Genomic DNA, 107,332 nt, shown 5'->3' on the forward strand with positions numbered 1-107,332 from the left:
CCGACCAGGGCCTGCTGGTGTGGTTCATCGAGGATCCGGACGGAAATCCCGTCGAGGACAAACGCACCGGGCAGTATTCTCCGCCCTCTTGGGCGGTCAGTCCCTTTCCCGTCTCGGTACCCCTTCCACCGCGGCAGGAAAGGGTGGCGAACAGCCCCGTGTTGCTCGGTGGCCGGTTCTCGATAAGGGAAGCGATCCGGCACACCAACAAAGGCGGCGTATACCGGGGCACGGACGTCACCACGGGCGCACCCGTGGTGATCAAGGAAGCCCGGCCGCACGTGGAGGGCGACGCGGCCGGCTCCGACGTCCGCGACTGGCTGCGGGCCGAGGCCAGGACGCTGGAGAAGCTGACGGGTACGGGACTCGCACCGGAGCCGCTCGCGATGTTCGAGACGGGCGGGCACCTGTTCCTCGCCCAGGAGGAAGTGCCGGGCGTGGCCCTGCGCACCTGGGTGGCCGAGCGTTTCCGCGACGTCGGGAGCGAACGCTACGGGCAGGACGCGCTCGCCCAGGTCGCACGCCTCGTGGACCTGGTCGCGGCGGCCCACGCCAACGGCTGCGTACTGAGGGACTTCACGCCCGGCAACGTCATGGTCCGCCCCGACGGCGAACTGCGCCTCATCGACCTGGAACTCGCCGCCCTGCGGGACGACGACGTGCTCCCGACGCGCGTGGGGACACCCGGCTTCAGCGCCCCCGAGCGCCTGCGGGACGCTCCCGTCTCCCCGACGGCCGACTACTACAGCCTCGGCGCCACCGCGTGCTTCGTCCTCGCCGGGAAGGTACCGAACCTGCTGCCCGAGGAACCGGCCACCCGGCCTGCGGAGCAGCGGTTGGCCCAGTGGCTGAGCGCGTGTACCGCAACGCTGCACCTGCCGGACAACCTGACCGAGATGATCCTGGGGCTGATGAAGGACGATCCCGGCGAGCGGTGGGACCCGGCCGCGGCGCGTGCGGCTCTCCGTGGGACGGACCCGTCAGGGCCGGCCCACCCCGCTGCCGGACCGGCGCGGACGGACGAGCCCCGCGCCGCGACGCGGGCCGCGGTCGCCGGGATGGTGGACCACCTCGTCGATTCGATGACCCCGGACGACGAGCAGTGGCTGTGGCCCGTGTCGACCCGGGCCGGGGAGACCGACCCCTGCACCGTGCAGCAGGGTGCGGCGGGCGTGCTGGCGGTCCTGACACGGTACTTCGAACTCACAGGTGACCCGCGCCTGCCCGGTCCGATCTCCACGGCGGCCCATTGGATCGCTGCCCGCGCCGACACCCGCTCCATACGCCCCGGCCTTCACTTCGGCGGCCGCGGAACGGCCTGGGCGCTGTACGACGCCGGGCACGCACTCGGCGACCGCGAGCTCAGGAGCCGCGCGGTGGCCCTGGCGCTGGCCCCGCTGGAGTCGACGCCCAGTCACGACATCACCCACGGCTCCGCCGGCAGTGGACTGGCCGCCGCCCACCTGTGGCACCGTACCGGTGACGCCCGCCTGGCCGAACTGGTCGTCGACGCTGCCGACCGGTTGGCCGCCGCCGCACAGCCCGAGCCGTCCGGCGTGAGCTGGCCCGTCCCCGCGGAAGCCGTCTCCGCGGAGGCCGGCAAACGCTACCTGGGCTTCGCCCACGGAACCTCCGGCATAGGCTGCTTCCTCCTGGCCGCCGCAGGCATCTCCCGCCGCCCGGAGCACATGCGACTGGCCGTGGCGGCCGGAGAACACGTGGTGGCCAACGCCGTCATGATCGGCCGAGCGGCCCAGTGGCCGGCCCAGGCCACGGATCTGCCCACGGCCCCGTACTGGTGCCACGGTTCGGCGGGCATCGGCACCTTCCTGATCCGCCTCTGGCAGCAGACTGGTGACAAGCGCTTCGGTGACCTCGCCCGGGGCGCCGCACACGCCGTCGTCGAACGCGCCTCCCGCTCCGCCCTCGCCCAGTGCCACGGGCTGGCGGGCAACGGGGACTTCCTCCTCGACATGGCCGAAGCCACCGGGGACCCCGCCTACCGCACGATGGCCGAGGACCTGGCCGGCCTCATCGTCTCCGAACGGGCCCATCGCGACGGGCACGTCGTCTTCCCCACCGAGTACGGAGAGGTCTCCGGCAGTTGGAGCGACGGATCCGCAGGGATCCTGGCCTTCCTCCTGCGAACCCTCCACACAGACCCCCGGCACTGGATGACCCGGCAGCCGGGTTGAGCGGCAGGGAACCTGCCGCCACCTCACAGAGAAGGAGAAAGTCATGGAGAACCACGACCTCGAACTGCTGGCTCACCTGCACGCCCTTCCGGAAACCGACCCGGTCGGCGTCGACGGAGACCAGTTCTCCGGCACGTGTGCCTGCGTCGGCCTGCTGACGCTCCTCAACACCATCTGCGTCGGCATCAGCTGCGCCTAGCCGAGAACCTCCGGCCGGTGTCAGTCCCCGGGGGCTGCCACCGGCCGGAGCCAAGGCCCCTGCGGCCGGCAGGCCTGCTGAAGACACCCCCGTAGACGAGGACTCGACCATGCAGTCACATGCCGGTGACGACGCGCCCGCCCGGGCAACCCTGCAGACCACCGCCCTCACCGACCGGAACGCCGTCCCGCGCCCTGCCGAGCAGGTGTACGCCATCAGCACCCGCGGTCTGGTCAAGGGCTACGCGGGCCCGGACGGTACCACCACCCACGCCGTTCGCGGCCTGGACCTGGACGTGCTCCAAGGAGAAACCTTCGCCTTCCTCGGCCCCAACGGCGCGGGAAAGTCCACCACCCTCGCCCTGCTGTGCGCCCTCGCCCGCCCCACCGCCGGACAGGCCACGGTGGCGGGCGCCGACGTACTGGGCCGGCCGGACCAGGTAAGGAAACGGGTCGGGATGCTCTTCCAGCACAGCGCACTGGACCCGGACCTGACGGCAGAACAGAACCTGCACATCCACGCACGCCTCTACGGACTGCGCCGCCGCCACGCCCGCCTGCGCGCCACCGAGACACTCGAACTCGTCGGACTGGCCGACCGGCGGCGCTCCCCGGTACGCACCCTGTCCGGAGGCATGCGGCGCCGCCTGGAACTCGCCCGCGGCCTCCTGCACTCGCCCCGGGTCCTGTTCCTCGACGAACCGACCACCGGACTCGATCCACACGCCCGCGCCCAAGTCTGGGAGCACCTGCGCACACTGCGCGACCAGTACGGCAGCACGATCTTCGTCACCACCCACTACCTGGAGGAGGCGGAGAACTGCGACCGCCTCGCCATCATCGACCACGGCCGGCTCGTCGCCCAGGGCACACCCCTCGGCCTCAAGGCCGCGATCGGGGACGACCGGGTGGCGCTGCGCACCGGCGACGACACGGCAGCACTCCAGATCGTGCGCCGAACCGCGCCGGCGGACCTCGCCGTCACCCTGGACGCCGAGGGGGTGTCCCTGCGGGTACCCGACGGCAGCGCCTGGATCCCGCGCCTGTGCGCGGCACTGGAATCCCACGGCATCGCGGTGCACGCCGCCTCCGCCACACCGCCGACGCTCGACGACGTCTTCTTCCACCACACCGGCCGCAGCATCCACACACCCCGGCAGCAGGCACCCGTCTCCCCCGCGGCAGCAACCGGGGCGACCCCATGACCGCACCTTCCCTACCGGACCCGGCCGCCACCCGTACGCCGGACACCCCCGGCGCCCCCGGCCGTGAGCCGGGCGCCCGCCTGCGCCACGAACTGCGCGCGGTCCACGCCCTGGTCTACCGCGACCTGCTGCGCCTGTCGGCCCAACGCACCCACACCGCACTCATGCTGCTCCAACCGGTGCTGTACCTCTTCATCCTGGGGAGCGGTCTGGCCGACCTGATCCCCCGTTCCTCACTCGGCACCGGATACCAGGCCTACCTCTTCCCGGGGATGCTCATGATGACGGTACAGACACCGGCCATCATGGTCGGCATCCGTCTGATCACCGACCGTCAGAGCGGCTACCTGCGCGAACTCCTGATGGCCCCGGTCCACCGGGCCACCCTGCTCCTCGGAAGCTGCGCGGGGGGCACCATCGTCTCCACGATCCAAGGCGTCGTCCTGCTCGGCCTGGCAGGAGCCGTCGGCCTGCCCTACGACCCCCTCCTGCTGGCCCTGCTCCTGGGCGGCATCGCCCTGACCTCCTTCACGATCACCGCCCTGGCCCTCGCCCTGGCCGTGGGCCTCAACCGCCCCGAGGTCTTCCACATGCTGCTCGGCGTCGTGATGACGCCCCTGCTGTTCCTTTCCGGCGGCTTCTTCCCGATCGAGAACCTGCCGGGCTGGGCCCACGCGCTGGCCGCCGCCAACCCGCTCGCCTACGGAGTCGACCTGCTCCGCCGCTGCATCGCGCTACGGGTACCGGACCAGGCAACCACCGCGGGCATCGAATGGTCCGCCGGGCAACCTCCCATCCTGCTGGAAAGCGCCCTCCTGCTGGTCGTCGGAGTCACAGCGCTGCTCTGGGCCTCCCACCGCTTCAGCCGACCCGAATAGCGCCGGACGAGGTCCCGCAGCGGAGAGCCCGAACCCGGGGAGGTGTCCGCGAGGCCGGCCGTCCACGCTGTCGCGGTTGCGGATCCGGGCGGCGCACCGCGCGACGACCGCCTTGCGCTTCTCGTTCTGCCCGATCTTGCTCTGCTTGGCCATCAGACCTTCACCCCCGGGCGCGGATCCGCGCCACGGCCGCCTCCACGCCGATGGTGTCCATGGTCTTGATCGCCTTGGCAGAGAGCTTCAGCCGCACGTACCGCCCTCGCCGGGCAGCCAGTACCTCTTGCTCTGGACGTTGGGGTCGAAGCGGCGGGAGGTCCGCCGGTGCGAGCGGGAGATGTTGTTGCCGAAGCCCGGCCGGGCACCGGTCAGTCACGGTGGAGTGGGAGGACGGCAACACCTACCCCGTCATCGACGCCGAGACCTCCTCGCAGAGCCACCCCTTCTGCACCGGTACCGCCCGCGTCCTGGACACCGCCGGCCGCGTCGAACGCTTCCAGCGCCGCTACGGGAGCAAGGCGTGACCCTGCCCGTCGCCCGCGTCGCAGGGCCGCTCCGACGCCCGCAAGGAAGTCGTGGACCGGCTGCTGCGCACCGTTCCCGGCGGCGTCGCCCTCCACCACGACCCGACACGACGCCGCACCCCGCGCCCGAGTTCTCCCGCATCACGGGTCGAGGGGAACCACCGCATCGTCCCGGTGCGACCACCCGCAGGACTCAGTGGCCGGCTTCCCCCCTTCCACTTCGGCCGACTGCTCGGGGTCACCGCGCGCAGCAGCCACTCCACGGGCCCGTGGCGGTGTGGCGGGTCAGCCACCAGCGGCTGAAGAGGAGTTGGACGGCGAAGACGGCCAGTGCGGTCAGGGTCACCGGGGGCGGGGCGAGACGGCACACGAGGGCGGCACCGAAAAGCCGGTGAACACGAAGGCCAGCACCAGCGGCTGGGTGAGGTAGTCGGTCGGTGTCATCCGGCCCGCGGGGGCCGAAGTCGCCGCCAGCCGTGGGCCTCGGGGGCCGGCCAGCATCCGCTGGACGGTGGCGCCGTAGGCCGCCGCCGGCAGCGGCGACTACGGTGCTCTTTCCGGTGGCGGGTCCGGTGGCAGGTCCCGTGGTGGGTCCACTGGTCATCCCTTCGCCCCTTCCCCGTCGACGGAGGCCAGGAAGTCCCGCTGGTCGGCCAGGAAGCCCTTGGCGAACAACGACCTCGGCGCGAACACGGCGGTCGCGGTGAGGCGCAGCGACGAGGCCTCGACGGCGCGCTCGACCAGGCCGTGCGTGGCACCGGGGTAGTGGGCGACGTGCAGGGAGGGCCCGGGCAGCAGCCGCCGGTAGCCGGCTTCGGTGTCGGCCGTGTCCACGTTCACGTCATGTCCTGCGAGGACCAGCAGGACGGGCGTGCCGCGCAGCGCGGGAAGGTCGGCGCTCGCGTCGGCGGTGTGGTTCTTGGAGACGAACCGCCAGCGGGCGGGCGTCATGCCCTGGGGATCTCCGACGGCGCGGACGTACTCCTCGTACGGCGCTCCGCGCGCGAGCAGTTCCAGGCCCGTCTCGCGACGGCGGAGCGCGGCGGCGACCTCGGTTTCGGAGGCGCCGTCGCGTCGCAGCTCGGCGAGGAGGTTGTAGCGGCCCTGCTGGTGCCAGTTGACCGCGGGTGAGACGGCGATGACGAACCGGATCCCGTGGTCCTTCGCCGCGATCTTGGGCAGCACCCAGCCCGCCTGGCTGGCGCCCCACAGGCCGATCCGGCGCCCGTCGATGTCGGGGCGCTGCCGGGCCCAGGCGATGGCGTCGACGGCTTCCGCGGCCCGGTCGTCCATGGACTGGTCGAGCCAGTCCCCGGGCGAGCCGCCCACGCCCGGTTTGCTCCACGACAGCGAGGCGTAGCCGGCGCGGGCGAAGGACTCCCAGATCGGCCGGTAGAACGTGTCGTGGGTGGCGTCGACCGGACCGTCGCCGTGGACGAAGACGACGAGGGGGAAGGGCCCCTTCCCGACCTCGGGCAAGGCCAGGACGGCGTCCAGGGCGCGACCTCCATGACGTACGGTCACCGCGCGCTCGCGCAGTTCGTAGGTGTTCTGCCAGGCCGCCAACCCGCCCAGTGCCGCTGCCACGAGGGCCAGTGCGGCGAGCGTCGCGCCCACGGCTCGCACGGCCCGGTGCCGTCTCGTGCGTACCGCTGTCATGGGTGGCATTCGGCTCTCCTCACAAAGGGTCATACAAGAAACGATCGTTTCCATTTCGACCGTACTATGATCGTACGTAAACTGCGAGGAGGATTCATGGACACAGCAGTCGTCGTCCGGCGCGGCGTACCGCACGGGGCGGAGGAGCAGATCGCAGCCCTGTACTGGGAGGCTTTCGGTCGCAAGCTCGGGGCCGCGCTCAACCCGCCCGGGCGCGGACGGGCCTTCATCGCCCGCCACCTCCACCACGACCGCGCCGTGGTCGCCCTCGCCGCGGACGGGAAACGTGTCGTCGGTGTGGCCGGCTACCGGCTGGGCGGACGCGGACTGACCGGCGGCGGCGTGCGCGACGTGCTGTCGGCATACGGATTCCTCCGCGGGCTGCCCCGGCTGGCCGCGCTGTCCCTGCTCGAACGCAGCCCCGAGACCGGCGAACTCGTCATGGACGGCATCGCCGTCGACCCGGCCGGCCGGGGCAGGGGCGTCGGCAGCCTGCTGCTCACCGAGATCGCGGCCGTCGCGGCCGAACACGCCTGCTCGCGCATCCGCCTGGACGTGATCGACGTCAATCCCCGCGCCCGCGCCCTGTACGAACGTCACGGCTTCGACGCCGTGCGCACCGAACAGACCCCGTACCTGAGGGGCCTCATGGGGTTCGGCGCGGTGACTACGATGCATCGGGCCGTCCCCGCCCGTCCTGGCGAGGGCAACACCGGCAGCCTCGAGGAGCAGGAGCGATGACCAGCGGACCCGCGACGGACCCGGTCGCGCCCGAGATCGGGACGAGGACGCTCGTCTTCGCCCTCGTCCGTGAGGACGGCACGGTCGATGCCGGCGAACTGTACGCCGTCGCCGAGGCCCTCGGCATGACGGACCAGCAGGTGCGGCTCTGCCTCAAGCGGCTCGTCGCCGAGGGCCGGTTCGTCCAGGAGGGCCGGGGCCGCAAGGCACGCCTGCGGGTCACGGCCGACCCCACCGGAGCCGTCGCCCCCGACGTGGAGTACGTGCGTCACGCCTACCGGCAGGACCGGGGCCTCGCCCCTTGGGACGGGGCCTGGCACCTGTTCGCCTTCGCCATCCCCGAGACCGCCCGGCAGGCCCGCGACACGCTGCGGGACGCCCTGCTCCACCTCGGTGCGGCCCCCCTCCAGGGCGGTCTCTACGTCAGCGCCAACGCGATCGGCGAGATCGTCGAGGCACACGCGCGCCACCTCGGGGTACTCGGCTCCCTGACCCGTCTGACCAGCCGGGACCTGCGGCTCGGCGAAGAGGAGGACGCCACCCGGCTGGCCGCCCGGCTCTGGCCGCTGCAGCGGGTCGCCGCACGGTACGAGGAGCTGGCCGCGCTCGCCTCGGACCGCCTGGCCCGGCTGTCCGCGCCACGACCGCCCACCGGCACCGAGCGGCTGACGTACGCGATCGAGCTGGCCGCGGCCTTCACCGCCGCCATGGAGCCCGACCCGCTGCTGCCGCCCGAACTGCTGCCCCAGCCCTGGCCCGGCAGCCGTGCACGCGCGCTGGCCGCGCAGTGCTGGGGCGCGTTGGCCGTCGGCGACGACGAGGACCCCGGGCGGCTGCGGCTGTTCCGCCTCTACGACGACGTGGTCGCCGCCCCGGCCACCGCCCCCGCGACCTCGCCCGCGCCGCCGCCGAAGCCCGCGGGAAGTTGATCAGCAGGGGCTCCGGCCGGAGCGACCGGCAAGCCGCGCGTCGGACCGACCGGCACGCTCCGCCGCCGCGGCCGGGGGCCGCGACGCCGACGGAACGAGTGCGTTCAGGGCGGCGTCCCGGTAGGCGAAGTCAGCGGGCATCCGCAGGATCAGCTGCTGCTCCTCACGCTCGAACCGTCCGCCGTGGCCGGGCCGACTCGTGGCGCTGCCGCGGTGCGCCGCCAGTTCCACCGTGAGCCTGTGGATCCGTCGGGCCGCCTCGTCGGCGAGCGCCTGGGCGTCATCGCTTTCCCGCTCGGCCCGGATACGGGCGGCGACGGCCTCCGTGTGCTGTTCGCGCAAGGCAGCGATCTCGTGCGTGAGCTCCGCGACCCGCTGCTGGTCGTCGGCGGAGCCGGCGGCCAGGGCGTCGAGCCGGCGGCCGTAGTCGCTCATCTGGTTCGTGGTCTGGCCGAGCATGGCGTAGAGGACCAAGGCCACCTTCTGGGCGTTGTCACGCTCCAGGATGCTGTCAGCGTAGGCCTGTTGGAGCCGGGCCGGCTCACCCCGGACCGTGATGACCCGGCTCCGGGCGGCGACGACGTCGGTGGCAGCCGCGGAGCCGGCGGCACCCGGGGCGGCCCAGATCTCCTGGACCGCCGCCCGGCGCCGGGCGGAGACCTCGTAGCTGTCGGAGCACGCGTCCGCGAGGGCCTCTGCGGTGCTGACGGTGAGACCGACACCTGCGGGCCAGTCGTAGAGCCGGTGCCGACTGGGAAGGGTATGGTCCGCGAAGTGCTCGGGCGTCAGTGCGCGGGCCAGGTCGGAGACGCGCAGCCCCTCCTCGTCGAGCCAGGTGCGCAGCGCGCCGGCCAGCTTGTTGGCGCGTTCGCCGGTGCCCCCCAGCGCACCCCAGGGACGTCCGTTGCGCCGCGCACTCGCTGCCACCCGCCCCCTTGTCCCGGACAACCCGCACTCCGGCGGGAGTTGTCCGGGACAGGCGCCCGCGCTCGGTGCGCGCCCATCCGATCCGGGCCACGGTCAGGGTGTCAACCCAGTCGCTCCGATCTGCCTTCCGGGAGTCACCGATGGACACCACCGACCGCGCACCGCACGAGCGCACCCCCGAGAACCGGGCCGCAGCTTGCGCATCCAGGCCGCCCCGACCCTCACTGCTGCCGTGCTCTCCGGTATCGCCCGGGCCGTCGCCTCCTGGGTCTTGTCCCGTCCGGAGGGCTGAGGGAAGGGGGTGTGGCCGCCCGCCGGGCGGCCGGCTGGTCATCCGGAACGCCGGTCCCGCGCGCCGAGGGCGGCGACGACCTCCGCGGTCGTGCTGACCTTGCCGATGCGCGGGAAGATCTTGGCGAACGAGTGGGCGTGGGAGGCGGCATCCATGTCGGCGGTCGCGTCCTCGGCGAAGACCAGCGAGTAGCTGTGCTCCCAGGCCGTACGGGCGGTGGACTCGACGCCCACGCTCGTGGAGATGCCGGCCAGGACGATCCTGTGCACACCGCGACGGCGCAGCTGGAGGTCGAGCTCGGTCCCGGTGAAGGCGCCCCAGTGGCGCTTGGTCACGACCACGTCGCCGAGGGCGGCGAGCTCGGCGGGGATCTCCGAGAACGCGGCGGGCGGGGCGGTGGCCGGGCCCGGGCGGTCGACGTCGGTGGTGGGCAGATCACCGCCGTCGGGTGACCAGGCGACCCTGACCAGCACCACGGGCAGCTTCTGCGCGCGGAACGCCCCGGCGAGCGCGACGGCGTTCGCGAGGATCTCCTCGGCGGGCCTGGTGGTCGGCAGCGCCAGGATGCCCTGCTGGAGGTCGATGAGGACCAGGGCGGTGCCGTCGTCGAGGGTCAGGGTGGTGCGGTCGGCTGCGGCGGTCATCTGGACTCCTGCGGTCGGTCCGGGATTCACGGTCCTGCCCATGAAACCCGGACCGTACGCCGGATGCGGACCGGTCCCGTCGACCGGCGTGGCGGCGATGGCGACGGCGACGACCCGCCGGTAGCTCTTCGGCGGCAACCCTCCAGGATCTGAACGTGAGTTCGAGTCCAAGGAAAGACCGGCCCGCCCTGACCTCGGCGCCGACCGGGGCGGAACTGCCGGGCTGGTACTGAACCCTGGCGGAACCCTCGGCGCTCGTTGGCGGTGACGGCGCGGCTTTCCGCCGCACTCGAGAGTACGGCGCGCCGCTCCATGGCCTCACCGTCACCCTCGGGGGGCTTCGAGATGTCGTACGAGTTCCTCGACGAACACCTCCAGGTGGGAGGGGAGTTCGCCCGTGCGAGTGGCGCAGAACCAGGTCCGGGTCAGCGGCTTCGCCCCGATCTGCACCAGGGCGAGGCCGTGCGAGGCCACGTACGGGGCGGCCACCCAGTTGGGCAGGACCGTCACCCCTTGGCCGCCCGCCACCATCTCGACGACCAGGTCGGTCACCACGGGCATCGTGGCGATCCGGCCGGGCCGGGCTCCGGCGGGGATCGGCAGCGGCAACGACGGGATGCGCTTCTGGTCGTAGAAGTCGTAGAGGACCAGGTCGACCCCGTCGAAGTCGCGGGCGGTCAGGTACTTGCGGCCGGCCCAGGCGTGCCCGGCAGGCACCACGGCCAGCATCTCGTCGTCGAAGAGCCGGGTCAGCGACACCCGGTCCATCTGCACGTCGGGTTTGGTGACGAGCGCGACGTCGACCAGGTCGGCGAGAAGCGCCGGGACCGGTGCGTCGTCGGCGACGGTCTCGATGCGCACGTCGATGCCCGGCTCCCGCTCGCGGAAGGCGCGCAGCACGGGCGGCAGCCACGGGAAGGTGGTGCTGCACTGCGCGGTGAAACGGACCCGCCGGTCGCGGCCCTCGCGGATTTCCCGGAGGTCGCGGGTGGCCGATTCCAGTTCGGCGAGGACGTGCCGGGCGGCCACGAGCAGCCGGCGGCCGGCGGCGTTCGGCACCAGCCGGCGGCCCTCGCGATCGAACACGGCCATGCCGAGGCGGGCTTCCAGCCGGGTCAGCCGCTGGCTGAGGGCCGGCTGACTGACGTAGAGCCGCTCGGCGGCGGCGGTCAGCGAGCCGGCTTCGGCCGTGGCGTCGAGGAGCTCCAGGTCACGCAGGTCCATGTCCATAACGCTGGATTATCACATGCTCCAAATTCCGTCGTGGTGTTATGAGTTGAGGGCCCATAGGTTCGGGGTGTCAGCCGGACGAACCGATTCGGCGATCCACCCCCGAAAGGCGCTCACCATGACCACTGCCCTCATCACCGGATCCTCCAGCGGCATCGGCCTGGACATAGCGCGGGCCTTCCTGGCGAGCGGCGCGAACGTCGTCCTGAACGGCCGGGACGCCGACCGCCTCGCCAAGGCCGCCGCCTGCCTCGGCCACCCGGAGCGGACCGCATGGGCCGCCGGAAGCATCGCCGACCGGGGGACGGGCGAGGCCCTCGTCCGTACGGCGCTCGAACGCTTCGGCCGTATCGACGTGCTGGTCAACAACGCGGGGACCTTCGCGTCCAAGCCCTTCACCGAGGTCACGGAAGCCGAACTCGACGGCTTCCTGACGGGCAACCTCAAGGGCACCTACCTCACCACCCAGGCCGTGGTGCGGGCCCTGCGCACGCAGGGCGAGGGCGGCAGCATCATCAACATCGGCACCGTCCTCGTGGACCACGGGCTGGCCGGCTTCCCTGCCAGCGCGCCGGTCGTCAGCAAGGCCGGGGTGCACGGGCTGACCACGAGCCTGGCCGCGGAACTGGCGGCCGACGGCATCCGCGTCAACCTCGTGGCACCCGGCATCATCCGCACCCCTCTGCACGAGGGCTCCGACGTGGACTCCTTCGGCGGACTCGCCCTCCTCGACCGGGTCGGCGAGGCCTCGGAGATCGCCGAGGCCGTGCTGTACCTGGCGGGCGCGGGCTTCGTCACGGGCCACGCCCTGCGCGTGGACGGCGGCCACGTCACCGGCCGGACCCTCTGAGCCGCGGCTGGTGTCGTACGCCGATGTCGTGAGCACCCGTCAGGGCGGGCCCACGGCCCACAAGGCCGAGATGGTTCGCCGGACATGAACGACGCGAGCGCGAGCACGAACCGATCCGGCGCGACGGCGTCGGATCGGTCGGCGAGGTATCGGGAGGGCACAAGGTGGCCCTGCGGATGCTTCTCCCGTCCGTCCCGGTCCCGAAGCGGTGGACGGAAACGAAGGATCCGGCCCGGACCGGTTTCGGGCGCGCTACCCGGCGGCCACGACTTCGCCGGCCGTGACCTGGGGAGGTTCGGGCAGCAGAGAGGCGAGGCGGTCCCGTACGAATTCCGCCGCCCTCCTGATCGACTCTTCGGCCCCCGCCTGGTCTTCAAAGACGCTGGTGGAGACCATCACTCCATCTCCTGCGTCAATCCAGTAGTAGGCCACGAATCCGGGCACTCGGCGCAGAAGGGAAACGAATCCCTCGTCCACGCGGCGTCCCGCCTCGGCAGGATCAGTCACCCCTGCGTACCGTCGAACCACTGCGTACACCGCTGATCTCCTCATTGGCCCCAAGGCAACCTGGCACGGAACGACATACCCCCACCGCGCGCTTCTCGCTCGGGGGACGCCCGGAGGGCACTCGGACAGGCGCATCACCCGTGGCAGCCGCACGGGCACCCCGGACGACGCCGACCAGCTTGCGAGGACGTCGGGTGAGCCCGCTCCGGCCAGACCGCCGACGACCGCAGGAGCAGCACTTCGCACACATGGCCCGGCGCGCACGGGGCACACGGTCGGCACCGATCGAAAGGAGCCCTTCCATGCTGGGCATCGCCGCCGCAGTCCTCTTCTTCATCGCGTTCCTCCTCAACGCCGCCGACATCGCCACCAACGATGTCCTGAGCTCGACCAACCTCATGCTGATCGGTCTCGCCGCACTCGCGCTGCACGTCGCCGGCATCGGCGGCACGCGACCTGCCCGCGGCTGGGGCCGCAGACGCTGACGGCCGTGAGCGGCAGCTCGTCGGCCTGCTCGCCGGGCCCGGCCCCCACCCCGGGACGGGTCCGGCCACGCTCCGTACCCCGGCGTCCTCGCGCGCCGGGTGGCCACGGCGACGGCGCCCGCCAGGTGGGCCCGAGCAGCTCGCCGCATGAGGTCCGGCGCTCCTCCCCGCTCGTGTCGCCGCGCACACCGAGGTCGTGGGCTGCTTCAAGGGGCCCATTGGAGGCAGCTGCCGTGGTTGAGGGGTTTGAAACACGACACCGGGGCATCCACACGACTCAGCCCTTGTCAGCCGACAGGAGACAGCAAGTGACCACCTACGTCATCACCGTTCCCGGCACGTTCCTGACGGACGTCGACGACGCAGCACGCTCCGAGCTGGCCAGGAGGCTGGCCTCGCACCACACCGACCTGAGCGAGACCGAGGACGTGGAACTGCTCACGGTCCACGAGGGCGGCACCTTCTCCGTCCGGCTCGAGGTCGAGGCCCCGGACCGCGCCACGGCCGAGGACGACGCCGTCCGCCTGCTGGCCGGGACCCTCGAGGAACTGGGACTGCCGGAGAAGGACGCGCCCCTGGGGCCGCCGGCGGTCACCGGCGTCGACGGTGATTTCTGAGGCCTTTCGGGCCCGCCGCACCTGAACGCCGCGCCGGGGCAGGGCGGTCGCTTCCTCCCCGCCCGGCTCCCCGCTGACGGCGGGGTGGCCGGCGGCGGCTCCAGGGCGCCCGGCGTCGGGGTCAGACGCCGGCCGGCCGAGGCGCGACCGGGCTACGCCTGATCCGCGGGCCGCCGTCCGGAGGGACAAGACCCCAGGCGCCTTCGAACAGGGCGTTTTCCCTGTCGTACGAAATGATGGTGTGGAAGTCCGGGACGGTGCCGGTGCTGCGCTGGATGACCTCGATCCGCATGGCGTCGAAGGTCCTGATGAGCTCAGACCGGAACCGGACGGCCCAGCCCTGGGACATGCGCCGCTGTGAGGTCTGCCAGAGGTTGTCCATGGTCCGGGCGAGGGGGTGGTCGTCCGCGGTGGTGCCGGTGTTCGCGGTGAGAACTCCCGCCAGCCGCGCGGTGAAGGCATCGTGCTCGGCAAGGGGAAGGGCCGTCAGGTGATCGTCGATCGCTCCGGACCAAGCCAGCCAGCAGCAGCCGGGGGCGAGACCGTCCGGACCGGCTTCGGGCGTGGTGCGTGCCGCGAGTTCCACCAGGTCCCACGCGCGGATGCACGCCTGCTCCTGCGGCGTACGGGCGAGGCCGACGTCCACAAGGCGAGCTCCGGCCTGCGGAACCATGCGGTGTGCGGGGGGGGTACGGCGTCTCCTCCGGCGATCGAGGTGGTGCTGCGGTGCCCGGCCGGAGGGCGAGGCCGCGCGGTGACGCGGATCCGCCCGCGCGGGGTCAGTGCCGCCCCCGGCGCGGGACGGCACTGGTGCCCGGGGACGGGGCGCGGATGCCGGCGGGCGGCGATGGCGGCCAGGGCCAGGGTGGCCTCGGTCATTCCGAAGGTGTCGCCGATGCACTTGCGGGCGCCGCCTCCGAAGGCGAGGAAGGCGTCACGGGGCGGAGTCGGGGCGCGCCGGGGGTCCCACGAACATCGGCGGAGAGACCGGGCCACCCCGGAACGCGCCCGGGCCGGTGAAGAGCAGCGCACCGAGGTGGGCGGCGGGGGCACCCGCGGTGGGCGGCAGGGCTTCAGTCGCTGTCCGCCGCGGGTTCAGACGCCAGGGCCTGCAGGACCGTCAGGGTCTCGGCGCGCGGTGAGGCGGCGAAGAAGGCCGCATCAACGGCTTCCACCACCGCGATGGCGCGAGGGGCGAGGTCCGCGCCCTCGGGGGTTGCCCGGAGCCTCTTGGCGCGGGTGTCCGCGGGGTCGGTCTCCCGCTCGATGAGGCCCTTGGTCTCCAGGGTGCGCAGCACCTGCGAGGTCATTTTGACGTCCGTGCCGGCCTGCCGGGCCACGGCCTGCTGGTTGGGGTGCCCGCCTTCGCGGTTGAGCCACCAGGTGCAGGCCAGCAGGACGAACTGCACGTGCGTGAGTCCGAGGGGCGCCAGCGCCGCCGCGACCTCACGCTGCCAGCGCAGCGTCGCGTGCCAGAGCAGGAACCCGGGGCTTGCGCCCGGAGTCAGCATCGGGCCTCCGCCCGTCGTGCCAGCGCGACCATCGTCTCCGGCCAATCCGCCGTGATGCCGGGACCCACCTGCGGGCCGACCTCGTCGGCCGAGGCGCCGGTGATCTCCATGCGGTAGGCGATGCGCGCCCCGCCCTGCTGGGCGGTCACGCGGTGCGTGGTCCGGAACAGCAGTCCCGCGAAGCGTGCTTCGTCAACGAACACTTCAGGAGCGCTGACCTGGGCCAGGGTGAGCTCCACCGGATCCTGGCCGGCCGGGTGCATGGTGATGCGGGTACCCGCGACGAACGGACCCGTGGCGTCGATCTTCTCGATGTCCGCGTTCCAAGTGCCCCAGTTCGCCACGTCCACCCATTGCTGCCAGACCGCCTCGGGCGCGGCGGTGGTGTCGACACTGTGCTCGTACGTCCACATGACGGTTCCCCGTTCCTCATTTATTCTTCGCACAGATTATCTGCGCGAAGAATAAATGTCCACCAGGGGCCGTCACAGGCCGGGGGCACCCCACAACGGGAACCAGCGGCTCAGGTCCTGCTCGATGCGCAGGTCGTCCTTGATCACAGCGCTGGCCTGGAGTTCCAGCGGATTGTCGCGCGTCTGTCCGGGGAGCGGTGCGAATGGATAGAAGGTGCCCCGTTTGTACAGGTAGACCAGGGCGAGGGAGCGCAGTTCCGCGTCACGGAAGGAGACCAGTGAGCACAGGAGCTGCGCTCCGAACCCGCCGTCCTGCAAGGTGGTGTTCACTGCGTGCAGGTCGCCGACCAGTGCGGGCAGCTCCTCGGGGCTCCGGCGGGAGACCAGCCACGAGTAGCCGTAGCCGTCACGGCTGAACTCCACAGGCGCACCCGCCCGTTCGGAGTCGGCGTCCAGCAGGTCCCGCACCTCCCTCCGGATTTGCGAGAAGGCCCCTCCTTCGGTGGACGAGAAGCAGACCGAGCCCGTTCCGGTGGGGGTGAAGCCGATGGCCGCCTGGAGGGTCACGGCGGCCGAGGGCAGGCCGAAGAGCTGGTCCAGGTCGGGCTGGACCGGCTTGGAGCGCCCGAGCAGGGAATCCCAGAAGCCCAAGGGGATCAGCTGCCTCTCAGGGTGGGCCACCGCCCGGTCCGCCGAGTTCGGCGGCGAGCGCGGCGAGCGCCTCGAGCCGGCGCTCCAGGGTGGGGTGGGTGGAGAACAGGTTGGCGACGACCGTTCCGGGGCCGTGTGCGGGGGTGAAGAAGAACGCGTTGAACGCCTGCGCGGTGCGCAGGTCCTCCGTCGGGATGCGGGCGATGTCCCCGCTGACCTTGGTCAAGGCGGACGCAAGGGCGGAGGGCTTGCCCGTGAGCATGGCGCCGGCCCGGTCGGCGGCCAGTTCGCGATAGCGGGACAGGGCTCGGATCAGCACGAAGCTGATCGCGTAGACGAGGGCGGAGACGGCCATCACGGCCATGAAGACGACGGCGGTGTTCTGGTCGCGCCCCCGCCCGCCGAACAGCTGGGAGTAGAACGCGAACCGGACGACGAGCCCGGCGATCACGCCCAGGAACGAGGCGATGGTGATCACCGCGACGTCCCGGTGCGCGACATGGGAGAGCTCGTGCGCGAGAACGCCTTCGAGCTCCTCCACGGTCAGGCGGCGCTGCAGCCCGGTGGTGACGCACACCACGGCGTGGTCGGCGTTGCGGCCGGTCGCGAACGCGTTGGGCAGGTCCATGTGCGAGACGGCGACCCGGGGTTTGGGCATGTCGGCAGTGGCGCAGAGCCGGTCGATGATCCCGTGCAGCCCAGGCTCCTCCTCGGGCGTGACGAGCCGGCCGTGCATGGCGTACAGGGCGATCCGGTCCGAGTACCAGTACTGTGCGCCCAGCAGTGCGACGGCGATGACGACCACCAGCACGGTGGATTTCAGCAGGGCGATCAGCGCGGCGACGAACGCCACGTACACCAGTCCCAACAGGAACATCGTGAGCGCCATGCGGGCGGTCAGCTGCCGGTCGGGCTCGAAACGACTGCGCATCGCCATCACCCCGGAATCCGCACGATCATGATATCGCCTCCCGGTGGGTCCGGCTCCGTGGAGGGCCGGGCGACGAGGGTACGTGTGACCCACGGGGCGTCGTCGCGCATCTACTGGCCCCGGCCGAGGAGGCACCTGTGCCGGTGGTCGTGCATTGCCACGGCGCCGGACCCTTCATGGGCAACCACCTCGGCGGGCGCGACCCCAAGACCTGCGGCGCAACTCCCGCCTACGCCCAAAGCCATACCGGCCCGCCGCCCGCCCGCACCGCCACCGTCCAAGGCGACGCCCCGGCCCGGGCCCAGCCGGCCAGCGGGCCGGCGGCGTCTGCCGCGCGGGAGGCGCAGCGGACGCCGCCGGGTTCGGTCAGTCGCGGTTGCCCAGGTCCAGGCGGTCGGCGAGGCCGGCTGCGGTGAAGGCCGCGACCAGCTGGTCACGGCCTTCGGTGAAGTGGGCCCAGCTGTCGTAGTGGACGGGGACGACCCGGCGGGCGCCGAGGATCTCGGCGGCTTCGGCGGCCTGGGCGCTGTCCAGGACGAGCAGTTCGCCGTCGAAGAGGACGGGGAAGCGGGGTGCGCCGGCGAAGAGGATGGCGGTGTCCACGGGGGCGTAGCGTGCGGCGATCTCCTTGACGAGGTCGAGGGAGGCGTTGTCGCCGCTGATGTAGACGGTGGGCAGTCCTTCGCCGGTCAGGACGAAGCCGATCACCTGCCCGGCGATCGGCTCGATCTCCTTGCGCGGTCCGGGGCCGTGGATGGCGGGCACGCCGGTGACGGTGACGGTGCCGCCGCCGGGGCGGTCCAGCTCGATGGACTCCCAGTCGGCCAGGCCCTTGGCGTTGGCTCCGAGGCGCTGTCCGCCGCCGGGGGTGGTGAGGGTGAGGGGGACGTCGGCGAGCAGGGCCCGGCCGGAGGTGTCGAGGTTGTCGGCGTGTTCGTCGTGGGAGAGCAGGACCGCGTCGACGCGGCCCAGGTCATCGGGGCTGCCGGTCGAGGGTGCGGTCTTGACCAGGAGCGGGGCGCCCGGCCTCCGGTAGTCGCCGGGAGCGTCGAAGGTCGGGTCGGTCAGGAACCGCAGACCGCCGTATTCGAAGAGGGCGGTAGGGCCGCCGAAGACGCGGACGGAGAACTGTTCGGGGGTGGCGCCGGTGGCAGTCACGAAACATGCACCTCACGGATAGATGATTGGTTATCCGTGAGTCAGCCTAGGCAGTTCTCACGGATAAAGGCAATCTCTAACGTGAGCATCATGGAAAAGGCGGGGTTGTAGCATGAGACCCATGGACGAGATCGCGACCGCTGAACCGCCGCCCGCGCCGGGCGCCGAGCAGTACCCGGCACTCGACCTCGCCAACAGCGCCGTCACCCTGCCCGGCGGGCACCGCATCGATTTCCTCGCCACCCCCCGTGCCGCCGAACAGTGGCTCGTCGACCGGGGCCTCGCCCCCTCCGACACCGGCCTGATCGAGACCTGTGCCGGCCGGCTGCGCTCCCTGCGCGAACAGATCCGCGCCCTGCTTGCCGCCCGTACCGCGGGGCTGCCCGCCCCTGCCGCCGCCCTGACCGCCGTCAACGACGCGCTCACCCGAGCCCCTGCCGCCTCCCTGCTCCACTGGGACCCGGACCGGGGTCTGTACCGCGAGGCAGCCCACCCCGTCACCCAGATCGTCGAGCACGCCCTCGCCGTCCTCGCGGCCAACGCGGCCGACCTGCTCACCGGGCCCGACGCCGAGCGCCTCACCGCCTGCCGCTCCGCCCCGTGCAGCCGCTACCTCCTGCGCCACGGCCGCCGCCACTGGTGCTCCACCCGCTGCGGCGACCGCGCCCGCGCCGCCCGCGCCTACGCCCGCCGCACCCGGACCGACGCAGACTGACCCGTACCCGCGACCACACCCGCGGCATCCGTCACGGCGCGCCCGGCACGGGTCGCGATCCGACAGCCGCGGCCGCCGCCTCGGCCTCCCGCACTACGCGGCTCGTGTCGACGTCGACGAGTCGGCCGCCGAGTTTCAGCGGACGTCCGTCCACGAACACGGAGTCGACGTTCTCGGGCCGCCCGTTGAAGACGATCTGACCGACCCACTCGAAGCGCGGGGCGAAGTTCAGGGCAGCCGGGTCGATGATGACCACGTCAGCCCGCTTGCCCGGAGTCAGGGAACCCACCCGGTCGTCGATGCCGATGACCTCGGCGCCGCCCAGGGTGGCCATCCGCAGGACGTCCTGCACTTGGGGGAAGACCCCGGCGTCCCCGGCGTGGGAGCGTTGCAGGCCGATGGCTGTCTTCATCAGCGCCTGGAAGTCCGAGGTGTCGTTGGTGCCGCCGTCCAGCCCGAGAGCGACCTTGACGCCCCGGCGTCTGAACTCCGAGAGCCTCATGACGCCGGAGCCCAGACGCATGTTGCTCAGCGGGCAGTGGACCGCACGCGCGTCGTGGTCCGCGAGAGCGGCGATCTCCTCGTCGGTCAGGTGGACCGCATGGTTGATCATGAGCCGCGGCCCCAGCGCCCCGATGTCGGCGAGGACCCCGATGGGGTCGTCCGCGCGCTGCTCGGGGCGTTCCAGGACATGGGAGTTGAGCATGACTCCCATGTCCTGGGCGGCCTCCCAGTGCGCGCGGTTGAGGTCCTGGGCCGACCGTGCCGCGTGCGTGGCGACCTGGAAGGAACCAAGCGGCACCGGGTCGACGAGGTCCTTCTTGACCTTCGCGACCAGAGCCCCGTCGGGCTTGGGCGGAAACATCGCGTAGGTGAACCGCACCCCGGTACCGGCCAGGGCCCGTACGTAGCTCTCGATGAGGTCGAAAGCGAAGATGTCCACCCAGTCCACGAGAGTGGTCACACCCGACTGGACGGCGTCGAGGGCTGCGAGGCGCACGAAACTGTGGAGCGCCTCAGGGGTCAGCCGGCCGCGCGCGGGGCCGGTGCAACGCTCGAACCAGCCGAACAGGTCGCCGTCGGTGCAGCCACCGCGGATCGCCGCCTGCCAGAGGTGGGTGTGCGTGTCGACGAAGCCGGGCATGACCAGCTTGCCCGAGGTGTCCACCACCGAGGCGCCGGGCGGAACCTGGAGGCCGGTGCCGACCGAGGCGATGACTCCGTTCCGCATCAGTACGTCGGCGTTCTCCACCAAGCCGAGGGGGCCGCTGCCTAAGGCGGGGTCCATGGTGAGCACGAGGGCGGCGCCCCGGAGCAGGACCGTACGGCCGACCGGGACGGGTCGGTGGGCGAGGCTGCCGCGGGGGGCTGAGCGGGCAGTGACACCGAGGAGGAGCGGTGCGGCCGCGGCCGCACCGAGGCCGGTGAGGAGATCGCGGCGGCTGCGGGCCGGCTGCGGAGTGGGGTTCGACTGCATGGCGTAGTACCTCCCGGGAACTCAGAACGGAAGGCCCGCCCGGACGACGCGGTGACGGAGCGTCGAGCAGAGGCAGGAGGTTACACGCAGCATTCCCAGACAACGGGCCTTCAATAGGCGTCCGCGGAAAACATTTTCCGTTATGACCGCCGTTATGACCGTGCGCCGTTCCCGACGGCGCCGGCGGGGCGTACCGGATCGGGGAGCCTTCTTCGCCGGGGACTGGTTGTGGGCCGGCGTGGAGGCGGCTCGCGCCCCGCCTGCAGCCGGCCCTCGAACCAGTCCCCGAAAGCGCCGCCCGCGGAGCTCTACGATCATGGCCATGACCACCGCCTTGATCCTCATCGACCTCATGCCGCGCATCATCGGGCTCCCGCTCGCACCGCACTCGGGCGAGGAAGTACTGGCGCGCTGCCGCGCGTTGGCCACGTCATTCCGGGCGAACGGCCGGCCGGTGGTACTGGTCCGGGTGGACCGCCCGAACGTCGCCGAGCAGCCGCCCGGCAGCGGCTTCGCCGACGACCTGGTCCGGGACGGCGACATCGTGCTGGTCAAGCGCACCATCGGAGCGTTCTACGGCACCGATCTGGACGCGCAGCTGCGCGAACGCGGTGTGGACACCGTGGTGTTCGCCGGCCTGGTCACCACGATGGGCGTCGAATCCACCGCACGGGCCGCCGCCGACCACGGCTACGAGCTCGAGTTCGCGGCCGACGCGATGTCCGGGCTGGCCGCGGACGAGCACGAGTTCACCATCTCGCGCACCTTCCCCCGCTTCGGCGAGGTACGGAACACCGCCGACTACATCTGACACCGGCTCCCCCGCGGACGGCCGTACGATCCCGCCCCGCCCGGAATCCCCCCGGCAGAGCGCCGGGCGCGTCCGGCGGGGAAGCCGCCCGCCGACCGTTCCGCTTGGTTGGGTACCCGCCAGTAGGGCTCCAACAAGGCCTGGTTGCAGTTGTCTTGACTGACCGCCAGTGATGTTCGCAGCCGGGCCGGGCCGCTCAGCGGCCCGGCCACTCTTTCCGGAGACGCGAGCGCCGCCGTGCTCCCCTTCGATCGGCTCGTGGTCGTCGAGGTGCCCGGACAGGGCGACTACGAGACGCTCCGGCCCGATGTGATCCTCGCGTTCCACGCGTTGTGTCTCGTGAGGGACGACGGTGAGTGGTTCATGGGACAGCTCGACCATGACGGCTCGGTGATCTGCTGGGCGTCCTACGGATCGGACCTGGCCGAGGCCATCCGCGGTCTGTGAACGACACCCCGCACCTTCAATGGACCGGAAACGCCTGTGCCACCGCTCAAGCAGCGGCTCCCTCGGCCGGCGCTTTGCACTCGCGGTGGCGCCCACACTGCCGAAGCGCGCGAGCCGCACCACTCGTAGTCCTTCGCGATGCCGGTTGCACATCCCGACGAGGACGTCCGGGATCAGCGCACCCTCGCCCCCCTGGCAGGCGAGCACGGACTACGCTCCGCAGGATGGAACGCGCAGAGGTACTCAAGCGGGTGATCGGCATCCTCACCGAAGCCCAGGACATCCGCCGGGCCATCGAATCCGGACAGGACGACGATGGCTTCGACGACGCCCACGGAGACGGCGACGACCCCGCCGCGAGGGCCGGCGTGGCCACCACGCTCCTGAACGAAATGCTGCCGTCCATCAGCGTGCCGGCCGACGCGACTCCGCAACAGGTGGCTGCGCTGGTGGCCGAAGCGCTCGGTCCGGCCCTGCACACCATGGTCTCCGGGTTCAGCCTGGCGTTCACCAGCCTCGCGATCGCTCACGACAGCGGCCGCACGGACGTCACCTCGATCGAGGTCCTCCGGGAACTCGCCCTGGAAGTCGAGGCGGGCACCTACGACGAGGGGGCGTAGGAGCGCAACGGTCTGCGGGCAGAGCGCCGCCCGAAGGGCATCCGGCCGCTCGGAACGCGGTCGCCCTTCCGTGCGTCTACAGCGCAGTAGACGGTATAGTCGGCCCGTGGCGTGCACCCCCGGAGTTCAACTGCGCTACGGGGAAAGGGGTCCGGGCGCGACGGCGATGCCGGGCGGCCTCCCGCGCCGCCCGCCGACCCCGCGCCCCCGGCCCGCCCGGCGGGGGTCTCCGCTTGACCAGCAGCAGATCGAACCAACCCCAGGGACGGACGCTTTGAGCACCATCGGCATCGGGCAGGCAGCGGTCCTCGGCATCGTCGAGGGGGTCACCGAGTTCCTGCCGGTCTCCTCGACCGGCCACCTGAAGATCACCGAGGGGCTGATGGGCATCCCCGTGGACGACAAGGCCGTCGTCGCCTTCACCGCGGTCATCCAGGTCGGAGCGATCGCCGCGGTCCTGGTGTACTTCTTCAAGGACATCGTGCGGATCATGACCGCCTGGGGACGCGGCCTCGCCAACCGCGAAGAGCGCTACCACCACGACTACAAGTTCGCCTGGTGGGTCATCTACGCCACCATCCCCATCGTGGTCGTCGGGCTCGCCGCCAAACCCCTCATCGAGAGCACCCTGGCTTCCCTGTGGGTGGTCGCCGGCTCCCTCATCCTCGGCAGCGGCCTCATGTGGGCCGCCGACCAGATGGGACGGCACAAGCGCGGCGAGGACGACACCGGCCTCAAGGACGCCATGCTCGTGGGCTGTTCGCAGATCCTCGCCCTGCTCTTCCCCGGCTTCTCCCGCTCCGGCGCCACCATGTCGACCGGTCTCATCCTCGACCTCGAGCGCGTCGCCGCCACGCGCCTCTCCTTCTTCCTGGGCATCCCCGCCCTCACCGGCGCCGGCCTCTACGAACTCAAGGACGCCGTCGGCGCCGGAGTCGACACGCTGCCCCTGGTCGTCGGCACCGCCGTCTCCTTCGCCGTCGCCTACGCCTCCATCGCGTGGCTCCTCAAGTACGTCGCCAAGCACTCCTTCAACGCCTTCGTCATCTACCGCATCGCCGTCGGAATCCTGCTCTTCGGACTCCTCGGGACCGGCGTCCTCGCCGCCTGACCAGGACCTCCAGGCCGAGCCGCCGCCGTACGCCCCCGCCACCGCAAAGACAGCCGACGTCACACAGGCCACGGATGCCGCGAAAGCCGGCACCGACTGAGAGTCTCGGCCGCGGCGTTCGCGCCAGTCGCCTTCAACGCTCGCCTCGGCGGGTCAGGAGCCATGCTCGGTGAAGTGGGCCACGGCACGGCCGGCGACGTCGATGGACAGGGGCCAGCCATGATCAGCGGGGCGCATGTCATCCTCTACAGCGACTTCCCAGCGGCGCCGAACTTCCGCTGTACGAACCGTTGCACCCCCTCGCCCACGACTTGTGACGGGTACGGCAGACGGCTGTCGGCGGTGCCTGAGTATTCGGAAGCGTCGACGCTCACGATCGCGTCGAGGCCCACGAGCCAGGCGGGACCCGGGCCGGCACCGAGGTCCCGCCAGGGGCCTCCTCGCCCGCCGACGCGTCATCCCGAAGTCTGACGCGCGGCTCCCCCGCGCGGACGGCGGTAACACCTCGGCGATGACGACCAACGGCAGAGGACGGAGCAGGCTGATGCCATGACAGCCATCGACGACATCAGCTCGACCACGACTGCACACGGCACGGAACGGCCGGTGCCGCCGTGGGCTTCCCTCGTCGCTCATGCGATCCCCTTGCTGCTCCTGCCCCAGTGCTTGTGGCGGTTGCCGTTCGCCTTCGGCTTCGAGATGGGCCTGGAGGCGGACGGGGCAATGCCGTCGTCGTTGTGGGTGTCCGTCCCCTACGTCTTCGGGCTCAGCCTGATCACAGAGGGGCTGGCGCTGCTGTCCCTCGGATTGGTGCGCGCATGGGGCGAGGTCGCCCCCGGATGGCTTCCGTTCATCGGCGGGAAGCGGATCAACCCCTTTGCGGCGATCGTCCCAGCCATCCTCGGCGGCCTGGGCGCGACCGCGTTCTGGGCGCCCGTGCTGCTGAGCTGGCTCGGTGTGGGTGAAGCCGCCGGGTTCAGCAGCGGCGGCTGGCAGACACTGGCCCACCTCTGCATAGCCCCCGGGATGCTGTGGGGTCCGCTCGTACTGGTGCTGACCTACGCCTACTACGCGCGCCGCTGCCGTCCTGCCGAGCGCCATGGGCACACGGGCGGTTCCATGGCTGCCTGAACGCGCCTGCTGAGCCAGGCGACCATGTCGGGGTCGCGGTGATCGAAGAACAGGTCGTGCCGGTGTCCAGGCCGGCGATCTGCACCATCTGGTCGTCGGCGAGTTCGAAGTCGAAGACGTCGAAGTTCCGCGCCATCCGGTCGGGGTTGACCGACTGCGGGATCGGGACGATGTCCCGCTGGATCAGCCTGCGGAGCACGACCCGGGCCGCCGACTTGTCGTGCGCCCTGCCGATCCCGCTCAGGACGGGGTGGGTGAACAGGTCGTTCTTGCCTGGCGCGGCCGACGGCTCCCTCGTTCCCATAGGCGGCCGCGGTGTCACGGGCGCACCAGCACCTTCAGTCGGCTGCGGTCGTCCATCGCCTCGTAGGCGTCGGCGACCCGGTCCAGGCCGACCTCGGCGTCGAACACCCGGCCCGGATCGATACGGCCTTCCAGCACGTCGGGGACGGCCTGCTCGATGTAGGCGCGTACCGGGGCGGGGCCGCCGGTCAGGCCGGCGTTCTTCCCGAACAGCGAACCGAACCCGACGGGGGCTTCCTCGTACTGCGGCACTCCGACGCGGGAGATGGTCCCGCCGGGGCGGACGACGCCGTACGCCTGCTCGTACGCCGGCATCAGCCCGACCGCCTCCAGCACCACGTGCGAGCCCTCGCCGCCGGTCAGGTCCATCACCTTGGCGACGCCCTCCTCGCCGCGCTCCGTGACCACGTCGGTCGCGCCCCACTCCCTGCCGAGGTCGGTGCGGGAGGTGTGGCGGCCCATGAGGATGATCTTCTCGGCGCCCATGCGGCGAGAGGCCAGCACGGCGGACAGGCCGACCGCGCCGTCGCCGATGACCGTGACGGTCTTGCCGGCCTCGACCCGGCCCATGTGGGCGGCGTGGTAGCCGGTCAGGTAGACGTCGCTCAGGGTGAGCAGCGAGGGCAGGAGGGCGGTGTCCACGTCCGTGGGGATCTTCACCAGGGTGCCCCCGGCCTGCGGCACCCTGACGGCCTCGGCCTGCGCACCCCCGACACCGCCGGCGCCGTACCAACCGCCCTGCGGACAGGCCGTGTGGAAGCCGTCCCGGCAGATCGGACAGGTGTTGTCGGCGTACGCGAACGGGGAGACCACGAAATCGCCCCGCTTCAGGCCCTGCACGTCGGAGCCGGTCTCCTCGACGACGCCGAGGAACTCGTGCCCCATCGGCACACCCTGGTCGGTCTTGTCCATGGAGTGGTAGGGGTGCAGGTCGGAGCCGCAGACACAGGCCAGCGTGATCCGGACGATCGCGTCCGTGGGCTCGACGATCTCGGGGTCCGGGACGTTCTCGACGCGCACGTCGCCGGGGCCGTACATGAAGGTGGCACGCATGAGGGATCTCGCCTTTCCTACTGGTGCGGTGGGCGCGGTTGCCGTGTGAGCCGGAGGGGCTCCGGTGGGGGCGGGGTCCGCGCCGGTCAGCGGGACTGCGTTCCCCGGTACCAGGGGCCGTCGGAGCCCTTGACCGAGCGGACGTAGGGCCGGTGGCCGGCGCGGACCATCCACATCGTCACCGGGTCGCGCAGGGTGCCGTTGGGCCGTTCGGGTGCAAGGTCCAGCTCCTCGGCCGCGGCGATCTTCTCCAGGGCCGCGCCGTTCCAGTCCGTCATCGCCGTTCCCTTCCGCTGTGGGAGGCCAGTTCCTGGGCTCTGAGCTGCCGTGTCGGCGTTCCCCACGTCCACCGTTTCCCGTCCGCGGGGGGCACGCCAGCGGAGGGGAGGAACACCGCAGCCACGGCATCGGGTCTGGACGAGGGCACGGCCCCGGAGGGGCCACGCGCTGCCCGGAGCGTGCAGCTCGCCCGTCCGGGCCACGGCCGCGTACGTCCACTCCGTCTGCGATCGCCCGGTGTACGGCATCGAGGTGTGCGTGGATGTAGGCGGCACGTTCCGGATCGTGGACCGTGCCGTCGGGGCCGATCTGGTCCTCGTACGCCGCCCGTTCTCGCTCACGACCAGCGGGAGGGCAGGATAGCGGGCGGCGGTCCGGGTCAGCAGGTCGTACAGTGCGCTCGGGCCGACCGCGGCCGGTCCATCGCGGTGCGGTCGACCCGCGCCCGGTGGGAGGCGCCCTGGTCCGCTCCGGGCCAGGGCGAGTGCTCGCTGCTGCCGCGCCCGTCGTCCTGCGGCTTCTGCGCCCCCTTCGGAACGTGCGAGACCGCCGTCGGGGTGTAGTAGTTGAGGGCGAGCCGGTCCAGCGGCCGGTGGATCGGTGCTTCAGCCTCAGCGGGCGCGTGCACGGCCGCGTGACGGCATCGGCGCCGAGGCACCGTAGGCTGCGGGAGCGTCGCGGGGCAGTGCCTGTCAGGCGGGCGGGAGGCCGAACGGCAGGTGGGAGAGGTAGTGGGTGCTCAGGGCCCCGTGATGGTCCGGGTTCCCGAGGTGCTCGTCCCGACGGAACTCCGGAGCGGCCTTGATCTGCTCCTTCGTACGGTCCACGTACACCTTCTGCGCCGCGTGGTCGATGCGGGTCACCAGGCCGGCCGGCAGCAGGACCTCCTTGCCGAGGATCCATACGCCGGTGTCGACGACCAGATAGGCGTCGGTGACCTCGTCGGAGTGCTTGTCGACCTTGCCGATGCTGCCGTCGACCGCCTCGACCCCGTAGCCGGTGAGGTCGGCCGCCAGGTACTCGACGCCGGCGCGGTAGGCCCACACGTTCTCCGTCATACGAAACAACTCCCTCGATCGCAACCGTGGCCCTGCGCCCCCGTGGCTCGGGAGGCGGAGGAGTCTCCGTCGACGGCGCGCCTGCCCGGAGATCCGTGACTCCACTCCCCCTGCCGTCATCCGGCGCGGCCCGCTGCCTCCGGCCCTGGTTCGAGGGCGGCCAGGACCCGGTCGGGGGTCAGGGGCAGTTCCCGCAGCCGCCGGCCGGTGGCCTGGCACAGGGCGTTGCCGATCGCCGCGGCCGTGCCGACGATGCCGATCTCCCCGATGCCCTTGCTGCCCATCGGGTTGAGGTGCTTGTCGTGCTCGTCGATCCAGTGGGCCTCGATGGCGGGCACGTCGGCGTTGGCCGGCACGTGGTAGGCGGCCAGGTCCCGTTCCGCGAAGTCGCCGAACGCCGGGTCGAGTCCGCTGTGCTCGGTGAGCGCCATGCCCAGCCCCATCACCATCCCCCCGATGAACTGGGAGCGGGCGGTGCGCGGGTTGAGGATGCGGCCGGCCGCGTAGACGCCGAGCAGCCTGCGGACGCGTACCTCGCCCGTGACGGTGTCGGCCTGGACCTCGGCGAAGTGTGCCCCGAACGCGTGGCGCGCGTACGGGGACTTCTGCTTCGCGGACTGGGTGGTGTCGGCGGAGGCGGAGAGCCCTGCGGCGGGCAGCGGCCCTTGGTGCCGGGCCAGCCGTTCCGTCAGCGCGGTGCACGCGTCGTGCACCGCCCAGCCCCAGGACGCCGTTCCCGTGGAGCCGCCGGCGACGGCCCCGGGCGGCAGCGCGCTGTTGCCGATGGCCAGCGAGACGGCGTCGAGCGGGACGTGCAGGGCGTCGGCGGCGATCTGGGCCAGGACCGTGCGCGCGCCGGTACCGATGTCGGTGGCGTTGACCTCGACCAGGTAGCTCCCGTCGGGGCGGGCATGGGCGCGGGCGCCCGAGGGGGCGATGTACACGGGGTAGGTGGCGGCGGCCACACCGGTGCCGATGAGGAGCGGACCCTCGCGCAGGGGCGGACGGCGCCCGGTCCAGCCGAACCGGCGTGCGCCGTCGCGCAGGCACTCCACGAGGTGGCGCGTGCTGAACGGGCGTCCGCTGTCGGGCTCGGTGGGCGCGTCGTTGCGCACGCGCAGCTCGACGGGGTCCATGCCGAGGGCGTCGGCCAGCTCGTCCATGGCCGACTCCAGGGCGTACATGCCGGGGGTTTCACCGGGGGCGCGCATCCAGGAGGGGGTGGGCACATCGAGCGCGGTGACGCGGTGGGTGGTGCGGCTGTCCTGTACGGCGTACATCACCCGGGCCGGCACGGCGGCCTGTTCGACGAACTCGCGCACCTGCGAGGTGTGCGTGGTGACCTCGTGGACGAGGGCGGTGAGGGTGCCGTCGGGGCGGGCGCCGAGCCGGATGTGGTGCAGGGTGGGCGCGCGGTGTCCGACGGTGGCGGCCATGTGCTGCCGGGGCAGGGACAGCGTGACGGGGCGTCCGCAGTACCGGGTGGCCATCACGGCGAGTACGACGTGGGGGCGCGGTGTGCCCTTGGAGCCGAATCCGCCGCCGACGTGCTCGGCGAGGACGGTGATCTGGTCCTGCGACAGCCGGAACAGCCCGGCCAGGACATTGCGCACCACCGTGGTGCCCTGGCAGGAGTCGTACACCGTGAGGTGGCCGCGTTCGGCGTCCCAGTCCGCGGTGGCGGCGTGCGGCTCCATGGCGTGGTTGTGCAGCGGCGGAACCGCGTAGCGGACGTCGACGCGTACGGGAGCGTCGGCGAACGCCGCGTCGGGGTCGCCCTGTTCACGGTGGGCGGGGTAGCCGCCGTTGACCTGCTCGGGGGTGTACAGGCCCGGGTGCCCTTCGTACAGGGCGACGTCGTGCGGCTCGCTCTCGTACGTGACGCGCACGGCGTCGGCGGCGGCCCTCGCCCCCTCCAGGGTGTCGGCGATGGCCAGTGCCACGTACCAGCCGCGGTGTGGCACCCGCGTGTCCTGCAGGAGTTGCAGGGTGGGGTCGTCGGAGGGGCCCAGGCGGGGAGCGTCGTAGGGGGTGAGGACGCCCAGGACGCCGGGCAGGGCCAGGGCGCCGGTGGTGTCGACGGCGGTGATCCGGCCGCGGGCGACGGTCGCGGGCACCGGCCAGGCGTAGGCCCGCAGGGGCAGGTGCTGTTCGGCGGCGTACCGGGCTGCGCCGGTCACCTTCTCCCGGCCCTCGCGCCGCGGGACGGAGGCGCCGAGAGCGGTGGTGGCGGTGGCGGTGGATGCGACGGTAGCGGTGGTCGGGCTCATCGTGGTCCTGTTCCTGTTCGGCGCGTCGGCGGCGCCGCTACGGCGTGGCGGGAGAACCGGGGTGCGTACCGGCCAGCTCGGCGATGGCGTCGCAGGCGAGGTTGCGGGCGAGCGGGATCTTGTACGCGTTGTCGCGCAGGGGCCTCGCCCGCGCGAGTTCGGCGTCGACGGCCGCGCGGACGCTGTCGGGGCTCGGGACGGCGCCGGTGAGCCGGGCCTCGGCGGTGGTCGCGCGCCAGGGCCGGTGGGCCAGGCCACCGAAGGCGAGGGCCACCCGGCGCACCCGGCCTTCGTCGAGGTCGAGGACGACGGCGACCGAGGCGAGGGCGAAGGCGTACGAGGCGCGTTCGCGGGCCTTGCGGTAGAGGGAGAGGGACCCCGCCGCGGCGCCGGGCAGGATCACCGCCGTGATGATCTCGCCGGGGCGGATGACGGTGTCCTGCTCGGGCCGGTCCGCGGGCAGCCGGTGGAACTCGGCTGCCGCGACGGTACGGGTGGTGCCCGTCGCTCCGTACAGCTCGACTTCGGCGTCCAGGGCGGCGAGGGCCACGGCCATGTCCGAGGGGTGGGTGGCGATGCAGTGCTCGGAGTGTCCGAGTACCGCGTGGTCACGGTGGAGGCCGTCGCGGGCCCCGCAGCCGCTGCCGGGTTCGCGCTTGTTGCAGGGTTTGGAGAGGTCCTGGAAATAGCCGCAGCGGGTGCGCTGGAGCAGGTTGCCGCCGGTGGTGGCCACGTTCCGCAGTTGACCGGAGGCACCGGAGAGCAGCGCAAGGCTGAGGAGCGGGTAGCGGGTGCGCACCAAGGGGTCGGCGGCGAGGTCGCTGTTGCGGACCGTGGCGCCGACGCGCAGGCCGCCGTCGGGGAGTTCGCGGATCTCGTCCAGCGGCAGGCGGGAGACGTCGATGAGGGCGCCGGGGGTCTCGACGCCGAGTTTCATCAGGTCCACGAGGTTGGTGCCGCCGGCGAGGTAGCGGGAGCCGGGGTGGGCGGCGTAGGCGTCGGCCGCCGCTTGGAGGCTGGTGGCGCGCACGTAGCCGAAGGGCTTCACGCGGTCACCTCCGCGCCGGTCGCGGTGGCCGCGGCGTCGGCTCCCGCTTCGGCGACGGCCCGGACGATCGCGGGGTAGGCGCCGCAGCGGCAGAGGTTCCCGCTGAGCCGTTCCCTGATCTCCTCGGCGGTCAGTACGGCGGGGCCGGGCGGGGCCGCGGCGGTGGCGGTGGCGGTGACGTGCGAGGGGTGGCCGGCGGCGGCTTCGCGGAGCGCACCGACCGCGGAGCAGAGCTGGCCGGGGGTGCAGTAGCCGCACTGGAAGGCGTCGTGTTCCATGAAGGCGCGCTGGAGCGGGTGCAGGACGCCGTCGGGGCCCGCCAGGCCCTCGACGGTGGTGATGCCGCAGCCGTCGAGGGCCACGGTGAGGAGCAGGCAGCTGTTGGCGCGCCGGCCGTCCACCAGGACGGTACAGGCACCGCACTGGCCGTGGTCGCAGCCCTTCTTGGCGCCGGTCAGGTCCAGGTGCTCGCGCAGGGCGTCGAGCAGCGTGACCCGGTGGTCCAGGTCGAGGTCGTGGTGGACACCGTTGACGCGGAGGGTCACACGGGAGCGGGCGGCCCCGGCGAGCGCGTCGTCCGGCGTGAGCGGCGCCGGGCCGGGGCTGCCGCCGGGAGCGGGTCGGCGGGCGGGCGGGTCGGTTGCGTGGGCCACGACGAGCTCCCTTGGCGTCCGTTCGGGGAGGGAATGTCCCTTCGGCTGCCCAGCCTGGCCCCTCGCACGCCCGAGCGCACCGCACGCCCCCGGCGGCCTCCCCCGTACGGCCCACAGTGAGAGGTGTTCTTCGTGTGGTTCCTCGCCGTTCCGGCGGGCACCCGGCGGTCGACGCCGGGGCCCGGGCCGGTGACCACTGCCGGCTGTCCGCCGCCGCGGGTGGATCGGCCTTCAGCGGCGACGTCCGCGGCTGCGGCGCGCCAGCGCGAGCGCGATGATCACAACGCCGGCGATCAGAAGCGGAGTGCGGTTCCCGCGTGCGACCGTCGCGGCCCGTCCGCCCTTCTGCAGCAGCGGGTCGGGGGCCTTGCCCGCCGCGTACTGGCCGACGCGGGTCGCACTGTCCCATACCTGCGCCGCCGCCTGGGCTGCCTTGTCCAGGACGGGTTCGGGGGTCTTGCCCCTCACCAGCTGCGCGGCCTGTCCTGCCTTCTCCCGGATCTGGTCGGCGATCAGGGCGGCCTGTTCGGTGGTGTGCTGCTTCATGACGGCTGTCTTCTCCTTGGGTTGGGCCTTGATGTCGGCCTCCACGGCTGGAGCCGCGACGGTGTGTCCGAGGACGCCCGCCGCAGCGAAGAGGCCGCCGCCGGTCCCGTGGCCGGCGGACCAGCTCCGTGATGTGCATGCCGTAGTCATCGCGCGCCTACCCCGCCATCGCCCCCACACCCGCCCCGACGAGCAGGAGTCGTGCGCGGACCGGAACAGGCCGCCAGAGCGGCAACGGCACCTCGACGGCAGCGAAGGGCCCACCCGCGTCACGTCGGCGGGCGACCTCGCCCGCTCACCGATCGCCCCGGTGCGGCGCCCGTCTGCGGCCGGCCGCCGGCTGAACCGGTCAACTGGCGGCGAGTACGGAGTCGTCCAGCGGGCCCGTGCCCGGCAGGTGGTGGCGGGCGGCGATCAGCGCGGCGTGCACGTCCGTCGTACCCGTGGACACGCACAGGGCCCGCTCGACGTCCTCGATCTCCTTGCGGACGGGCGAGTCGCCTTCCGCGGCATCGATCACGGACAGCGCCCAATAACGGTCGACGAGGCCGGTGAGCACGGCCGGGTGAGCCATCAACATGGGTGGTCGCCTTTCGCCAGGGTTCGATCAGGTGGCCCTCGCATACCCTGTCGGTCATCGTCCAACCCCGGCAGCCCTCCCCCGGATGCGTCAGGCGCGGGGCGGGCGCGTCGCGGTGTCCAGGTAGAAGGAGTCGATGCTCTGGACGGCCTGCTCGAACTCGTCCAGATTGACGGGCTTCGTCACGTAGGCGTTGGCGTGGCTGGTGTAGGCGCCCGCGACGTCGTCGGGGGCGGAGGACGTGGTCAGGACGACGACGGGGATGGTCTGGAGGTCGGCGTCGCTCTTCAGGATGCGGAGCAGATCGCGGCCGTTCATGCGGGGCATGTTCAGATCGAGCACGATGAGGTCGGGGCGCGGACTGTCGGGGTTGCGCAGGTGCTCCAGGGCGGCGACACCGTCGGTGGCCTGGACGAGGTTGCGAGCACCGCGCTCGGCGAGCGCCTCTTCGATGAGCATGGCGTCGGCGACGTCGTCTTCCACGAGCAAGACGTCGAACGGGCGGGCGGGGGCGTTCATCGTCAGTTGCTCCGTGGTTGCTTCGTCGGTGCGGTTGGTGCGGTCTGTGTGGTCGGTGTGGTTGAAGATCCCCGGCCAGCGGCGGCGGGCGCCCTGGCGGGTCATGCCGCATGCTCGGCCGATCTGGGGGTATCCGGCTCCGGCGCGCGCGGCATCCGCGGCCGCCGCGCGCTGCAGCCGTTCAGCGGCCTCGTGAAGGTGGTCCAGTACGTGCAGGAGTGCCAGGGCCCGCGCGCGCTCTTCCGCTGCCGGGTGGGAGAGGTCCTTCTGCAGCTGGAGGGCCAGGCGCCGGGCGAGGCCGGCGACAGCCGCATCGGCGACAGCGGCCGTCTCCTTCGGGGTGGTCCGGAGGTGGAAGTTCGTGCCGGGCATACCCCGCACCCTAGGCCCCCGACCCGACGAGTGACAACAACTGTTGTCCAACGCCCTCTACAGTGTGCGCTGCGCACTCTGTTCAAGACGGCCGTCCCGGGAGGGGATTCGGAACATGACCGGCAAGACGAGGCCTCCGCACGCGCGGAGGTTTTCCGCGTGGACCACCCGGCGATGGCTCCGTGTCGGGGTCGCCGGATCGCTGGCGGTGCTGGCCGTGCTCGGTGTGACCGGGACGTGGGTGCTGGGGCGTACGGCTACGATCAGCGACGAGCTCGTGGACGTACGGTCTCCCGCGCTGTCCACGGCGTTCCGCCTGGAATCGGCCCTCCTCAACCAGGAGACGGGCATCCGCGGCTACGGCCTCACGGGGACCCCGGAGTTCCTGGAGCCCTACCAGCGGGGTCTCACGGACCAGCACACGTACGCCGCGCAGCTCACGCACTTGCTGGACGGCGACGCCCGCGCGCTCAGCGACCTCGAGACCGTCCAGGACACGCTCTCCCGGTGGCAGGAAAGGATCGCCCGCCCCGTCGCCGCTTCACCACCCGGGGCGCCCTCGCCCCTGGCCACCGAACGCGCCGCCGAGGCCAAGGCCGCGTTCGACACCCTGCGCCAGGCCATGTCCGGCCAGCAGGAACGGTTGCGCGCGGAGCGGAACCGGACCCGAGCCGACCTCGCCGCCACCGTGAGGGTGCGGAACTGGGTGTTCGCGGCGATCGCGGCCTTGATCGTCCTCATGGCCGGCCTCGTATTCGAAGGACTGCGCCGCGGCATCACCCGGCCGCTGGAACAGCTGGGGGCGGACGCCCGCACCGTCGCCGGCGGCGACTTCGGCCATCCCATCGAGTCGGCCGGTCCGGCGGACCTGCGGCGTCTCAGCGGCGAGATCGACTTCATGCGCCGTCAGCTGGTGCGCGAGCTGGCCTTCAGCGAGGAAGCCCGGCGGCGCCTGGACGCGCAGACCGCCGAGCTTCAGCGGTCCAACGCCGAGCTGGAGCAGTTCGCGTACGTCGCCTCCCACGACCTGCAGGAACCGCTGCGCAAGGTCTCCAGCTTCACGCAGCTTCTCCAGCGGCGCTACGGAGGACAGCTCGACGCCAAGGCGGACCAGTACATCGGCATCGCGGTCGACGGCGCCAACCGTATGCAGACCCTCATCAACGACCTCCTCGACTTCTCCCGGGTGGGCCGTGTCCACCACGATCCCGAAAAGGTCGACTTCGACACGGTCTTGGAACGGACCTTGGCCTCACTGAGCGTCGGCATCGAGGAGGCGGGCGCGTCGATCACGCACGATCCGCTGCCGGCCCTCGTCGCCGATCCCACGCAGATCGGCATGCTCTGGCAGAACCTGATCGGCAACGCGGTCAAGTTCCGCCGCCCCGACCGGGCACCGGAGATCCGTGTCACTGCTGCCCGGGAAGGGGAGCTGTGGCGGTTCACGGTGACCGACAACGGGATCGGCATCGCTCCCGAGTACGCCGAGAAGGTGTTCGTGATCTTCCAGCGGCTCCACACCAAGGACGTCTATCCCGGAAGCGGAATCGGCCTGGCGATGTGCAAGAAGATCGTCGAGTTCCACGGCGGCACCATCGCCGTCGACCCGGAATACCGGGACGGGACGCGCATCAGCTTCACCCTCGCCTCCGACCCTCCCCCGGCGCCGTCCTCGTCGACCATCGCGGAAGCGACCCGGGCCACCCCGGAGCCGGCGCCATGACCTCGACCATCCCCCACATCGGCGGCATCGCCACGAACGAACCGGTTTACCGCATCCTCCTCATAGAGGACGACGCGGCCGACGCCCTGCTCGTCGAGGAACTCCTCCACGACACCGAGCTCCGCTTCGAGCTCACCACGAGCACCTCGCTGGCCGAAGCCCGCTCGGAACTCGCGGGCCGCGCCGTCGACTGCATCCTCCTCGACCTCCACCTGCCCGACGTGTCGGGCACCGAGGCGGTCGCCACCGTCCGCGCCATGGCCCCGCACACCGCGGTGATCGTCCTGACCGGCCTGTCGGAGAAGCAGGCGGGCTCCGAGGCCATGGCCGCCGGCGCCCAGGACTACCTCGTCAAGGGCAAGGTCGAAGCGGATCTGCTGCGCCGCACGGTCCGCTACGCCGTCTACCGGAGCCACGCCGAACGCGCGGCGGCCGAGGCCCAGTCGGCCCGGCAGCGCGCGGAGGAGAACGCCCGCCTGGAACGTGGACTGCTGCCCCGGCCCCTGCTCGAAACCTCCACCGTCAAGGTGACCACCCGCTACCTGCCCGGCGCAGAACAAGCCCTCCTCGGAGGTGACTTCCTCGACGTCGTCGAGGGTGACGAAGGGCTGCTGCACGCCGTCGTCGGTGACGTCAGCGGACACGGTCCCGACGCCGCCGCCCTCGGCGTCTGCCTGCGCATCGCCTGGCGCTCGCTCGTCCTGGCCGGCCACCACGGCACCGAACTGCTGCACCTCATGGAACGCCTGCTGGTGGCGGAGCGCGGCACCCAGCCCCTCTTCGCCACCTGCACCCTCCTGACCCTCGACCAGAAGGCCTCCACGGCGACCCTCTACCTGGCGGGCCACCACGAACCCCTGCTCACCACCTCGGAGGAGACCGTGGAGGTGCCCGCCGAGCACGGCATCGCGCTCGGCATAGTCCCCGGTCACGGCGACTGGCCCGCCACGGTCGTCCCCCTTCCGGACGCCGGAGCGCTCACGCTCTACACCGACGGGCTCACGGAAGGACACAACGGTGACGCCGGCGGCCGGCTCGGCATCGAGGGGCTCCTGCCCCTGATCAACACCACACCTTCCCATGACCCCGCGGCGCACCTGGACAGCCTCATCCGCCAGACCAGAGCGCTCAACGCCGGAAGACACACCGACGACCTCGCCGTACTCCGTCTCGGCTGGGGTTTCCGCTGAGGGCTGCCCGTGAGGCGATCGACGGCGAACCCGACCGAACGTCGGCGAAAGCGGCCGGACGACGTCAGCGCCGAGACGCTCCGAGGGTCTGGCCGGCCGTCTCGAAGCGGTGCTCCGTCGGCTTCAGCACCTCGTAGAGGTGGCCGAAGTACTCCGTTTCCGCCGTTCCCGTGAGTACTGCCAGCAGGAACGCGGAGCATCCCGTGCCGTGGTGCTCCCAGAGCGGGCCGCGTCCCTCGTTGTAGAGCACGGTCCACTCGTCGGGGTGCTGCCCGGGCCGTACCAGCCAGTACAGGAACGCCCCGGTGCCCTCCTCGAAGGCCCACGGCAGGACCCGCGCCCCGGCCTCCAGCAGGGCGGCGGGCTTCGTCTCGAACTCCCACAGGTCGGCCAGGATCTCGTCCCGCTCGGCGGTCTGCGCGTGCAGGTCGCAGTCACCGTAGGCGGAGTCGGGGACGAGCAGCCAGACCGTTTCGTCGTAGACACCGTCGCCGTACGTCTCGACGAGCAGCTTGTAGTCGGCGGGGAGAGCCGTACCCAGCACACGCTCGGTCTGCGCCCAGTCCACCGCGGGCGGCGGATCGGCGGGCGGCGGACAGAGGCGGACGAGGGCATCAACGGCGATCATGGAACGCACGCTACCGGAACCCCGTCCACGGGTCGTCCGGCGTCCGGACGGGCTACTCCGCCGGGCGCGGGCGGACAGGGGCTTCGATACTGGCCGCCTGGACGCCCCGGCGGCGGGGCGCGGCAACGAAGGAGTGGCGACGTGAACGCACCGACGGCCGGGGAGAGTGGCTGCCAGCTGATGAAGCGCCTCGCGAAGGAGCTCAAGGTCAGCATCGCCAAGACCCAGGAGCACGCGGCCGAGGTCGCGAGCAGGATCACTGAGCTGGAAGCGCAGGCGAATCCGGACCAGAGCCAGATCAGCGCCTTGAAGCAGACGCTGGAAGTGCTCAGGAAGAAGGTCGAGGAGGAGCGCGCGTCGCTGTCGGAGCTGGAGGACGTGATCAGCGAGAACTGCTAGGGGGTGTCCGCAAAGTAGCGCCGGCCGCTCGGAGGACGGCCCCACGGCACCCGGGAGGAGCGGAGGAGTCCGCCTCCCCGTACACGCCACTCGGGCCCGACCCGCACCGCGGCCGGAGCTGACCTGCCCACGGCGGACACTGCCGGACGGGGCGGGTTTGGGGCCGCTGGTACGGGCAGAAGCCCCACAGGCGGACGCCACGGACGCCGCGCTGCCGTGCCCTTCTGGGAGGGCCCGGCGGAAGTCCGCCCGGCAGGCGAGGAGAAGGATCATGACAGCGAAACGGACCGTCTACCACGTCTCACCCTCCGGCGAGCGGGCGGCGGCCGCGGGAGTGAAGTGGCAGGTCGAGGGCAGGGAAGGACGTCGGCTGCTCCACGAGCCGCACCGTACGCAGCAGGAGGCGATCGACTCCGCGCGCCGCCACGCCAAGGAGCACATGCCCGCGCAGATCATGGTGCACGCTCGCGACGGGCACATCCGCACCGCATACGCCTACGGAGACGCCCTCGCGGTGCGCCCCGACGAGCGCGGCCGCAGGGCAGGAGAGCCCGGGGGCGTCTTCTAGCCGAAGGCGCACCGCACGGGTAACGGCCCGGTGCGTGCGTGCGCAGGTCGGCCACGGCCTCCTGCACCGGCCGCCTACATGTGGGACTGGCCGTAGTAGCTGCCGAACTGTTCCAGGTAGGACGGCTCGCCGGCGTACTTGGCCTCGTCGAATTCGGGGGCGTCCTTGATCTGGTCCTTGGTCCGGTCGACGTAGACCTTCTCCTCCACCGTGTCGATCATCTTGATCGTCCCGGCGGGCAGCAGCACGTGCTTACCGAAGATCCACACCCCGGTGTCCACGACGACGTGGGAGGCCCCGACCTCCTCCGAGTGCTTGCTGATCTTGCCGATGCCGCCGTCCGTGGCCTCGACCTTGTAGCCGACGATGTCAGTGCCGGACTGATGGCCCGAGCCCGGGCGGTGTGCCCAGATGTCGAATTCGGTCACAGCCGACCCCTTTCCTCGTGAGCGCCCTGCCGGTGCAGTGCCCGAGAGCGTGCCACGGCTCAGCCCTGCGCGTCTTTCGCACGACCGCTGAGGCCCTCCGCTTCGCCCCGTCGTACGGCTGCGGATGCGCTGCTCGTACTGCTCGGCGCGTCCTGCGCCTCCCCACCCGGTGCCGCCTCATGCGGCTGGCCCCGTACCCGTCTTCCGCTCCTTGCCCTCCCTACGGGCGCGATCGACGCGGTCCGGGTCGGCGGGCGGGCCACCGCCCGTTCCGGTCCGGGACGGGACCCCTGGCCGGCGGCCGTGTTCGTCCACTTCAGCGCCCTGATCAAGGAGCAGCTTCGGGCGCGGGTCCTCGCTCTTGCCGGTCATCTTCACCACCTCCGGCGGTTGCGGTCAGGTGAACAGGGAGCGCGTGACGGTGAGGCGGAGCAGACGCTCGACGGGACGGCTGGCTGCGGTGACGTGCAGGCCTCGCCCGGCTCGCAGGGCCGCGAGGCGGACGGTCAGGAGGCATCACTGCCTCCCCACACGTTCCGGGGCAGCCACTACTTTCCACCAGCATCATCAACGTCCATCCGATACACATCAAGAAATACACGAAAATCAGGGCATACGTACGAATGCAAGCCTCGGGTGGCTGCTGCCGCGCGAGGGCGGCTCAGCCGCTCCGGGGCGTTCGCAAGGGGCTGACGTGCTGAAACGCACGCGGAACACACATGGGGCTGCGCCATGGGGGTAGACAGTGGCCAGGGGTGCGGCCTTGGCCATCAGGGCTGCGACGGAGGCCGCACCCCCGCTCCGACCCCATGACGCGGGGCAGGAGATCAGGAACAAGAGACGGTCGCGCTCGGTGGTGGCTGCGTCGCGGACGTCGCGATGCTGCTGTGCGAGTCGGCCGTCTTGGGCCCCCTGCCCGCCCAGATCCTGTCTCCCGGTCCGGCGCTCTTCGGCCCTCAGCGCCTCGTGGGCGGGTCCGTGCGCCCTGGAGACGCGGGCAGCCCTGCGAGCTGGTGGGTCCGGCGTGACCGTGACCCGATCTGCGCTTCACAGGTCACGGGTCAGGCCGTGTGGCGTTCTCCCCACACCTCGGGGCCGCCCCCCTCCCACCGGATCGGCCCGTCCTCGGAGAGGTCCACATCCTCCAGACCTGCCCGGCGCAGGAACTCCGACACGTCTTCGGGAGTGAAGGCCCGGCCAAGGTCGGCGTCCACGCCGAGCGCATGCACGGTCACCTTGCGACCCCCTTGCGGCGACACGGGGTGGATAACGATCTCCGTCTGGTCCGTCATGCAACCAGAGTGCGGCGGGCCGGACGGTACGGCATCCGGGGGCTCCCCCGCCGCACCGAACAGCGACGGGGTGGCGCCGGTCGCGTATCGCGAGACCCGGGTGTCCCCTGCCGCCCCTTGACGTCTCCTCAGAATTCCCGGAGGGAAGGGCGTTTGAGAGGCGGCGCCCCGGTTAGACGCGTGGATACCGGAAGTTGTCCCCGCGGATGGGGCCCTTCCGGAGCGGGCCCCGCCGCATGGCGCCACTCCCCCCCGGCGTCATGCGGCAGGTCCGCCCGCACGATGGGCTGCCGCCCGGATCCGTACGGAACCCGGACGCCCCGGGTTCCCGGCCCCTCCCCGCCGGGAACCCGAGACCGCCCGGTGAACCCCCGACGACGGCGCTCGTACCGCCGTCCCCGGGCAACGGACCCGACGGCAGCAGCCCCGCACGTACCCGCTTCGCCCGACCGCGCGATCGGGCAGCCGCCGCGCCCTTCGGGGCAGACGGCCGCGAAGGGTGAAGTCCCCACGACGTTTACCGGCCCGTGCACTTTCGCCCCGGCGCACACGGGGCGTGCGGCCCGTACGAAAGGGCCCCGACCTGGCCCGGGGGGGGTGGGGACAGGTCGGGGCGGCCCCAGCGGGCCGGGGGGGATGGCCGGCCAGGGCGATCAGGGGTGGGGTGCCGGGAAGGTGGTCGCCTCACGGCGGTGGGCACTGCGGGGTTTCAGCCGAACGATCTTCCCCACAGCCGGACGGTCAGCGCCGTGCCCACGATAGGCCTCCGGCCACCGTGCCGGCGTCCGCCGCGCCGTGTGCTTGGGTCCTGAACTGCTCCGCCCGCGCCTACGCGGCGGGGCTCGTCTGGCGCGTCTGGCGTGCCTTCGGCGGGGAGCCGCCGGGCGCGGGGCCGAGCGGCTTCGGCAGCTGGGCCGAGGCTCCCGATGTCGTCCCGCAGGGGCAGGAGTCGCGCAGTGGGTCCGGGTAGCGGTAGCCCGCGGGGGCGGGAGTACGACGTGATCGTCGTCGGCGGCGGCTTCGCGGGGACGCTGATGGCGCACCGGCTCGGCGAGCGCGGTCGGCGCGTACTGGTGCTGGAGGCGTGGGGTACGGGCGGTCAACGCCGCGAAGGGCCATCGGCGCGCGGTGGACACCTACCTCACCGCCTCGGCCAAGGTCCCGGGTTCCGCCTACCCCTCGCATCCGGCCGTGCCCCGGCCCGAGGTCACCGACCTGACCGGCACGGCCGGCGGGGGGTACCGATCCGACGGCTATCTGATCCGGCGGGGTGAACTCCCCTGGGCCAGCGGGTACGTGCGCGCCGACGGTGGGACCGGCAACGTGGACCGGGCTCACTCCGCGGATGCACCCGGAGGACTTCCGCACCGACCTCTTCGGCTACGGCCGCGCCTGGCCGATCGGATACGCCGATCTGGAGCCGTACCACCGGGCCGCCGAACGGGAGATCGGTGTCGCGGCCGATGCCGACGAGCCGCGCGCCGACGTCGGGCTCCCCCTGCCGCACGGCTGCGTCTTCCCCATGCGCGCGCTGCCGCCCAGCCACTTGGGCCGCCTGATGGCCGGACGCCTGGACGGCCGGTGCGTGAAGGACCCGGGCACCGGCGACCCGGTGGCGCTGCGGGTCGTAGGAACCCCGCACGCCCGCAACGGGGTTCCGAACCCTTCCTGCGACGGCGGCGCCGGGTACGTCCCCGTGGGCGCCGAGGGACGGTCCGATCCGCACAACCGCCTTGTCGGTCATGCCAGTTGCATTCCGTTCTGCCCCTCTCAGGCCACGTACACACCGCTGAAGACCCAGGCGCGCTGGAGTCCCACGGTGACGCTGGTCGACCGGGCGGTCGTGAGCCGGGTGCTCGTGGACGGCACCGGCCGCGCCACGGGGGTCGAGTACCTCTCGTACCGGGACGGGGGCGGGGTCACCACCCACCACCTCACCGCGGACGTCGTCGCTGGGTCTGGGCCACGGGAGGCCCGGACGCGGACCTCGCCGCGCTTCTGGGGCCCGCCGGGCGACGGGGGCCCGGCCTCCGTGGCGCCGCGCTGCGGGCATCCGCAAGGGAACGGGTGGGCAGGCAGTGCGCCCTGCAGTTCGAGATGGAGCAGGGCGCGGATCCGGCCAACCGCCTCACCCTCGATCCCCGTAGCCGCGACGCGCTGGGCCTGCCGCGCCCCGTCGCCACGTACGACCTCTCCCCACACGTCAGGGACGGCATCGCGGCGGCGAAGGGGGTCTCCGACCAGATCTTCGCGCTGCTGGGAACTGCGGACCACAGCGACCACGCACCCGGCCGGTGTGGGCTCAGGCTTCGACGTAGGCCACGATCGTGATGGTCCGCAGGGCGGTTACGTAGTAGATGACGCGTACCCCGTCGATCTCGTCCGCGTAGTCGCGCAGCAGGGTACCGGGCACCTCGGTGCCGAGCTCGGGGTTGACGCTGATGGCGACGATCGCGCGGTCCAAGCGGTGCGTCTCGTTCGCGGTGAGCTTGGCGAGCTGGGTGAGCGCGGGTTCCACCATGACGACGCGCGAGCGGCGCGCGGCGCGGTCAGGCGACACGGGGCCGACCGTCCGCGAGACGGTCGAGGTGGGCGTCGCGAGCGGTCTCCCAGAGCACACCGGTCTCCGGGGACGGGTAGCCGTTCGTGGCGATGTCCTCGAGCACGGAGGCGAGGATGTCGACTTTCGCACGCTGGTCGGCCGCGTAGGCGAGGACGGACGCGGCGGCGTACTCGTCGAGGGGTTGGCGGTCGGGCACGGGCGCGGTGGCCGGCTGCTGGCTCATCCGGGGCTCCTGGACTGTCATCTGGCGTGGTGCTTCCACGGTATCGCCGCGCCGGGGCACGGGAAGCCGGTACGGGCGAACACGGCGCCGGGAGGAACACGCGCGGGCCGCTGGCGCCCACGGGCCGGGATCACTGCGCGGACTGGCCCTGGAAGGCGCGGCGGTAGGCGTTCGGGCTCGTGCCGGTGATGCGCCGGAAGCGGTCCCGGAAGGCCGTCGGCGAGCCGAAGCCGACCTGGGAGGCGATCCGCTCGACCGGGTGGCCGGTGGTCTCCAGCAGGTACTGGGCCTGGCGGATCCGGGCACGGTGCAGCCACTGCAGGGGCGAGGTGCCGGTCTGCTCGCGGAAGCGCCTGTTCAGCGTGCGCACGCTCATGCCGGCCTGCGCGGCGACCTCGTCGAGGGTGAGCTCGCGGCGGGCGTTGTCCTCCATCCAGCGCAGCAGCGGCTCCAGCGCCGATCCGCGCGGGGCGGGCGGGTGCTCGTGGACGATGAACTGCGCCTGCCCGCCGTCGCGTTCCAACGGCATGACGGACAGCCGGGCGGTGTCCGCGGCCACGGCCGAGCCGTGGTCACGCCGGATCAGGTGCAGGCACAGGTCGAGCCCCGCGGCGGCTCCGGCCGAGGTCAGGAACTGCCCGTTGTCCACGTAGAGGACGTCGGGGTCCACCTCGATCGCGGGGTACCGGGCGGCGAGTGGCGGGGCGGCCACCCAGTGGGTGGTGGCGCGCAGCCCGTCCAGCAGGCCCGTGGCGGCGAGCACGAAGGCGCCCGTGCAGATCGACGCGATCCGGGTGCCGCGCCCGGCGGCATCGCGCAGCGCGTCGAGGACCTCGGGCGGGACGGGTACGTCGGGGTCGGCCACGCCGGGCAGCACGATGGTGTCCGCCTCCGCGAGGGCCTGCAGCGGCCAGGGCGCCCTGAGGGTGAACGCGCCGGCGTCCACTTCGCCCGCGACCGCGCATACCCGGACGCGGTAGGCGGGGCGGCCGTCGGGCAGCCGGGTGCGTCCGAAGACCTCGATGGGGGTGGACAGGTCGAAGGCGATAACTCCGTCCAGCGCGAGGACGGCCACGGTATGCATGGCCCAACCCTAGGGCTCCCCCGCATTCCGGCCAAGCCCACCAGGGGGCCTGCCCCCACGTCTGCCTGCCTCGAAGTCCTGTTGTACGGCCTCCTTCCCGTCTGGCCGGAATCCGGTGGAAGTCGGCAATGCAGCCACTATTGATCATCGTTGACGATGGCTACCGTCGGCTCCGGCACCCCGCTTCGGGGTGTCCCGCCCCTTTGGAGAGGACCCCTGCCGATGCCGTGTCAGCGGCCCGCGCATCGCGCACGCCGTGGAGCAGCTGTTCGCCCACGAGCGCCGGGGCACCGCCTGGCGCGCCGCCGGCCCCGTCCCCGCCACCTCCCGACGGCCGACCGCCGCGCCGCATCGTCCACCGCCTCCCGAGCACCCCGGAAACGCCCTCCCGTGACGAAACTCCTCCTCGCCGTCCACGTCCTGGCGGCCGTCATCACCATCGGCCCGGTCACCGTGGCCGCCGGCATGTTCCCGGCCGCCGTCCGCCGCGCCCTGGCCGCACCCGGCGAGCCCAGCCACCTCGCCACCGTCCGCACGCTGCACCGGATCTGCCGGGTCTACGCCGTGGTCGCGGTCGCCGTACCGGTGTTCGGCCTCGCGACCGCCAACAGCCTCCACGTCCTGGGCAGCGCCTGGCTCATCACCTCGATCGCCCTCACCGTCCTGGCCGCCGCCGTCCTCGGTGCCCGCATCCTTCCGCGACAGGGCTCCGCCCTGACCTCCCTCGACGGCCCCGCCGAGCTGCTGGAACCCACGGCCGTCCAACGTGCCGCCGGACAACTCGCGATCTTCACAGGGGTGTTCAACCTGCTCTGGGCCACGGTGACCGTTCTGATGATCATCCGCCCCGGATCCACCACGGGAGCCTGACCATGCAGCCACCCAGCCTGCTCCTGCGCCTGAGCGCCCCCGTCGAACTCCTTTCCCTGTTCGCGCTGCTGGCGAACGTCGCGGTACTGCACCAGCAGACGGTCGCCTCGGCGATCGGCCCCCTGCACGGCTGCGCCTACCTGATCGCCGTCATCTCGGCCGCGCGCGAGGCCGGCCCGGACCGCACCATCACGCCGCTCGCCGCGATCCCCGGCATCGGTGGCACGCTCGCCGTGCGCCGTCTGGCCGCGCGCGCATCCACCTCTCCGCGCTGAAGGGGGACCGCCCGGCAATGAAAGGCCCCGGTCGAGAGCCGACCCGCCCCGCCCCCCTACGGAGCGCGCGGAAGAGCCTCCGGATCCACAGCGGAGCACCGACGCCTCCGCAGGGTCGTGGGCGACATGAGCATTTTGTTCTGGCTTCGCACGGTACGACTTCCTCATGATGGGGCGGGCCGGGACCAACCCGGTCCCGCTCCCTCCACCGGAAGGCTCCGCCCATGGCGCGTACCCGCCGCCGAACCGCGCTCCTGCTGGCCGCGCTGTCCCTGTGCACCCTGCCGCTGGTCCACTCCGCCCCGCGCGCCGAGGCCGCCGGGCCCGCGCACTGCGCCCCCGGGGCGCTCCCCGTCCACCCCGGCCTGCCGGACGGGGCCCCGCAGGGCCGGCTCGTAGCTCTCCAGCCCGACGCCGGGCCCCGCAGCGGCGGCACCCGGATCACGCTGTCCGGCACCGGCCTCACCCCCTACACCCGGGTGCTCTTCGGTGCCCTCGGGCCCGACGGCTGTTTCACCGGCCTGGAAGCCGCGAGCGTGGTGGTACTGAGCGAAACCAGCCTCGTCGCCATCGCCCCCGAATGGCCCACGGCGGCAACGGTCTCCGTCTACGCGGCCACCCCCTGCGGCGAGCTCACGAATGCGCTCCCGTACGCCTACTTCGACTGAGGCACGGCACAGGGACTCGAGCACATCACCACGCGGCAAGGACGGAAATGGACCAGAAGCCGAACGGCCCGGTTGATCCGGAAGCGCTCTCTGACGAAGAGATGATGAAAGTGATCAACGAAATCCTCGACAGCGTCCCACCCGAGCAGGCCGAGGGCTGTCTCCTCGCCATCGCCGAGGGGAGACCGGCTCCCCACAGCGTTCCGGTTGAACTGACCCCCGCCCAAGCGAACGACCTCCTCCTCTTCCTCCACAGGGGTGGCGGCTGACTCCGCGTTACGAGGAAGGGCGCGGCACCGGGCGGCGGCGGGGCCGGTACGTCATGGTTGCGTCACCGGAGCGGCACAGCGCTGTACCCGCGGGAACTCGGGCGGGCCGGTTCGCCGTGCCTGTCGGCGTGCGGGCCGGCGGAGCACCGGTCGCAATCCTCGGGAGGTTCCCCATGCAGTACACAGCAAGTGTCCGACGGACCGCGTCCGCACTGGTGGTCGTGGCCACGGCTGCCGCCCTGATGACGGGCTGCACGCCGTCCGGCGAGGCCGGCGCGGCCGGCGAGCCTTCGCAGTCCGTGCAGTCGCCGACCCCCGGGACCGCCGCGGGCGGCAGCGGCTCCGGCGGCACGGGGCAGGCGAAGCCCTCCACCCCGGTCTCCCCCGCCGCGTCCGGCGGCAAGGCCAAGCCCTGCACGATCGACGACGTGAAGGTCACGGAGGCCCGCCAGGCCGCCGTGCGGCCGCCGGGCACGGGCACCGGCGCCGCGATCGTCGCCGTCACCAACGTCTCGAAGAGCGCCTGCACGCTGCAGGGATTCCCCACCGTCGCGGGAGCGGGCAACGGATCACCCGGCAAGAACGTACCGCTCGCCACCACCCACAGCGGCTCGGCGGCGACGGTGTCCCTGGCGCCGGCTGCCCGCGCCTGGACCAAGCTCACGTTCGTCAACGTGCAGGGCGAGGCCGACGGGTACTGCGAGTCCGGCGCGACGCCCGCCTCGTTCCCGACGCTCGTCGTCGGGGTGCCGGGCGCGGGTGCGCACCAGACCGCCCTCGACGACGGAGTCCTCGCACTGTGCGACAACAAGGCCACGGTCACGGCCTATTCGGCGACGAAGCCCTCGTGATGCGCCCCGGTGCGTCGGCACGCCGATGCACCGAGGCCGGTTGACGTACGGGCGCCGTTCGGCCGGGAACGAGGACCGGCCCACCCTGCGTGGCGTCCGGGGCGTGCGGGCGCCCGTACACTCGGCCCATGAACCGCACACGCGTCACGGAGGAGTGCCTGCCGCAGGCCGCTCCCGCCGCGCGTGCGGCCCGTGCGGACGGGACGGGCGCCGCCTCGCGAGCCGCCTTCGACGGCCAGGCCCCCGCGGTCGGCCGCTGCGCCCCGCACGGCCACGGCTAGCGCCTCCCGCCGCGCTCCCCCGCCGTCCCACCCCATCCGGGTCCCTCCCGTACCCCTTCCCGGGACGGCCCCGCCTCCTGCATCCCTGCCGGACCACCGCGCCCCGACCTCTCCCGGTCCCGTCGCCAGGGGCGTCCCCGCGCCCCTCACCCCATCACCGCAGTTCCGGCGATCCGTCGGCGCTGCCGCCGTTCCCGAAGGGACCACCGTGAAGTTGAGCGGGTTGCTGACCGGCCACGAGCACCACGTCATCCAGGGGGACTCCGCATCGACGCGGATCACCGCGGGCACCACTTTCGACGTCGACCGGGTCGTGCCGGGCTCGCTCTTCATCGCCGTACCCGGTCACCGCGGAGGTGGCCCGGCCGCCATCGGTGCGGCGCTCGCGCGCGGGGCGGTGGCCGTGCTCGTCGACGCGGCGGGAGCCGCCACCGTGCCCCCGCAACGGGACCTGCCGCCCGCGGTGTGCGTCGTACGGGTGGCCGACACCCGCAAGGCCGCCGCCGTCGCCTCCTCCCGCTACTTCGGCGAGCCGGGGCGGCACATGGACGTGGTGGCGGTCACCGGGACCAACGGGAAGACCTCCATCTCGTACATGGTCGAATCGCTGCTGAGGATCTCCGAAGGAGCCTCGGTGGGCGTCATCGGAACGGCGGGAAGCAGGATCGGCGACGAGGTCATCCCGATGCCGCCCTCGGTGCTGACCACTCCGGAATCGCCAGACCTGCAGTACCTCCTGGGCCGTATGCGCGACCGGGCCACGAGCAGCGTGGTGCTGGAAGCCACCTCGATGGCGCTGCAGACCTACCGGATGGACCGTACGTTCGTCGACGTCGGCGTCTTCACCAACCTGACCCAGGACCACTTGGACGACCACGGCACGATGGACCGCTACACGAACGCCAAACTGCGGCTGTTCCAGGGGCTCTGCCGACACGCCGTGGTCAACGTGGACGACGCCGTGGGAGCCGGGATCCGGGCCATGATGCCGGGCGCGGTGACGACGTACGGACTCGACGCGGAGGCCGACTTCCACGCCGCGGACCTGGTCGCGGACGCCTCCGGCACACGGTTCACCTTGCACCACGCGGGCCGGACGTACCCCGCGGCCATCCCGGTCCCGGGCCGGTTCTCCGTGTCCAACGCGCTGGCTGCCCTGGCGGCCTGCCGGGTCCTGGGGCACGACCTGGACGGACTGGTCGCCGCGCTCGCGCAGATGCCCCCCGTACCGGGCCGGTTCGAGCGCTTCGTGACCCCCGCCGGCACGTCGGTGATCGTGGACTACGCGCACTCGCCCGACTCCCTCGACAAAGTCCTCACGGCCATCCGGGGCTTCGCCCGCGGCCGGGTCATCACGGTCTTCGGCTGCGGAGGCGACCGCGACACCACCAAGCGGGCGGAGATGGGCCGGATCGCCGGGACCCATTCCGACCTGTGCGTCCTGACCTCGGACAACCCCCGTACCGAGGACCCCGAGGCGATCCTGGACCAGATCGCCCCCGGGATCGCGGCCACCGGCACCCCCTACGAGCGCTCCGCCGACCGGCGCAGGGCCATCGGGTTCGCGCTCGCCGCCGCGCGGCCGGAGGACATCGTCCTGATCGCCGGAAAGGGCAGCGAACCGCACCAGATCGTGGGCGAGGAACTCCTCCCGTTCAGCGACATGGCGACCGTACGCGACCTCGCGGGGGCCGACCCGACCCCCTGACGGGCTCCCGGCTACGCCGGGGCGTCGCTCGGTACGGGGGCGGCGCAGCCGGGGTGGCCCCAGCGGGTGCCGAGCTTGGTGATCTGGTCCCCGGCCGCGTACGACCTGCCGCAGGGGCAGCTGCCGGGGAACTTCGCCTTGATCGAGCCGCCCCGGCCGCGCACGGGCTTCTTGGCTCCGGCTCCGGCCCCGGCTGCGGCTCCGGGCTTGGTACGGGGCGCGGAGGCACGGGCGGGAGCGGGGACGGGGAGCGACGCGCTGCCGAGGGCCGTGCCGGCCGCCTCCTGGCTGACGGCGGCGTCACTGGCGGCCTGGTCGGCGATGGCGTTCAACAGGTCGCCGTCCTCGCGGTGGGCCGGAACGTAGCGGAATTCGACGTCGCGCTCGGCCAGCAGCGCGTCGATCCGCTCGACGAGGTCCCGGTTGGCGACGGGTTTGCCGGCCGCGGTCTTCCACCCGTTGCGCTTCCAGGCCGGAAGCCACTGGGTCACCGCCTTCATCGCGTACTGGGAGTCCATCCGGACCTCGACGGCCGTTCCGGGATCCAGGGACTCCAGGAGCCGCTGGAGGGCGGTGAGCTCGCCCACGTTGTTGGTGGCCCGGCCCAGGGGCCCGGCTTCCCAGCGCTCGGGGCGGCCCTGCGGGTCGGCGATGACCCACGCCCAGGCTGCCGGTCCGGGATTCCCCTTCGCCGCGCCGTCGCAGGCGGCAATGATGCGATCTGACATCCCCCGATCATGCACCGCGGCCGCCCCGGTACAAATTCGGCTCGGAATTCCAGCCGTCCGGGAGGCGGAAACGGGGGGTGGGGATCGGCGCCGCGGCGCCGTGCCGGACGCCCGCTCGGCTCGATTGCGCGGTGGCGGCGATGGTCCCATAGTCCAAGGTATGGACGCGCGCGAAGAGGCGCTCCGACGGGCGTACGGCCATGCCACCCGGTGGCTGTCGAGCCTGGACGACCGCCCGGTTCCCGCCCGCGCTCCGGTCGACGAGATCGTGCGCGCGCTGGGTACCGCGCTGCCCGACGGTCCGAGCTCGCCGGCCGACGTCGTCGACCTGCTGGCCACGGCCTGTGAGCCGGGGCTCACCGCGTTTCCCGGCGGCCGCTTCTACGGTTTCGTGATCGGCGGCACCGAACCGGCCGCCCTGGCCGCGGACTGGCTGGTCAGCGCGTGGGACCGGAACTGTGTGATGCGTGCCGTCTCGCCCGCGTACGCGGCGGTGGAGGACGTCGCCGGCAGCTGGCTGCTCGACCTGCTCGGCCTGCCGGGCGACAGCGCCGTCGGCTTCACCACGGGTGCCACGATGGCGAACTTCACCTGCCTCGCCGCCGGGCGCGACGCGGTGTTGCGCCGCGCGGGCCGGGACGTCGCCCGCGATGGCCTCGCGGGCGGGCCGGCGGTCCGCGTCCTCGTGGGCGAGGACCGCCACATCACCGTTGACCTGGCGCTGCGCTATCTCGGGCTGGGCAGGCCGGAGCCGGTGGCGTCGGACGGTGAGGGGCGCATCGTGCCGGAGGCCCTGCGCAGCGCGCTGGCGGCCGGCGGGCGGATTCCGACGATCGTGGTCCTCCAGGCCGGAGACATCCACACCGGCGCCTTCGACCCCTTCGTCGAGACGGTCCGTGCGGCGCGCGCGGCGGACGCGTGGGTGCACGTGGACGGCGCCTTCGGGCTGTGGGCTGCCGCGTCGCCGCGGTACGCGCACCTGACGGCGGGCTGCGCGGACGCCGATTCGTGGGCGACGGACGCCCACAAGACGCTGAACGTCCCGTACGACTGCGGGCTCGCCATCGTGCGCGACCCGTCCACGGTCCGGGCGTCCATGGGCCTGCAGGGTGACTACCTCATCCAGGACGAGTACGGCGACCCCATCGACAAGGTGCCCGAACTCTCCCGGCGCGGCAGGGCCTTCACCGTGTGGGCCGCGCTCAGGTCCCTCGGCCGGTCGGGAGTGGCCGATCTCGTCGAGCGGCTGTGCCGGCACGCCCGCGCCTTCGGCACGGGCATCGCCGGGATCGACGGCGCGAGCGTGCTCAACGACGTGGTGTTCACCCAGGTGTGCGCCGGCTTCGGCAGCGACGAGCGCACCGACGGGGTGCTCGCCCGGCTGCTCGCCGACGGCACGGTGTGGATCAGCGGCTCGTCGTGGCGCGGCCGTCGCGTCATGCGGATCTCGGTGAGCAACTGGTCGACGACGGACGAGGACGTGACGCGCGCCCTCGGCGCGATCCGTCGCGCTTCGGCCGGTTGAGAGCGCGGGTGGAGAGCGCCGCCCGAGCATGCTCCCTGACATCAATGTTCTTCGCTTGGGTGCTGGTGTGAAAGTGCAAAGAATGCCCCAAGCATGCGTCCGCTGGGGGCGGCAAACCCCTTCCGTTTGGGCACTTATATCGCCAATGTCATGACATAAGCCGCATATCGTCGCACGTGATGGACCTCATCCTGTGTGCATCACCATTGCTCGCCCTGATTGCGTTTGCGCATAGTTGCCGCTGCTATGCCCCTGCAGCACCGAGCGAAACGGACCTTGGCATGACCCTCCCGCCCACTCCGCCGTGCGCTCCAGGCGTGGGGCGACTCGGATGAAGACCGCTTCCGAGCGACTGCGCGCCGGGCTGGCCGCCGGTGCGGTCCTCGTCACCCTGCTGTGGGCCGCCCAGGTGCACCCCTCCGCCCGGCCCGACGAGCTGATCGGGGCCGCCGCGCACCTCAGCGGGCTCCTCGCCGGTTACGGGATCCTCGTCATGCTCTTCCTGATGGCCCGCGTACCGGCAGTCGAGCACGGCGTCGGCGCCGACCGACTCGCCCGCTGGCACGCCTTCGGCGGCCGCTGGGTCCTGGTCCTGTGCGGTGCCCACGGAATGTTCGCCCTCGTCGTGTACGCCCTGCGCACCGGGACCGACCTGCTGACCGCCACCGGGGCCATGTTCCGCTACCCGGCCCTCATCGCCGCGTTCGCGGGCGGCGCCCTGCTCGCGGGCGCGGGCCTGATCTCCGCCCGTGCCGTACGCCGCCGCGTCTCGCACGAAGCCTGGCGCGGCGTCCACCTGCTGACCTACCTCGCCGCCGCGCTGGGATTCGTCCACCAGCTGGCCGGCCCCGACGTCGCCGTCACCGCCTTCACCACCTGGTTCTGGGCCCTGCTGCACACCGTCGTCGGCGTACTGCTCGCCTGGTACCGCGCGATCGTCCCGGTCCGCCAGGCCCTGCGGCACGGACTGCGCGTCGCCAGCGTGGAGCACGAGGGCCCCGGCGTGGTCTCCGTCACCATCCAAGGGGACAGGCTCCGCGAACTGCGGGCCGAACCGGGTCAGTTCTTCCGCTGGCGTTTCCTGCGGGGCGGCCTGTGGCACACCGCCCTGCCGTTCTCGCTCTCCGCGCCCGCCCGCGACGACCGCCTCCGCATCACCGTGAAGGCCCTCGGCGGGCACTCCCGCAGGGTCCGCGGGCTGCGGCCCGGCACCAGGGTCCTGGCGACCGGCCCGTTCGGCGCGCTCACCGGGCGGCGCCGCACCCGCCCCAAGGTCCTGCTGATCGCGGGCGGCATCGGCATCACTCCGATGCGCGCCCTCTTCGAGTCCCTGCCCGCGAGCCCCGGCGACCTCACGCTGCTCTACCGCGCGGGCGACGCCGACCAACTGGTCCTGCGCGCCGAGCTGGAGGCCATCGCCGCGTCCCGCAAGGCCGCACTGCACTACCTGGTGGGCCGTTCCGACGCCGCGTACGACCCGCTCGCGCCCCAGGCCCTGCACGCCCTCGTCCCCGACCTGGTTGACCGCGACGTCTACCTCTGCGGGCCGCCCGGCATGGCCGACGCCACGACCACGTCACTGCTCAGGGCGGGCGTCCCGTCCGCACGCATCCACTCAGAGTGCTTCACCTACTGAGGACGCCGATTCTCCGATGAACCCGTACTCCACACCCCAGGAGCCCGCGCTTCCCGTGGCGCCCGCTCCGGCTTCCGAGCCGCAGCCGCGGGCCCGCCGGGCGGCCGCCCGGCACCGCAAGTCCGCTCCCTCCCGCCGGCTCGCCGCCGGGCTCGCCCTGGCCAGCGTGGCGGCCGCAACGCTCATCACGGTGACCGTCGAACCGGCCGCGCCGGGCCCGGACACGAGGCCGGGCGCGCAGCGCGCACGCTGAGCGCCGCGGCTCCGGTCAGGCGCACCGCCCCACCGGTCCGGTCCGGTCAGAGCGTGTCGCTCAGCGAGTCCGCCAGCCTGCGCCGGGCGGTCCGGGTCGCCGGCACCAGCGCCGCCAGCACCGCTCCGAGCACCGCTCCGGCGACCACCACCGACAGCACGGGCGCCGAGGGGAACCGGGCGATGCCCGCGCCGATCCCGCTCGATGCGCCCTGCGCGTCCACCAGCCAGCTGCCGGACAGCACTCCCAGGACCGTCCCCACCACGGCGGAGGCCAGCGCGGTCAGTCCGGCGGCCGTCACGATCACCGAGCCGATCTGCCGGGGCGTCAGCCCGATCGCCTTCAGTGCGAGCAGGTCCCGGCCCCGGTCGCGAACGCCCGTGCTGATCAGCGTCAGCAGTTCCGTCAGTCCGATCAGCGCCAGCACCGCGATCAGGGCGGCGATCACCGCGCGCGCCGGCTCCAGCCGGTCGGCCGGATTGGGGGTCTCCCGGACCTCCAGCGTCCCGCCCGCCGCCGTGGCGAGCGCGGCGCTCACCGCCCGGGGGTCCGCGCCCTTGTGCAGCACCAGGGCGTGGAAGTCGGGCCGCAGCGCCGGATCGCGCTCGCGCAGCGCGTCGAGGGTCGTGGTGATCACCCGGCCCCCGGATTCGGGTTCGATGGAGCGGCCGACCAGGTGCAGGATCTGCGGCCGGCCCTCCACGGTCATCCGCACCCACGCACCGACGCGCACCCCGAGGAGATCGAGCAGCCCTTGCCCGGCCACCGCCTCGTCCGGGCCTTCGAGCGGGCGTCCTTCCACCACCGTGGAGGGGTACGGGGACCCGGCCGTGCCCAGCCCGCGCAGCGTGATGGTGCCGGTCTGGCCCGGTACGAGCGCCGCCACCTCGGCGCCGGGATGGACCTCGGCGACGTCCGGGACGGCCGCGAGTACCTTCTCCAGTTCCGCGTCGGCAGCTCCCGCGGGCTGTTCGGTGCGTACGGTCAGGGCCGCGGGCAGCCCCATCTGCGCGGGCCGGCTGCGGAACTGGTCCAGCGTCGACCAGGCGACGAGCGCGACGGTGATCAGCACCAGTGGCAGGGCGAGGCGGGCCACGGGTACGAGCGTCCGGCCCCGGCGCGGGAACGCCGCGCGCCACCCCAGCACCAGTGCGGGAGGCACCCGCATTCCGAGGGCCCGCCTGCTGAGGGCGGTCATCGGCGCGGCGGACGGCAGAGCGGCCCGGGCCACCGGCACGGGTGGCACCCGTCCGGCCCGCCAGGCCGACAGCCCGGTGGCGGCCGCGATCAGCAGCACCGCACCGCAGGGCACTCCGATCATGAGCCCGGTGTGACCGGGAAGGTCCTGCCACACCGCGGCCGCCTCACCGATGCGCCCCGGTATGCGGGCGCCGAGCAGGGCGATCGCGGTCGTGCCGAGGGTCACGCCGAGGAGGGCGAAGGCCAGGTGCTGTACGAGGAATCCGCGGGCCACCTGGCCGGGGGTGAAGCCGACGGCCTTGAGGATCGCGATGTCCCGCAGCTGGCCGCGGACCCGGGCCCCGATGGCGCCGGCCGCGGCGAGCGCCGCCGCGAGCAGTGCTCCGAGCCCGAAGACGGCGAACACCTGCCCCAGGAGCCGGTCGTCGCCGCCCGCCTCGGCTCGTGCCTGCTGCCACTTGGTGACCTGGGCCACCCGGTCGGCGCCGAGCACGGTCACGGCGCGCTGCACGATGAAGTCGGTGTCGTCGGGATCCGCCAGGCGCAGGCCCACGCTCTGCCCGGTGGCCCCGTGGGCGATCTCGTCGAGGTCCGCGTCGAGCACCCAGCCGATGCCGGACGCGCCGCCCGGGTGGTAGCGGGGTTCGGCCACCTCGGCTATGCCGCTCACCCGCAGGGCGTGCGGGGCGCCGTCCGGTCCGGTGACCCGTACGGTGTCGCCGGGCTCGGCCCACAGCGCCCGCGCGACCGAGGCCTCCAGTACGACGGCACCGGTACCCGCACCGGCGTCCGTGCCGGTACGGGTACGGGTACGGGTACCGGCCTCCGGACGGGTGAGCCAGCCGCCGGAGGTGACGAGCGGCCGTCCCGTCTCCGGGGGTGCCGTCGCGGCCGCGCGCAGCGTGACCCCGGCCCGTGCGCCGTGCGCCTCGACCGTCGTCGCCGCCGTGCGGTAGGGCCCGGAGAGTGCCGCGACGCCGTCGAGGCCGGCCAGGGCGTCCGCGTCCGCCCCCGCGCGGGTGTGCAGCCAGATGTGCGCGCCGTGGGACTGGTTGAAGATCCGCTGCCAGGGGTTGGCGGCGTAGCTGAAGAGTGCGCCGGCCAGCAGGAGCGAGGCGATGATCCCGGCGCTGGCCAGTACGACGGAGAGTGCTTCGCCCCGGTGTGCGCGGAAGTCGGCGTGGGCCCAGCGCAGGGTGGCGCGCACGGTCACTGCTTCGGTTCCAGTTCCAGGTCCAGTACCCCGGAGACGCCGCGGACCGGCGCGCGCCGTCCGCCGTCGAGGTGTGCGTCGTCGGCTATGCGCCCGTCGAAGAAGCTGATGACGCGGTCGGCGGCGCTGGCCATCCGGGCGTCATGGGTGACCATCATGATCGTCTGGCCGCGCTGGTGGAAGCGGGAGAGCAGCCGCAGCACCTCGCGGGTGCCCTTGCTGTCGAGACTGCCGGCCGGTTCGTCGGCGAGCAGGAGGGCGGGGTGGTTCACGAGTGCGCGGGCGAGCGCGACCCGCTGCTGTTCTCCTCCGGACAGCTCGCCGGGCATCGACCGCTCGCGGCCTTCGAGGCCCAGCTCGGCGAGCAGTTCGGCGCGGGATGCCCGGGCGGCCTTCGGGGAGGCGCCGGCGAGCAGGGCGGGCAGTTCGACGTTGTCGGCGACGGTGAGGTTGGAGACCAGGTTGAAGAACTGGAAGACGACGCCGATGCTGCGGCGCCTGAGGACCGCCCAGCGGGCCTCGCGGTACTCGTCGACGCGCTCCCCGGCGAGCCACAGCTTTCCGCTGTCGGGCCGCTGGAGTCCGCCGATCAGGTGCAGCAGTGTGGACTTGCCCGCTCCCGACGGTCCGGTGACCGCGACGAACTCCCCCGGCCGGACGGACAGGTCCACCCCGCGCACGGCGTGCACCGGCAGGCCTTCGCCGTGGTGCGTCTTGGTCAGGCCTTCGGCGCGCACGATGGGCACCGCACCGGCGGCGGCGACGGTGTCGGCGGGCACGGCCGGAGCCGTGGTGGCGTCGTCGCTCATTCCAGCTCCTCCTGACAGCGTTCCAGCCAGTCGAGATCGGCCTGCAGGTGCAGCATGGCGCCCTCGATCAGCAGGTGGGAGATCTTGTTGTCGCGGTCCTCGGCCGCGGCCAGCTTGGACAGGTCCCGCATGGTGTTGAGGTACTGCCGCCGCTGCTTGTTGATCAGGGCGATGGGGTCGGCCAGGCCGGACTGTGGAGCGAGCGCCAGCTTCATGAAGAACTCGTCCCGTACCCGGGGTTCCTCGGCGGTTTCCTCGAACCAGGCCAGTACGGCCTCGCGCCCGGCGTCCGTCAGCCTGTACGTACGCTTGTTGGGCCGGCCCGACTGCTCGACGTCCTCGCCTTCGATGAGGCCGCTCTTCTCCAGCCGGCCGAGGGTGACGTAGATCTGGCCGACGTTGGGCTGAGGGTACGCGGCACCCAAGAGCTTCTCAAGGTCCTGCTTCAGCTCGTAACCGTGCGCAGGGCTACGGGTGAGGAGCGCAAGGAGCGCCAGCCGCACTCGCTCCCCCTCCTTCCCGCTCCGTAGTCAACGGTTCACTCGGCAACGGGCCGGGTGGCGCCGCCCTCCGGCTCGTCTGCCTGGACGTCTAGTATCGCCCATGCCTAACGGGTATATATAGGCCACGGTGGTCGGCGGCGCAGCCGGATCGAGCACTGCGTCGTGCGCTGGGAGGAATCTATGCGGTGGACACGTGCCGCGGGTAGAGCTCTCCTGGTGGCGGCGGTGGTGCTGGCGGGGTACGCGGGTTTCGGCGTCCGCTCCGACGCGGGCGCGGCTTCCGCGGGCCGCGGTCCCCTGACGCTCGTGACGGCGGGCGATCTGACCGACTACCTCTCCCCGCTCCTCGACGACTGGAACGAAGCCCACCCGGGCGAACGGGTCACGCTCGTCGAACTGCCCGACTCGGCCGACGAGACCCGGGCGCAGATGATCAGCGAACTGCGCTCGGGCCGCGACCGGTTCGACGTGCTGAACATCGACGTCGCATGGACCTCGGAGTTCGCGGCGGCCGGCTGGATCTCCCCGCTGGAGCGCGGGCGCTTCCCCCTGGACGCCTTCCTGCGGCCGGTCGTCGACACCGCGACCTTCGACGGACGCCTGTACGCGGTCCCGTACGTGACGAACGCGGGACTTCTGTACTACCGCAAGGACCTCCTGGACCGGGAGGGCGAGCAACCGCCGCGCACCTGGGCCGAGCTGGCCCGCCAGGCGCGCACGATCGCCCCGAAGTACGGACTGGACGGGTACGCCGGCCAGTTCCTCCCGTACGAGGGCCTCACCGTCAACGTCACCGAGGCAGTGCAGTCGGCGGGCGGTTCGATCCTGCGCGACGACGGCGCACGGGTGACGGTGGACTCCGACGCGGCGCGCACCGGTCTGCGCTTCCTCGCGGACGGCGTACGGGACGGCTGGATCTCCCGTGACGCGCTCGGCTACAAGGAGGAGGAGTCGCGGCGGGCCTTCCAGGAGGGCCGGCTGCTCTTCCTGCGGAACTGGCCGTACGTGTACGCGGACGCCGGGGCGAGCGGCTCGAAGGTCGCGGGCAGGTTCGGCGCCGTGCCGCTGCCCGGACCCGACGGGCCCGGCACCAGTGTGCTGGGGGGCTCCAACCTCGCCGTGAGCAGCCATGCGCGGCATCCCGCCTCCGCGGCCGATCTCATCTCCTACCTGACCAGTGAACGGGTCCAGCGGCAGGTGCTGACCAAGGGCTCGCTGCCACCGGTGCGCGCCGCGCTGTACGAGGACCCCGAGCTGGTCCGCGCGTATCCCTATCTGCCCACGCTCCGCCAGAGCGTGCTGTCGGCGGTGCCCCGCCCCAAGAGTCCGCGCTACGACCAGGTGAGCCTCGCCGTGCAGGCCGTGGCGCAGGACGTGATGGCGCTGCGCCAGACGCCGGAGCAGGCCGTGGCGCGGCTCGCACGCGAGCTCGGGCCCCTCTCCCGCAGGGGCTGACTGCCCCTCGTCGCGGCCATCCCGAAGGGCCTCTACTTACATGTTAAGTAGAGGCCCTTCGTCGTGCGAGCGGAGATACCTGCACAAATCACCCCAGTCTTTCGCCATTTCTGGACACATCGTTGACACCTTCCAGTCGCTGCTACTTAACATGCATACATAACAGCGCACCCGCTCTGGGGCGCTCTCGCATTCAGCAGAACAGGTCGACGCGAGATGCTCAGCACCCTTCCGGCCGACTCCGGCCACCCCTCCCCCACCGCCACCGCACCGGCCCCCTGGTGGCGCGACGCGGTGATCTACCAGGTCTACGTCCGCAGCTTCCTCGACAGCACCGGCGACGGCATCGGCGATCTGGCCGGCGTCCGGGCCGGACTCCCCTACCTGCGCAAGCTCGGCGTCGACGGCATCTGGCTCAGCCCGTTCTACCCGTCCCCGCAGCACGACCACGGCTACGACGTCGCCGACTACTGCGGCGTCGACCCCGTCTACGGCGACCTCGCCGAGTTCGACCGGCTGGTCGCGGACGTCCACCGCCTCGGACTCAAGCTGCTGCTCGACATCGTCCCCAACCACTGCTCGAGCGAACACCCGTGGTTCCGCGCGGCGCTCGCCGGGGCTCCGGGCAGTGCGCAGCGCTCCCGTTTCCACTTCGCCCCCGGACGCGGTCCGACCGGGGCCGAGCCGCCCAACAACTGGCGCGCGATGTTCGGCGGTCCCGCCTGGAGCCGCGTCCAGGAGCCCGACGGCACCCCCGGCGAGTGGTACCTGCACCTGTTCACTCCCGAGCAGCCCGATCTGAACTGGCGTGACCCCGCCGTCGGCGACGAGTTCGAGCGGGTGCTGCGCTTCTGGCTGGACCGCGGTGTCGACGGCTTCCGCATCGACGTCGCCGCCGGACTGTTCAAGCACCCCGAACTGCCCGACTCCGACGATCCCGGAGCCGACGAGCGCGCCCGCGACGCGGTCAACCAGCTGGCCTGGAACCGGCCCGAGGTGCACGGCGTGTGGCGCCGCTGGCGCGCGGTGTGCGAGGAGTACGGCGTCCTGGACGGCCGGGAGCGGCTGCTGGTCGGCGAGGTGTCAGTGCCGACCGCGCGCGAGCACGCCGCGTACGTCCGCCCCGACGAACTGCACCAGGCCTTCTTCTTCGACCTGCTCAGCGCACCCTGGGACGCCGACGCCTTCCGCGCGACGATCACCGAGGCGATACGGGACATCGCCGGCACCGGCTCCACCGTCACCTGGGTGCTCAACAACCACGACCAGGTCCGTACGGTCACCCGCTACGCGGGCGAGCCCGGGGTGGAAGGCAGCGGGCTGGGAGCCGCCCGCGCCCGCGCCGCCGCCCTGCTGATGCTCGCGCTGCCCGGTGCGGCCTACGTCTACCAGGGCGAGGAGCTCGGACTGCCCGAGGTCCTCGACCTGCCGGACGAGGTCCTCACCGATCCGATCTTCCACCGCACCGGCAGCCGCAAGCACGTCAGGGACGGCTGCCGCGTGCCGCTGCCCTGGTCGGGGCACGCCTCCCCCTTCGGCTTCAGCCAGGGCGTGCCCGGCGCGAATCCGTGGCTGCCGCAGCCCGAGTGGTTCGCCGAGCACTCCACGGACCGGGCCCTGGCCGACACCCGTTCCTTCTGGCACCTCTACCGCGAAGGCCTCCAGCTGCGGCGCAGCCTGCCGCAGCTCGGCGAGGGCACCCTGCGCTGGCTGGACGCACCGGCGCAGGTACTCGCGATGGCCCGCGGCGACGGCCTTGTCTGCGCGGTCAACTTCGGTACGGAGCCGGTGCCCGCCCCCGTCGCCGGAACCCCGCTGCTCGCCAGTGGCCCCTGCCCCGACGGGGTGCTCCCCGCGGCGACCGCCGCCTGGTGGACGGCGGAGTGCCCGACGCCGTGACCCCTGGTCGACCGCGGCGAACCCGGTCGGCCGCCCCTGTCCCGCCCCTCTCCCGACGCTTTCCCTCACGAAAAAGGACTTCATCATGCGACGACCCGGCAAGACGACCCGGCGGACCGCGGCCACCGCATCGGCGGCCCTCGCCCTCGCCCTCGGTGCCACCGCCTGCGGAACCGCCACCGGCCCCGCGAGCGGCGGCGAACTGAGCGGCCAGACCGTCACCGTGGCCGGTGTCTGGACCGGCAGCGAGCAGAAGAACTTCAAGAAGGTCCTGGACGCCTTCACCGCGAAGACCGGCGCCAAGACCGTCTTCGTCCCGTCCGGAGACAACGTCTCCACCTTCGTCGGCAGCAAGATCGAGGGCGGCAACGCGCCCGACGTGGTGATGGCCCCCCAGGTGGGCGTGCTCCGGCAGTTCGCCAAGGAGGGCTGGCTCCAGCCGCTGTCCGACGAGGCCGCCAAGACGGCCGGCTCCTCCCTCGCCCCGGTGTGGAAGGACTACGGCAGCGTCGACGGCACCTACTACGGCCTCTACTTCAAGGCCGCCCACAAGTCGACCGTCTGGTACGCCCCCCAGGCCTTCGCCCAGGCCGGCGTCGCCGCCGAGCCCAAGAGCTACGCCGACCTGCTGAAGGCCGGCCGCACCCTCGCCGACTCCGGCCGCCCGGCCTTCGCCATAGCCGGCGAGGACGGCTGGACCCTCACCGACTGGTTCGAGAACATCTACCTCTCGCAGGCTGGGCCGCAGAAGTACGACCAGCTCGCCCAGCACAAGCTCAAGTGGACCGACGACAGCGTCGTCAAGGCGCTGACCACGCTCGGTGAACTGTTCAAGGACAAGCAGCTCGTGGCCGGCGGCGCCCAGACGGCCCTCGGCACCGACTTCCCCTCGTCGGTCGAGCAGGTCTTCGGCCCCGAGCCCAAGGCGGGCATGGTCTACGAGGGCGACTTCGTCGGCGGGATCGCCAAGGACCAGTTCGGCAAGAAGCTCGGGGAGGACGCGAAGTTCTTCCCGTTCCCCGCGGTCGACGGCGGCAGCGCGCCTGTCGTCAGCGGCGGTGACGCGGCCGTCGTCCTCAAGGACGGCAAGAACGGCAAGGCCGGCATGAAGCTCCTCGAATTCCTGGCCGGCCCCGACGCGGCCGAGGTCTGGGCCGGTGCGGGCGGCTTCCTGTCCCCGAACAGCAAGGTCGATCTCGCCGCCTACGGCGACGACACCACGCGTGACACCGCCAAGTCGCTCGTCGCGGCGGGTGATTCGGTCCGCTTCGACATGTCGGACCAGGCCCCGGCGGCGTTCGGCGGCACCAAGGGCGCGGGCGAATGGAAACTCCTCCAGGACTTCCTGCGCGACCCGTCGGACCCGCAGGGCGCGGCGGCGAAACTCGAAGCCGAGGCCGCCAAGGCGTACGGGAACTGAGGCGGCCCACCATGGCTGACACCCTGACCGCCGACAGCGGGACGGCCGACAGCGGGACTGCCAAGAGCAGCAGCACCGCCGGCACCCGTACCGCCCGCCGCCCGGCGGACCCGCGGCGCCTGGCCCGGCGGAGAAAGCGCCGCCTCGCGATCCTCTTCGTACTGCCCGCCCTGCTGCTGCTCGGTGCGCTGGTCGTCTACCCGGTCGTCTTCTCCGTCGGCCGCAGCCTCTTCGACGCCGATGGCGACCGGTTCGTCGGGGTCGGCAACTACGCGGCGATCGTCCACGACCCGGCCACCCTCAAGGCGATCCGCAACAGCACCATCTGGGTCGTCGTCGCCCCCCTCCTGCTGACCGGGCTCGGCCTGATGCTGGCCGTGCTCACCGAGAAGGTGCGCTGGGCGACCGCGTTCAAGCTGGTGCTCTTCCTGCCGATGGCCGTGTCGTTCCTCGCCGCGGGCATCGTCTTCCGCCTCGCCTACGAGCAGGACCCGGACCGGGGCGTGCTCAACGCGGTCGCCGTCGGCGTCCACGACACCTTCGACGACGCCGCCGCCTATCCGACGGCCCGCATCCGGGAGGGCCAGGGCCTGACCGGCCGGGCGGGCGGCCCGTACAGCACCGAGAAGGGCGTACGGACCGGGGGCTCGGTCAGTCTCGGCTTCGTCGGGGTGGCACCCGACGCAGTACCCGCCGGCGCGAAGGCCGCTGCCGCGCCGGCCCCGGCCGCGGACGGGATAGCGGGCGTCGTGTACCTCGACTTCGCCCCCGGCGGCGCGGGCACACCGGGCAGGGTGGACCCGGGCGAGAAGGGCCTGCCCGGCATGACGGTCGAGGCCGTACGGGACGGCCGGGTCGCCGCGACCACGACCGCCGCCGACGACGGGTCGTTCCGTCTCACCGGGCTGGCCGACGGCGAGTACTCCGTGCGGCTGCCCGCGGCCAACTTCGCGGCCCCCTACCAGGGCGTGAACTGGCTCGGCCCGGCACTGGTGACGCCCGCCATCATCGGCGCCTACCTGTGGGTGTGGACCGGTTTCGCGATGGTCCTGATCGGCGCCGGACTCGCGGCGATCCCGCGCGACGCGCTGGAGGCGGCGCGGATGGACGGGGCCGGCGAGGGCCAGATCTTCCGCAGGATCACCGTCCCGCTGCTCGCTCCGGTCCTCACGGTGGTGTTCGTGACCCTCGTGATCAACGTGATGAAGGTCTTCGACCTCGTCTACATCATCGCGCCGGGGCCGGTCCAGGAGGAAGCGAACGTACTGGCCACGCGGATGTGGCTGGTCTCCTTCGGAGGCGGCAACGACCAGGGGCTCGGCAGCGCACTGAGCGTGGTGCTCCTCCTGCTGGTCGTCCCGGCCATGGTCTTCAACATCCGGCGTTTCCGAAGGAGCGGAGCATGAGCAGCCACAGCGCCGTCGAACGACGCCGCCCGGCCCGCCTGTTGGGCAGTTCGGTCGTCCAGGGACTGCTGATCCTGGTCGCCCTCGTATGGATCACCCCGCTCGCGGGCCTGTTCCTCTCCTCGATGCGCTCCGAGCGGGCCAACGCCTCCGACGGCTGGTGGACCGCGCTGGCCGATCCGTCGCAGCTGTCCCTCGACAACTACAGCGCCCTGCTGAAGGACTCGGGCATCGCGCAGGCCTTCGGGAACACCGTCCTGATCTCGGTTCCCACCACCGTTCTGGTCGTCGGCATCGCGGCACTGGCCGGATACGCCTTCGCCTGGCTCGACTTCCCGGGCCGCGACGGCATCTTCCTGGTCGTCGTCGGGCTGCTGGTGGTGCCCGTGCAGATCGGGCTGCTGCCCGTGGCCAAACTCTTCGGGGCGGTGGGGCTGTTCGGCACGATCGCCGGCGTCGTCCTGTTCCACGTCGCCTACGGGCTGCCGTTCGCGGTGTTCCTGCTGCGCAACTACTTCGCCGAGATCCCGGGCGAGATGCTCGAAGCCGCCCGGATGGACGGCGGCAGCGAGTGGCGGATCTTCTTCCGGCTCGTGCTGCCGCTCGGCCGGCCGGCCATCGCGAGTCTGGCCATCTTCCAGTTCCTCTGGGTCTGGAACGACATGCTCGTGGCGCTGCTGTTCGCCGACAGCGGGTCCCAGCCGCTCACGGTCGCGCTGCAGTCCCAGATGCGGCAGTTCGGCAGCAACATCGGCGTCCTCGCGCCGGGTGCCTTCCTGTCCCTGGTGGTCCCGCTCGTCGTCTTCTTCGCCTTCCAGCGGCACTTCGTCCAGGGCGTGATGGCGGGTTCGGTGAAGTGACCGGCCCCGCCTCCGGGCGGGGCCCTCAGCCTCCACGCATCGTCTCGTCGCGGATCGCATTGCGGTGTTCCTCGTAGACGAGCCGGGCGTCATCGCTCGGGAGCGCTTCGGTGGCGAGGCCGCAGGCACATGTCACGACGGTGAGGCCGCGGGGCGCGCGCAGTGCGTGCCCCTGACCGCTCGGGGCTTCACCGGTGGGGTTCTCGTACCGGAGGTGGTGGCGGTACTGGGGCTTGCCGCTGTGCCCCGGGGTGCTGCCGGTGCCGTCGGTGCCGGTCAGGTCAACGCTGGAGAGGTGCTCGCTCATGTCCCCAGTGTGGCCGCCCGCGAGCGGCACCGTCTGCTTCGACCCCACGTCAGCGTGGTCTGCGCGTCGTATGCGCGGTACGGGCAGGCCGTCCCGACCCACCCGGTCCCCGCCTCCCGGGTCGCGTCACCTCGCGCCGGAACGCAGGATGGAGCAGGTGATGACGGTCTTGGTGGTAGGCGTGCCGGATGGCGAGCAGCTCGCGCTTCTGCGCGCCGGTATCCAGCGCAATCCGCACTTCCGGGTCCTGTCGCACGCCCACGACCCCGTCGTCGCTCTCGCGCATGCCCGACTGCTCCTCCCCGACATCACCGTCCTGTCCCTGCCCTCCGGGGTCGACAGCCTCGACGCGGACCCGGGCGTTCTCAGCGTGTTCCACGGGGTTCGCTCCCTGGACCCGCCGAGCGGGGTGGTGCTTCGGACGGCCGCCGACCACGTGCCCCGTGCCGTATCCGCCCTTGCCGTCGAGGGCGCCGTCCACGTCGTGCGCGAGGGGGACGCCGAGGCCTTGATGCGGGCCCTGCGCACGATCGGGCTGCGCCGGGCCAGCTGCGACCCCGACGAAATGCCCTGACCCGGCTTGTCGGCGGGGCTACCGCGTCACGCCGTACGCCAAGACGCGGAAGGGCCCGACCGGGGGCATGCCGGTCGGGCCCTCTCTGCCGTGGTCCTGCCGGCTCGCGCCGGTCGCCACGGTCAGACGGTGGCCGGGGCGCCGAGCAGCGCGGAGGCCTGTTGGAGCGGGCTGAGGCCGCGCACGGGCGCGTCGGCCCGGGGAAGGCCGCGGCACGTGAATCCCAGCTGGGTCATGGCCCGCAGGACCTCGCCGGCACTGAAGTCACGCCGGTCCTGGCGGGTGACGGCCTGGCCGACCTGCTTGACGGGGTAGACGCGGCGGCCGATGACCACGGATTCACCGGTGACCGGTTCGGGCTTGATGCCCTTCATCGTTTCCAGGACGCCGCTCTTGGTGAGGTCGAACGGGAAGCGGGCGATGACACAGCGCATGATGCCTCACAGGGGAAGAGGAGTACGGTACGACCGCGGCGGGGCGGTTCAGCGTGCGAGGGCGAGGCCCGGGCCGGGGGTGCCCGGAGCACTGCCCTGCCCGTCGCCGACGGGCAGGGCGTCGAGCCGCCGGCCGCCCAGCACGAGCCCGGCCCCCGCCCCGGCGGTCCGGGTGAGGGGCGAGGTGAAGGGCCTGCGATCGCCGAGGATGTCCCGCAGCCGGACCCGGTCCGTGTACGTCTCGCCGTCACGGGCGGCGGCGAGCTGGGCCGGGGTGACCAGGCCGGTGCGCAGGCCGTCCTCGTCACAGACCAGCAGGTGTCCCGCGCGGGCGCTGGCCATGACGGACAGGGCCACTTCGACCGTCATGTCGTCGCCGACCCGCGGGCAGGCCTGATCCGTGTCCTCGTCCGCCGCCCTGTGCGCGGGGTCGGCTTCGGCCGTGCGGCCTTGCATCTGGAGCAGCGTCAAAAGGTGCCTCCTGCAGAGATGGGTCAGCTTTCTGATCACGTGGTTCTCAGGCGGCCCTATCGGCGGAACGCCGTGCGCCTGCCCGCCTGGTACTCGCGGCGGAGCCGCGTCGGCCGCGGGAGGTGGCGCTGCGCCCGGACCGCTCGGACACCGGCGCGGTGATGGTGACGGGGATGCCGGAAGGAGCCTGGGCGCCGGTGATCCTGCTCAGGGATTCGTCGCCCGACCGGACCTCGGTGGTCTGGGGGACGATGCCGGCGGCGGTCATGAGCCGGCTCATGTCGCGGCGCTGGTTCGGAGTGACGAGGGTGACGACGCTGCCGGACTCTCCGGCGCGGGCGGTGCGTCCGCCGCGGTGGAGGTAGTCCTTGGGGTCGGTGGGCGGGTCCACGTTGACGACGAGGTCGAGGCTGTCGACGTGGATGCCGCGTGCGGCGACGTTGGTGGCGACCAGCACGGTGACGTGCCCGGTCTTGAACTGGGCGAGGGTGCGGGTGCGCTGGGGCTGCGACTTCCCGCCGTGCAGGGCGGCGGCCCGGACACCGCTGCTCAGCAGGTCCTGGGTCAGCCGGTCGACGGCGTGCTTCGTGTCCAGGAACATCATGACCCGGCCGTCGCGTGCCGCGATCTGCGTCGTCGTCCGGTGCTTGTCGCTGCCGTGGACGTGCAGTACGTGGTGTTCCATCGTGGTGACCGCACCGGCCGAGGGGTCCACGGAGTGCACGACGGGGTCGGTCAGGTACCGGCGCACCAGCAGGTCGACGTTGCGGTCCAGGGTGGCGGAGAAGAGCATCCGCTGGCCCTCGGGGCGCACCTGGTCCAGGAGCGCGGTGACCTGGGGCATGAAGCCCATGTCGGCCATCTGGTCGGCTTCGTCCAGGACGGTGATGGCGACGTGGTTCAGCCGGCAGTCACCGCGGTCGATGAGGTCCTTGAGGCGGCCCGGGGTCGCGACGACGACTTCGGACCCGCCGCGCAGTGCTCCGGCCTGCTTGCCGATCGACATTCCGCCCACGACGGTGGCCAGGCGCAGCTTGACCGAGCGGGCGTAGGGCGTCAGAGCCTCGGTGACCTGCTGCGCGAGCTCACGCGTCGGTACGAGGACGAGGGCGAGGGGCTGGCGGGGCTCGGCCCGCTGTCCGGCGGTACGAGCCAGCAGTGCCAGGCCGAAGGCCAGGGTCTTGCCGGAGCCGGTGCGGCCGCGGCCGAGTACATCGCGGCCCGCGAGGGTGTTGGGCAGGGTGGCTCCCTGGATCGGGAACGGCACGCTCACGCCCTGCGCGCCGAGGGCGGCCAGCAGCTCCCGGGGCATGTCCAGGTCGGCGAAGGTCTCGACGGCAGGGAGTGCGGGGGTGATCGTCTCCGGCAGAGCGAACTCACCCTGCGCCGCGGCGGGTCGTCGGCCGTAGCCGCCCGAACGACGGGGGGCGGACGAACGGCTGGGGGCGGAGGAGCCGAAGCGGCCGCTCCGGCCGGAACCGGCGGAGGCGCCGAAAGCGGGGCCGCCGGTACGGCTGCGGGTGCGAGCGGTGCGGTTGTTCGTGCGTACGGGGTTCATTCAGAACCTTCCTTGATGCGGCGCGTATCAAGGAATTCCAGCAGCGAATAAACAGCGCGGGGAATCGCAAGAACGGGCCGAATGAAATGCGGAAACGGAACTGGCCACAGGCATTCAGTGCGGGCACAGGCGCCGAAACAGGTGATGCCGGGGGTGAAATCCCGTTCTGCATCCTGGCGGGAATCCCCGCAGGCGAACCCACTGCGGGAGGTGATGCCTGTAGCTGGGGCCCGCACCCCGAGGGATGCGGGCCCCAGCTACAGAGTGCGCGCCGCCGTCAGGCGGGAAGGATGTTCTCGGCCGTCGGGCCCTTTTGTCCCTGCGCGATGTCGAAGGTGACCTTCTGGCCTTCGGCCAGCTCACGGAAGCCCTGGGCGGCAATGTTGGAGAAGTGGGCGAAAACGTCGGGGCCGCCGCCGTCCTGCTCGATGAAGCCGAAACCCTTGGCGGCGTTGAACCACTTCACTGTGCCAGCCGGCATGCATGTCTCCTTGGGGGCAGTACATCGGGATCCGCACTGCACGGACACCGTGTCGCCGCGATGATGCCCCGCCCGGAAAACGTCCGGAAATATTAAGCGCTTCCATCGACGCGGAGGCCGATCGGAGGCACTCGAAGATTTTTGGGTACCAAAACTGCAACCGAGATCGACAGTAGCACGCCGCGGCGGCCGGTGGGGGATTGAGGATTTTAAAGCCGAGTACCGCGGAAACAAATCTTCTCGCTGGGCTTGTCGAAATCTCAGTTCGCGGGCACAGATATTCCTTCCTCATCGGCGGCGGCGCCTTCCATCGAGACCGCGGCAGGCGCATCACCGGACCGGCACGAATTCCCCACGACGCCGGTGCGCGTCCCGAACCGGCGAACGAGTGCGTCCCCCGAACGGACGGCTCGACGGGCACCCACCTGCGGGTGGCCGGAGGATCGGTGGGGAAACACGCGACGGGAGCTGGCCAAGGATGCCGAACACCGCCGGTCATTCGACGAGGGCGCACTTCGTGCTGTCAGGCGTGCTGGTCCTCGCCGGGGTCGTTCTGACCGGGTGCGGCGGCGACGCCCGCGACGCCTGGCAGGGGCCGGGAGCGGGACCTCACCTGCAGGCGGCGCGCTCCGGCAGGGTCACCGTCGTCTACGAGACCCGGACGGTCAGACCCGAGGACCGGGAGGCCGTGGCATTGATCCGGAACTCCCGTGTGCTGGAGCGGTCGGCCGACTGGGTGAACAGAACGCTCGTCCTCCCGCACGACATGACCGTCAAGGTCACCGCCGACGTACCGCCCGGCGTCACCGACGCCGTCACCCAGCCCGACGGCAGGACCATCTTCATCCCGCCGTCGTTCCTGACCGAGATCGAGAAGACCCTCGCCGACGTGGTGAAGTCCGTCGAACGGCCCGCCCCGTTCCCCGCGTCCGAGTACAACACCGACGATCTGACCGTACTGTCGACCGAGTTCGTCTTCGGACACGAGATGGGCCACGCCTTGCAACGTCAGCTCCTCCTGGCCAACCTCGGCCTCGAAGAGGACGCGGCTGACGGCTTCGCGTCCTTCTACACCGTCAACGAGGTCGGGCCGGGCCCCTCGCTGGCTGCCGCGATCCTCTTCGACGAGCTCGCCCGGAAAGAAGGCCGGCCGACCCTGGAAGGCTTGGCGAGCGACCACCCCGTGACCCAGCAACGGGCCTTCAACTTCCTTTGCTACCTGGACGGCAGTGACCCGAAGAAGTACCGGCGTTCCCTGGTCGACAGCGGCTACCTCCCCAAGACCCGCGCCCCCCTGTGCCCACAGGCGTGGGCCATGCTGGACTACGGCTGGTGGACCCAGCTCCAACCCCACTTCAGCGCGGCGTTCAAGGCGCAGGGTGGAGCGGAGCAGAAGAAGGCGCACGCACGGCTCATCGCCGAGACGGATGCTCTGGCCAAGCGCATCGACGAGATCCGCACCGGCCACTGAGCCTGCCGGGCGCAGGCCCGTGATGCCGTCCGGCTGTCCGGGAAGGGACAGGGGCGGGGGCAAGGGTGGTGACCTGCGGCGAGCGGAGCTCCGCGGTGCGTCCAGCACAATGGCTGCCGAGCACGAGCAGAGGCCCGGTGCCGCCACCGGCCCCTCCGGGTTCTGCAACGACGCGTGCCCGCGCCACCCCTGAGACAAGGCAACCCCTGATGAACAAACGCACCGCCTACCTCCTCTGCGCCGCCACGGCCGCCGCCACGCTTCTGAGCGGTCCGGTCCCGGCCGGCGCCGCCCCCGTCGCGGAGCCGGCAGCCGGTCCGCAAGCGGTGAGGATCATGCCGCTCGGCGACTCCATCACTCTCGGCGCCGGCAGCTCCGACGGCTCCGGGTACCGGGGCCCGCTCTGGAACCTGCTGGCCCAGCAGACCCGTTACGTCCCCGACTTCGTGGGCTCGGGAACCTCCGGCGGGGCAGGCGACGCCGACCACGAAGGACACAGCGGATACACCGTCCCGGGGATCCGGTCCGGTATCGACCGGTGGCAGGCCGCTGCCGGCCCGGACGTGGTGCTGATCCATCTGGGCATCAACGACATCCGCCACCACCAGGCCGACCCGGTGGACACCGCGCACCAACTGCTCGCCCTCGTCGACCGGATACGGACCAACAATCCCTATGCCGCGGTCATCGTCCAGGGACTCCTGACCGACACGCCGGGGTGGGAGCAGCAGACCTCGGCGTTCAACGCCGTGGTCCAGGCCGAGGAGGCACCTCGGCAGGCGGCCGGACAGCGGTTCCGCTACGTGCCTCCGCCCCGGATGGACAACCCGGCCGAACTGCCCGACCAGTTGCACCCCTCCGACTCCGGGTACCGGAAGATGGCCGCCGCGTACCGGCCGGCGATCGACGAGGCGGTGGCGGGCGGATGGACGAGCCGGCCGTACGTCTCACGTGCCGGGAACGAGTCGGGAGCGGACGGGCGCGTGCGGTGGGCGGACTTCGACGGCGACGGCCGGCCGGACCACGTGACCATCGCGGACGACGGCAGGGTGTTCGTCCGTCTCAACCGGGCCGGCAGCACTTCCGGCAGCGCCGAGTGGCAGGATCTGGGCCAGGTCGCCCGGGGCACCACCACCGAACGCCGGCGCGTACGGCTGGCCGACTTCGACGGCGACGGCCGCTTCGACTACCTCGTCGTCAACACCGACGGTTCGGTCAACGCCTGGATCAACAAGGGCGGCGACAAGGCCGGCCAGACCGGCTGGCAGGAGATCGGCCGGGTCGCCACCGGCTTGACCCAGGACCTCACCAAGGTCCGCTTCGCCGACTGGGACGGCGACGGCCGCACCGACTACCTGCTGTTCAACGACTCCAACAACCTCGACGTCTACCTCAACAGGGGCGGCGACACCTCCGGCAGCCGGGGCTGGCAGCCCATAGGACGGGTCACCACCGCCGTCAACGACCGCAATCGGGTGCGCTTCGCGGACAACGACGGCGACAACAAGGCCGACTACCACTTCATCAAGCCCGGCGGCGGAGTCGACCTCTACCGCAACCGGGGCGGCGACGTGACCGGCTCCAACGGCTGGGAGCCGGTCGGCGAGATCGCCACTGGTGTCACCGCCGACCACAGCAGGGTCCATTTCGCGGACTTCAACGGCGACGGCCACGCCGACTACGTCTTGGCCGACCCCGACGGCGGCGCCTCCGTCTGGTTGTGGAACGGCGGCGACCCGTCCGGCCCGAACGGCTGGACGGGCATCGGCCGGGCAGTCGGCGGCAGCTGACCGACCTTGCCGCACCCGCGGCGACCGCGCCGCGTCGCCGCGCGCGGTGCTCGGCGACCGAAGGCCGGGGGCCGGCGACCGAAGGCCGGGGGCCGGGGGCCGGGGGCCGGGGGCCGTTGACGGTGACCCGCTTCGGCCGGCCCGAGAGCACGCGCCCCTGATCGCGGCCGGGTTCAGGCCGGCGGAACGAGGGTGAACCAGTGCTCGAGGAGTGCCCCGTCACCGGTGACGTCCAGGCCGGTGGCGGGGAGCCGTTGCCAGAGGAACAGGGTCAGTTCGGAGGCCGTGCCCGCGGCCTCGACGCCCACCGGTCCGGTGCCGTCCGGTTCCAGCCGCACCCCGGCGCCGGTGAACTCCAGCGTCCAGGACTCGGGGCCGTCGGTGCGGCGGAAGCGGTAGCGCTCCCCCCTCCCCGCCGGGGCCGGCTTCCAGCCGCGCCGGGCCGGGGCCATGAACTCGAAGGTCTGGGCGACCGCGTCCGTGGCGAAGGCGGGATCGAAGGGGGCCGGGTCGCCGGTGACGGATTCCGCGTCCCAGCGGTGGACGGCCTGTTCGATGGTCTGCATGCGCAACCAGAAGCCGCTGGTCCGCTCCGCCGACCAGCTCCACACCGGTACGTCCGGTCCCATCTCGCGCAGCGCCTCCGCCAGTTCCCGGGCGGCGGCGGCCGACCAGTCGAAGAGCTCCTCGGGGACGGGGCCGCGGTGCGGTGTCGCGTCGTGCCGGGGCCAGGCGGCCCGTACCGCCGGGTCCTCGGGGAGTGCGTAGAGGGCGAGGTCCGTGGGGTCCGGCGGTTCCGTGTGCCGCTCCCGGAGGATGTGCGCGAGGTAGCGCTGGACGCTGCCGAGGTGGCCGACGAGGTCGGCGACCGACCAGCCGGGGCAGGACGGCACCGGCGGGGCTTCGCGGCCGCCGCCGGCCGCCCGCCGTACGGCGTCGTCGAAGGCCTCCGCCTCGCTCCTGAAGACGCCGAGCCTGGTGAGGTGATCCATACGGTCCACCCTGCCCGGTACGGGGCAGTGGAATCCGGTCGGAGCGCGGTGCGGTCGTGCCGTAAGGTGGGGTTCACCGACGCGGGGTGGAGCAGCTCGGTAGCTCGCTGGGCTCATAACCCAGAGGTCGCAGGTTCAAATCCTGTCCCCGCTACTGAAGGTGAAGGGCCCGGATCCTCGAATGGATCCGGGCCCTTCACCTGTGCCGGGGCGCCTCAGCGGCCGCTGCGGCGGCTCAAGGCCGGGCCAGGATGTCGGTCGCACGGTGCGCGTAGATCACCCGGCCGCAGGGCGAACCGGAGTCCGTGCAGGTCGGGTCCGTGGCGTCCATGCGGTGTTCGGTCAGCGACCACAGGTACCGCGTACCGCCGCCCGGCACGCCCTGACCGTGCTCGAAGGACAGGTCCTCCGGACCGACCGCGTTGGTGATGTTGGCGCCGTAGTCCACCAGACGGCCCCCGGAAACCGTCGCCCGGCGCAGGCTGCCGCTGTGGGTGGTCCAGCTGCGGTTGAAGTAGTACACGCCGTCGTAGCGTGCCGCGCCTTGGGTGAGGTCGCGGGGCAGGTAGAAGGCGCCCGTTGCGCCGACCACGCCGCCTGCCGACTTCAGGAGGCCGGTGGCGTCGTCGACCGGCAGTGCGCCGACCCGCCCCTTCTCGGGGTGCGTGTCGTCGGAGTCGCAGTACTCGCCCATGATCAGAGCCGGAGCGGCGGAGTCGCTGCGGTCGACGGAGATGTAGGACGCCTTCGGCGCCCCGGTGGCCGCGCAGGTCGCCGCAGAGGAATTGCCCTGGGCGCTGACGAACTTGTACGAGGCCACCTGCGGCATGACGTACCGGTACGTGTGGCCGTAGTAGACGTTGTTCTGCCGGCCGATCTGGGTCTCGTCGCGGACGTTGCTCTTCAGGCCGTCCAGCGTGGTGTCGTCCACCGATGCGTTCTGGTCCGGGTTCAGGTCCAGGATGGAACGCATGTCGAAGACCCGCAGGCCGTTCAGGGTGTCCGCGACGTAGAGGTAGTACTTGTACCAGGCGATGCCGCCCGCGTGGATGTCGACCGCCTTGTAGGAGACGTGGTCGTAGCTGTTGTAGTACGGCTCCACCAGCAGGACGTGCCGGTAACGCCGGCCGTCGGGGTCGCCCGGTATCGCGGTCTGCGGGTCGAGGAAGGACAGCCGCACGCCCTTGCCGCCGGCCTTGTCGTACCAGGCGGTGACCAGTGGCTTGCGCGAGCCCCACAGCTCGTCGGTCTGGGCGTCCGAGACACCCGTCATGCCCTGAGGGATCCATTCCTCGGTGGCGGAGTCGCCCGGATCCCAGCAGAGCTTCTTGGCGGGAGCGAGCACCTTGCCGTCGTCGCCCGAACCGAACGGGTCCGTGGTGCAGGACGCGCCCGTCTTCGCGACCCGGTTGCCCTGGTCGAGCAGGTCCTGGACGCCCTGCGTGGGCAAGGCCGCCTTCAGAGCGGCCACTTGACCGCTCAGATCGGGTCCGGACTTGAGGTTGAAGGAGGACGCGGCCGCCGGGTCTCCGGGAGCCGCCTCGGCGGGAGTACCGATCGCCGGAACCAAAAGGACCGCCGCGACCGCACTGGCGACCCAACCGGCATGTCTGCCGGGGGATTTACGGGGTGGCATCGTTGATTCCTCGACCTTCACTGGGGAGAAAGCGAAGATCATACGTATGGCCGGCCGTCGCCCGCGCACCCGCCCCCAGGACACATCGACGCCACGGATTCGATCGATGGCCCCACGCGCCCCTCCTGGATTCCGTACGCTGCGTGCGTCCGCAGGGGTGAGACCGAGTGGGGGAGCATGGCAGGCCCAGAGGGAGCAGGTCCCGTACTCGGGGGCCGCTACCGTCTCGTGCGCCCGATGGGTTCCGGCGGATCCGGGCGGACGTGGGAGGCGTACGACGAGCTCCTCGGCACCCGCGTGGTGGCCAGGGAGTTACGGGCGCCCTGGACGCTGACGGACGCCGAGCTCGGGAACTGGCTGCGGTGGACGGAACGGCAGGTCCGTTGGACGGCTGGATCACCCCGGCATCCGAACCTGGTGCCCGTCCACGACCTGGTGGTCGACGGCCCCGGCCTCTGGACCGTCATGGAGTTCACCGAAGGGCAATCGCTGGCGGCCCGCCTCGAAGAGCGGGGGCCTCTGAGCACGCCGGAGGCCGCACGCATCGCCACCGCCCTGCTGGTCGCGCTGCAGGCAGCGCACAAGGCGATGTTCGTGCACGGCGCGGTCCGCCCGGAGAACGTGATGCTGGACGGCGACAGGGTGGCCCTGCTCATCGACCCCGAGACCGCCACCCGCGCCGGGGACCACGGGGACGACGAACCGGCGGCACCCAGCCGGCTCGTACGCCGGGTGGACTACCTCGCGCCGGAGCGGATCCGGGGACTCCCCCAACAGCCGGCGAGCGACCTGTACGCCCTCGGGATCACGCTGTACGAGGCTGTCGAGGGGATCTCGCCGTTCCGCGGTCACTCCCCCGCAGCCGTCCTGACCGCCATCCTGAACCAGCCGCCCCCACCGATGGAGCGCGCCCGGTCACTGGAACCGCTGATCGATGGGCTCCTGCGGAAGGACCCCGCGGCCCGCCTCACGCTCCCCCAGGCCTGGCAGATCCTGAACCCTTCTGCGCCCGTCGGCGAGGACGCCCCGCCACATGCCATGCCGGCGCCCAGGCCCGCGACCCCCGCGCCCGTCCGCGACTACGCCCGCGCGCAGGCCGTGCCCGAGCCCGTGTCGCAAGCCGTGCCCGAGGCCGCGCCGCGGGCCATGCCCGGCCCCCTGCACCCTCCCCCGACCACGGCGTCCGGCGGCAACAGCGCCCTGTTCGTGGCGGCCGTGCTCCTGCTGGCCCTGGTCGCGATGTGCGTTCTGCTGGCGCGCCCGGTGGTGGACTACGCCGGATCCCTCGCGGCGGCCTCCCTCTGGCCCGCCGTGCTGCCGTGGATGGCCTTCGTGCTCGGGCTGCTCGCACTCGGGCACCAAGTGCGTGCCACCGTACGGCGGGAGGGATCCCGGCACCCCTTGCGGTCGCGGCTCTCGCTGGTACCGCCGCCGCCGTGGTCGCCGCAGGAGCTCGCCGCCCGCCGCGAGGCGGCCGAGCGGTCCGTGGAGGAGTCCTTGCTGCGGGTCGACCAGCGGCTGGCAGCCGCCTCGCCCCGCCCGAACCGGAAGGGGGGCATCGATGCGTGAGCAGGACCCCGCCACCCCCGTACCGGAGGCGGCTGGCGCGTCGGCCGCGCCCGCAGCGCCGGCCCCGAGTGTCATGCCCTCCTTCCCCCATGCGGATGAGGCGTCGAAGTGGAAGGAGATCGAACCGGACCACCTCGCGTGGCGGCGCGCCCTGGTGGAACGCCAGTTGCGACAGGAGCGCCTGGACCAGTGGACGGGCTACGGCTTCCGGCTGCTGGAGTACGCGATCGTCGTGGGGTTCGGCGTGGCCTTCGTCTGGCTCGGCTTCTACGCGGTGGACCACAAGGCCTCGGGGCAGGCCGCCCCGCTGATCGGCGGCGGGATGGCCGGGCTGGTCAGCGCGGTGCTCGCGGTACGGAACCGGCGGAACTGAGGGCGCGACGCACCGGAGCTGGCCGCCGGCCCGCCCGACACGGGCTGCGGCAGCACCGGTTGCCGGTGCTCAGCGACGGTACGCGGTCGTCGCGGTCTCGACGAAGGATCGGATCAGCGGGTTGGTGTCGCCCTCGTTCCACACCGCCACCACTCGGCTCGGCGGCATGTCGAGCAGCGGTACCACGGCCAGCTCCGCGGGCAGGTCGTGTCCGAGCGGGGCCAGGCCGACCGTGCCGTTCCACAGCACGGCTTGCAGGCACTCCTGGACGGCGCGCACCACGGGGCCCTCGCGCGGCCTGCCGCCGTTCCAGTACGACTGCCGGACGGGGTCGGTGCCCGGCGGGAACTGGAACCAGCGGCGGTCGCTCAGCTCGGCCAGCCGCAGGCCGTCGCGGCGGGCCGGCGGATCATCGGCGCGCAGGACCACCCCGACCGGACCGGTCCGCAGTGCACGCACCGTCAGGGCGGTCTCGTCGAACGGCGCCTGGGTCTGCCCGGAGCTCGCCGGCGGCCGGCCGCTGACGCCACGGGCCAACATCGACGGGTCCCCCGTGCACCGGCGGACCATGAACGGGAACCATGAACATCGCCTATGGGATCGTCGCGGGACTGCTCGCGCTCTTCTGCTTCTACGCGGGCACACTCAAGGTGACCCGCACCCGCGATCGGCTCCGGCCGATGATGGCCTGGGTCGACCACATGCCCTTGCCTGCCGTCAGGGCGCTGGGGACGGTGGAAATCCTCGGCGCGACGGGCCTGATCCTGCCGCCGCTGACCGGCATCGCCCCCTCGCTGGCACCGGCCGCGGCCATCGGCTTCGTACTCCTGCAGACCGGCGCGATCACCGTCCACCTGATCGGCGAAGACCGCCGCATCGCACTCAACGCCGGACTCACCGTGACCGCGGCCGTCACCATCTGGCTGGCCACCGGGATGTGATCGAGCAGGGCCCTCGACCGCGGGATGCGACGTCGGAGCCTGCCACCCACGGCCTTTCGCTGTTCAGCTCTTGCGGGCCAACGGCGGCCCGGCGAACTTCACCCCGTGCAGACCATGGGCCATGAGGTTGCGGATGTTCCCGTGATCGCTGTCGTCCGGCGTCGCCAGCACGCTGCGGTAGTGCTCGCCGAAGGCCAGCAGCGTCTCTTGATCGCTCAGGCCTTCCAGCAGGGCCAGTCCCAGCGTCTTGCAGGAGCCCTCGTTCGTACCCGCGGCATTCTCCAGCTCCCCGTTGCGGAACGCCTGTGGCTGATAGTCGTAGTGCGCGGCGACGAAGGCCAGGGTGTCGGCGAACTCGTGCTCACCTGACGCAAGGCTTGCCCGCAGCGAGTTCAGATCAGTCATGGTGGTTCCCCTGGGTTGAAGAGACGGTCCGATTGCCGTCGGTGGCCGGACGACACTACCTTCCTTCGGCTGGCCGGCAGGGATCGCGCCACATGTCGGAACGGCGGCATCTGCGCAGTTCACGGTGTACGACCACGCGACGCGGCGAGAGCCGGCTTCGGTCCCCCGGTGATCGGCCGGGAGGGTGGTGCCGGTCAGCGGCCGCTGCCTTCCCCGCCCCGTGCCGCGGCGGTGCCCGGCTGCGCGCCGTGGCGCGGCGGGGTCGAGCGGTGGCGTTGTCAGTGCGGGGCAGCATGATGACCGTCATGACCGAAAACAACGCCCTGCTCTCTCCTGCCGCCTACGTGGAGGCCGTGACCACCGCCCTGGCGGCCTCGGCCGCGTACTACGGGGACGGGTCCACCCCGCTCGGTGACGACGAGTACGACGGGTTGCTGCGCGCCATCACGGCCTACGAGGAGGCCCACCCGGACGAGGTGCTCGCCGAGTCGCCGACCGGGAAGGTGGCGGGCGGGGCCGTGCAGGGTGACGTGCCGCACTCGGTGCCGATGCTCTCCCTCGACAACGTCTTCGACGCCGGCGAGCTCACGGAGTGGGCCGCGGGCCTGGAACGGCGTCTCGGGCACCCTGTGGCCGGGTGGTGCGTGGAACCGAAGCTCGACGGTCTCGCGGTGGCCGCCCGGTACCGGGGTGGTCGGCTCGTTCAGGTCCTCACCCGCGGCGACGGCTTGGCAGGGGAGGACATCACCCACGCCGCCGACGCCGTCCTCGGTCTGCCGCCGGTGCTCACCAAGCCGATCGACGTCGAGTTGCGCGGCGAGGTGCTCCTGACGACCGCGCAGTTCGAGGAGGCCAACCGGATCCGGCTCACCCACGAGGCCACGCCCTTCGCGCACCCGCGCAGCGGAGCGGCCGGCACACTGCGGGCCAAGGACCGCCCCTACCGCATCGAGTTGACCTTCTTCGCCTACAGCGCGATCGGCCTGGACGACCTCGGCCACCTGGCCCTGCTGGAGAATCTGGCCGCGCTCGGCGCGAACACGGCCGCCAGCACGGCCGCCGCCCCGATGCGGTGCGAGACCGTGGAGCAGGTGCAGGAACGTATCGACGTGATCGCCGGCCTGCGCGCGGACCTGCCGTTCGGGATCGACGGTGTCGTCGTCAAGGCCGACACGGCCGAGGACCAGCGGCAGGCCGGCAACGGCTCGCGCGCCCCGAGGTGGGCGGTGGCCCGGAAACTGGCGGCCGAACACAAGGTGACGCGCCTGCTGGCGGTGGAGTGGAACGTCGGCCGGACCGGGATCATCGCCCCGCGCGCCGTCCTGGAGCCCGTGGTCATCGACGGGGTGACGGTCACCTACGCCACGCTGCACAATCCGTCCGACATCACCCGTCGCGGGCTCATGATCGGCGACCAGGTCTTCGTGTACCGCGCCGGCGACGTGATCCCCCGGGTCGAGGCACCGCTGGTCGACCAGCGCACCGGCGCCGAGAGCCCGATCGTCTTCCCCGAGGCGTGCCCGCGCTGTGGCGACGCGATCGACACCTCCGAGCAGCGGTGGCGGTGCGTGCGCGGCCGGAGCTGCCAGGCCGTGGCCTCGGTGATCTACGCGGCCGGCCGGGACCAGCTCGACATCGAAGGTCTCGGCGGCACGCGCGCGATCCAGCTGGTGGAGGCCGGTCTGGTCAGGGACGTCGCCGACCTGTTCACGCTGACCCGCGAGCAGCTCCTCGGTCTGGAGCGCATGGGCGAGACCAGCGCCGCCAACCTCCTGGCCGCGATCGAGACCGCCCGCGGGGCCGCGTTGAACCGCGTGTTCTGCGCCCTGGGTGTCCGAGGTACCGGGCGCACGATGTCCCGCCGGATCGCCGCGCACTTCGGCTCGATGGCCGCGATCCGGGCCGCCGACGCGGAAGCGCTGGCCGAGGTCGACGGCATCGGCACCGAGAAGGCCCGCATCATCGCGGCCGAACTCGTCGAACTCGCCCCGCTCCTCGACAAACTCCAGGCCCAGCAGGTCGGGACACAGGTCACCGAGCCGCAGAAGCCCCCGACCGACGCGAGTGACGCAAGTGACGCGACCGGCGCGACCGTTGGCGAGGCGTCGGCGGGCGGCCCGCTGGCCGGACAGGCCGTCGTGGTCACCGGCTCCATGACCGGCCCCCTCGCGGTGTTGTCCCGGAACGAGATGAACGAGCTGATCGAGCGGGCCGGCGGAAAGGCATCCTCGTCGGTGTCCAAGCGCACCACCCTCGTGGTGGCGGGCGAGAAGGCCGGCTCCAAGCGCACCAAGGCCGAGGAACTGGGCATCCGCATCCTCGACCCGGAGGAGTTCGCCGTCCTCGTCGCCGAATTCCTCCCCGCCCCCTGAAGGGTGTAGCAGAAGGTTCGTCTCGGGCAGGCCAGGGTGGTGCTTGAGCTGCTGGTTCACCGTGTCAGGGTGAGGTTGTGCATGGTGGCGAGGGGGTGGCCGACGCGCGTGGCGGGCACGCTCGGCCTGCGGACCGAGTTCCTTCTGCCTCGAATCCGCTGCACGGCCGCGACCGGATGTTCCCCCCTCCCCCGGGGCGGCGCAAGGGTTGGCGTGCGTGGCCTGCGGGACCGGGTAACGTCTTTGTCATGTTCTTCCAGAGGCCGATTTACGAGTGAGGGCGTGATGGGCCCCTGCTGACGTCCTTCGACGTCGCCGCCCGTCCCCCACCGATGAATCCGTAGATCACTTCACATCACCACCGGGAGAACCCGTGACCGACAGCAAGAACATCAACAACCCCGTGGGCCAGGGTGGCGGCCAGCGCAAGAAGCTGTCCCGCGCCGAACGGCAGAACAACGGTCCGCATCGCAACCGCGACCGCCAGAACGCTGCCGACCGGAAGGCGGAGCTGGTGCGCAAGATGCGCGAGAAGGCAGGCGCGGCCGAGGGCGGCGGGCAGACGGGCGATGACACCGCCCAGGGCTGACGCACCGTCGCCGCAGGGCGATACCGCACGGGCAGGGCCCGGACCGCTACGCGCGGTCCGGGCCCTGCTGCCGTACCGGGCCCCATCGAGCTGCTCCCGCTCCGTGGAGAGGGGCCGGGCGCGGGATCAGCCCTGCTTCTTGGCGTCGATCTCTGCGATCAGGCCCTCGACGAGGACCTTGATCTCGTCGCGGATGGGGCGGACGGCCTCGACGCCCTGGCCGGCCGGGTCTTCCAGCTGCCAGTCGAGGTAGGTCTTGCCGGGGAAGTACGGGCAGGCGTCGCCGCAGCCCATGGTGATGATGTAGTCCGAGGCCTGGGCGGCCTCGGGGGTGAGGACCTTCGGCTTCTGGTCGGAGATGTCGATGCCCAGCTCGGCCATGGCGGCGACGGCGGAGGGGTTGATCTGCTCGCCGGGCACGGAGCCGGCGGAGCGGACCTCGACGCGGTCGCCGGCAAGGTGGCGCAGGAACCCCGCCGCCATCTGGGAGCGGCCCGCGTTGTGGATGCAGACGAACAGGACGGAGGCGGCAGGAGCGGCAGGAGCGGAGGACATCTGTTCTTCCTTGGGGGTCAGCTGCGGTGGAGAAGTGCCGGGGGGCGATGTGCTGCGCCACCTCGCCCGCGTGGTGCGTGCCCACGGAGGAGACCGCGAGGTCAGCTTGGGCTGGTGTCAGCCCCAGCTGATGTGACAGTATCAGCCCATGATGACGTCAGTCGACACTGATCTGATCCGGGTTCTGGCCGACCCGCTCCGGCTCAAGATCGTGACCCTGCTCGCCCGCGAGACGCTCTGCACCACTCACCTCGTGGAGGAGACGGGCGCCAAGCAGACGAACCTCTCCAACCACATGAAGGTGCTGCGGGAGGCGGGGGTCGTGGATACGGAGCCGTGCGGGAGGTACGTCTACTACCGCCTGCGCCCGGAGGTCATCGAAGCCCTCGCCGGTCAGTTCGCCGACCTCGCCCGGAGCGCGCGGGCCACCGCGGAGGCGAACCTCAAGCGGTCCTGTCCATAGCCTTCGTGGCCTTTGCCCGCCCTGCCTCACCTGCCCGAGGAGAACCAGCCTTGACCGCCACCCGGCCCGCCGACACCCCGATATCTGCCGAAGTGCCCCGGCCCGCACCCGGCGCGACCCCGCCCCGCACCCCGCTGATCGCCCGCGCCGCCGCCGAACTGGTCGGCACCGCCGCCCTCGTCGCGGTCGTCGTCGGCTCCGGCATCCAGGCCACGAAGCTCACCCAGGACGTGGCACTTCAGCTGCTGGCCAACTCCACCGCCACCGTCTTCGGGCTCGGCGTCCTCATCGCGCTCCTCGGCCCGGTGTCCGGCGCGCACTTCAACCCGGCCGTGACGCTGGCCGAATGGTGGACCGCCCGCCGTGGCGGCGCCGGCGTCACCGCCCGCGAGCTCGCCGTCTACGTGCCTTCGCAGATCGCCGGCGCGATCGCGGGCGCGATCCTGGCCGACGCGATGTTCGGCGAACCGCTGGTCAAGTGGTCCACGCACGACCGCTCCGCCGGAAACCTCCTCCTCGGCGAGCTCGTGGCCACCGCCGGCCTGGTCCTGCTGATCTTCGGCCTGGCCCGCACCGACCGGCTCCGCTTCGCCCCCGTCGCCGTCGCCTCGTACATCGGCGCCGCGTACTGGTTCACCTCCTCCACCTCCTTCGCCAACCCGGCCGTCACCATCGGCCGCGCCTTCACCGACACGTTCGCGGGCATCGCCCCGGCCTCGGTCCCGGCGTTCGTCGGTGTGCAGTTGGTGGGCGCGGTGGTGGGCCTGGCGCTGGTGGCGGTCATCTTCCTGCGCGGCGAGACGGGCTCCGCGACGCCCTCGGCCTAGGGCCACGGCTACGACCTCGGCCGAACCTTCCGCGACCCCGTCCCGGGCGCCTCGGCGCCCGGACGGGCTCTCACCCCACGTTCGGGCTGCGGCGACGTTCCAGCAGTACGACCTCGCGCCAGACGCCGTGATGGCGGCCGATGCGCTCGCGGGTGCCGATGATCCGGAAGCCGGCCCGCTGATGGAGGGCCAGGCTCGCGCGGTTCTCGGGGAAGATGCCGGACTGGATCGTCCAGATCCCCGCGGCCTCGGTCGAGCCGATCAGCGCGGTGAGAAGGCGCATGGCGACCCCTTGCCCGCGGGCGGCAGGGTGGACGTAGACGGAGTGCTCGACCACACCCGCGTACGCGCACCGGTCCGAGACCGTGCTCGCCGCGACCCAGCCCAGGACCTTGTTCTCGCCGTCCTTGCCGAGGGCGACGCAGCGGCGGCAGCTTGCCCGCCGCGAACGCCTCCCACGTCGGGGCGGTGGTCTCGAAGGTGGCGTCGCCCTCGTCGATCCCCGCCTGATAGATCGCCAGGACCTCATCCGCGTGCGCTTCGGCCAGCGGCGCGATGGCGATGCTCATACGGCGGCCGCGCGGGTCAGGAGCTGTCCCATGGCGGCGAGCACCGCGGGCTCGACCCGGTGGTACACCCAGGTGCCGCGCCGCTCGGAGGACAGCGGGCCCGCCTCCCGCAGCTTCTTCAGGTGATGGGAGACCGTTCTTCCACCCCGAGCAGGGCGTCTATCTCGCCGGTATGAAGTCCTACGGCCGGGCCCCGACCTTCCTCGCCATGACCGGCTACGAGCAGGTCCGCTCCATCGCCGCCGCGCTCGCCGGTGACCGCGAGGCTGCCGAGCGCGTCGAACTCACCCTTGCCGAGACCGGGGTGTGCGGCGGCGCGGGCCTCTTCGACGAGCCGGAAGCCGCCGAGCAGGGCGGTGGGGGCTGCCGCGCCGCCCCGGCGGCGCCTCACCCCGCCACGGGCTCTGGCACGGCTCCTTCGTCGGGGCGCCGCCGCACCTCCGTCGCGGCGGGCACGGCGTAGAAGTCCGGGGGCAGGGGGCGGTAAGCGGTCTCGTTCGGGAGCCGGTACTCCCAGGCCAGTGCGCGTGTGGCCACGCCCGTGACCGGGTGGTCCCGGTAGTACCGGACCCAATCCGTCCACAGCCAGGTCCGCGTCCCACCGGCCAGTGCTCCCAGCCGCTGCCGCTCCTCCGCCAGGGTCTTGCCGACGTTCTGCGCGTAGCGCCGGACCAAGGTCACGCTGTCGGCCCGCATCGGCGTCTTGTAACCGGCCGGGGAACGGAACGGGGCCGTCGTGCGGGTGACGTGGTCACCTTCGGCCCAGTCGACGGTGACCTGTCCGGTGTCGTGCAGGGTGACGACCGCGTCGACCGAGGCGTTCCACCACAGCACCCCCTTCCCGAACCAGCCGACCGTCAAAGTCCCGTCACGCTCGAGCCCGTGCCGCGGTACGGTGCGCTCGGCGAGCTCGTGCGCGGGGACTCCGAGCCGCGCGGCGGCCTTCTTCACGGACTTCACCAGGACCTTCTGCGGGTGCAGGGCGCGGGCGACGTCGTAGTGCAGGGCCCACAGTTCCTCCATCGCCTCCGGGCCGGGCAGGTCGCCGAGCGCCGCGAAGGCCGCGCCCGCGATCTCGTGGTCCACCCGGTGGTAAGTGTCCATGGCCTGGGCGTTCTTACGGGCGACCGCGGCGAGATCGGCGCTCAGCCCCTCGCTGTCCCGGCGGAGCCAGCCGGCGGCGAGGAGGAAGCCGATCGCAAGACCGCGCGCCCGCGAAGCAGGTTTGATCATCCCGAGTTCGCGGATCGCGTGCTCGGGGTCGTCCATGTCGTGGAACGACCCTCCCCGGGCCAACTCCTGCACCGCGTAACGCACCAGCTCATCGGCGCCGTCCGCCTTGAGCAGCACCTTCGCCCGGCGCTTCCAGGCGGCGTCGACCTTGTACCGCCAGTTCCAGAACCCGTCGGATGTCCCCAGGTGTACGACCAGCTCACCCAACTCGGGCGACAGGCCGGTCAACCGCTCGCGCGTACGGGTGCTCCAGGCGTTGCCGGGATCGAACAGGTCCGTCACAAGATCACTCATGCCGTGATGCTGCCAAACCACACTGACATCGACCCGGGCCGGGCCACGCCCGGGGCCATTGCGTCCCGGTCATGCGGACTGTAGCCCCCTGCCCCCTTCACCCCCATACGTGACGCCAGGTAACCGTCCGATCGCACACGGCGGGAGGCGGGCGGCCGCGGGCTCGCCGGGGTGGGGCGTAGCGGCGCGCGGGCGGCGCGTGGGGGGGACGATGGACGGGTGCGAGACCTTCCAGGGCGTGACCAGGGGGCCGAGCCGCCGCCCGGGACCGCCGAGGGCGTCGACGGGGCCGAGGGGGCCGAGGGGGCCGATCAGCGGGCACTCGGCGAGGCCCTGGTCCGGGCTTGCGCGGCCGCGGGGGCGTCCATCGGCATGCTCTACCTGCCCGACCCCGCCCGACGCGTCCTGCACCTGGCGATGACCCTCGGTCTGGCCCGTGAGTTCGCGCTGCCCTGGTCCCGGGTCGTCGTGGACGATTCCATCCCGGTGGCCGACGCGGTCCGCGACGGGCGGTTCGTCTGGCTGGGCGGCCAGGAGGAGACGGCCCGGCGCTACCCGCGCCTCGGCCTCGTCCTGCCGTACGACTTCGCCCTCGCCGCCGCCCCGCTCGTCCCCGACCCGGCGCCCGCGGCGGCGGAGCCCACCGGGGCCGGGCTCATCCTCCTGTGGCCCGGTTCCCATGCGCCCCACCTGACCGACCGGGAACGCGACGCCGTGGACTCGGCCTGCGGCCGTCTCGCGAACCACCTGCGCAGGGCCGCCGACACCGGACACCCCGTCCGGCCGCCGGCGCAGCCGGTCATGCTGCGACCGCTTCCCCCTCCCACGCCCGGACCCGTCGAGGCTGCTGCCGCCATGGCCTTCATCCGCCGACTGCCCGGAGGCAACTGCGCACTCGATCTGAACGGCACGATCACCTTCATCACCGCCGAGGCTGCCGAGCTGCTGGGCGCGCCCGTCTCCCGCCTCCGCGGCGCCCTGCCCTGGGAAGCGCTGCCCTGGATGGACACGCCCGTCATCGAGGACCACTACCGGGCCGCGGCGATCAGCCGGCTGCCGCGCAGCTTCACCGCCGCGCCCCCGGTCGGCCGCTACCTGCGCTTCGACCTCTACCCGGACGACACGGGGATCAGCGTCCGCATCACCCCGGTCGCCGCCGACGAGCCCGTCCCGCCGCCCGCCCCGCGGACGGCCGCCCCCGCGGAACCCTCACCCAGCCGGGCCACCGCCCTCTACCAGCTCATGCACCTGGCGGCCGCCCTCACGGAGGCCGTCCACGCCCGAGACGTCGTCGAGCACGCCGCCGACCTGCTCGTCCCCGCGCTCGGCGCCCAGGCCCTGGCCCTTCTGGTGGCCGAGGAGCAGCGCCTGCGCATCGTCGGCTTCCGCGGCTACCCGGCCGAGCTCATGGCCCGCTACGACGGCATCCCGCTCGGCGTCCACACGGCCAGCACCCATGGCCTGCGCACGGGCGAGCCGCTGTTCTTCGCGTCGGAGGGCGAGCTCGCGGCCGCCTTCCCGGCCGTCGTGATCGGGGACGGCATGGCGGCGTGGGCCTTCCTGCCCCTCATCGCGTCCGGCCGGCCCATCGGCACCCTCATCCTGGCCTACGCGCAGCACCATCCGTTCGTCCCCGGTGAGCGGGCGATCCTGACCTCCCTCGCCGGACTCATCGCCCAGGCCCTGGACCGTGCCCGCCTCTACGACGCCACCCACCAGCTCGCCCACAGTCTGCAGACCGGTCTGCTGCCGCGCGTCCTACCGGACGTCCCGCACCTCGAAGTGGCCGCCAGATACCTGCCGGCGGCGCACGGGTTCGACATCGGCGGCGACTTCTACGACCTCATCCGGATCGACGACACCACCGTCGCGGCCGCCGTGGGCGACGTCCAGGGCCACAACGTGAACGCCGCGGCCCTCATGGGCCAGGTCCGCACAGCCGTCCACGCGTCCGCCGGCGAGCACCCGGCGGAGGTCCTCGCCCGCACCAACCGGCTCCTGACCGACCTCGAACCCGGGCTCTTCACCAGCTGCGTGTACGCCCACATCGACCTCGCGACCCGCACCGCCCACCTGGCCACGGCCGGCCATCCGCCCCCGCTGCTGCGCCACGCCGGCGGCCCGGCGCGGGTGCTCCGCCTGCCGCCCGGGCTGCTCCTCGGCATCGATCCGGACGCCTCGTACACGGCCGTCGAGATCCCGTTCGAGCCGGGCAGCCTGCTCGTCTTGTACACCGACGGGCTGGTCGAGGTGCCCGGCGAGGACCTGGAGGACGGCATCGCAGCCGTCGCCGCCCGCATCGCCGCAACCGACGAACGCCACGCGGTGGGCGCGCTGGCGGACGACCTCATCGGCCAAGCCCGCGGCGGAGCCCCCCGTACCGACGACATCGCCCTGCTCCTGCTGCGCTTCGCCCAGGAGGGGCGGCACGCGTGACGGGGCTGTCGTGGGCCCGCCCGCCGCAGGGCAGGCGCCCGCCCAGGCTCGGACGCCGTGTTCACCGCTCGCGGTGGGTGAGCTCCTCGACCTTGCGGGCCGCCGTCTCGGCCCTCGCTCGCGCCGTGGTTGCCGCACGCCCGGCCTCCCTCAGGCCCGCTGCCTCGGCCGCGCTCGACGCACGGGCCGTCACCAGCCGCTCCTTCGCCGCCCGTAGGTCTTCCTCGGCTGCCTTCACGGCGTCGGCCGCGCGGTCGAGACGGTCCTGCGCGGCGGCCCGGGCCGCTTCCAGGCGCTCCGCCTCCGCCCGGGTCTCGGCCGACTCGGCCCGGGCCGCCTCCACACGCCCGCGGCGCGCCCGCTCCGCCTGACCGTCCGCATCTCGTTGCGGTGGCCGGGCGTGCTCCGTCGAGGATCCGTCCGGCCGGGCCGCCCGTGCCGGTCGAGGAGGAGCGGCGCCTGGCGACGGCTCCAGGCCGGTGAAACCCGACACCGTGTCCGGCGCCTTGGCCAGCCGGCCCCCCGACCACTGCGCGGCGACGTCGGCATCCGCGAGGACCGCGTGCAGGATCTGCTCGACCTCGTAAAGCGCCGAGTCGCTCACGCTCTGCCCGGCCTCGGCGGCCAACGTGCGCGCCGTACGCGCGAGCTCACCGATCACCACGTGCTGATCATGCGACAACTTCCGCAACCGTTCGGCGTCCAATGTCCGGTGCGCGGCACGGAGCGCCTCACCGAGCCGGACGAGGCGCTGCGCCTCCTTCGGCCGGTTGCGGGCCAGCAGGCCCGCCGTCCACGCCGCGACCGTCGGCCTCCGCAATGCCGCGACCGCGGCGGCGAGCCGCTTGTCGCCGGCCTTGCGCGCCTCGACCACGTACGCGTCCCGCGCCGCGGTGAACTCCGACGGCCGCAGCCCGTACAACTCCACCGCCACCGACTCCACGTCCATACCGGAAGTCTCCCGCCCGCGTCCCGGAGGCCCGTGCAGCGCCTCTGCGTGTCGTGTGATGCTGGCGTCATGACTGGTCAACTCGAGGTCGCCGTCGTCCGCTGGCCGGACCAGAGCCCTTCCGTTGAGGACGGGCTGGCAGGTCTGTTGACGGACTACCACCTGCGGACGGAGGCGGAGAAGGGCCGGGCCGTGGCCGACGTGCACGGGTTGCCTGAGCGCTACCGGGCAGAAATCCTGGCCCCACGGACCGCGTTCGCCGACGATGCCGTGCTCTTGGCCCTCACTGGGGACACGGTCGTGGGGTGCCTGGTGGTGGCAGCCCCTGCCGACGGGCGGTCGGAGATCAAGAGGCTCTGGACCGACCCGGCGTTCCGGGGCAGGGGCATCGCGTCCGGCCTGCTTTCCGCCGCGCTCGCGCATGCCGCGGAGAGCGACGTGAGCGGTGTGCGGCTGTCGGTGTGGAAATGGCGGAGCGGGGCCGTCGCCCTGTACGAACGGCTCGGCTTCGTCATCACCGAGTCGTGGGACGAGCGGGATCAACTGGTCTGCATGCAGCGCCCGGTGTGAGCGGTCACCGGCACGAAGGGTGCGGGGACGACCTCTCGTCGCCCTACCGGGCATGGCGACGTCCCAGCGGTGGACGGGATCGACCGCCAAGAGGCCGACCAGCTGCACACCCGGCTCGGCGGCGATCACCAGCTGGGCCGAGGACCTTTGCCCTGGGGCCGACCGCCCGGCAGGACGGCGAGGATGTCCAATCCCGCACAAGGCCTCAGAATGGACGTTATGCGCCCTCTATTCCGGAATGGGAAAGAGCATGACGGACCTCAAGTTTGAACAGAAGCGCTCGTTGTCGCGTATGGAAGCGGCCGACCAGCTCACGGCACTCGCGGCCATGATGAGGGAAGGCGGGGATGCCGAGCTGGAACTCGTCCCCGGGACGCTGAGTCTGCGGATCCCCGATGACCTCCGCAGCGAGATCGAGGTCGAGGTGGGCGACGGGCAGATCGAGCTGGAGATCGAGTTCACGTGGCCGACCACACCGCGCCGCCCAGCTCCACCGCACACGGCCACAAGCACGGAGAAGACCCCGAGGCGCAAGAGCGCGGCCGCGGCCGAACCCGACCGGAGCAGCACGCGTACCAGCAGGAGCAAGACCGCCAAGCGATCCGCCACCAGAACACCGTGATCGCCGGCTCACGAGCCATAGCGCTCTGTCGGCCGATCTCGTCACGGCTGGTGTTCGATCGTTCGCTGCTTGCATGCGGGCCCGGTGGGCCACCCGGCCGGCGGGGCGGCAAGAGGATCCGGGCGGCCAGCCACACACCGAGCGAGCAACACCAGGATCAGCGCGCCCCCGACCAGGGCACCTGGCGACGCCCGGCCACTTACGCAGGTCTCAGGCCAGGACGTTCACGGCCCTGGCGACGACGAGTCCCAGGATCATCAGGGAAAGGATGGACTGGATGGTCATGACGCTCTTCGCCCAGGGGGCGAGTGGCATGACGTCGGTGGGGCTCAGCGCGGTGGAATTGGTGAACCCCAGGTAGAGGTAGTCGACGTAGTGGGGGCGCCAGTGCGTGGCGTTCAGTTCGGGGCTGAGGTGCTGGGGAAAAGCGAGCGCGGGAGTGGGGGGCATGTGGTGCGCCCGTGCGGCCGGCCCGCCGCTGTCGAGCTCGAAGTACAGGAGGGAGAATGCCAGAACGGTGGAGGCCCAGACGCTGCCGCCGGCCAGCAGGAGGGCATCGGCGGAGCTGGTCTCGTGCCCGCCGTGGATGAGGTCGTCGATCAGCTGGACGGTCGACCAGATGGCGCTGCCCACGAGTACGACGACCATGACGATCGCCACTGCGCGCAAGGCGGTGGAGCGGCGGCTGATCCGGCCGGGGTCTCCCGAGATCAGCACCACCAGCAGCAGGGCTTCGGCGAGGGGAACCGCCCATCGGGGTCCAAGACGCAGGTCGTCGGGCAGAAGCAGGGTGAGCACCGCGGAGGCGAGGACCGCCGCGGCCATCGGCCAGCGGCTCTCGGTGTGAACGGCGGATCTCCGCCCCGGCGCCCGCGAGCTCGTACGGTCCGTGTCGGACGGGTTCTCTCCGCTCACGACCGACCGCTTCCCGGGCCTGGTGCCTGCTCAGGTCGCATGTGCCCTCAAGGTCGTACGAGGTGAGGCGTCACGGAGGTGCCGGTCGCCCTTGCCGTCGGGTTCATGTGCCGCTCCTCGCAGGTGAAGGCGTACGGGGAGGCCGCCCCGACGACCTCGACTTCCAGGCCTGGGATCCTCGCCCGGAAGACGCGGGGCCGGACCGCGGACCCACCGTAGACCGAGGTGAATACGGCCCGCCGCCGACACGCTCCACGTTCACACGCCCGCCTGCCGGATCTAGTCGCCGGTCGTGCCGTCGAGCATCTCGCGCAGGATGTCCAGGTGGCCGTTGTGGCGGGCCGTCTCCTCGGTGAGGTGGAGGAGGATCCAGCGCAGGTCGACATGGCGACCGTCGCGGACGGCTCGCCGGGCCTGCTGGTCCAGGCTGTTCCCGGCGACCAGTTCGCGGTAGCGGGCGCTCTGTTCCGCGTATTCGTCGAGCAACTGCGTGAGCGGGAATTCGACGGCGATACGCATCTCGCGGTCGGGGTCCTCATCGGTCCAGGGGCCCCGGTCTTCCTCGCCGAGGAAGACCACCTGGAACCAGTAGTACTCGACCCAGCGGAGGTGGTTGATCAATCCGCTCATGGTCATCAGCGGTGAGCCCGGCAGGAGCGCCTTGCGGGCGTTCTCCGCGGAGACGCCATCGCACTTGGCGCGGGCGGTGTCACGGGTGTAGTCGAGAAACGTGGTGAGCTGGGTGCGCTCGTCCCACGCGGGCGGCGTGTCGTCGCTTCTTGTCATCGCGCGAAGCGTCCCCGATCACCGCGCCCGATGTCGAGGCATTTGACCGCGGGCCCGACCTGCCCCATCAGGTCCTTGTCCGGTGAGTCACCGCAGCCAGCCAGCGCCAGCGGGCCACCCGGCAAGATCCGCCGGACGCCCCTAGAATGCCGGGGTGGGCGGATCCGTAGCGCAGAGGTCGACGCGCGCGGTCTCCAAAATCGCGAGGACACCGGTTCGAATCCGGTCGGCTCCGTCCGCAACCGACCGCAACGCGCAGGCCCCACCGCGACTCGCGGCGGCCGTCCGTACTACGGCCGGTTAGTCTCGGGGCATGCGGATCTCCGTTTCCTCGGACATGGACGAACCCGTGGCGCGCGCACTCCTGGTGCAACTGCGCGACCGCGGACACGACGTGGTGACGTACGGGGCGCTGAGGCCCGGCGACGATCCGCAGTGGGCAGCCTGCTCGGAGGCGGCGGCCCGCGAGGTGGCCGCCGGCAACGCCGACCAGGCCGTCGTGTGCTGCTGGACCGGTACGGGCGCCTCGATCGCCGCGAACAAGGTTCCCGGCGTACGCGCGGCCCTGTGCACGGACGCCTACACGGCGGACGGTGCGCGCCGCTGGAACGACGCCAACGTGCTCGCGCTCAGCCTGCGCCTGACCTCGGAACCGCTGCTCAAGGAGATCCTCGACGCCTGGTTCGCCACCGAGGCGAGCACGGACGCCGAGGACCGGGAGAACGTAGCGCGCGTCGAACGGCTCGACGGCACCAGGACCACATCCTGAAGGGAGCCGTGCCGCCGGCGGGGTGAGATGGTCGCCTCCGGCACCGCGAGGCACGGGCGCCGACCGCGCCCGCCTCGGAGTGCGATCGGCGCAGTAGCGCAGCGCACTGGCCTGCGATGATGGCGGCATGCCAGAGCCAGGGACCACTGCCGTCGTCATCGTCCTGCCCGATGCCGCCCCGCTCCTCGATGCGGCATGGCGCATCGACCCGGCTCTGGTGCGTCGGGGGGTGCCGGCGCACGTGTCGCTGCTCTACCCGTTCGTGCCGGAATCTGCGCTGACGGGTCGGGACGAGAGCGCCGTGCGTTCCCTGGCTGCGGGTTTCCCGGCAGCTGATCTTGTGCTGGAGGAGGTCGTGACGGCGCCCGGCTTCGTCGCCGTCACCGTTCCGGGGCTCCAGCCCGCCGTCGATGCGTTCCGGACCCGGTGGCCCGAGTTGCGCCCGTACGGCGGCCGCTTCGGGGCACGGCCCGCCGCCCATGTCACGGTCGCCATGGGGGCGGACGACCCGACGACGGCCGCCCGTGTCCGCACTGCGATCGACGGCCTGCTGCCCCTGCGCATCCGCGCGGCGGAGGTACAACTGGTGGTCCTGGCGGAGGGCGGCTGGCAGTCACGGCTCACCGCACCACTCGGCGTCCCGGAAGCCCCGTGACGCCAGCACGTCCACCTCACCCAGCTCCGCCTGCCGGCCACCCCACGCCGGCTGCCGGCGACGGGTCAGCGGCGTTCCCGCACCGCGGCGGCCACCGTGCGTGCGAGGCGGCCAGGCAGGTCAACACAGCGGCGCCCGCGGCAAGGGGTTCGGCCAGCCACGTTCTTCCGGTCCGCCGACGTGCCCCGGCTCCTGCGGAGCTCGCGCAGTGGGATGAGAACCCCGGCTCCGAGCCCATGACGCCGCGGGATGCCGCGCTGTTCGCCGCCGACGCCCTGCTCACGGGAAGCGCGCCCCTGCCGCGGATCGCCGCCCTGCTACGGGGCACGACGCCCGGCCTTGAAGCCAATCCCATTTCGTGGAGACCACCGTGCGCGACGTTCCGGACTCCCCCGTCCTGGCGCCCGATGAGAGCCTGCCCACCCTGACGGGAGATGTCCGCCCGGTCCTCCACGCGCTCGCGGCGACGGCCCCGCCGGGCGACCTCGCCGCCGCCTGGCGCACAGCCGTGGACGTGCGTACCCGGGCTTTGGACCTGTGTGCCCGGGCGGAAGCGGAACTCGCCGTCCAGGCGCCGGGCGAGGCCACCACGGAGTGGTGGATCAGCAGGCGGCTGCCTGCCGGGATCTGGCTGCTGGAGGAGCTGCGCACACGGCGGCCGAAGCCGACCGGGACCGCTCTGTCAGCCCTCGGTCTGCTGCTGCAGCGCGACCAGCTCGCCACGATCGACCGGCTCGGCCGGGAACCTGCATGCGTCTGATGGCGCCGAGACGGGGTGCACCCGTGGTGCGGCCGCCCCGATCAAACGGCGGCCCGGCTCGCATCCCTCTGAACCGGGGTCCGGGGGCGGGCGGGGCAGGCGGGGCGGGCGGGGCGTGGCTGCTCCGGCCTTCTCGGACAGCGGCGGCTCAGATCTCCTTGGTGGCGTTCAAGCGAGCGACATCCGCGGCGTACGCGGCGGTGCGGAGCGCCGAGGTTCCCGACACGTACAGGCCGGTGCCGACGACGGCGAACGGGAGGGAAAGCAGGAGGCCCGCGGTGATGGGTCCCCAGTCACGCTCGGCATCGCAGCGCTCCCCCGTGTCTGCGCGGTAGGACACGGCGACCCTCCCGTTCTGGTGGAAAGCGCGGGACTCGCACTCGACTGCCTTGAGGTGCGCGCCCTCGCCGGCGCTGAAGGGGAAGACGAGCAGGTAGCCCAGCCACAGCCAGATGAGCACGGCTACGGCCATCAACCCCCGTCCCCAGCCCTGTTGGCGCAAGCCCCGCACCCGGAACTCCCTGTCGTACACCTGGGCCAGCGAGTTCATCGGGGTGACGTTCATGGGAGTGAACCTAGCGCAGGCCGGCCCGGTGGTATCCACCGCCCGGTGGGGGCAGCCCTGCTGTCGAGCCGGCCTCGGCCAGGATGCGATCGGGTGCCGGGCCAGCTATCGGGCCAGGGCTTCGGCGACGGGCCGGGGCCGTTCGACAGCGAAGAAGATCGAATGCTGCGCCTTGATCACGAAGAGCGAGTCTTCGTCCTCCGCCCCGTTCTCCTCCGGTCTCTGCCACCGGATCCGGACCCGCACCTGCCGCGCGGGGCACGGCGAACGTTTGGAATCGCAAGCAGCGTGCAGAAGCGATCCGACACTGACCGCGCAGGACAAGGCAGGAGACACAACATGGGCATCATCGCTTGGATCCTCATCGGACTGCTGGCCGGCCTCATCGCCAAGGCGCTCATGCCGGGCAGGGACCCGGGCGGGATCATCATCACCACGCTCATCGGCATCGCCGGAGGCCTGCTCGGCGGCTGGCTCGGCAAGGTCATCTTCGGCGTCGACTCCATCGACGGCTTCTTCGACCTGTCCACGTGGATCGCAGCCATCGTCGGATCCGTCATCCTGCTCGCCCTCTACCGCCTCGTCACGGGAAACCGGCATTCCCACCGGCACGCCTGACCGCAGGCAGCAGGAAGCGCGGGTCTTCCGTGAACGGCGCCCCCTCACGGCGGGGGCGCCGTTCGTGCGTGGCGTTCCTGAACGGGGATGGGTACCCGATGCGGCGACATCCGACCGGCGTTGCGGTTCCGGCGATCACCATTCCTGTCCTTCGTCGCGACCGGCGACGAAAGGTGCACGTTTGCGGGCCGCGATCCGGGTCAGACGCGCGGGGCAAACAGTTCCCCGCACCCCCAGGGAGTGATCAGCCGTGTCGAAGGACGAGAAGGGCCGGGCCAAGACCGAACAGGCCAAGGGCAAGCTCAAGGAAACGGCCGGCCGCCTGGTGGGCAACGAGCGGCTGACTGCCGAGGGCCGCGGCGAAGCGGCGAAGGGCGATGCCCGCCAGGCCAAGGAAAAGATGAAGGACATGTTCAAGCGCTGATCTGACCCCACCACGGAGCAGTGCCTCGGTCCCGAACCCGTCTGGGGTCCGGGACCGAGGCATGTCCGGGCTTGCCGCCCGGGCGATCGCGAGTCCGTCGCCCGCGTCAGCGGGCCAGCAACTCGTCGAGGAGCTTGTCCACGTCGAGGAACTCCTCCCCCGCACCGGTGACGGCGTACGTCTGGTGCAGAAAGTCCGTGAGCGGGCGGGCCTCCACGAAGAGGACGGCATCCCCTTGCCTCTGCCCGGCGTAGCCCCGCAGAGCGACGCGGAGCTCGTCGACGCCGGCCTCCCGGTGGGGACGGAAGCCGACGTCTCCCTCGCCCACCGGACGGTGCAGTCCCTCGGCGATCATCTGCCGGTCGAAATGCCAACGGGCCAGGACCGTGGGGCCGTCGAGGAACGTGGCCCGCACCGCGTACGGGTCCCCGCCGTCGTACGAGAAGCGGGCGAGGAGCGGCAAACGGCTGCTCGCCGCGCCGAGGTGAACAGTGACCAGAGTGGATACGAACGACATCGACGGGCCTCCGGGGTGGGCTGCACGGTGGCACTCGTCTGCCCCGCCCCGCCCTTGGCACACGGCTCACATGCGTTGGGCCCGGTGGAACAGGGGGTGGAGTCCGTGGCCTCGCAGGGCGGCGCGGGCGGCGTTCGCGCCGGGTGCTCCGTGGACGCCGCCGCCGGGGTGGGCGGCCGCGGAGGCGAGGTAGAGGCCCTTGACGGGGGTCTCGGGCCGGCCGGTGCCGGGGGTGGGGCGGAAGATCGCCTGCTGGTGGAGGGCGGTGGTGCCGTTGTTGATGGCGCCGTTGTGGAGGTTCTCGTCCATGGCCTGGAGGGTGGTGGGGGCCAGGATGCGGCGGGCGAGGATCAGGGTGCGGAAGCCCGGTGCGAACCGTTCCACCTGGGCCTCGACGCGGTCGGCCATGGCTTCCTGTTCGCGCGCGTCCCAGCAGCCGGTGATGCCGTCCGGGCCGGCGTCGGAGGCGATGTGCTGCGGGACGTGGGTGTAGGCCCACGCCGATTCAGTACCGGCCGGTGAGCGTGTCGGGTCCGCTGTGGTCATCTGGCCGAAGAGGGCGAACGGTTCGTCGGGGACCTGGTCCATGGCGATCCGCGAGGCGAACCGGGTCAGGCCGTCGACGCCGTCGGCGACGTGGACGGTGCCGGCGCCCGCGGCCTGCGGTGCCGTCCACGGGACCGGGCCGGACAGGGCCCAGTCGACCTTGAAGGTCGCGAAGTCCCACTGGAAGCGTTCCAGGTCCCGCAGGAGGCGGGACGGGAGGTGCTCCTCGCCCACGAGGTCCCGGTAGAGGGCCGGTGCCGAGGTGTCGGCGAGTACGGCGCGACGTGCGGCGACCGTCTCCCCGCCCGCGGTCCGGACCCCGACCGCCGTGCCGCCGCGTACGACGACGGAGGCGACGCGCTCCCCGCAGCGCAGGACACCCCCGCGGCTCCGCAAACGGCTGACCAGCGCCGCGGTCAGAGCGCCGGACCCTCCGACGGGGACCGGGAAGCCGTGGCTCTGACCGAGCATCGACATCAGCCAGCCGAAGCCGCCGCTGCCGACGGCTTCCGGGGACAGGTCTGCGTGCAGCGCGTTGCCGGCCAGCAGGAGCCGGCCGCCCTGTCCGGTGAATTCCTCCTCGCCCATGCGGCGCACGGGCAGGGCCAGGTTACGGGCGAACCGCAAGCCGCCCGCGGCCCGGAGTTTCACGGCCAGGCGAAGGCCGGCGCGGACCGGGGGGAAGGGGGTGAACAGGGCCTGGACGAGATCGGGACCGACCCGGCTCCACGCCTCGTACATGTCCCGCCAGACATCACCGTCGGGCGGCGCGAACGCCTCCAGCCCGGCCGCGGTCTCCTGCACGCGCCGTTCGAGCACCGCACACCTGCCGTCCAGCAGGGGATGCGCCAGTACGGACGGGGCGTGGCTCCACCGCAGGCCCTCGGCGGCGAGGTCGAGGCGGGCGAGCACCGGGGAGGCGGCGGCCAGCGGGTAGAAGGCGCTGAAGAGGTCCGAGACGTAGTCGGGATGGACTCCCCTGTCGCTGCGCACCGCGCCTCCGGGTCCGGGCTGCGCCTCCAGGACCTCGACGCTCCAGCCGGCGTCCGCCAGCACGTTCGCGGCCACCAGCCCGTTCGGGCCCGCGCCGATCACCACCGCGTCAGGCATGGCGGGCCCCTGCGGGACCCCGCTCCACGATCCGGGCCAAGCGGGCCAGCATCCCTCGATGGCGCAGCTGCAGCAGCGCTTCCACGGCGGGGTTGTGCAGCGTTCCGCCCAGGCCGCGCAGGGGGTGCTCGTCGCAGACGACCAGGGTCTCCTCGCCCCACGGCCGGAGCTGGAGGAAGATCCTCGCGGTGCCCAAGGTCTGGAACGAGGCCTCCAGTTCCAGCTCCCGGCCCGGTTCCCGGTGGCGTACGGTCGTCACGCCTTCGGTCGACCACGGGCCCAGCCGCACGGTGTAACGCAGCCGGGATCCGACCTCGGGCCAGAGCTGATCGAGCGGCGTCGACTCGGAGGGTCCCACCACCCACTCCCCGTACAGGGTCGGATCGGCGAGCACCGCCCACACCGCGTGCGGGGGCCGGTGAACGAGCTGGTTCCGGACGGCCATGAGAAAGTCCTTCCGCTCGTGCGTGCCTTTCTCCCCGGAGACCTTGCACTGGGCTCCTCACCGCCCGCGACCAGTCCGGCTCTTCACCGGATTGCCGTGGGGGTCGCCCGCCCCGCCTCCACCACTGGTCCTGTCATCGTCCCACCGTTCGCGCAGGTGGTCGCGCCGGCTCCGGACGCAATGAGCACCCCGGCTGCCGGGCGCGGTGGCGCGTCGGCCCTCCCGCTGCTTGCCTGGGAGGACCCGTACCCCGGATCCGAGGAGTGATCATGAGCGGTGACAGCCGGCCGAGCGAGCGGGCCCAGCAGATGCGTGCCAAGGCCGAAGAACTGGAGCAGGCGGCGCAGCACGCCACCGATCCCGCGGAGCGGCAGCGGCTGAAGGACCGGGCCATGCGCATCCGGGAGAAGACCGAGCAGGAGAACGGCAGGGGCAGCGGAACCATGGACCCCATGTAGGCCGGCCCCGCGGGTGACCTGCTCCCGTCCGGATCGATGGGCGAGCCCGCGTCCGGCGGCGGTACGCGTCGTCCGGCGGCGGCCCCGTCACCGTACGACCGGCCAAACAGCCCAGCGCCGGTCTACGATGCCGTTCAGGGCTTCGGGACAGCCGGACCGGAGGGCAGATGTCGGAGCAGGGCCGGATGACCGGAGTGGACCCGGGAAGCGCCCGGCGGCGGGCCTTGATCCTGGCCGGGCTTTCGGCGGCTTCCGATCCCGGGATGGACCGTTTCGCCCGGCTGGTGTCCCGGCTGCTCCGCGTGCCGGTGGCCTTCGTTTCGCTGGTCGAGGAAGACCGGCAGATCCTGCCCGGCCTGTACGGTCTGCTCCAGCCCTGGGCAGCCGCCCGCGCCCTGCCCCCGTCGCACGCGCTCTGCCGGAGCGTGGTGGACTCCGGGCAGCCCTTGGTCGTGCCCGACGCACGCACCGATGAGCGGCTTCGTACCAGCCCGGCAGCCGTCGAGGACCTCGGGGTCGTCGCGTATGCCGGGATGCCCCTGACCGACGCTGACGGGATCGTCCTGGGCGCCCTGTGCGCCGTCGACCACGAGCCCCGTACCTGGAGTGACGGCGAACTGTCCGACCTGGAGGATCTGGCCGCGGCATGCTCCGCCGAGCTGTGCCTGCGCATCCTGTCGGCGCAGAGCCGGTCCGTGCAGAAGGTGCTGGAGACCGCGCGGGCCGGCGCCGATCGCGCCCGGAGCGACGCGCAGCGCCTGGAGCGCGATGCCCAGGCCGGACTGGACCATGCCGAGCTGCTGCTGAGGGCATCGGAGGAGCTGGCCCGGACATCCGGGCTGGAGGACGTACGAAGACGGCTGCGGGACCTTTTCGTCGGCGCCGGGAAGCCCTCGTACGTCGGCCTGCTCGTCGCCGAGAAGGACGAACTGCACTGGGTCCCCGACCCGGACATCGAGCACGCGGTGGAACGGGAGGTCCTCACGATGCCCGTGACCGCGGCGTTTCCGAGCGCCCGGGCCATGCGGGAGCGGCGTCCGGTCTTCGTACCCGACCGCGAGGCACTCGTCGCCGACTACGGCCCCGAGGCGGTCGGCTTCTTCGACCGCATGGGCTTCACCACCGTGCTGTGCCTGCCGCTCTGGGGCAGCCGCTCCGTGCTGGGCGTACTCACCGTCTGCTGGGCCAAGCGGCACGAGGTGGGCGTCACCGAGCGCGCCACGCTCACCGCCGCGTCCGGTTACATCGCGCAGGCGGTGGAGCGCGCCCTGTACCTGGACGAACGGGTCTCCGTGGCCAGGCAGCTCCAGGAAGCCATGCTCACCGATCTTCCCCTTGCCGACCCCCTCGAGATCAGCGCCCTGTACCAGCCGGCCGCGGTCGGCGACATGATCGGCGGGGACTGGTACGACGCCTACCACCTGCCGCCCGCCTCAGCCGGCGGGTCCCGAGCACTCATGGTCACGGTGGGCGACATCACCGGCCACGACATGCACGCCGCCACGATCATGGGCCAGATCCGCAGCATGCTGCGGCAGGCCACCCTCGACCACCCCCCGTACAGCCCTGCCACCGCTCTGACCGCCCTGGACGCCGCGTGCTCGATCCTGCCCGTCGAGGCCAGCGGCACACTGGTCCACGCGCGCCTCGCCCCGGCCGAGAACGGTCCCGGCTGGACGCTGACCTGGTCCAACGCCGGCCACCCGCCGCCGCTGCTGCGTACCCCCGACGGCCGGGTGACCATCCTGGTCGAGCACGACATCCTCCTCCATCGGAGCCTGGGGCCCTTCCTCCGCACGGAGGCACGGCGCGACCTTCCACCCGGCTCCACACTGCTGCTCTACACCGATGGCCTCATCGAGCGCCGCGGTCACGACATCGACGCCTCCATCGCACGGCTCGGCGCCCTGCTCGCTCGACACGGTGACCGTCCGCCGGCCGAACTGCTCCGCCGGATCAGCAGCAGACCGGCGGACGATGCTCCCGGCGACGATGTCGTCGTGCTGGCCCTGCGGGCTCCCTGACGGAGCCGCCGGCGGTGTCCGCGGCCGCTGACGGCATGGATGTCTCCGGTTCGGGCTTGACGGTTCACGACCGGGGTAGGCGCCAGCCGTGTTCGGCGGATTGTCCGGGCGCGAACCCAAGGAGCAGTTCCATGATTCTCATCCTCGGACTCATCATTCTGATCGCCGCCATAGTCATCGGCCTGGCCGGAATATTCGGCAACACCGGTTCGGGGCACGATCTCGGCGGTGGCGGCGATTTCTCGATATTCGGCTACCACGCGACCGGTTCGACCGGGGCTCTCTTTCTGATCGGGATCATCGTGGGAGCCGCAGCCCTCTTGGGCCTGGCGCTCGTCGTGATGGGCGCCCGCCGTTCGGCCCGCCGCTCGACGCGGGCCCGAAGGGAGCTGGGCACATCACGCCGTGAGGCCACCGCCGTCGAGCGCGAGCACGAACGCGAGCGGGACGAACTGATCAAGCAACGTGACGACGCCCGTGCCGAGACCACGCGTGACGACACCCGCGCCGGGACGACTGCTCCGGCGGCCGATACCGCTCCTCCGATGGCCGAGCCCGCTGCTCCGGCGGCGGAGACCACTGCTCCGGTGGCGGACGCCCCGCGCGGTCGTGGCCGCTGGTTCGGCCACCGAGCCGCGCCCCGCTGACAGCAGTGGCCGCACGAGACAACGGGCCTTGGCCGATACCCCGTCGGCCGAGGCCCTACGGATGCGGCAAGGGCGACCGCAGCGCACTGCGGCCCTGGTCCCAGGCCTGGCGGATGTGGATCGCGAGGCGGTCCTCCAGCAGCACGGTGGCCGCGCACCCGAAGGCGATGTCCGCCTCGAGGCCCGGCTCGTCGGCCAGCAGGCCCGCGATGACCTCGTGGCGTACGACCTGCTCGTGGACGGCATCGGCCTCCACGTGCTCGGCGTAGAAGTGCTCCGCGGCGGGTCCCGCTCCGCAGCGCCGCATGGCCTTGGCCAGGCGCCTGGACCCGGGCGACGAGGTGACCTCGACGCACGCGAAGTGCCCTACGAGAGCGCCGCGCAGGGCCCTGTGGAGCCCGAAGAGGGACATCAGGTTCACTGTCGCGAGCAGGGGCGCCGGAGCGCGGTCCAGGTAGCGGCCGTACTCCGGATCCAGATCCAGGTCGGCCATGAGGTCCGCGAAGAGCCGCGCGTGGATGCGATCGGCGCGGCCGGCACCGAACTCGTCGTACTCGATGGCCACCATCGCGGCCTTCGCCCGTCCGGTGAGCCGGGGAACCACCCACAGGTGCGGGTCGGCCTCCTTGAGGTGGTAGAGCGAGCGCAGGGCCGCGTACTCACGCACCTGCCACGGCTCGCCCTCGGTTTCGAGACGGTGGCTCAGGCTGGCCGAGAGGTCGACGGGCTCGACGAGCAGCGGGGCGAAGGCCTCGGCGACCGACCGGGGAGCACGGGACAGCTCGGTGCGCAGGGCGTGGAGGAAACGGGTTTCGAGGGCCTGGCGCAGCCGCAGCAGGTCCGGGTCCCACTCGCGCTCGTCGTCCACGCCGGCGAAGCCGCGGTAGTGCAGTTCGTAGAGGAGGTACAGCGCGAGCTGGAGGTCCTCCCCCCACGGGTCCGCCTCCGGCACGGACCCGGCGGCGTACACCGGCGGGGAACCCGATCGCAGGGCCTCCGTCACGGAACGCGACAGCTCGCCGCGCCCCTCGACGAGCCGGGGGCCGCCGGCGGTCGTCGTGCTCGGGCTGGGAGGAGTCATCTCTGGATCCTGTCCTCGGGCTCGGGTGGCGTTTGCGCCCGCTCGCGGCGGCGGTGGCTGGTGTCGCACCAGGGGTAGGTGCGGCTGCGACGACAGGTGCACAGCGCGACCAGGAAGCGGTCCGAGCGGGCGACCGTCCCGTCCTCCAGGACGATCTCGACCGGACCCTCGACCAGGACCGGGCCCTGCGGATCCACGGAGACCCGGCGGGCGGGCGCCGCCGCGGAAGCAGGCCGGGAGGGACCGTGTTCATGTGGACTCGGCACGGATCACCACCAACTCTTCCCACTGCTCGGCTTCCGCCGCCAGCCCCTGCTGCTCAAGCCAGGCCCGTCGCGAACGCAGTACGGGGCCCCACGGGACGGAGGCCTTCGCCGTGACCTCCGCGGCCAGCCCCGCCCCGGTCAGGCGGTCGAGCGTCCGCTCGGCCCCGCACATCCCCGAGTGCACCATGAGCAGGACACCGCCGGGACGCAGCAGGGCGGGCGCGTCGGCGCAGATCCGGTCGATGACCCCGCGCCCGTCAGGGCCGGCGTCCCAGGCCCGCGTCGGCCCGTACGACGGGAGCCGGTGCCCCGGGGCGGGGACGTACGGCGGATTCGTGATGACCAGGTCGTAGCGGGACCCGGCGGTGCGGGCCGCGAAGTCGCCGTGCAGGACGCGCAGGGGCAGTCGGCGGAGCAGGGAGTTCAGCCGCGCCGTGAGCACGGCGGGCCAGGAGACGTCGACCGCCGTGACCCGGGCTCCCCTGCCCGCGGCGTGCAGGGCCAGCGCACCGGTGCCCGTACCGATCTCCAGGGCCTCCGTGCGCGGCCCCAGCTGCTCCTGGGCGAGCGCCTCGGCGAGGAGGAGGGTGTCCGCCTGCGGCCGGTAGACACCCGGCAGGGTCATCAGGCCGACGGTCAGCGGGGACGGGGACGGGGACGGTGCCGTCCTGGGCGGCGCGGCTCGCCCCTCGCGCAGCGCACCGGGCCGGCTCACGGGCGGGGCTCCTGGTCTGCGCTGCCTTCCGGTGTCTGCCAGGAATCCTCCCGTCCGCGTGCCGCCGGATTCTGCTCGGCCGGGCGGGCAGGCGCCCGGCGCCGCGCGCTACGCCGGCTGCCGTACCAGAAGGCGCCGATCAAAAGGACGACCACCACCACACCGGCGAGGAGGAGGAAAAACGCCCCCTGGCCTTCGGCAGCAAGAATTTCGGTAGGAATCATGGGTGGCGCCTACCCGCAATCGCCAGGCTTACGGAAAACTCCTCCCGGAATTCCGGCGGAGGATCTCCGGCGGTCGCCGGGGCTCGGAAGGGACCGGCATCGCTGCGGGTCAGCCGATCGGAATGCGAGCGGCCCCGGACGCTTTCATCGGCGTCCGCGGCCGCGCCGCACCAGCAGGAAGACGATCAGGGCGGCGCCGGCCACGAGCAGCGGCTTGCGGTTGGCGCGCGCCGCGCCGGCGACCCGGCCGGCCTTGTCCAGAACCGGATCGGGCGTCGTGTCCATCACCAACTGCGCGACGTGCAGGGCCTTCCCGCGCATCCGGTCGGCGACCGCGGCGGTCTTCTCGGCGGTCTGCGGCTTGATGTCGGCCTTGCCCGCCAAAGACTCGATCTGCCCGAGCTCGTCGTGAGTGCCTTCTAGCTGCTCGCGCAGCTCGTCGGCGGTGGGCGTACCGGTGTCGGTTCGGGGTTCGTGGGTCATCGCTGCGCTGCCTCCTGGGTCTCGGCCTGCGGCGACCGCCCGGTTACGGTCCGCACACGGCTCTCGTGGCGCGCCTACCCGGAAAGCGGACGCGCATCGGCCACGGGCAGACGGTTCTGCGCGGGCGGCGCGGTCGTACGCGGTCACCCCTCCATGCGGCGGCGGTCCTCGTCGCTCCAGGCACGGGTTTCCCTGGGCCGGACGTAGGGTTCCGTGTCCTCGGGCAGCCCTCCGGCTATTGCACGCTGACGGGCCAGTTCCGCGTCGAACTCCAGCCCGAGGAGGATCGCGAGGTTGGTGATCCACAGCCAGACCAGGAAGACGATGACACCCGCGACGGTGCCGTACGTCTTGTTGTAGGAAGCGAAGGTCGCGACGTAGAACGCGAAGCCGGCCGAGGCGACCATCCAGATCACCAGGGCCAGGACGCTGCCCGGTGTCACCCACCTGAATCCACGGCCCTGGGCGTTCGGCGCCGCCCAGTACAGCAGCGCGACCATGATCGTGACGAGGAGCACCAGGCCCGGCCATTTCGTGATCGACCACAGGGTGAGGACGCTGTCGCCGATCCCCAGGGCCGCGCCCACCTGCCGGGTCAGCCCTCCGGTGAAGACCACGATCAGCGCGCTGGCACAGGCGAGGACCATCAGCGTCACGGTGAGCGCCAGGCGCAGCGGCAGTACCTGCCACACCGGACGGCCCTCGGGCATGTCGTAGACGGCGTTCGCGGAGCGGATGAACGCGGCCACGTAACCGGAGGCGGACCACAGCGCCACGAGGAGACCGACGACCGCCATCACCGACCCGACGCCACTGCGGCCCTGCAGCTGCCGGACCGCGTCTGTGATCACGTCCCGCGCGGAGCCTGGAGCCAGCTGTTGCAGGCTGGCCAGCAGCCGCTCGGTCGTCGACGCGCCGACCAGACCCAGCAGGGAGACGAGGACCAGGAGGGCGGGGAAGAGCGCCAGCACCGCGTAGTAGGTCAAGGCCGCGGCGCGGTCGGCCAGTTCGTCGTTCCGGAACTCCTTGGCCGTGCCGAGCAGTACCGCCCGCCAGGAGCGTGCGGGCAGGCCGGAAGGCTGGTCCGGGGCCCGCTCCTCGACCAGCTCGCTCGGCCCCGCCACGCCGTCGCGCTCGGTGTCGGCCCGATCACGGTCGCCGCCATGGCCACGCTTCGCAGGGGGTGTCATGCCCAGCTGCTGTCCGCCCGAGGGCCACTCATGCCCGTACGACACGCGGGAACACGTTCCGTCGTCGAGGGGCGCTGCCGCGCTTCTCACCAGCAGACTGATCCAAAAGTGAGGAATTGCATCATTACGGGACATCAAAGAGGGGTGTGCGGGTAGCCGGAGACCACGGACCCCCAGCAGCAGGACGACGAACACAGGCGGCCCAAGGAGAACGATCATGACGAAGCGGCAGTCATCCAGCGACACCGCCAAGAACGACCTGCCGGGCAGGCCCGGTCCGCAGTCACCGCAGCTCGCCGAGCCGACGGAGCCCGCCGGGCCCCTTCCTCCCAAGCCCGACCAGGACGGACCCGAGACGGTGGGCCCCACCGGGCAGGCGACGGGGGCGGACCAGGCACGCGTGGCGCAGAGCGGCGCCTACCTGACGACGGCCCAAGGCACGCGTCTGCCCGACACCGACCACTCCCTGAAGGCCGGGGCACGCGGCCCGGTGCTGATCCAGGACCACCACCTACGCGAGAAGATCACCCACTTCGACCACGAGCGGATCCCGGAGCGGGTCGTCCACGCACGCGGGGCCGCCGCCCACGGCGTCTTCCAGGGCTACGGAGCCGCCGGCGAGGTGTGCAAGGCCGCGTTCCTCGGCAAGGACGTGGAGACGCCCGTGTTCGTACGGTTCTCCACCGTCCTCGGCTCGCGCGGCTCGGCCGACACCGTACGCGACACGCGCGGCTTCGCGACGAAGTTCTACACAGACGAGGGCACGTTCGACCTGGTCGGCAACAACATCCCGGTCTTCTTCATCCAGGACGCCGTCAAGTTCCCCGACGTCATCCACGCCGGCAAGCCGCATCCGGACCGCGAGATCCCGCAGGCGCAGAGCGCGCACGACACGTTCTGGGACTTCGTGTCCCTGCACACCGAAGCCACGCACCACACCATCTGGAACATGTCCGACCGCGGCGTCCCGAGGTCGTTCCGCATGATGGAGGGCTTCGGAGTCCACACCTTCCGGCTGGTCAACGCGGCCGATGAGAGCGTGCTCGTCAAATTCCACTGGAAGCCGAAGCTCGGCGTGCACTCCCTGGTCTGGGAGGAAGCCCAGATGATCAGCGGGATGGACCCCGATTTCCACCGCCGCGACCTCTTCGACGCCATCGAGTCCGGCGCCTTCCCGCAGTGGGAGCTCGGCATCCAGGTCTTCCCCGACACACCGGAGCAGACGTTCGAGGGCATCGACCTCCTCGACCCCACCAAGATCGTGCCGGAGGAGCTCTCGCCCGTTCAGCCCATCGGGCTGATGACCCTGAACGCCAACACGAAGAACTACTTCGCCGAGACCGAGCAGGTCGCCTTCCACCCCGGTCATCTGGTCCCCGGTATCGACGTCACCGACGACCCGCTGCTCGCCGGGCGGCTCTTCTCCTACCTCGATACGCAGATCAGCCGGCTCGGCGGCCCGAACTTCGGCCAGATCCCGATCAACCGGCCGCACGCCCCCGTCAACGACATGCTCCGCGACGGAATGCACCAGACGGCCGTCCACACCGGCGTGGCCCCCTACCGGCCCAACAGCCTCGACGGCGGCTGCCCGTTCCTGGCCGGAGCCGATACGGCCGCCTTCATCGAGACGCCCGTGAAGGTACCGGAGGCGAGCAAGGTCCGTCAGGCGCCCGCCTCCTTCTCGGACCACTTCACCCAACCCCGCCTCTTCTGGCTCAGCATGACTCCGCCCGAGCGCGAACACATCATCGCCGCCTACACCTTCGAACTGAACAAGTGCCACGAGCAGGTGATCAAGGAACGCATGCTGGAGGTACTGGCGAACATCGATCCGCAGCTGTGCGAACAGGTGGCCACGGGCCTGGGACTGCCGGTCCCCGCCGCCACCGTGCCGCTCGTCGCGGCCGACCTCAGCCCCGCCCTCTCCCAGCTGGGAGGGACCTGGCCGACCGACGGCCGCGTCGTAGGCGTCATCGCCGACCCGGCATCCGACCTCGACGGCGTACGCGGTGCCCGGCAGGCCGTCCTGGACGCCGGCATGGTGCCGCTCGTCATCGCCCCGACCGGCGGCGCCCTCGACCCGGACGGTGAACCGATCGCCGTTCAGCGGACCTTCGCAACCGCCCGCTCCGTCGAATTCGACGCCCTCCTGCTGGCCGGCGTGCCGCGGGCCGCAGCAGACGCGTACGGTGCCCGCGACGCCAAGGCCGGTACCGCCCGGCCCCCAGAAGCCCCCGACCCGCGCGTACTGCTTCTCCTCACCGAGGCCTACCGTCACGGCAAGGCCATCGGAGGCTGGAACGGCGCGGACCGACTCCTCGAAACCGCCGGCATCGTGACGGACGAACAGGGGATCGCCGTCGCCCACAGCGGCACCGCGGCCGTGGAAGCACTGACGACGGCGCTGGGCGGGCATCGGGCCTGGGACCGGTTCCCCGCCGCCCTGTGATCCTGGTGCATCAGGCACTGAAAGCGGGGCACACGAATTCCAGGCGGAAAGCACGACCCGCCGAGCACGACGTACGGAACAAGGAGGATCGGTGGAGAAGCAATTCCCGCCGTCCCCATTGACCGAGGAGTTGTTTTCGCGTGACTGAACATCTGTGGAGTTACCAGCCGACCGCGGGCCACCTGGCCGGTACGGACCTGACCGGCTACAAGGTCGAGGCGACCGACGGGAGCATCGGCAAGGTCGACAAGCACTCCGACGAAGTCGGTGACGCCTACGTGATCGTCGACACCGGCGTATGGATCTTCGGCAAGGAGGTTCTGCTGCCGGCGAGCACAGTCGTCAAGATCGACCCGGAAGAGCGGAAGATCTTCGTCGACCGCACCAAGGAGCAGATCAAGAGCGCCCCCGAGTTCCACCGTGACAAGCACCTCGGCGACGCCGGATACCGGGATGAGCTCGTCACCTACTACGGCGCCGGCGCCCCCTTCGGCGGCCACCCCTTCTGATCCGCTCCGCGCATGACGACGCCGGTCCCGGCACCCGTGGGGGTGCCGGGACCGGCGTCGTCCGTGACTGCTCACATCCCGGACGGGCGTGCCTACGCCCTTCGGGCAGAACAGCTGCGACTTCCTGCTCCGTGCGACATACGGCTCTCCGGCTCATGCCAGGATGCGGACCACGACGACGCACCCGCCCCCGCGTCGCACGCAGTGACGCCTCCCGCCTCGACGAGGAGACCCGTGAGACACACGACCAGCCGGATCCTGGTGACCGGTTCCGCCGACGGCCTGGGACGGGCCGCGGCGCACTCCCTTCTGTCAGCGGGATACGAGGTGGTGGTGCACGCCCGGAACCCGGAGCGCGCGACCGGCCTCGACCCACTGCTGGAACGGGGAGCGGGCATCGTGGTGGGTGACTTCACGGACCGCGATGCCGTACGACGCATCGCCACGGAGCTGAACGGCGCGAAGCCGCTCGACGCGGTCATCCACAACGCGGGCGTGTGGAGCGGCCCTGCGGTCATGCCGGTCAACATCATCGCGCCGTACCTGCTCACGGCCCTGCTGCGCGGACCCCGCCGCCTGGTGTACCTGAGCAGCGGCTCCCATTTCGACGGACACCCCTACCCGTCGCTCGCCGGCATCGACTGGCGGGGCGGGCACGCGGGCTCGTACGCGGACAGCAAGCTGTTCGTCACGGCGCTCGCGGCCGCCGTGGCCCGCCTGCGCCCCGGGGTGTTGAGCAACGCCGTGGATCCGGGCTGGGTGCCGACCAGGATGGGGGGCCCGCACGCTCCGGACGACCTCGAACTCGGCCACCGGACGCAGGAGTGGCTGGCGACGAGCGAGGACTCCCAGGCCCTGACGACCGGCGGGTACTGGTACCACCGCCGGCTGCAGCCGCCGCACCGGGCGGTCCACGACCAGGCGTTCCAGGACCGCCTGCTGCACGCGCTGGCCGACGAGACGGGCGTCGCGATCTGATCCGTGTGCGCGTCGGCCCAGGGCGGGACGGGCGTGGCCCGGGGCCGAGAACGACCGGGCGCGCACCCCGTGGCGGTTGGCGGGGAGACTTCGGGACACAAGCACGACGTGCTGAAGAAACTTCTCGTGGTCCTGCTCGTCCTGCTCGCCGCATGCGCGTCGGCCGCCGCCGTGCTGGCCGCCCCCTGGCTCGTGGCCCTGGCCGTCCCCCTGGTCCTGCTCGCGCTGGTGGCCGTACACGACCTCCTGCAG

119 protein-coding genes, 2 tRNA genes and 10 pseudogenes (2 of these 131 running past the window's edge) are annotated in these 107,332 nt (G+C 72.0%); 66 read left to right on the forward strand and 65 right to left on the reverse strand.

The features are described from left to right. From lanL to K7B10_RS01240, 4 genes are all read left to right on the forward strand, one after another. Positions 1–2,195: the 3' portion of a class IV lanthionine synthetase LanL gene (lanL, locus tag K7B10_RS01225; RefSeq protein ID WP_229334088.1), read on the forward strand. It extends 478 nt beyond the left edge of the window; 2,195 of the gene's 2,673 nt are visible here — the last part of the coding sequence; its start codon lies beyond the left edge, outside the window; its stop codon occupies positions 2,193–2,195. A gap of 43 nt (positions 2,196–2,238) precedes the next feature. Then, on the forward strand, positions 2,239–2,394 hold the full coding sequence (locus tag K7B10_RS01230) for a VenA family class IV lanthipeptide (protein WP_229334089.1): 156 nt from the start codon (positions 2,239–2,241) through the stop codon (positions 2,392–2,394). Between the two features lie 109 nt (positions 2,395–2,503). Continuing rightward, a complete protein-coding gene (locus K7B10_RS01235; protein WP_229334090.1) occupies positions 2,504–3,598 on the forward strand; it encodes an ATP-binding cassette domain-containing protein in 1,095 nt (364 codons plus the stop codon). Next, on the forward strand, positions 3,595–4,476 hold the full coding sequence (locus K7B10_RS01240; RefSeq protein ID WP_229334091.1) for an ABC transporter permease: 882 nt from the start codon (positions 3,595–3,597) through the stop codon (positions 4,474–4,476). The genes K7B10_RS01235 and K7B10_RS01240 overlap by 4 nt, the downstream gene beginning before the upstream one ends. A 21-nt stretch (positions 4,477–4,497) precedes the next feature. Here K7B10_RS01240 and K7B10_RS01245 read toward each other — a convergent pair. Continuing rightward, positions 4,498–4,629, reverse strand: a pseudogene (locus tag K7B10_RS01245) (30S ribosomal protein S14); the annotation flags it as partial. Between the two features lie 7 nt (positions 4,630–4,636). Beyond that, a pseudogene (gene rpmB / locus K7B10_RS01250) lies at positions 4,637–4,845 on the reverse strand (50S ribosomal protein L28). A gap of 2 nt (positions 4,846–4,847) precedes the next feature. Between rpmB and rpmE the strand changes: the two are divergent. After that, positions 4,848–4,997, forward strand: a pseudogene (rpmE, locus tag K7B10_RS01255) (50S ribosomal protein L31); the annotation flags it as partial. 238 nt (positions 4,998–5,235) lie between these two features. Here the strand turns inward: rpmE and K7B10_RS41495 are convergent. From K7B10_RS41495 to K7B10_RS01260, 3 genes are all read right to left on the reverse strand, one after another. Beyond that, a complete protein-coding gene (locus tag K7B10_RS41495) occupies positions 5,236–5,343 on the reverse strand; it encodes a DUF418 domain-containing protein (RefSeq protein WP_372481590.1) in 108 nt (35 codons plus the stop codon). Continuing rightward, positions 5,340–5,534: a DUF418 domain-containing protein gene (locus tag K7B10_RS41500; RefSeq protein WP_372481527.1), complete on the reverse strand. Its 195-nt coding sequence runs from the start codon at positions 5,532–5,534 to the stop codon at positions 5,340–5,342. The genes K7B10_RS41495 and K7B10_RS41500 overlap by 4 nt, the downstream gene beginning before the upstream one ends. Positions 5,535–5,597: 63 nt before the next feature. Then, on the reverse strand, positions 5,598–6,665 hold the full coding sequence (locus K7B10_RS01260) for an alpha/beta hydrolase family protein (protein ID WP_229334092.1): 1,068 nt from the start codon (positions 6,663–6,665) through the stop codon (positions 5,598–5,600). A gap of 87 nt (positions 6,666–6,752) precedes the next feature. Here K7B10_RS01260 and K7B10_RS01265 point away from each other — a divergent pair, with 87 nt between their 5' ends. Together K7B10_RS01265 and K7B10_RS01270 are read left to right on the forward strand one after the other, a co-directional pair. Continuing rightward, entirely contained in the window at positions 6,753–7,397 is a 645-nt protein-coding gene (locus K7B10_RS01265; protein ID WP_229334093.1) for a GNAT family N-acetyltransferase, read from the forward strand. Further along, positions 7,394–8,326: a PaaX family transcriptional regulator C-terminal domain-containing protein gene (locus K7B10_RS01270; RefSeq protein WP_229334094.1), complete on the forward strand. Its 933-nt coding sequence runs from the start codon at positions 7,394–7,396 to the stop codon at positions 8,324–8,326. Before K7B10_RS01265 ends, K7B10_RS01270 begins: the two co-directional genes overlap by 4 nt. On the opposite strand, the gene K7B10_RS01275 is transcribed toward K7B10_RS01270, so the two are convergent. The 3 genes from K7B10_RS01275 to K7B10_RS01285 form a co-directional block, all read right to left on the reverse strand. Further along, the gene (locus tag K7B10_RS01275; RefSeq protein ID WP_229334095.1) at positions 8,327–9,253 is read right to left on the reverse strand and encodes a hypothetical protein; all 927 of its coding nucleotides are present in this window, start codon (positions 9,251–9,253) and stop codon (positions 8,327–8,329) included. It lies immediately after the preceding gene. Positions 9,254–9,583: 330 nt separating this feature from the next. Then, positions 9,584–10,189, reverse strand: a complete 606-nt coding sequence (locus tag K7B10_RS01280) for a hydrolase (protein WP_229334096.1) — start codon at positions 10,187–10,189, stop codon at positions 9,584–9,586. A gap of 324 nt (positions 10,190–10,513) precedes the next feature. Next, the gene (locus K7B10_RS01285; protein WP_229334097.1) at positions 10,514–11,413 is read right to left on the reverse strand and encodes a LysR family transcriptional regulator; all 900 of its coding nucleotides are present in this window, start codon (positions 11,411–11,413) and stop codon (positions 10,514–10,516) included. A gap of 124 nt (positions 11,414–11,537) precedes the next feature. On the opposite strand from K7B10_RS01285, the gene K7B10_RS01290 reads away from it, so the two are divergent. Further along, entirely contained in the window at positions 11,538–12,269 is a 732-nt protein-coding gene (locus K7B10_RS01290; protein WP_229334098.1) for an SDR family NAD(P)-dependent oxidoreductase, read from the forward strand. A 252-nt stretch (positions 12,270–12,521) separates the two neighbouring features. Here the strand turns inward: K7B10_RS01290 and K7B10_RS01295 are convergent, their stop codons facing one another. Continuing rightward, entirely contained in the window at positions 12,522–12,665 is a 144-nt protein-coding gene (locus tag K7B10_RS01295) for a hypothetical protein (protein ID WP_229334099.1), read from the reverse strand. 413 nt (positions 12,666–13,078) lie between these two features. Between K7B10_RS01295 and K7B10_RS01300 the strand changes: the two genes are divergently transcribed. Beyond that, positions 13,079–13,261 carry a hypothetical protein gene (locus K7B10_RS01300; RefSeq protein ID WP_229334100.1) on the forward strand — a complete coding sequence of 61 codons (183 nt, stop codon included), beginning with the start codon at positions 13,079–13,081 and terminating at the stop codon, positions 13,259–13,261. A 308-nt stretch (positions 13,262–13,569) separates the two neighbouring features. Then, entirely contained in the window at positions 13,570–13,878 is a 309-nt protein-coding gene (locus tag K7B10_RS01305) for a hypothetical protein (protein WP_229334101.1), read from the forward strand. 121 nt (positions 13,879–13,999) lie between these two features. Here K7B10_RS01305 and K7B10_RS01310 read toward each other — a convergent pair whose 3' ends face one another. The 7 genes and pseudogenes from K7B10_RS01310 to K7B10_RS01340 form a co-directional block, all read right to left on the reverse strand. Continuing rightward, positions 14,000–14,524: a terpene synthase family protein gene (locus K7B10_RS01310; RefSeq protein WP_229334102.1), complete on the reverse strand. Its 525-nt coding sequence runs from the start codon at positions 14,522–14,524 to the stop codon at positions 14,000–14,002. Between the two features lie 212 nt (positions 14,525–14,736). Then, positions 14,737–14,931 (reverse strand): annotated as a pseudogene (locus tag K7B10_RS41155) (cytochrome P450); the annotation flags it as partial. 20 nt (positions 14,932–14,951) lie between these two features. Then, complete coding sequence (locus K7B10_RS01320) at positions 14,952–15,389, reverse strand: MarR family winged helix-turn-helix transcriptional regulator (protein WP_229334103.1); 438 nt, start codon at positions 15,387–15,389, stop codon at positions 14,952–14,954. Beyond that, positions 15,383–15,802 carry an SRPBCC family protein gene (locus K7B10_RS01325; protein WP_229334104.1) on the reverse strand — a complete coding sequence of 140 codons (420 nt, stop codon included), beginning with the start codon at positions 15,800–15,802 and terminating at the stop codon, positions 15,383–15,385. The genes K7B10_RS01320 and K7B10_RS01325 overlap by 7 nt, the downstream gene beginning before the upstream one ends. Before the next feature lie 72 nt (positions 15,803–15,874). After that, positions 15,875–16,453: a PspA-associated protein PspAB gene (gene pspAB / locus K7B10_RS01330; protein WP_229344681.1), complete on the reverse strand. Its 579-nt coding sequence runs from the start codon at positions 16,451–16,453 to the stop codon at positions 15,875–15,877. A 16-nt stretch (positions 16,454–16,469) separates the two neighbouring features. Next, positions 16,470–17,384, reverse strand: coding sequence for a zinc metalloprotease HtpX (gene htpX, locus K7B10_RS01335; protein WP_229334105.1), 915 nt, complete (start codon positions 17,382–17,384; stop codon positions 16,470–16,472). Between the two features lie 366 nt (positions 17,385–17,750). After that, positions 17,751–18,542 (reverse strand): MBL fold metallo-hydrolase, encoded by a 792-nt coding sequence (locus K7B10_RS01340; protein WP_229334106.1) that lies wholly within the window; start codon positions 18,540–18,542, stop codon positions 17,751–17,753. 112 nt (positions 18,543–18,654) lie between these two features. Between K7B10_RS01340 and K7B10_RS01345 the strand changes: the two genes are divergently transcribed. Next, positions 18,655–19,257 carry an ABATE domain-containing protein gene (locus K7B10_RS01345; protein WP_229334107.1) on the forward strand — a complete coding sequence of 201 codons (603 nt, stop codon included), beginning with the start codon at positions 18,655–18,657 and terminating at the stop codon, positions 19,255–19,257. Positions 19,258–19,288: 31 nt separating this feature from the next. On the opposite strand, the gene K7B10_RS01350 is transcribed toward K7B10_RS01345, so the two are convergent. Next, the gene (locus K7B10_RS01350) at positions 19,289–20,734 is read right to left on the reverse strand and encodes an amidohydrolase family protein (protein WP_229334108.1); all 1,446 of its coding nucleotides are present in this window, start codon (positions 20,732–20,734) and stop codon (positions 19,289–19,291) included. A gap of 322 nt (positions 20,735–21,056) precedes the next feature. Here K7B10_RS01350 and K7B10_RS01355 point away from each other — a divergent pair, with 322 nt between their 5' ends. The 5 genes from K7B10_RS01355 to K7B10_RS01375 all read left to right on the forward strand — a co-directional run bounded on the left by K7B10_RS01355 (position 21,057) and on the right by K7B10_RS01375 (position 24,854). Then, complete coding sequence (locus tag K7B10_RS01355) at positions 21,057–21,545, forward strand: isochorismatase family protein (RefSeq protein ID WP_229334109.1); 489 nt, start codon at positions 21,057–21,059, stop codon at positions 21,543–21,545. Between the two features lie 237 nt (positions 21,546–21,782). Continuing rightward, positions 21,783–21,992 (forward strand): hypothetical protein, encoded by a 210-nt coding sequence (locus K7B10_RS01360; RefSeq protein WP_229334110.1) that lies wholly within the window; start codon positions 21,783–21,785, stop codon positions 21,990–21,992. A gap of 224 nt (positions 21,993–22,216) precedes the next feature. Continuing rightward, entirely contained in the window at positions 22,217–22,612 is a 396-nt protein-coding gene (locus tag K7B10_RS01365; RefSeq protein WP_229334111.1) for a hypothetical protein, read from the forward strand. 274 nt (positions 22,613–22,886) lie between these two features. Continuing rightward, complete coding sequence (locus tag K7B10_RS01370) at positions 22,887–23,723, forward strand: undecaprenyl-diphosphate phosphatase (protein ID WP_229334112.1); 837 nt, start codon at positions 22,887–22,889, stop codon at positions 23,721–23,723. Between the two features lie 549 nt (positions 23,724–24,272). Next, a complete protein-coding gene (locus K7B10_RS01375) occupies positions 24,273–24,854 on the forward strand; it encodes a hypothetical protein (RefSeq protein WP_229334113.1) in 582 nt (193 codons plus the stop codon). Between the two features lie 127 nt (positions 24,855–24,981). Here the strand turns inward: K7B10_RS01375 and K7B10_RS41505 are convergent. The 11 genes and pseudogenes from K7B10_RS41505 to K7B10_RS01430 form a co-directional block, all read right to left on the reverse strand. After that, a pseudogene (locus K7B10_RS41505) lies at positions 24,982–25,158 on the reverse strand (hypothetical protein); the annotation flags it as partial. A 14-nt stretch (positions 25,159–25,172) separates the two neighbouring features. Continuing rightward, entirely contained in the window at positions 25,173–26,210 is a 1,038-nt protein-coding gene (locus K7B10_RS01385) for an alcohol dehydrogenase catalytic domain-containing protein (protein WP_229334114.1), read from the reverse strand. 86 nt (positions 26,211–26,296) lie between these two features. Continuing rightward, complete coding sequence (locus K7B10_RS01390) at positions 26,297–26,488, reverse strand: DUF2255 family protein (RefSeq protein WP_229334115.1); 192 nt, start codon at positions 26,486–26,488, stop codon at positions 26,297–26,299. A 380-nt stretch (positions 26,489–26,868) separates the two neighbouring features. Next, positions 26,869–27,117 (reverse strand): hypothetical protein, encoded by a 249-nt coding sequence (locus K7B10_RS01395; RefSeq protein WP_229334116.1) that lies wholly within the window; start codon positions 27,115–27,117, stop codon positions 26,869–26,871. A 64-nt stretch (positions 27,118–27,181) separates the two neighbouring features. After that, entirely contained in the window at positions 27,182–27,547 is a 366-nt protein-coding gene (locus K7B10_RS01400; protein ID WP_229334117.1) for a PRC-barrel domain-containing protein, read from the reverse strand. A gap of 116 nt (positions 27,548–27,663) precedes the next feature. Next, entirely contained in the window at positions 27,664–29,817 is a 2,154-nt protein-coding gene (locus K7B10_RS01405) for a xanthine dehydrogenase family protein molybdopterin-binding subunit (protein ID WP_229334118.1), read from the reverse strand. Positions 29,818–29,854: 37 nt separating this feature from the next. Beyond that, on the reverse strand, positions 29,855–30,865 hold the full coding sequence (locus K7B10_RS01410; protein ID WP_229334119.1) for an FAD binding domain-containing protein: 1,011 nt from the start codon (positions 30,863–30,865) through the stop codon (positions 29,855–29,857). Beyond that, positions 30,862–31,518 (reverse strand): 2Fe-2S iron-sulfur cluster-binding protein, encoded by a 657-nt coding sequence (locus K7B10_RS01415; RefSeq protein ID WP_372481348.1) that lies wholly within the window; start codon positions 31,516–31,518, stop codon positions 30,862–30,864. Before K7B10_RS01415 ends, K7B10_RS01410 begins: the two co-directional genes overlap by 4 nt. 231 nt (positions 31,519–31,749) lie before the next feature. Next, on the reverse strand, positions 31,750–32,214 hold the full coding sequence (locus K7B10_RS01420) for a hypothetical protein (RefSeq protein ID WP_229334120.1): 465 nt from the start codon (positions 32,212–32,214) through the stop codon (positions 31,750–31,752). A gap of 199 nt (positions 32,215–32,413) precedes the next feature. Further along, complete coding sequence (locus K7B10_RS01425; protein WP_229334121.1) at positions 32,414–32,644, reverse strand: DUF5133 domain-containing protein; 231 nt, start codon at positions 32,642–32,644, stop codon at positions 32,414–32,416. 90 nt (positions 32,645–32,734) lie between these two features. Continuing rightward, positions 32,735–33,535: a response regulator gene (locus K7B10_RS01430; RefSeq protein ID WP_229334122.1), complete on the reverse strand. Its 801-nt coding sequence runs from the start codon at positions 33,533–33,535 to the stop codon at positions 32,735–32,737. Between the two features lie 115 nt (positions 33,536–33,650). On the opposite strand from K7B10_RS01430, the gene K7B10_RS01435 reads away from it, so the two are divergent. Then, positions 33,651–35,258, forward strand: coding sequence for a sensor histidine kinase (locus K7B10_RS01435; protein WP_229334123.1), 1,608 nt, complete (start codon positions 33,651–33,653; stop codon positions 35,256–35,258). Further along, positions 35,255–36,448 carry a PP2C family protein-serine/threonine phosphatase gene (locus K7B10_RS01440; protein WP_229334124.1) on the forward strand — a complete coding sequence of 398 codons (1,194 nt, stop codon included), beginning with the start codon at positions 35,255–35,257 and terminating at the stop codon, positions 36,446–36,448. The genes K7B10_RS01435 and K7B10_RS01440 overlap by 4 nt, the downstream gene beginning before the upstream one ends. 64 nt (positions 36,449–36,512) lie before the next feature. On the opposite strand, the gene K7B10_RS01445 is transcribed toward K7B10_RS01440, so the two are convergent. Then, complete coding sequence (locus tag K7B10_RS01445; protein WP_229334125.1) at positions 36,513–37,076, reverse strand: SMI1/KNR4 family protein; 564 nt, start codon at positions 37,074–37,076, stop codon at positions 36,513–36,515. 141 nt (positions 37,077–37,217) lie between these two features. On the opposite strand from K7B10_RS01445, the gene K7B10_RS01450 reads away from it, so the two are divergent. Further along, positions 37,218–37,475 carry a ferritin-like domain-containing protein gene (locus K7B10_RS01450; RefSeq protein WP_229334126.1) on the forward strand — a complete coding sequence of 86 codons (258 nt, stop codon included), beginning with the start codon at positions 37,218–37,220 and terminating at the stop codon, positions 37,473–37,475. 271 nt (positions 37,476–37,746) lie between these two features. After that, entirely contained in the window at positions 37,747–38,043 is a 297-nt protein-coding gene (locus K7B10_RS01455; RefSeq protein WP_229334127.1) for a DUF2188 domain-containing protein, read from the forward strand. 74 nt (positions 38,044–38,117) lie between these two features. Here K7B10_RS01455 and K7B10_RS01460 read toward each other — a convergent pair whose 3' ends face one another. Both K7B10_RS01460 and K7B10_RS01465 read right to left on the reverse strand, forming a co-directional pair. Further along, positions 38,118–38,471, reverse strand: a complete 354-nt coding sequence (locus K7B10_RS01460) for a PRC-barrel domain containing protein (RefSeq protein WP_229334128.1) — start codon at positions 38,469–38,471, stop codon at positions 38,118–38,120. A gap of 1,061 nt (positions 38,472–39,532) precedes the next feature. Next, positions 39,533–39,763, reverse strand: a complete 231-nt coding sequence (locus K7B10_RS01465; protein ID WP_229334129.1) for a hypothetical protein — start codon at positions 39,761–39,763, stop codon at positions 39,533–39,535. Positions 39,764–40,797: 1,034 nt separating this feature from the next. Here K7B10_RS01465 and K7B10_RS01470 point away from each other — a divergent pair. Beyond that, positions 40,798–41,037 carry a hypothetical protein gene (locus K7B10_RS01470; protein WP_229344685.1) on the forward strand — a complete coding sequence of 80 codons (240 nt, stop codon included), beginning with the start codon at positions 40,798–40,800 and terminating at the stop codon, positions 41,035–41,037. A 496-nt stretch (positions 41,038–41,533) separates the two neighbouring features. Here K7B10_RS01470 and K7B10_RS01475 read toward each other — a convergent pair whose 3' ends face one another. Beyond that, positions 41,534–41,686, reverse strand: a complete 153-nt coding sequence (locus K7B10_RS01475) for a hypothetical protein (RefSeq protein WP_229334130.1) — start codon at positions 41,684–41,686, stop codon at positions 41,534–41,536. Between the two features lie 144 nt (positions 41,687–41,830). Between K7B10_RS01475 and K7B10_RS01480 the strand changes: the two genes are divergently transcribed. Then, entirely contained in the window at positions 41,831–42,094 is a 264-nt protein-coding gene (locus tag K7B10_RS01480; protein WP_229334131.1) for a hypothetical protein, read from the forward strand. On the opposite strand, the gene K7B10_RS01485 is transcribed toward K7B10_RS01480, so the two are convergent. From K7B10_RS01485 to K7B10_RS01495, 3 genes are all read right to left on the reverse strand, one after another. Next, positions 42,066–42,323 carry a hypothetical protein gene (locus K7B10_RS01485; RefSeq protein WP_229334132.1) on the reverse strand — a complete coding sequence of 86 codons (258 nt, stop codon included), beginning with the start codon at positions 42,321–42,323 and terminating at the stop codon, positions 42,066–42,068. The genes K7B10_RS01480 and K7B10_RS01485 overlap by 29 nt on opposite strands. Then, complete coding sequence (locus tag K7B10_RS01490; protein ID WP_229334133.1) at positions 42,313–42,549, reverse strand: hypothetical protein; 237 nt, start codon at positions 42,547–42,549, stop codon at positions 42,313–42,315. The genes K7B10_RS01485 and K7B10_RS01490 overlap by 11 nt, the downstream gene beginning before the upstream one ends. A 130-nt stretch (positions 42,550–42,679) precedes the next feature. Continuing rightward, positions 42,680–43,633 (reverse strand): GlxA family transcriptional regulator, encoded by a 954-nt coding sequence (locus tag K7B10_RS01495; protein ID WP_229334134.1) that lies wholly within the window; start codon positions 43,631–43,633, stop codon positions 42,680–42,682. Between the two features lie 226 nt (positions 43,634–43,859). Here K7B10_RS01495 and K7B10_RS01500 point away from each other — a divergent pair. From K7B10_RS01500 to K7B10_RS01535, 8 genes and pseudogenes are all read left to right on the forward strand, one after another. After that, a pseudogene (locus tag K7B10_RS01500) lies at positions 43,860–43,955 on the forward strand (DJ-1/PfpI family protein); the annotation flags it as partial. A gap of 68 nt (positions 43,956–44,023) precedes the next feature. Next, positions 44,024–44,503, forward strand: a complete 480-nt coding sequence (locus K7B10_RS01505; RefSeq protein WP_229334135.1) for a hypothetical protein — start codon at positions 44,024–44,026, stop codon at positions 44,501–44,503. A gap of 2 nt (positions 44,504–44,505) precedes the next feature. After that, positions 44,506–44,778 carry a DUF3817 domain-containing protein gene (locus K7B10_RS01510; protein WP_229334136.1) on the forward strand — a complete coding sequence of 91 codons (273 nt, stop codon included), beginning with the start codon at positions 44,506–44,508 and terminating at the stop codon, positions 44,776–44,778. A gap of 224 nt (positions 44,779–45,002) precedes the next feature. Next, positions 45,003–45,446: an IPT/TIG domain-containing protein gene (locus tag K7B10_RS01515; RefSeq protein ID WP_229334137.1), complete on the forward strand. Its 444-nt coding sequence runs from the start codon at positions 45,003–45,005 to the stop codon at positions 45,444–45,446. A gap of 47 nt (positions 45,447–45,493) precedes the next feature. Further along, positions 45,494–45,715: a hypothetical protein gene (locus K7B10_RS01520; RefSeq protein WP_229334138.1), complete on the forward strand. Its 222-nt coding sequence runs from the start codon at positions 45,494–45,496 to the stop codon at positions 45,713–45,715. Between the two features lie 173 nt (positions 45,716–45,888). Then, positions 45,889–46,566: a DUF4232 domain-containing protein gene (locus K7B10_RS01525; RefSeq protein WP_229334139.1), complete on the forward strand. Its 678-nt coding sequence runs from the start codon at positions 45,889–45,891 to the stop codon at positions 46,564–46,566. Between the two features lie 128 nt (positions 46,567–46,694). Then, positions 46,695–46,847: a hypothetical protein gene (locus K7B10_RS01530; RefSeq protein ID WP_229334140.1), complete on the forward strand. Its 153-nt coding sequence runs from the start codon at positions 46,695–46,697 to the stop codon at positions 46,845–46,847. A gap of 208 nt (positions 46,848–47,055) precedes the next feature. After that, positions 47,056–48,555, forward strand: a complete 1,500-nt coding sequence (locus K7B10_RS01535; protein WP_229334141.1) for a UDP-N-acetylmuramoyl-L-alanyl-D-glutamate--2,6-diaminopimelate ligase — start codon at positions 47,056–47,058, stop codon at positions 48,553–48,555. An 11-nt stretch (positions 48,556–48,566) separates the two neighbouring features. On the opposite strand, the gene K7B10_RS01540 is transcribed toward K7B10_RS01535, so the two are convergent. Further along, on the reverse strand, positions 48,567–49,283 hold the full coding sequence (locus tag K7B10_RS01540) for a ribonuclease H family protein (RefSeq protein WP_229334142.1): 717 nt from the start codon (positions 49,281–49,283) through the stop codon (positions 48,567–48,569). 160 nt (positions 49,284–49,443) lie between these two features. Between K7B10_RS01540 and K7B10_RS01545 the strand changes: the two genes are divergently transcribed. The 3 genes from K7B10_RS01545 (at position 49,444) to K7B10_RS01555 (ending at position 52,697) form a co-directional block, all read left to right on the forward strand. Beyond that, positions 49,444–50,808 carry a pyridoxal phosphate-dependent decarboxylase family protein gene (locus K7B10_RS01545; RefSeq protein ID WP_229334143.1) on the forward strand — a complete coding sequence of 455 codons (1,365 nt, stop codon included), beginning with the start codon at positions 49,444–49,446 and terminating at the stop codon, positions 50,806–50,808. Between the two features lie 331 nt (positions 50,809–51,139). Further along, positions 51,140–52,444 (forward strand): ferredoxin reductase family protein, encoded by a 1,305-nt coding sequence (locus K7B10_RS01550; RefSeq protein ID WP_229334144.1) that lies wholly within the window; start codon positions 51,140–51,142, stop codon positions 52,442–52,444. A gap of 16 nt (positions 52,445–52,460) precedes the next feature. Further along, the gene (locus K7B10_RS01555) at positions 52,461–52,697 is read left to right on the forward strand and encodes a hypothetical protein (RefSeq protein ID WP_229334145.1); all 237 of its coding nucleotides are present in this window, start codon (positions 52,461–52,463) and stop codon (positions 52,695–52,697) included. Positions 52,698–52,743: 46 nt separating this feature from the next. Here the strand turns inward: K7B10_RS01555 and K7B10_RS01560 are convergent, their stop codons facing one another. From K7B10_RS01560 to K7B10_RS01570, 3 genes are read right to left on the reverse strand one after another with little or no spacing between them, the layout of a single operon-like run. Further along, positions 52,744–55,104, reverse strand: a complete 2,361-nt coding sequence (locus K7B10_RS01560) for an ABC transporter permease (protein ID WP_229344687.1) — start codon at positions 55,102–55,104, stop codon at positions 52,744–52,746. A 2-nt stretch (positions 55,105–55,106) separates the two neighbouring features. Next, positions 55,107–55,919 carry an ABC transporter ATP-binding protein gene (locus K7B10_RS01565; RefSeq protein WP_229334146.1) on the reverse strand — a complete coding sequence of 271 codons (813 nt, stop codon included), beginning with the start codon at positions 55,917–55,919 and terminating at the stop codon, positions 55,107–55,109. Further along, the gene (locus K7B10_RS01570) at positions 55,916–56,422 is read right to left on the reverse strand and encodes a PadR family transcriptional regulator (RefSeq protein ID WP_229334147.1); all 507 of its coding nucleotides are present in this window, start codon (positions 56,420–56,422) and stop codon (positions 55,916–55,918) included. The genes K7B10_RS01565 and K7B10_RS01570 overlap by 4 nt, the downstream gene beginning before the upstream one ends. 180 nt (positions 56,423–56,602) lie before the next feature. Between K7B10_RS01570 and K7B10_RS01575 the strand changes: the two genes are divergently transcribed. The 5 genes from K7B10_RS01575 to K7B10_RS01595 all read left to right on the forward strand — a co-directional run bounded on the left by K7B10_RS01575 (position 56,603) and on the right by K7B10_RS01595 (position 63,462). Further along, complete coding sequence (locus K7B10_RS01575) at positions 56,603–57,877, forward strand: ABC transporter substrate-binding protein (RefSeq protein WP_229334148.1); 1,275 nt, start codon at positions 56,603–56,605, stop codon at positions 57,875–57,877. Between the two features lie 216 nt (positions 57,878–58,093). Continuing rightward, positions 58,094–59,776 (forward strand): glycoside hydrolase family 13 protein, encoded by a 1,683-nt coding sequence (locus K7B10_RS01580; RefSeq protein ID WP_229334149.1) that lies wholly within the window; start codon positions 58,094–58,096, stop codon positions 59,774–59,776. An 85-nt stretch (positions 59,777–59,861) separates the two neighbouring features. Beyond that, on the forward strand, positions 59,862–61,196 hold the full coding sequence (locus K7B10_RS01585; protein WP_229334150.1) for an ABC transporter substrate-binding protein: 1,335 nt from the start codon (positions 59,862–59,864) through the stop codon (positions 61,194–61,196). Between the two features lie 11 nt (positions 61,197–61,207). Beyond that, positions 61,208–62,602, forward strand: coding sequence for an ABC transporter permease (locus tag K7B10_RS01590; RefSeq protein WP_229334151.1), 1,395 nt, complete (start codon positions 61,208–61,210; stop codon positions 62,600–62,602). Continuing rightward, positions 62,599–63,462 carry a carbohydrate ABC transporter permease gene (locus K7B10_RS01595; RefSeq protein ID WP_229334152.1) on the forward strand — a complete coding sequence of 288 codons (864 nt, stop codon included), beginning with the start codon at positions 62,599–62,601 and terminating at the stop codon, positions 63,460–63,462. The genes K7B10_RS01590 and K7B10_RS01595 overlap by 4 nt, the downstream gene beginning before the upstream one ends. A gap of 25 nt (positions 63,463–63,487) precedes the next feature. On the opposite strand, the gene K7B10_RS01600 is transcribed toward K7B10_RS01595, so the two are convergent. Continuing rightward, entirely contained in the window at positions 63,488–63,769 is a 282-nt protein-coding gene (locus tag K7B10_RS01600) for a hypothetical protein (RefSeq protein WP_229334153.1), read from the reverse strand. 160 nt (positions 63,770–63,929) lie between these two features. Here K7B10_RS01600 and K7B10_RS01605 point away from each other — a divergent pair, with 160 nt between their 5' ends. Continuing rightward, complete coding sequence (locus K7B10_RS01605; RefSeq protein ID WP_229334154.1) at positions 63,930–64,343, forward strand: response regulator; 414 nt, start codon at positions 63,930–63,932, stop codon at positions 64,341–64,343. A 122-nt stretch (positions 64,344–64,465) separates the two neighbouring features. On the opposite strand, the gene K7B10_RS01610 is transcribed toward K7B10_RS01605, so the two are convergent. The 4 genes from K7B10_RS01610 to K7B10_RS01625 all read right to left on the reverse strand — a co-directional run bounded on the left by K7B10_RS01610 (position 64,466) and on the right by K7B10_RS01625 (position 67,287). Next, a complete protein-coding gene (locus tag K7B10_RS01610; RefSeq protein WP_229334155.1) occupies positions 64,466–64,777 on the reverse strand; it encodes an SCO5918 family protein in 312 nt (103 codons plus the stop codon). A 48-nt stretch (positions 64,778–64,825) separates the two neighbouring features. Next, positions 64,826–65,248 (reverse strand): CBS domain-containing protein, encoded by a 423-nt coding sequence (locus K7B10_RS01615; RefSeq protein ID WP_372481349.1) that lies wholly within the window; start codon positions 65,246–65,248, stop codon positions 64,826–64,828. Positions 65,249–65,294: 46 nt separating this feature from the next. Continuing rightward, a complete protein-coding gene (locus tag K7B10_RS01620; RefSeq protein ID WP_229334157.1) occupies positions 65,295–66,806 on the reverse strand; it encodes a DEAD/DEAH box helicase in 1,512 nt (503 codons plus the stop codon). Between the two features lie 277 nt (positions 66,807–67,083). Further along, a complete protein-coding gene (locus K7B10_RS01625) occupies positions 67,084–67,287 on the reverse strand; it encodes a cold-shock protein (protein ID WP_229334158.1) in 204 nt (67 codons plus the stop codon). 478 nt (positions 67,288–67,765) lie between these two features. On the opposite strand from K7B10_RS01625, the gene K7B10_RS01630 reads away from it, so the two are divergent. Both K7B10_RS01630 and K7B10_RS01635 read left to right on the forward strand, forming a co-directional pair. Next, positions 67,766–68,758: a DUF4344 domain-containing metallopeptidase gene (locus K7B10_RS01630; protein WP_229334159.1), complete on the forward strand. Its 993-nt coding sequence runs from the start codon at positions 67,766–67,768 to the stop codon at positions 68,756–68,758. A 209-nt stretch (positions 68,759–68,967) separates the two neighbouring features. Beyond that, positions 68,968–70,548, forward strand: coding sequence for an FG-GAP-like repeat-containing protein (locus K7B10_RS01635; protein WP_229334160.1), 1,581 nt, complete (start codon positions 68,968–68,970; stop codon positions 70,546–70,548). A 173-nt stretch (positions 70,549–70,721) separates the two neighbouring features. Here K7B10_RS01635 and K7B10_RS01640 read toward each other — a convergent pair whose 3' ends face one another. Next, positions 70,722–71,540 (reverse strand): maleylpyruvate isomerase family mycothiol-dependent enzyme, encoded by an 819-nt coding sequence (locus tag K7B10_RS01640; RefSeq protein ID WP_229334161.1) that lies wholly within the window; start codon positions 71,538–71,540, stop codon positions 70,722–70,724. An 80-nt stretch (positions 71,541–71,620) separates the two neighbouring features. Here K7B10_RS01640 and K7B10_RS01645 point away from each other — a divergent pair. Beyond that, positions 71,621–71,694 (forward strand) — tRNA-Met (locus K7B10_RS01645). An 81-nt stretch (positions 71,695–71,775) separates the two neighbouring features. Here the strand turns inward: K7B10_RS01645 and K7B10_RS01650 are convergent. After that, the gene (locus K7B10_RS01650) at positions 71,776–73,011 is read right to left on the reverse strand and encodes a hypothetical protein (protein ID WP_229334162.1); all 1,236 of its coding nucleotides are present in this window, start codon (positions 73,009–73,011) and stop codon (positions 71,776–71,778) included. 342 nt (positions 73,012–73,353) lie between these two features. Here K7B10_RS01650 and K7B10_RS01655 point away from each other — a divergent pair, with 342 nt between their 5' ends. Together K7B10_RS01655 and K7B10_RS01660 are read left to right on the forward strand one after the other, a co-directional pair. After that, positions 73,354–74,745: a serine/threonine-protein kinase gene (locus tag K7B10_RS01655; protein ID WP_267501308.1), complete on the forward strand. Its 1,392-nt coding sequence runs from the start codon at positions 73,354–73,356 to the stop codon at positions 74,743–74,745. After that, positions 74,738–75,118, forward strand: a complete 381-nt coding sequence (locus K7B10_RS01660) for a hypothetical protein (protein WP_229334164.1) — start codon at positions 74,738–74,740, stop codon at positions 75,116–75,118. Before K7B10_RS01655 ends, K7B10_RS01660 begins: the two co-directional genes overlap by 8 nt. Before the next feature lie 69 nt (positions 75,119–75,187). On the opposite strand, the pseudogene K7B10_RS01665 reads toward K7B10_RS01660, so the two are convergent. After that, positions 75,188–75,610, reverse strand: a pseudogene (locus K7B10_RS01665) (LysR substrate-binding domain-containing protein); the annotation flags it as partial. A gap of 89 nt (positions 75,611–75,699) precedes the next feature. On the opposite strand from K7B10_RS01665, the gene K7B10_RS01670 reads away from it, so the two are divergent. Next, complete coding sequence (locus tag K7B10_RS01670; RefSeq protein ID WP_229334165.1) at positions 75,700–76,059, forward strand: DoxX family protein; 360 nt, start codon at positions 75,700–75,702, stop codon at positions 76,057–76,059. 63 nt (positions 76,060–76,122) lie between these two features. On the opposite strand, the gene K7B10_RS01675 is transcribed toward K7B10_RS01670, so the two are convergent. Then, positions 76,123–76,464, reverse strand: a complete 342-nt coding sequence (locus tag K7B10_RS01675; protein WP_229334166.1) for a HopJ type III effector protein — start codon at positions 76,462–76,464, stop codon at positions 76,123–76,125. 296 nt (positions 76,465–76,760) lie between these two features. Between K7B10_RS01675 and ligA the strand changes: the two genes are divergently transcribed. Beyond that, complete coding sequence (ligA, locus tag K7B10_RS01680) at positions 76,761–78,836, forward strand: NAD-dependent DNA ligase LigA (RefSeq protein ID WP_229344690.1); 2,076 nt, start codon at positions 76,761–76,763, stop codon at positions 78,834–78,836. Positions 78,837–79,209: 373 nt separating this feature from the next. Then, positions 79,210–79,425: a DUF6243 family protein gene (locus K7B10_RS01685; protein WP_229334167.1), complete on the forward strand. Its 216-nt coding sequence runs from the start codon at positions 79,210–79,212 to the stop codon at positions 79,423–79,425. A 126-nt stretch (positions 79,426–79,551) separates the two neighbouring features. On the opposite strand, the gene K7B10_RS01690 is transcribed toward K7B10_RS01685, so the two are convergent. Then, entirely contained in the window at positions 79,552–79,980 is a 429-nt protein-coding gene (locus tag K7B10_RS01690; protein ID WP_229334168.1) for an arsenate reductase ArsC, read from the reverse strand. A 148-nt stretch (positions 79,981–80,128) separates the two neighbouring features. Here K7B10_RS01690 and K7B10_RS01695 point away from each other — a divergent pair, with 148 nt between their 5' ends. Both K7B10_RS01695 and K7B10_RS01700 read left to right on the forward strand, forming a co-directional pair. Continuing rightward, complete coding sequence (locus K7B10_RS01695) at positions 80,129–80,443, forward strand: ArsR/SmtB family transcription factor (protein ID WP_229334169.1); 315 nt, start codon at positions 80,129–80,131, stop codon at positions 80,441–80,443. Between the two features lie 50 nt (positions 80,444–80,493). Beyond that, entirely contained in the window at positions 80,494–81,270 is a 777-nt protein-coding gene (locus tag K7B10_RS01700) for an aquaporin (RefSeq protein WP_229334170.1), read from the forward strand. Between the two features lie 70 nt (positions 81,271–81,340). On the opposite strand, the pseudogene K7B10_RS01705 reads toward K7B10_RS01700, so the two are convergent. Both K7B10_RS01705 and K7B10_RS01710 read right to left on the reverse strand, forming a co-directional pair. Further along, positions 81,341–81,839: pseudogene (locus tag K7B10_RS01705) on the reverse strand (GNAT family N-acetyltransferase). Continuing rightward, positions 81,836–81,976: pseudogene (locus K7B10_RS01710) on the reverse strand (transcriptional regulator); the annotation flags it as partial. The pseudogenes K7B10_RS01705 and K7B10_RS01710, both read right to left, overlap by 4 nt. A gap of 5 nt (positions 81,977–81,981) precedes the next feature. On the opposite strand from K7B10_RS01710, the pseudogene K7B10_RS01715 reads away from it, so the two are divergent. Then, positions 81,982–82,302, forward strand: a pseudogene (locus K7B10_RS01715) (flavoprotein); the annotation flags it as partial. Here K7B10_RS01715 and K7B10_RS01720 read toward each other — a convergent pair. After that, entirely contained in the window at positions 82,227–83,366 is a 1,140-nt protein-coding gene (locus K7B10_RS01720; RefSeq protein ID WP_229334172.1) for a DUF4132 domain-containing protein, read from the reverse strand. The pseudogene K7B10_RS01715 and the gene K7B10_RS01720 overlap by 76 nt on opposite strands. A 219-nt stretch (positions 83,367–83,585) precedes the next feature. Between K7B10_RS01720 and K7B10_RS01725 the strand changes: the two genes are divergently transcribed. Beyond that, a complete protein-coding gene (locus tag K7B10_RS01725) occupies positions 83,586–85,802 on the forward strand; it encodes a PP2C family protein-serine/threonine phosphatase (RefSeq protein WP_308284457.1) in 2,217 nt (738 codons plus the stop codon). Between the two features lie 61 nt (positions 85,803–85,863). On the opposite strand, the gene K7B10_RS01730 is transcribed toward K7B10_RS01725, so the two are convergent. Beyond that, positions 85,864–86,751 carry a hypothetical protein gene (locus K7B10_RS01730; protein WP_229334173.1) on the reverse strand — a complete coding sequence of 296 codons (888 nt, stop codon included), beginning with the start codon at positions 86,749–86,751 and terminating at the stop codon, positions 85,864–85,866. Between the two features lie 69 nt (positions 86,752–86,820). On the opposite strand from K7B10_RS01730, the gene K7B10_RS01735 reads away from it, so the two are divergent. After that, on the forward strand, positions 86,821–87,321 hold the full coding sequence (locus tag K7B10_RS01735) for a GNAT family N-acetyltransferase (protein WP_229334174.1): 501 nt from the start codon (positions 86,821–86,823) through the stop codon (positions 87,319–87,321). Between the two features lie 250 nt (positions 87,322–87,571). Further along, positions 87,572–87,943, forward strand: coding sequence for an amphi-Trp domain-containing protein (locus K7B10_RS01740; RefSeq protein ID WP_229334175.1), 372 nt, complete (start codon positions 87,572–87,574; stop codon positions 87,941–87,943). 210 nt (positions 87,944–88,153) lie between these two features. Here K7B10_RS01740 and K7B10_RS01745 read toward each other — a convergent pair whose 3' ends face one another. Both K7B10_RS01745 and K7B10_RS01750 read right to left on the reverse strand, forming a co-directional pair. Beyond that, complete coding sequence (locus K7B10_RS01745; protein ID WP_229334176.1) at positions 88,154–88,858, reverse strand: DUF1345 domain-containing protein; 705 nt, start codon at positions 88,856–88,858, stop codon at positions 88,154–88,156. 279 nt (positions 88,859–89,137) lie between these two features. After that, complete coding sequence (locus K7B10_RS01750) at positions 89,138–89,644, reverse strand: DinB family protein (RefSeq protein ID WP_229334177.1); 507 nt, start codon at positions 89,642–89,644, stop codon at positions 89,138–89,140. Between the two features lie 160 nt (positions 89,645–89,804). On the opposite strand from K7B10_RS01750, the gene K7B10_RS01755 reads away from it, so the two are divergent. The 4 genes from K7B10_RS01755 (at position 89,805) to K7B10_RS01770 (ending at position 91,828) form a co-directional block, all read left to right on the forward strand. After that, a tRNA-Trp gene (locus tag K7B10_RS01755) sits at positions 89,805–89,879 on the forward strand. Between the two features lie 78 nt (positions 89,880–89,957). After that, positions 89,958–90,413: an RpiB/LacA/LacB family sugar-phosphate isomerase gene (locus K7B10_RS01760; protein WP_229334178.1), complete on the forward strand. Its 456-nt coding sequence runs from the start codon at positions 89,958–89,960 to the stop codon at positions 90,411–90,413. Between the two features lie 127 nt (positions 90,414–90,540). Further along, positions 90,541–91,068 (forward strand): 2'-5' RNA ligase family protein, encoded by a 528-nt coding sequence (locus tag K7B10_RS01765; RefSeq protein ID WP_229334179.1) that lies wholly within the window; start codon positions 90,541–90,543, stop codon positions 91,066–91,068. 370 nt (positions 91,069–91,438) lie between these two features. Continuing rightward, positions 91,439–91,828, forward strand: coding sequence for a hypothetical protein (locus K7B10_RS01770; RefSeq protein ID WP_229334180.1), 390 nt, complete (start codon positions 91,439–91,441; stop codon positions 91,826–91,828). Between the two features lie 148 nt (positions 91,829–91,976). On the opposite strand, the gene K7B10_RS01775 is transcribed toward K7B10_RS01770, so the two are convergent. After that, positions 91,977–92,393 carry a hypothetical protein gene (locus tag K7B10_RS01775; protein WP_229334181.1) on the reverse strand — a complete coding sequence of 139 codons (417 nt, stop codon included), beginning with the start codon at positions 92,391–92,393 and terminating at the stop codon, positions 91,977–91,979. A 339-nt stretch (positions 92,394–92,732) separates the two neighbouring features. Between K7B10_RS01775 and K7B10_RS01780 the strand changes: the two genes are divergently transcribed. After that, positions 92,733–93,011, forward strand: coding sequence for a GlsB/YeaQ/YmgE family stress response membrane protein (locus tag K7B10_RS01780; RefSeq protein ID WP_229334182.1), 279 nt, complete (start codon positions 92,733–92,735; stop codon positions 93,009–93,011). Between the two features lie 250 nt (positions 93,012–93,261). After that, on the forward strand, positions 93,262–93,435 hold the full coding sequence (locus K7B10_RS01785; protein WP_229334183.1) for a CsbD family protein: 174 nt from the start codon (positions 93,262–93,264) through the stop codon (positions 93,433–93,435). A gap of 106 nt (positions 93,436–93,541) precedes the next feature. On the opposite strand, the gene K7B10_RS01790 is transcribed toward K7B10_RS01785, so the two are convergent. From K7B10_RS01790 to K7B10_RS01800, 3 genes are all read right to left on the reverse strand, one after another. Then, entirely contained in the window at positions 93,542–93,952 is a 411-nt protein-coding gene (locus K7B10_RS01790; protein ID WP_229334184.1) for an SsgA family sporulation/cell division regulator, read from the reverse strand. Positions 93,953–94,018: 66 nt separating this feature from the next. Then, entirely contained in the window at positions 94,019–95,608 is a 1,590-nt protein-coding gene (locus K7B10_RS01795; protein WP_229334185.1) for a phytoene desaturase family protein, read from the reverse strand. Further along, positions 95,601–96,053, reverse strand: coding sequence for an SRPBCC family protein (locus tag K7B10_RS01800; RefSeq protein ID WP_229334186.1), 453 nt, complete (start codon positions 96,051–96,053; stop codon positions 95,601–95,603). The genes K7B10_RS01795 and K7B10_RS01800 overlap by 8 nt, the downstream gene beginning before the upstream one ends. Positions 96,054–96,322: 269 nt before the next feature. On the opposite strand from K7B10_RS01800, the gene K7B10_RS01805 reads away from it, so the two are divergent. The 3 genes from K7B10_RS01805 to K7B10_RS01815 all read left to right on the forward strand — a co-directional run bounded on the left by K7B10_RS01805 (position 96,323) and on the right by K7B10_RS01815 (position 99,182). After that, positions 96,323–96,511: a DUF6381 family protein gene (locus K7B10_RS01805; RefSeq protein ID WP_229334187.1), complete on the forward strand. Its 189-nt coding sequence runs from the start codon at positions 96,323–96,325 to the stop codon at positions 96,509–96,511. Between the two features lie 263 nt (positions 96,512–96,774). Further along, positions 96,775–98,535 carry a SpoIIE family protein phosphatase gene (locus tag K7B10_RS01810; protein ID WP_229334188.1) on the forward strand — a complete coding sequence of 587 codons (1,761 nt, stop codon included), beginning with the start codon at positions 96,775–96,777 and terminating at the stop codon, positions 98,533–98,535. 131 nt (positions 98,536–98,666) lie between these two features. Continuing rightward, the gene (locus K7B10_RS01815; RefSeq protein WP_229334189.1) at positions 98,667–99,182 is read left to right on the forward strand and encodes a hypothetical protein; all 516 of its coding nucleotides are present in this window, start codon (positions 98,667–98,669) and stop codon (positions 99,180–99,182) included. 55 nt (positions 99,183–99,237) lie between these two features. Here K7B10_RS01815 and K7B10_RS01820 read toward each other — a convergent pair whose 3' ends face one another. The 6 genes from K7B10_RS01820 to K7B10_RS01845 form a co-directional block, all read right to left on the reverse strand. Then, complete coding sequence (locus K7B10_RS01820) at positions 99,238–100,263, reverse strand: iron-containing redox enzyme family protein (RefSeq protein WP_229334190.1); 1,026 nt, start codon at positions 100,261–100,263, stop codon at positions 99,238–99,240. Then, complete coding sequence (locus K7B10_RS01825) at positions 100,260–100,529, reverse strand: CDGSH iron-sulfur domain-containing protein (RefSeq protein WP_229334191.1); 270 nt, start codon at positions 100,527–100,529, stop codon at positions 100,260–100,262. Before K7B10_RS01825 ends, K7B10_RS01820 begins: the two co-directional genes overlap by 4 nt. Then, positions 100,513–101,154, reverse strand: a complete 642-nt coding sequence (locus K7B10_RS01830; RefSeq protein WP_229344695.1) for a HemK2/MTQ2 family protein methyltransferase — start codon at positions 101,152–101,154, stop codon at positions 100,513–100,515. Before K7B10_RS01830 ends, K7B10_RS01825 begins: the two co-directional genes overlap by 17 nt. Before the next feature lie 86 nt (positions 101,155–101,240). Further along, positions 101,241–101,468 (reverse strand): DUF6479 family protein, encoded by a 228-nt coding sequence (locus K7B10_RS01835; RefSeq protein WP_229334192.1) that lies wholly within the window; start codon positions 101,466–101,468, stop codon positions 101,241–101,243. Positions 101,469–101,612: 144 nt separating this feature from the next. Next, entirely contained in the window at positions 101,613–101,951 is a 339-nt protein-coding gene (locus K7B10_RS01840; protein ID WP_229334193.1) for a hypothetical protein, read from the reverse strand. Positions 101,952–102,094: 143 nt separating this feature from the next. Beyond that, on the reverse strand, positions 102,095–103,141 hold the full coding sequence (locus tag K7B10_RS01845; RefSeq protein ID WP_229334194.1) for a YihY/virulence factor BrkB family protein: 1,047 nt from the start codon (positions 103,139–103,141) through the stop codon (positions 102,095–102,097). A gap of 217 nt (positions 103,142–103,358) precedes the next feature. Here K7B10_RS01845 and K7B10_RS01850 point away from each other — a divergent pair, with 217 nt between their 5' ends. The 4 genes from K7B10_RS01850 to K7B10_RS01865 form a co-directional block, all read left to right on the forward strand. After that, positions 103,359–105,593 (forward strand): catalase, encoded by a 2,235-nt coding sequence (locus tag K7B10_RS01850; RefSeq protein WP_229334195.1) that lies wholly within the window; start codon positions 103,359–103,361, stop codon positions 105,591–105,593. Positions 105,594–105,733: 140 nt separating this feature from the next. Continuing rightward, entirely contained in the window at positions 105,734–106,102 is a 369-nt protein-coding gene (locus K7B10_RS01855; RefSeq protein WP_229334196.1) for a PRC-barrel domain-containing protein, read from the forward strand. A 234-nt stretch (positions 106,103–106,336) separates the two neighbouring features. Continuing rightward, on the forward strand, positions 106,337–107,080 hold the full coding sequence (locus K7B10_RS01860) for an SDR family NAD(P)-dependent oxidoreductase (RefSeq protein ID WP_229334197.1): 744 nt from the start codon (positions 106,337–106,339) through the stop codon (positions 107,078–107,080). Between the two features lie 108 nt (positions 107,081–107,188). Next, positions 107,189–107,332, forward strand: partial view of an FMN-binding glutamate synthase family protein gene (locus tag K7B10_RS01865; protein WP_372481350.1) — the beginning only. The gene runs 1,440 nt beyond the window's last position; 144 of the gene's 1,584 nt are visible here — the first part of the coding sequence; it begins with the start codon at positions 107,189–107,191; the stop codon falls past the right edge of the window.

This window comes from Streptomyces flavotricini (assembly GCF_020639365.1).
Classification (GTDB): Bacteria; Actinomycetota; Actinomycetes; order Streptomycetales; family Streptomycetaceae; genus Streptomyces; species Streptomyces flavotricini.

What these genes read in the sequence shown, in the direction of transcription:
- K7B10_RS01520 (WP_229334138.1), top strand. Translation starts at nt 45,494, where the DNA reads ATGGACCAGAAGCCGAACGGCCCGGTTGATCCGGAAGCGCTCTCTGAC.
- K7B10_RS01620 (WP_229334157.1), bottom strand. Translation starts at nt 66,806, where the DNA reads ATGAACCCCGTACGCACGAACAACCGCACCGCTCGCACCCGCAGCCGT.
- K7B10_RS01640 (WP_229334161.1), bottom strand. Translation starts at nt 71,540, where the DNA reads ATGGATCACCTCACCAGGCTCGGCGTCTTCAGGAGCGAGGCGGAGGCC.
- K7B10_RS01295 (WP_229334099.1), bottom strand. Translation starts at nt 12,665, where the DNA reads ATGGTCTCCACCAGCGTCTTTGAAGACCAGGCGGGGGCCGAAGAGTCG.
- K7B10_RS01635 (WP_229334160.1), top strand. Translation starts at nt 68,968, where the DNA reads ATGAACAAACGCACCGCCTACCTCCTCTGCGCCGCCACGGCCGCCGCC.
- K7B10_RS01655 (WP_267501308.1), top strand. Translation starts at nt 73,354, where the DNA reads ATGGCAGGCCCAGAGGGAGCAGGTCCCGTACTCGGGGGCCGCTACCGT.
- K7B10_RS01550 (WP_229334144.1), top strand. Translation starts at nt 51,140, where the DNA reads ATGAAGACCGCTTCCGAGCGACTGCGCGCCGGGCTGGCCGCCGGTGCG.
- K7B10_RS01420 (WP_229334120.1), bottom strand. Translation starts at nt 32,214, where the DNA reads ATGACTACGGCATGCACATCACGGAGCTGGTCCGCCGGCCACGGGACC.
- K7B10_RS01435 (WP_229334123.1), top strand. Translation starts at nt 33,651, where the DNA reads ATGACCGGCAAGACGAGGCCTCCGCACGCGCGGAGGTTTTCCGCGTGG.
- K7B10_RS01530 (WP_229334140.1), top strand. Translation starts at nt 46,695, where the DNA reads ATGAACCGCACACGCGTCACGGAGGAGTGCCTGCCGCAGGCCGCTCCC.
- K7B10_RS01720 (WP_229334172.1), bottom strand. Translation starts at nt 83,366, where the DNA reads ATGAGTGATCTTGTGACGGACCTGTTCGATCCCGGCAACGCCTGGAGC.
- K7B10_RS01540 (WP_229334142.1), bottom strand. Translation starts at nt 49,283, where the DNA reads ATGTCAGATCGCATCATTGCCGCCTGCGACGGCGCGGCGAAGGGGAAT.
- K7B10_RS01495 (WP_229334134.1), bottom strand. Translation starts at nt 43,633, where the DNA reads ATGCATACCGTGGCCGTCCTCGCGCTGGACGGAGTTATCGCCTTCGAC.
- K7B10_RS01350 (WP_229334108.1), bottom strand. Translation starts at nt 20,734, where the DNA reads ATGCAGTCGAACCCCACTCCGCAGCCGGCCCGCAGCCGCCGCGATCTC.
- K7B10_RS01490 (WP_229334133.1), bottom strand. Translation starts at nt 42,549, where the DNA reads ATGAGCCAGCAGCCGGCCACCGCGCCCGTGCCCGACCGCCAACCCCTC.
- K7B10_RS01600 (WP_229334153.1), bottom strand. Translation starts at nt 63,769, where the DNA reads ATGAGCGAGCACCTCTCCAGCGTTGACCTGACCGGCACCGACGGCACC.
- K7B10_RS01510 (WP_229334136.1), top strand. Translation starts at nt 44,506, where the DNA reads ATGCAGCCACCCAGCCTGCTCCTGCGCCTGAGCGCCCCCGTCGAACTC.
- K7B10_RS01790 (WP_229334184.1), bottom strand. Translation starts at nt 93,952, where the DNA reads ATGTCGTTCGTATCCACTCTGGTCACTGTTCACCTCGGCGCGGCGAGC.
- K7B10_RS01390 (WP_229334115.1), bottom strand. Translation starts at nt 26,488, where the DNA reads ATGACGGACTGGAACGGCGCGGCCCTGGAGAAGATCGCCGCGGCCGAG.
- K7B10_RS01440 (WP_229334124.1), top strand. Translation starts at nt 35,255, where the DNA reads ATGACCTCGACCATCCCCCACATCGGCGGCATCGCCACGAACGAACCG.
- K7B10_RS01465 (WP_229334129.1), bottom strand. Translation starts at nt 39,763, where the DNA reads ATGACGGACCAGACGGAGATCGTTATCCACCCCGTGTCGCCGCAAGGG.
- K7B10_RS01265 (WP_229334093.1), top strand. Translation starts at nt 6,753, where the DNA reads ATGGACACAGCAGTCGTCGTCCGGCGCGGCGTACCGCACGGGGCGGAG.
- K7B10_RS01610 (WP_229334155.1), bottom strand. Translation starts at nt 64,777, where the DNA reads ATGCGCTGTGTCATCGCCCGCTTCCCGTTCGACCTCACCAAGAGCGGC.
- K7B10_RS01740 (WP_229334175.1), top strand. Translation starts at nt 87,572, where the DNA reads ATGACGGACCTCAAGTTTGAACAGAAGCGCTCGTTGTCGCGTATGGAA.
- K7B10_RS01230 (WP_229334089.1), top strand. Translation starts at nt 2,239, where the DNA reads ATGGAGAACCACGACCTCGAACTGCTGGCTCACCTGCACGCCCTTCCG.
- K7B10_RS01780 (WP_229334182.1), top strand. Translation starts at nt 92,733, where the DNA reads ATGGGCATCATCGCTTGGATCCTCATCGGACTGCTGGCCGGCCTCATC.
- K7B10_RS01355 (WP_229334109.1), top strand. Translation starts at nt 21,057, where the DNA reads ATGACCACCGCCTTGATCCTCATCGACCTCATGCCGCGCATCATCGGG.
- K7B10_RS01585 (WP_229334150.1), top strand. Translation starts at nt 59,862, where the DNA reads ATGCGACGACCCGGCAAGACGACCCGGCGGACCGCGGCCACCGCATCG.
- K7B10_RS01575 (WP_229334148.1), top strand. Translation starts at nt 56,603, where the DNA reads ATGCGGTGGACACGTGCCGCGGGTAGAGCTCTCCTGGTGGCGGCGGTG.
- K7B10_RS01675 (WP_229334166.1), bottom strand. Translation starts at nt 76,464, where the DNA reads ATGACTGATCTGAACTCGCTGCGGGCAAGCCTTGCGTCAGGTGAGCAC.
- K7B10_RS01280 (WP_229334096.1), bottom strand. Translation starts at nt 10,189, where the DNA reads ATGACCGCCGCAGCCGACCGCACCACCCTGACCCTCGACGACGGCACC.
- K7B10_RS01750 (WP_229334177.1), bottom strand. Translation starts at nt 89,644, where the DNA reads ATGACAAGAAGCGACGACACGCCGCCCGCGTGGGACGAGCGCACCCAG.
- K7B10_RS01760 (WP_229334178.1), top strand. Translation starts at nt 89,958, where the DNA reads ATGCGGATCTCCGTTTCCTCGGACATGGACGAACCCGTGGCGCGCGCA.
- K7B10_RS01515 (WP_229334137.1), top strand. Translation starts at nt 45,003, where the DNA reads ATGGCGCGTACCCGCCGCCGAACCGCGCTCCTGCTGGCCGCGCTGTCC.
- ligA (WP_229344690.1), top strand. Translation starts at nt 76,761, where the DNA reads ATGACCGTCATGACCGAAAACAACGCCCTGCTCTCTCCTGCCGCCTAC.
- K7B10_RS01325 (WP_229334104.1), bottom strand. Translation starts at nt 15,802, where the DNA reads ATGTGGACGTACGAGCACAGTGTCGACACCACCGCCGCGCCCGAGGCG.
- K7B10_RS01470 (WP_229344685.1), top strand. Translation starts at nt 40,798, where the DNA reads ATGGCGCACCGGCTCGGCGAGCGCGGTCGGCGCGTACTGGTGCTGGAG.
- K7B10_RS01400 (WP_229334117.1), bottom strand. Translation starts at nt 27,547, where the DNA reads ATGACGGAGAACGTGTGGGCCTACCGCGCCGGCGTCGAGTACCTGGCG.
- K7B10_RS01795 (WP_229334185.1), bottom strand. Translation starts at nt 95,608, where the DNA reads ATGCCTGACGCGGTGGTGATCGGCGCGGGCCCGAACGGGCTGGTGGCC.
- K7B10_RS01820 (WP_229334190.1), bottom strand. Translation starts at nt 100,263, where the DNA reads ATGACTCCTCCCAGCCCGAGCACGACGACCGCCGGCGGCCCCCGGCTC.
- K7B10_RS01260 (WP_229334092.1), bottom strand. Translation starts at nt 6,665, where the DNA reads ATGCCACCCATGACAGCGGTACGCACGAGACGGCACCGGGCCGTGCGA.
- K7B10_RS01235 (WP_229334090.1), top strand. Translation starts at nt 2,504, where the DNA reads ATGCAGTCACATGCCGGTGACGACGCGCCCGCCCGGGCAACCCTGCAG.
- htpX (WP_229334105.1), bottom strand. Translation starts at nt 17,384, where the DNA reads ATGCGCAGTCGTTTCGAGCCCGACCGGCAGCTGACCGCCCGCATGGCG.
- K7B10_RS01690 (WP_229334168.1), bottom strand. Translation starts at nt 79,980, where the DNA reads ATGTCCTCCGCTCCTGCCGCTCCTGCCGCCTCCGTCCTGTTCGTCTGC.
- K7B10_RS01430 (WP_229334122.1), bottom strand. Translation starts at nt 33,535, where the DNA reads ATGCCCGGCACGAACTTCCACCTCCGGACCACCCCGAAGGAGACGGCC.
- K7B10_RS01775 (WP_229334181.1), bottom strand. Translation starts at nt 92,393, where the DNA reads ATGAACGTCACCCCGATGAACTCGCTGGCCCAGGTGTACGACAGGGAG.
- K7B10_RS01805 (WP_229334187.1), top strand. Translation starts at nt 96,323, where the DNA reads ATGAGCGGTGACAGCCGGCCGAGCGAGCGGGCCCAGCAGATGCGTGCC.
- K7B10_RS01525 (WP_229334139.1), top strand. Translation starts at nt 45,889, where the DNA reads ATGCAGTACACAGCAAGTGTCCGACGGACCGCGTCCGCACTGGTGGTC.
- K7B10_RS01840 (WP_229334193.1), bottom strand. Translation starts at nt 101,951, where the DNA reads ATGACCCACGAACCCCGAACCGACACCGGTACGCCCACCGCCGACGAG.
- K7B10_RS01660 (WP_229334164.1), top strand. Translation starts at nt 74,738, where the DNA reads ATGCGTGAGCAGGACCCCGCCACCCCCGTACCGGAGGCGGCTGGCGCG.
- K7B10_RS01545 (WP_229334143.1), top strand. Translation starts at nt 49,444, where the DNA reads ATGGACGCGCGCGAAGAGGCGCTCCGACGGGCGTACGGCCATGCCACC.
- K7B10_RS01810 (WP_229334188.1), top strand. Translation starts at nt 96,775, where the DNA reads ATGGACCGTTTCGCCCGGCTGGTGTCCCGGCTGCTCCGCGTGCCGGTG.
- K7B10_RS01555 (WP_229334145.1), top strand. Translation starts at nt 52,461, where the DNA reads ATGAACCCGTACTCCACACCCCAGGAGCCCGCGCTTCCCGTGGCGCCC.
- K7B10_RS01850 (WP_229334195.1), top strand. Translation starts at nt 103,359, where the DNA reads ATGACGAAGCGGCAGTCATCCAGCGACACCGCCAAGAACGACCTGCCG.
- K7B10_RS01270 (WP_229334094.1), top strand. Translation starts at nt 7,394, where the DNA reads ATGACCAGCGGACCCGCGACGGACCCGGTCGCGCCCGAGATCGGGACG.
- K7B10_RS01300 (WP_229334100.1), top strand. Translation starts at nt 13,079, where the DNA reads ATGCTGGGCATCGCCGCCGCAGTCCTCTTCTTCATCGCGTTCCTCCTC.
- K7B10_RS01365 (WP_229334111.1), top strand. Translation starts at nt 22,217, where the DNA reads ATGGAACGCGCAGAGGTACTCAAGCGGGTGATCGGCATCCTCACCGAA.
- K7B10_RS01405 (WP_229334118.1), bottom strand. Translation starts at nt 29,817, where the DNA reads ATGAGCCCGACCACCGCTACCGTCGCATCCACCGCCACCGCCACCACC.
- K7B10_RS01375 (WP_229334113.1), top strand. Translation starts at nt 24,273, where the DNA reads ATGACAGCCATCGACGACATCAGCTCGACCACGACTGCACACGGCACG.
- K7B10_RS01455 (WP_229334127.1), top strand. Translation starts at nt 37,747, where the DNA reads ATGACAGCGAAACGGACCGTCTACCACGTCTCACCCTCCGGCGAGCGG.
- K7B10_RS01630 (WP_229334159.1), top strand. Translation starts at nt 67,766, where the DNA reads ATGCCGAACACCGCCGGTCATTCGACGAGGGCGCACTTCGTGCTGTCA.
- K7B10_RS01800 (WP_229334186.1), bottom strand. Translation starts at nt 96,053, where the DNA reads ATGGCCGTCCGGAACCAGCTCGTTCACCGGCCCCCGCACGCGGTGTGG.
- K7B10_RS01625 (WP_229334158.1), bottom strand. Translation starts at nt 67,287, where the DNA reads ATGCCGGCTGGCACAGTGAAGTGGTTCAACGCCGCCAAGGGTTTCGGC.
- K7B10_RS01240 (WP_229334091.1), top strand. Translation starts at nt 3,595, where the DNA reads ATGACCGCACCTTCCCTACCGGACCCGGCCGCCACCCGTACGCCGGAC.
- K7B10_RS01730 (WP_229334173.1), bottom strand. Translation starts at nt 86,751, where the DNA reads ATGGACGTGGAGTCGGTGGCGGTGGAGTTGTACGGGCTGCGGCCGTCG.
- K7B10_RS01695 (WP_229334169.1), top strand. Translation starts at nt 80,129, where the DNA reads ATGATGACGTCAGTCGACACTGATCTGATCCGGGTTCTGGCCGACCCG.
- K7B10_RS01835 (WP_229334192.1), bottom strand. Translation starts at nt 101,468, where the DNA reads ATGATTCCTACCGAAATTCTTGCTGCCGAAGGCCAGGGGGCGTTTTTC.
- K7B10_RS01320 (WP_229334103.1), bottom strand. Translation starts at nt 15,389, where the DNA reads ATGCTGACTCCGGGCGCAAGCCCCGGGTTCCTGCTCTGGCACGCGACG.
- K7B10_RS01290 (WP_229334098.1), top strand. Translation starts at nt 11,538, where the DNA reads ATGACCACTGCCCTCATCACCGGATCCTCCAGCGGCATCGGCCTGGAC.
- K7B10_RS01815 (WP_229334189.1), top strand. Translation starts at nt 98,667, where the DNA reads ATGATTCTCATCCTCGGACTCATCATTCTGATCGCCGCCATAGTCATC.
- K7B10_RS01670 (WP_229334165.1), top strand. Translation starts at nt 75,700, where the DNA reads ATGAACATCGCCTATGGGATCGTCGCGGGACTGCTCGCGCTCTTCTGC.
- K7B10_RS01580 (WP_229334149.1), top strand. Translation starts at nt 58,094, where the DNA reads ATGCTCAGCACCCTTCCGGCCGACTCCGGCCACCCCTCCCCCACCGCC.
- K7B10_RS01285 (WP_229334097.1), bottom strand. Translation starts at nt 11,413, where the DNA reads ATGGACCTGCGTGACCTGGAGCTCCTCGACGCCACGGCCGAAGCCGGC.
- K7B10_RS01385 (WP_229334114.1), bottom strand. Translation starts at nt 26,210, where the DNA reads ATGCGTGCCACCTTCATGTACGGCCCCGGCGACGTGCGCGTCGAGAAC.
- K7B10_RS01345 (WP_229334107.1), top strand. Translation starts at nt 18,655, where the DNA reads ATGAGACCCATGGACGAGATCGCGACCGCTGAACCGCCGCCCGCGCCG.
- K7B10_RS01845 (WP_229334194.1), bottom strand. Translation starts at nt 103,141, where the DNA reads ATGACACCCCCTGCGAAGCGTGGCCATGGCGGCGACCGTGATCGGGCC.
- K7B10_RS01425 (WP_229334121.1), bottom strand. Translation starts at nt 32,644, where the DNA reads ATGTTGATGGCTCACCCGGCCGTGCTCACCGGCCTCGTCGACCGTTAT.
- K7B10_RS01605 (WP_229334154.1), top strand. Translation starts at nt 63,930, where the DNA reads ATGACGGTCTTGGTGGTAGGCGTGCCGGATGGCGAGCAGCTCGCGCTT.
- K7B10_RS01445 (WP_229334125.1), bottom strand. Translation starts at nt 37,076, where the DNA reads ATGATCGCCGTTGATGCCCTCGTCCGCCTCTGTCCGCCGCCCGCCGAT.
- K7B10_RS01765 (WP_229334179.1), top strand. Translation starts at nt 90,541, where the DNA reads ATGCCAGAGCCAGGGACCACTGCCGTCGTCATCGTCCTGCCCGATGCC.
- K7B10_RS01565 (WP_229334146.1), bottom strand. Translation starts at nt 55,919, where the DNA reads ATGAGCGACGACGCCACCACGGCTCCGGCCGTGCCCGCCGACACCGTC.
- K7B10_RS01595 (WP_229334152.1), top strand. Translation starts at nt 62,599, where the DNA reads ATGAGCAGCCACAGCGCCGTCGAACGACGCCGCCCGGCCCGCCTGTTG.
- K7B10_RS01735 (WP_229334174.1), top strand. Translation starts at nt 86,821, where the DNA reads ATGACTGGTCAACTCGAGGTCGCCGTCGTCCGCTGGCCGGACCAGAGC.
- K7B10_RS01830 (WP_229344695.1), bottom strand. Translation starts at nt 101,154, where the DNA reads ATGACCCTGCCGGGTGTCTACCGGCCGCAGGCGGACACCCTCCTCCTC.
- K7B10_RS01590 (WP_229334151.1), top strand. Translation starts at nt 61,208, where the DNA reads ATGGCTGACACCCTGACCGCCGACAGCGGGACGGCCGACAGCGGGACT.